The organism is Streptomyces sp. GQ60, assembly GCF_059758875.1.
Genome location: NZ_JCAXEG010000002.1, coordinates 113931 through 227564 on the forward strand (window position 1 = coordinate 113931; position 113634 = coordinate 227564).

A 113634-nucleotide genomic window follows, 5' to 3' on the forward strand; every position below is an offset into this window, starting at 1 on the left:
CTCACCCTGACCGTGGAGCGCGGGGACGCATGGGGCTGGAGCAGTGCTCGCGCCCTCCTCGGCTTCGCGCTGGCCGTGGTGGGCGGCGGGCTGTTCCTGGTGCGGGAGCGGCTGGCCCGGCACCCTCTGGTCGATCTGGGGCTCTTCCGCGTCATCCCGTACGTCCTGGTCACCTGGATGGGCACGCTCTCCAACATGGGCTACGGAGTGACCGTCTTCCTCGCCACCCTCTACCTCCAGGGCGTACGGGGTCTCTCACCGCTCCTGGCCGGCACGGTCTTCCTGGCCCCTGCGCTGCTGGTGGCGCTCAGCGGGCCGCTGGGGGCGCGGCTGGGGCGGCTCATGCGGCCGACCACGGTGATGGCGCTGGCCGGGATCGGCGCGGGGACGGGGATGTACGCGCTGACCCAGGTCACCGCCTGGTGGCTGTACCTGCCGGTGTTCGCGTGGTGCGGGCTGGGCCTCGGGCTGGGGTGGACCTATGCCAGCGTGGCGACCCAGCAGCTCGTCGCTCCGGCGAGGGCCGGGGAGGCATCGGGGGTACTGCTGACGTGCCTGGTCACCGGAGGTGCGATCGCGCTGGCCGGAACGGCCGCGGGGATCTCGGCGATGACGCCGCAGCGGTCGCCCGAGGCGGCCTACGACGCGATCCTGCGGCTGGGTGGTGTGGCCGTCGGCGTCACGGCCCTGCTCGTCCTGGCCGTAGGCCACCGGCTCGCGGCGCGGGACGCGAGCCGCTGACACCGCGGGGGCGGCGGACGTCGCCGTCCGACCGCCCCCGCGCACCGGCCTGGGCCGGAAGCCCCTACTTGGCGCCGAGGTGGGCACCCTTGACCCACTCCGCCTCGCCTTCCTTCGCGCAGGAGGAGGTGTAGGCGGGGCCGAAGGCCGCCGGGACGGCCGCCGCGGACGAGCAGTTGGACGAGAACGCCTTGTGGCCGCCCGAGAAGTAGTCGATGTCGACACCGTCGTTGGCGAGGGCCGCGCCGGCGCCGCCCAGCAGGATGCCGGCGGCGAGGACGGAGGCGGTGACGGCAGAGCGAATGCGCATTGGTTCCCCTAAGACTTAAGGATCTGGGGACGCTCCCATGGGTGGGTGCGTCAGCCGATTCAACGCCCGGCGGAGCCGACAGGAACGACCGTTCACTCGAACGCTCCGGCAGTAACGTTTCGGCAGCCCACAAGAGCCACCGCGAGAGCCGTCGCCAGAGCCGTCGCAGGACCCTCCCGAGCCATCCGTCCGCGCCTGGGCGCGACCCTGCGTCGGGTCTCGGAGACAAGATCGATTGTCAGTGGTGGATGAGACCGTAGGAGCATCCAGTCGGAACGAGGGGGAGCTTCCATGTCCGGAAACCAGAACTACATCAACCACGTTGCTCTTGTGTTGGATGCCAGCTCGTCCATGTCGCACCTGAGCCGCAAGGTCGTCGAGGTAGCCGACCAGCAGATCGCGTACCTTGCCCGCCGGTCGGGTGAACTGGACCAGGAGACCCGCGTCACGGTGTACGTCTTCGCGGACAAGGTGGAGTGCGTCGTCTACGACAAGGACGTGCTGCGGATGCCGTCCCTGAAGCAGTTGTACCGGACCGGCGGAATGACGGCGCTGCTCGCGGCCTCGCTGAAGTCGCAGCGCGAGCTGGCCCAGACCGCCCAACTCTACGGCGACCACAGCTTCCTGACGTTCGTGCTGACCGACGGGCAGGAGAACGCGAGTCACCGCTCCCCGGACGCCCCTGCCCGGGACCCGCGTGAACTGGTGAAGGCCGTGGCCGAGATGATCGCGACGCAGGAGGACAACTGGACGCTGGCCGTCCTCGTGCCGGACCAGATGGGCAAGCGGGAGGCCATGCAGTGCGGCTTCCCGAAGGAGAACATCGCCATCTGGGACGCCACGAGCACGCAGGGTCTGGAGGAGGCCGGGCAGGTCATCAAGGAGGCCACCGAGAAGTTCATGGTCGGCCGCGCCAAGGGCATCCGGGGATCGCGCGCGGTGTTCTCCACGGGCGCGGAAACGGTCAACAAGGACACCATCAAGGCGGCCGGTCTCACCCCGGCGGACCCCTCCGCGTACCAGCTGATCCCGGTGGACCGGGACGCGGCGATCCGGGAATGGGTCGTCGAATCCGGGCACACCTACCGCACCGGTGGCGCGTTCTACCAGCTGAGCAAGCCGGAGAAGATCCAGGCGAAGAAGCAGATCGCGGTGCTGGAGAAGAAGACGGACCGGGTGTACACGGGGCCGGAGGCCCGCGCCCTGCTGGGCCTGCCCTCCGTGGAGGCGCGCATCAAGCCGGACCACAACGACGAGTTCACGATCTTCGTGCAGAGCACCAGCGTCAACCGGAAGCTCGTGTCGAACACCCGTCTGCTGCTGATGGCCTGACGCCTCGAAACCCCGACGGCTGCGAGTCGCCACGCCTTCGGGCCGTCCCCGGATGGCGGGGCGAAGGGGAGCGCGGGCGGCTCGAGGCGTGCGAGGGCGTGCGACGGGTGCGGTGGTGACCGCGATGGCCTCCGTCCTCCTGGTGGCCGCCGCGGCCACGGTGCTGCCGGGGGTCGCAGCGGTCACCCGGGTGTGCACCTACGACCGGCCGGGGACCATCCGCTACGCGCAGCCACCCGAGGCCACCGACCGCAGCACGCCCGTACGGGGCACCCGGGGGCCGTGCCGCCATGGTCGAGGACCTGGACGGCGTGCTCACGGCCGCGCGCGTGCCGGGTCCGTACTGGCTGGTAGGTAGGTAACCCTCCGGCGGGATGCGCAAGTCCGTCGAGGACCGCCTGGCCCTCGGCGCCGTAGCGACGGGGCCGTCGTGACGACGACCGCGCCGCGACGAGGAGCGCGGCCCGCCCGGCTCAGGCCTGGGTCGGGTCCGCGGGGATCGGGTGCACTTCGACCGGGTCGCTGCCGGGCTTCCCTCCCGGGCCGGGGCAGGCCGATGCCCGGGCCGCGATCTCCAGGGCCCGGTCCTCGCTCTTGACGTCGACCAGCCAGTACCCGGCCAGGACGTGTCCCTCCTGGCCCGGCCCGGCGGTCACCTGCGGCTGCCCGTCGCTGCCGGCCCGTACCGTCTTGACCAGCGAGGGACCACCGAGGCCCTGCCCGTCCACCCACTCCCCAGCGGCGGTGATGTCCTCGTTGAGGGCGTTCATGTGGGCGAACATGGCCGTCATGTCGTCCTCGGAGTACGAGGACATGATGGCGTCCCATTCGGCGGCAGGCACGTTCATCTGGATCATGTACTTCATGTTCCTCACCCTTCCGGGGCGGCTGCTGGGGTTTCGGTCTTGCACAGGGGTAGACAGCCAGTCGCCGTAAAATTCATCGGCGCTCCCAGCACCACATCACGGAATCCCGGTGATCGCCCCCAGGGAGGCTCCCGCCGAGGAGGGGCCACCTCAGTCTCCTTCCGCGTCGGCCAGGGCGTCGGTGATCAGGCGGGTGGCGAAATCGGGGTCGCCGGTCATGCGGTTGATGTACTCCGCGAGCAGGAAGGCCGTGGCTTCCAGCGGATTCATCTCCGCCTCGGTCCAGTCTCCGTACTGCTTGCGCCACAGATTGGGGCTGAGGCCGGTGCCCGCGGCGATGACCAGGCCGGCCATGGTGGGGATGGCCTGGGGACGGACGCTCCTGGGCATCATGCGCAGCGTGGCGACGATGTTCGGCACCACGTACTCGAGGACGTCCTTGCCGTGCTCCTCGTGGGCCCGGCGCAGCCACATCATGAACATGTAGATGAGCGTGCACGCCCCGTCCAGCAGGTCGTCGGCTTCCTCGGGGCCGAGCGACGAGGCGTACTGGTCGATCAGCGCCTGCTGTTCGGGATCCGTCCCGGTCCTGCCGTCGTGAATGCCTTTCAGCCGGGAATCGATCAACAACAGCGCTGCGCCCACATCGCCCGCGGGCGCGTGCTCGGGGTCGTACTGCGATGCCACAGGATTCCTCCTCAGGTCGCCACGATGGACTGCTCGGCCTTGGTCCGCACAGTAGACCGGCCGCACGACGGGAGCCGCCCGCTTGGCCTTCCGTCACACCCAGGTGTAGGTCCCGGCGAGTTTCCAACGCCCCGGGCTTCGCCTCCGAGTTCACGCATCCCACCCGCGTCCGCCGGTCCCGGCCGGGGGTCGGAGAATGTGTCCATAACTGAACCTCTCGGCGCCATGCTGCCTCGCCGTCGCACGGGGGAAGAACCCATTCATCTGGACGGCTCCGCCCACGGCAGCCTGCTCGGCTTCTGGGCGTGGGCGTATTCGGGGGTGGTCGGCAACACGCTGCGCGGAGCACTCGCCGAGTACATCGTCGCCCTCGCGCTCGGAGTGGCGGACGGCACGAGGGTGGACTGGGACTCGGTGGACATCCGAGTGCCCGGCGGGCCCCAGGTCGAGGTCAAGTCGGCGGCCTATCTCCAGGAGTGGGGCCAGACCCGGCTGTCCGCCATCAGCTTCTCCATCGCCCCCGCCGAGGGCTGGGACGCGGTCACCGGGGAAGTGGACCCGGCCCGCCTGCGCCGCGCGGACGTGTACGTCTTCTGTATCCTCAAGCACCAGGACAAGAAGACCCTGGACCCCTTGGACCTCACCCAGTGGACCTTCTACGTCCTGCCCACCTCCGTGCTCGACGAGCGCAGGCCCGGACAGCGCACCCTGAGCCTCTCCTCCCTCCTCACTCTGGACCCGGTGCGCACCGATTTCGCCGGCCTGCGCGCCGCCGTATTCGACGGGTATGCGGGGGCAGGGCCCGAGAAGACGCAAAAGGCGGGTGAGGATGAGGCCGATGTGGCTTCATGGCCCGTGAGATGAGGAGCGTCCTGCGGATGCGGGATCGGACTCGGACTCAGGATCGGACTTGGACTCGGAAAGGGATGCGAACGCGCATGCGGATACGAACGGTTTCCAGGAGGCACATCGGCGTCTGCGTGGTCGCCGGCTGCGCCCTCCTCCTGACGGCCTGTACCGACCGGGAGGGTACCGTTTCGTCCGCCGGGCCGACCGTGACGAGTACGGCCGCACCGTCGACCGCCCTCGCGCTGGCCGAGCGGTACCACCGGGCGGGCGGGGACGAGAGCGTGTACGCCATCCAGCAGGAGGCGGGGCCCGAGGGGGCTCCGCTCGTGATCCTCCGGACCACGCACACCGACGCGGAGCACTCGCTTTTCGAGAAGCAGCGGGATTCGGTCGTCTCGTACCTCACGCGGTTCGAACAGCTCTCCACGGCCCAGGGCTACCTCGTGGACGTCTTCGGCGGGGACGGGTCCCTGCTCCACCGATGGGACGCCCGCCCTTAGAGCAGAGGAGCCGAGCCTCAGCCGCCGCCCTCGCTGAGCAGCCCACCGGGACCCGTCCCGCGCCCCCGCCTGCGCCGGGCAGCGACAGTCGCGTCGCGCCCTAGTGCCGGTGTGGGGCGGAGGAGGGCAGGGGCTCGGGGGCGGGCGTCGGCCCGCCCGGGTCCACCACCGTGAACTGGCCCATCATGCCCTTGTCCTCGTGGTAGAGCAGGTGGCAGTGGTACATGTACGGGGTGTCCGGGTCCGCGGGGCCGTCGAAGCGCAGGGCTATGCGGACCGTCGAACCCGACGGGATGAAGACGGTGTCCTTCGGTCCGCGCAACGGCGGTGGCGGGGCTTCGCCGTTGATGTCGAGTACGCGGAACTGGACGTCGTGGACGTGGAAGTTGTGCGGCATCCCGTCGTTGTTGCGGAGGGTCCAGGTCTCGGAAGTGCCGCGGGTGACCGTCTCGTCCACCCGGGACATGTCCATCTTCCGGCCGTTGATGCCGGACGACTTGAGCTCGAAGACGCGGCTGCGGACCGAGTCCTCGCCGGTGGGAAGCGCCGGGGCGGCCAGCGCTGCCGGCAGCTCGGCCGACGGCCTCAGGGTGGGGGCCGCGCGCAGCTGCATCACGTCGAAGGAGTCGTCGCCTCCCCCGAAGCGCTGGTTCCAGAAGTCCAGGCCTGCGTCCAGGGGGTAGGAGCGCAGGACCGTCCGCTCGCCCGGTCGTACGCGTACGACGATCTCCGCGCGCTCCCCCGGCGACAGGCGCAGGCGGTCGGTCGTGTGCGGGGCTTCGAGGAGGCCGCCGTCCGAGGCGATCTGCCGGAAAGCGCGGCCGTCGTCGAAGCCGAAGGTGTAGACGCGTGCGGTGGAGGCGTTCAGCAGGCGCAGCCGGACCAGTTCGTCCCGGACGGTGACGTACGGGTCGAGCGTGCCGTTGACCATCGTCCGGTCGCCTAGGAACCCGACGTTGCGCATCAGTTTGTGCCCGTGGTCGAGCTTCGTGCCGTCGAAGGACACGTCCTGGACGATGACCGGGATGTCGTCGACCCCGTACGTCCGGGGCAGGGGAAGAGCCGCCGACTGCGCGTCGTCCAGGAGGAACAGGCCCGCGAGGCCGCGCTGGACGTGCGACTCGGTCGCGCCGTGCGGGTGCGGGTGGTACCAGAGGGTCGAGGCCGGCTGCTCGACCGTCCACTCGGGGGCCCAGTTGCCGCCCGCCGGCACCATCTGGTGCGGGCCGCCGTCCATCGCGGCGGGCAGGTGCATGCCGTGCCAGTGCACGCTGGAGGCCTCCGGCAGGGCGTTGGCCACCTTGACCCGGACCTTCTCCCCCTTCGCCGCGCGCAGGGTGGGGCCGAGGTGGCTCCCGTTGAACCCCCAGGTGGGGGTTCTCGCCCCGGGGGTGAACTCGGTCTCTCCCGTCTGCATCCGCAGGTCGAAGACGCGGGTTCCGTCGGCTTCCACGGTGGACGGGGCGAGGGGCGGCACCGCGAGGGCGGCGCGGAAGTCCACCGCGCCCACGGTGGACACCTTGGCTCCGGTGTAGAGCCAGGTGAAGAGCACGCCGATGACCAGGGCGAAGCTCGCGGCCAGCGCTCCGAGGATCAGCAGCGCCCTCTTCCAAGGCGGCATCCGGCGCTTGCCGCCGGTCACGTTCTTCCCGTTTCTCGACATGCGAACGACGCTACGGACGGGACCCGCGGCGGACATCGGGGACCGACCCGGGGCCTACCCCGGGACCGACCCTGAAACCTCTCAGGGGCGGGGTCGGGGTCGGGGTCGGTCTCCGAGTGCGAACGACGCCCCCGTCCGCCACCTCGTGCCGTCGTGGACCATGAGTTCGACCGACGAGACGCGGGAGGTGAACGGGAGCCGTCCCCCGAGGTCGGCCTCGATCTCCTCCAGGACGGGCTCGTCCTGGCCTTGGGCGATGGTCAGGTGCGGCACGATATCGGCGAACCGGCCGCCGTACGGCGGGGCCTCGGGCCATCGGCCGGCGATCGCCTCCGTCAGCCGCACCAGTGGCGTAGCGGGTTCGGGAGCGAGGTACAGGACCTCGGGGAGCCGTCCGCATTTCTCGAACCGCAGGTCGAACGCCTGGTGGCGGCACAGCACGTCCTCGAGGGCAGCGTGGACCAGCGCGTCCACTCGGCTCGCCTCAAGGAACGGGAAGAGCACGGTGACGTGTGCGGGAACCCCGGCCCGGGCCGAAGGGTCGAGCCGTTCGCGCCAGCCGCGGACGGCCGGCTCCGCCTCCGGAATCCTGACGATGAGCCCCGTCTGGCCCGCCCGGAACGTAGTGCCGCTGTCCTCTGCCATGACACGCCATGGTGCCACGGGAAGATCCGTTCCCGCCCGGTCCGCTGACGGCCCGTCGGAGCCGGGCTCCTGCACGGATTACGGCCTGCCGGCGCCGGCGAGCCCGGACACTGCGGTGTGCCAGGCCGAGGTGACCGCCCCGTGGGCCGCGGCCGTCGCCGCGCAGAGGTCGGCCGGCAGGAACAGGGGCGCGCCCACGTGGACGTGTACGCGTGGCCGGCGGACCGGGGCCGTGAGGATCCCGGCGAGCTGTTTGGCCGTCGTACCGGAGCTCACGCGGCGGGCGCCGGCCTGACCGACCGGCCGGACGGGTGCCCCGGTGTCCCCGGCGAGGCGGGCCAGGCCGCTGCGGAAGGACAGGGGCGCGGCTTCTCCGGAGTCGCGGCGGGCGGGGATTCCACCTTCCCCGTACATGAGCACGCACCGCCCCGCCGCCAGCGCCTCGGCGGCGTCGGCGAGCGAAGCCGCCGCGCGGGCCGTTCCCCGGTGGACCGGGATGTGCCCTTCACGGGCGAGCGCCCCGCCGAGCACCGGGACCCGCCACAGCCCGGCCGTCGCCATGATCACCGGGTCGACGCCGAGCCGGCGCAGGGCGGCGACCACGATGAGGGGGTCGACCAGGCTGGTGTGGTTGGCGGCCAGGATGGTCCCGCCGGCGATGGGGCCCGACATGTCCTCGGACACGGTCATCCGCCCGAACACCGGGGCCAGGGTGGCGGCGACGTGGCTGATCATGGAATCGAACCTCCGGGGAGTGCGGTCTTCGTCTCCCCAGCGTGTCGGCCGGCGGCCGGTCCGGCATGAGTCGCCCTACTCAACCCGCCTGGGTACGGGGCCCACGCGCCTCTCCCTCGTGTAGGCGGAAGAGGGCGGGCGGAGCACGCCTGGCAGTGTGGTCCCCGTGCCCCCTGCCATGCCCGTACGTCGTGACCGTGTCGGACCCCGCCGGGCTGCCCGCACCCGTCTCGCGGCAGCCGGTGTGGTGGTGCTGACCGTCGGCGCGGGGTTGGGGCTACGGGCCGTGACGACGGGGAGCCCGGCCAAGTACGGCGGGGACGCGCTGTACACGGTACTGGTCTTCGCGCTCGTCGTGCTGGCCGTACCGCGCGTCACGGCCCTGCGGGCCGCCGCGGCCGCTCTCGCGGTCAGTTGGGCGGTGGAGCTCCTCCAGCTCACCGGAGGGCCGGCGGAGCTCTCCCGGCAGAGCACGGTCGCCCGCCTCGTCCTCGGGTCCACGTTCAATCCGCCCGACCTGTTCTGGTACGCGGTCGGCGCGGCGGTCGGCTGGCTCGGCCACACCGCGGCGGGGCGTCTGTCGGCCCCGCCCGGTCCCGGGTTCTAGGCAGGCCGGGGGCAAGGTCCGGACGAGGCGGCCTACCGGCTGCGGGTCAGTGCCTCGGGGGCGCCCGCCGACTGGACCCCTTCGGCCTCGAGCCTCAGCCGGTCGGGCTCCGCCAGGGTCAGTGCGTAGAGGTTGCCCTCGGGGCAGGCGAAGGTGGCCGCGGGGTCGGTCGGACGGCTCGTCACCGCCGCGAGGACCACCCTGCCCCCGCTCGTCTGCCGCAGTTCCAGGGCTTCCGTACAAACCAGGTCCGCCGCGGCCGCCCAGGGCGCGCGGCGTCTCCCGACGGGAAGGGAAGAGGGCATCGGCGGCGTCACCGGCAGCGTCGGGGGAGGCGTCGGTGTCGTGGGCGCGGGCACGGACGGCGGCTCTGACGCGGCCAGGACGCGGCGCAGTTCGGCCTCCCGGTGACTCGCCTCCGCGGCCGGCGAAGGTGGTACCGCCCGGCTCCGCTCCTGCTCTGCCGGACCGACCCGGGCCAGCAGCTCCTCGGCGGTCGGGCGCCGCTGCGGCTCCTTGGCCAGGCACTCCCCCAGCAGGGGGCGGAGCTCCTGCGGAACGCCGTCGAGGGCGGGATCGGCGTGCACGAACCGGTAGAGGAGGCCCGGGAGTTCCAGCTCCTCGTCCGCCGGGGCCCGGCCCCCGGCCACGGCTCCCGTCGCCTGCTCCGGTTGTTCTCGCTCGCCGCGGTACTCGTCTACGCGGCCACCGGCCGCAGCGTGCCGATGACCGCGCCCGTCCGGGTGTGGCGCGGTTCGTGCACGGCACGCGCGATGCCGAAGTCGATGAGGAAGGGCCGCTCCCGGCCGAGCAGCACGTTCCCCGGCCTGATGTCGCGGTGGACCACGCCCGCCGCCGTACGGCCACGAGCGCGGCCGCCAGTTCCCGGGCCGGGCTGCGCAGGGCCGGGTGCGCCCAGCGGTCCGTGCCGGTGGACCCACTCGCCCAGGGAGGGCGCGGCGACGTACTCCGTGGCGAGCCACTGCGGCGGCGCCCCCGGAACGCCGAAGTCCACCGCCGGGACCGTACACGCGGAACGTACGCGGTCGTTGGCGCGGATCTCCCGACGCGAAGCGGTCGGCGAATTCGGGATCCCGGCTCAGTTCCCGGTGGAGGGTCTTCAGGGCCGGCGGCCGGCCGGACGCCGTCCGGCCCAGGAAGACCTCGCCCGTACCTCCCTCGCCGAGCCGTGCCGGCAGGCGGTACCCGCCGATCTCCGGCGGGTCGCCGGGCCGCAGTGACCGTACGCCCGGGGCGCACGGACCGGCCGGTGGAATCACCTTGGAGGACGGTCCGGGGGCCGGATCGTCAGGACGACATGATGAACCGCAGGGCGAGACCCGAGGCGGTCATCCAGTGGGTGACCTTGGCGAAGTCGTTGTAGTACACCGTGTCGACGCCGGGGAAGGCGACCTTGATCGGCTCGCCCGTCTTGCTTCCGGGCTTCGCGCCCTGCAGTTGGACGGTCATGGTCTTCGCCGGGGCCTCGTCCATGGGGCCGCTCAGGAGCAGCGCGGCGTGCGCCTCCTTGCCCGGCTCGAGGGTCGCGAACGGCGTGCCGGGCGTGGGGGCGCTCTCCTTGATCTCGGGGACCAGTCGCTGGGCGCCACCGAGCTGGACATGGGGGTAGTGGTAGACCTTGCACGCCTTCTTGCCGGTGTTGGTGACGGTGAGGAGGATGTGCCGGATGCCCTCGCTCTTCTCGTCCTCAGTGCTGGTGGTGATCGAGACGTCGCCCGGGGCGCAGAGGGCGATGGCGCCGTCGCCGCTGCCGCCCGTGTTCGTCGCTGCCGGGGTCGGCGTCGCCGAGGGCGTGTCGCCCGGCTTCGGCGTGGCCGGGGACCCGGTCCCGCTCGGCGTGCCCGGGGAGCTCGGTGTGCTCGGCAGGGCCGTGGGCTTGTCGTCGCCGCCCCCGCTCGGCGAGCACGCCGCGGAGGCGAGGAGCGCGGTGGCGGTCGCGACCCCGATGACGTAGGACTTCCAGCCCCTGCGGTTCGTACGGGCAGCAGTGTTCATGGTGTTCCCCCGTTGTCGGCCCTGTGCGGCCGCTGTCGACTTCCGATGACGAATGATGATCGGCGCAGACCGCGATGACCACGTGCGGCTCGGCGGCGGGCCGCCCCGGTCCGCTCCTTGCTGCGTACCGGCACCCCGGCCGGCCTGCACTAACGGACTTCCCTCACCCCGGCCGTCCCAGACGCCTGTTACCAAGCAGGGACAAGAACGGCACGCTTCGGTCAGAAGGCCGGAGGCCGGCGGGTCGCGGGAGCCGGATCGCGGCAGACGGATCGTTCGATCTTGTATCGAACGGCCGGATGTCCCTACGGTGGTGCGATGGGTCTCTTCGACACGCTCACCGGCACCAAGCACCCCGCCAGCGGGGTCGCACCGCGTTCCGCCGAGGAGGTGCGGGCGGTGCTCCTCGGGCTCTTCGGGGCGGACGCGCCGTACGCCGTGCGCGAGGGCGCCTCCGAGGGCGCCGATCTGGTGGCGGAGTGGCGGATCCGGGAGCCCGCGTGGCACACCTTCTTCGCCCGGACCCAGGCGAGCCGCGTGCTGCAGATCCACCTGCGCCTGGACCCGGCGGCCCGCGAGGTCCGCTCCGTCGACCGGCAGTACGAGGTCACGTGGCTGGCGGGCACGCCCCGACTGACCCTGTCGGCCGAGGCCGCGCGCGGGCAGGTGACCACGGCGTCCTGGCGCCGCACGGTCGAGCGGGGGGCCGACGGCAGGCTCGAAGGCACGGAGGTGTTCCGCTTCGACAGCGCCGACCTGAAGGACCCCCTGCGCGAGGCGGTCCTCGGCGCGGGATGGACCTGGCGCGGGGTCGTCTACGGAAAGCTCTGAGGCGGCGGCGGGCGGCGGCGGGCGGGCGGCGTCTGCCCGACGCCCGCCGTGCGAAAGCGACGCGCGTTCACGGCCGTCACGGACCGGCGCCCGGCGCCCCGGGCAGGTGAACCGTCAGGCCACCGCGCCCACCGCCACGGGGCCCCTGGCCGGGCACGACAGTGTCCGCCGTGCCTCCTTGGCCCGGCTGAAGGGACCGGGGCGTCCGCTGACCCCGCTGGAGGACCGACTGCGGGTCCTGCTCGCGCTGGGCAACGTCGACGTGGTGATCGCGTTCGACGAGGACACCCCCGAAAACCTGCTGCGCTCGTTGCGCCCCGACGTCTGGGTGAAGGGCGGAGACTACTCCTGCCAAGACCTGCCGGAAGCGGATGTCCTCGCGGCCTGCGGGTCAGGCCGTCGTGCTCCCCTACCTCGACGGCCGGTCCACCACCGGCCTCGCGCAGCGCGCCGCGGCGGCCTCCGCGGCGGCCTCGCCGTCGGTCGACTCATGGACCGCCCGGGTCCCGGCAGCGGCCGGCCCGCCGTACTGGTGCTGCGCGCGCTGGGGCTGGGCGACCTGCTCGCCTCCGTACCGGCTCTCCGTGCCCTGCGCCGTGGCTGGCCCGCACACGAACTCGTGCTCGCGGCGCCCCCGCGCCTGAGGGCCGCCGCCCTGTCCACGGGGCTGGCCGACCGGCTCGTGCCCACCAGCGCCCCGGGCCGCGCGGTACCGGCGGAGCTCGCCTGGCCGGGACCGCCCCCGAGGTCGCCGTGGACTTGAACGGCAACGGTCCCCCCAGTCACCTGCTGCTGCGCGCCCTGCGGCCCGCCCGCCTCCCCGCCTACGGCCACCCTGCTCTTCTGGACCTGCCCGGACCAGTGGGACGACCGAGCTGGTCCCGCTTGCTGCGCTGGCACGCCGTGACCGCCGACCCGGACGACCTGCGGATCGCGGCACCCTCCCCGGTGTCCGGCACCTGCACCCGTGGCGGGCGCCGGTTCGCCGAGGTGGCCCGCACGCTGAACCGCGCCGGGGCCCGTGTCCTGGTGGCGGCCGGCCGCGGCGAGGGCCGCTCGGCGCACCTCGCGTCCGCGCTGGGCACGCCTTCGGTCGTGCTGTTCGGGCCGGTGTCTCCCGAGCTGTGGGGACCGCCGCGACACGGTGCGCACCGCGCGCTCTGGCATCTCGGGCCCGGGGAGGACCCCTACCGTCCAGGAGATCCGCACGGCTCGGAACCGGACGCCCGGCTGATGCGCATCACCGTCGAAGAAGTACTGGCGGCAGAACGGCGTCCACCAGCAGATATTCCTCTTCCACGCCCACGGTGATCACGCCACAGCGCCTACCCGGACACCTCATGATCATCCCGCGGCGCAGACGTATCCGACGTTCCTCCCGATCCTCCCGACGCCGCGCGGTCCGGCTGGTCGTCGGCGCCCCGCGCTGAGCGTGATCACTGCGGCGGGTGGTTGCAAAGACCCGGGGACGGGGCGAATACTAAAAACGCCGCGGACACCGGACAGGTCCGGTGCGGCGGCAGCACGACCGCCCTTCCTGGCGAGGTGAGAATCCCCATGGAGCGCACGGACGGCGACCTGATGCGGATCATCCTTCGGCGCTACGGACCGACGGTGCACGTAGCCTTGGCCGGCGAACTCGACTCCGAAGCGGAAGCTCTCGTGGCACGCATCCGCCCGTGCCTTTGCGACGGCGTAGCGGTGGTCGCCTGCGATCTTCAGCAGGTGGGTTTCATGGACGTCCGCGGCCTGCACTGCTTCCTCGACCTGCAAAAGTACCTCCAGGAGCGTGGCACGGCCCTCCTCGCGTACAACTGGCAAGCCCAGCCCCTGCAACTCCTGCGTCACCTGAACGCCCTGCAGCCCCACAGCGACGAGGACGCGGGCCCGCGGGCGCTCCGCGATCTCCTCAGCGCGCACGCCGCACGGCAGCTGGCCCTCGGTATCGATCGTGCCAAGGCGCCGGACAGAACCGTCCGCCCCCAGCCCGCGTCCTGAACCTCGGGCCGGGGATCAGAGGGCTCCCGAGGACGGCCCCGGGCGTGGCGCGCCGCTCGACCACCGCGGTGGCCACATCAGTGCGGCGGCCTCAGCTGTCATGGGCTGCGCGGCCCCGCGTAGGGCACCTACGGGCGTCCCTCACTTGCCTGTCGGCTTGCCCGGGTCGGCGGCGGGGGCTTCGCATTCCGGGTGCGGTCAAGGCTTGCGCCAGCGGTCGTGGTCCATGTGGGAGCCGGCCATGGGTCCCATGCGGAGCATGCCGCCGTCCACAGCCCAGGAGGCGCCCGTCACGTAGGAAGCGTCGGGGCCTGCGAGGAAGGCGACGACCTCGGCCACTTCGCGGGCGTCCCCGGGGCGGCCGAGTGGCACGCCGGGCCTGCTCACGGTGCGGACGTCCGTGTCTTCCTGGCCCGTCATGGGGGTGGCGATCTCGCCGGGGGCGACGGCGTTCACCGTGATGCCGTGCTCGGCGAGTTCCAGGGCCATCACCTGGGTGAGGAGGCCCAGTCCCGCCTTGGCCGCGCAGTACGGGCCGGCGCCCACGCGCGGCTGGTGCTCGTGGACGGAAGTGATGTTGACGATCCGCCCGCCCCGGCCCTGACGGATCATCCGCCGTGCGGCGCGCTGCCCGCAGAGAAGGGGGCCGACGAGATCGACGTCCAACACCTCCCGCACGGTCTCCAGCTCCAGGTCGACGAAGGGTGTCGCCGTACCGGTGCCCGCGTTGTTGACGAGGATGTCGATGCCCCCGAGCTCGTCCGCCAGCTCGTCGATGACATCGGCCGCATCCGGCAGCGCCGTGAGGTCGAGGCGGGAAAGCACCGCGCGGCGCCCGTATTCCCGGACCTCCTCGGCGGTGTCGTGCGCACCCCGTTCGTCCGCGTGCCAGGTGATGCCCACGTCCATGCCCGCCCTGGCGAACCGGACGGCCACCGCCCGGCCGATTCCGGAGTCCGAACCGGTGACCACCGCCGTCACCGGCGTGAAACCTGCTGGACTGACCATGTCCGTCACCTCACCGTTCCGTGCGCCGCGCCTCCGGCTGCTGTGCGTCACCCACCTACAGCCCGCGCCGACGCGACCGCTCACCAAACCCGTCCATGGAGGGCTGCTACCCCGCCCGTCGCGAGATATCGGCCAAGGACGCGGCATGTGGGGTCAGGGGGTCAGCCGGGCGGGGCCGAACGGCCCTTTGCGGACATGGGACACGTTCTGGCCGACGGCGTTCTTGTAGTGGCCGGCACCGGGCGGGTGCTGCGGCTTCCGATGCGGTCAGGTTCGGAGTTCGGCGCCGAGTCCCGCGGATTCCTCGACCACGTTCGCGAGCCGGGCGAGCATGCTGCGGTGCCGGAGCTGGATCAGTGCGTCAACAACGGCATTGTGGAGCGTGCCGCCAACACCTCGCAGGGGGTGTTCGTCCACTTTGACCAGGGTCTCGTCTCCCCAGGGGTGGACTTCGATCGCCACTCGGGCTGTGCCCAGGGGGCCGCTGTCCACTTCCAGTTCCAGTTTCTCGGGCACCTCGACGCGCCGTACGACCGTGGTGCCCGCCACGGTCCATGGTCCTATCCGGACGGTGTACCGCAGCGCGGACCCGAGTTCGGGCCACGAGCCGCGGGCGACACGCGATTCGCTGGTGCCCACGACCCAGTCCGCGTAGCGCGAACCGTCGGAGAGCACCTCCCATACTTGAGGCGGTGCGGCGTGGATCAGGTGGTGTCGTACGGCCATGACTTTCCTCCTGGGCAGGGGTGAGGGCGCCGGTCTGCTCCGGCGAGCCCCTTGGTATCGGCTGCGGCGCCGCCGGGTCCGAGGAAACCGGTCGGCGGCAGCGGGGTGTCGCCGTGGGCCGCGAGGACCCGTCGGAAGTAGTGCACGACGAGCGAAGGCGTCAGGGCTCGCACCGCTTGCGCGCCGCGCAGCCACGGCGGCGCGTACACGTGCGCCGAGCGGTGCTCGATACCGCGGACCATGGCCTCGGCGTAGGCAGCGGAATCCTCTGTGACGGAAGCGGGCCACGGTAGACGGGTGCGCAGTGTCTGGAAGACCGCCGTCTGGTCCGCGTGGCGGACCAGGGCGGTGTCGGCCCAGTTCAGGTAGGCGATGCCGACGTCGACGCCCCGGTGGGTGATTTCGGCGCGCAGGGAGTGCGCGAAGGCTTCGACGCCGGACTTGGAGGCGCAGTACGCGGTGAGGAAGGGCGTGGGTGCGAGAGCCGTCAGGGAGGCGACCTGGAGGTAGTAGCCGTGGCTGCGCAACAGGTCGGGGAGGAAGAAGCGGGCGGTCAGGGCGCTCCCGACAAGGTTGACCTCGATCACCCGCCTCCAGTCCTGCGGATCGCATTCCAGGAGCGGGCCGCCGATGGCGATCCCGGCGTTCGCAACGACCACGGACGGAGTGCCCAACCTGCTCCGGACGGCCTCGGCGGCAGCCGAAACGGCGTCCGGGTCGGTGACATCGACCGGGAAAGGGGCAGCGGGGCCGGGAAGACCCGTCGCCAACCGGTTCAGCCGATCCGCTTCCAGTCCGAGCAGGGCCACCCGGGCACCGCGCCCGGACAGGGCGTACGCCGTGCTCGCGCCAATGCCCCGGGCGGCGCCGGTGACTACCGCAACCCGACCCTGAAGAGGGCTTGAGTGCGACCCGGTGTGATGCCGAGGGGAGCAGGGCCTCATGGCATGCGCCTGCCCGATCGCTCGGGTTCCACACGGGGCGGCACGCGGTCGCCGCCGCCTCCGCCCGCTACCGGCTGCACGGGACCGGCGTGCCGGGCGGCTGCTACGACCGGACGGTGGCCACCGCCCGGGGGGCCGTCACCGAGGACCCCGCCGCTCCCGGGCACGGCCTGCCCGGCCGGGCGCCGGCCCGGCCGGCCGGTCGCGAGCCCCCCACCCCCGTGGGGGGGCTCCGCCGCGTCCGTGCCGTCCCTGCCGTCCCTGCCGTCCCTGCGGTGCGGGAACGAACGCCACACTACGGCCGAGCGGTTCACCTCGCCCCTGACAGCACGCGCCACCAGGGGGACCGGGTGCGCCACGGGGGGACCCTGCGCGCCGTGTTGGGGACCGTAGGCGCCTAACCCCCACGATGACCTGGTCATTCATGCTGGACTATGCTCTGGCGCTGTGGTCTCGCACGCACATCAGGGGACAACCTCCTCCGCCCTCGCCCGCCTGAGCGTCAACGTCGCGCGGCTGGTCGGCATACGCCCGCACGGATACGCCCACTTGCCGGGCATGGCTCCCGAGCACCTCAACGACGACCTGTTCCGCACGCCCTCGGCGACGGCCATCCGGATCGCGGAACTCACGACGGTCCAGGCTCGCTGGGCCGAGATGTCCGTGCTGCTGGCGCGGGAGTCGAGCATCGGCACCCTGGGGGTCTGGGACTACCTGATCACCGCCGCGCCCACTCCGCTCGAGGGGATCCGGGACGCCGCGGCCTACTTCGCCGCCGTCGCCGACCCTCTGACCGACGGCATGCGGATCGCCGAGGACGGCGAACGCGTCACCATCAGCCACGTCAACCGGGCCGACATCGCCCACGAGGCGGCCTGCGGCATCCGCGGCTACGCCCTCGGCCTGTACCGGCGCCGTCTCGGCGAAGCCGCGGGACGGAGCCTCGTTCCCCTGCACGTCTCCCTCGCCGCCAAGGCTCCCCCGCGGCACGACGCCCTGATCGAGCTCTACGGCACCCGGAACATCGAGTTCGAGGCCCCGGCCAGCTCGATCACCTTCCGTACCGCCGATCTGAACACCCCGACGCCGCACGCCCAGCCCGGGCTGTCGACCGTGCTCCGGCGGCACGCCGAGCAGAACCTCGCCGGAGCGATCCCGCTGCACGACTGGCTGGACCTGTTCCGTACCGCCCTGGCCTCCGCCCACGACGAGGGCGCGCCGATGTTGTCCTCGGTGGCGCGGCGCCTGACCATCAGCACGCGGACCCTGCAGCGCCGCCTCGAAGAACACGGCACGACGTGGAGCGAGGAGGTCGAGACCGTGCGGCGGGCCCACGTCGCCCGGCTGCTCCACGGAACCGGCCTGAGCGTCGACTCGATCGCCGCCCGGAGCGGTTACGCCGACGCCCGCGCCCTGCGCCGGGCCGTCAAGCGCTGGTACGGCACCACCCCCGCCGCCCTGCGCCGCGCCGGCCGCGGCGATGACGCTCAGGCCGGGGTGTAGCCGCGGGCCCGGACATGCTGGTGGGTGAGGCGGCTGAACGCCCGTGCGGCGGCGCTGCGGTAGGCGTTCTCGCGTGCGAGGAGGGCGACGGTGCGGGTGGGGAGGGCCGGTTCCAGGGTGACCGGCGCTAGGTGCGGGTGGTCCTCCGTGACCGCGTCGGGCAGGACCGTCGCGAGGTCGGTGCGCCGGACGATTTCGGTGAGGCTCTGAACCGAATTGGCCTCCACCGCGATGCGCGGCCGTACCCGGTGGTCGGCCAGGTAGGCATCGATGTGTCCTCGGGTGGCGAAATCGCCGCTGAGCAGCGCTAGTTGGCGGTCCGCCAGGGCGGTCACGGGCAGGGGCGGCTGTCGGTCCGCGGCATGGCCGGCGGCGGTGACGAGGCTGAGGGTCTCGGCGTACAGCGGGGCCGCGGTGATGCCGGGCAGGTGCGGGCCGTCGAAGGCGATCCCCAGGTCGAGCTCGTCGGCGAGCAGGCCGGCCTCGATGCGGTCCTGGGCCATGTCCTTCACGTCCAGGGTGATGCCGGGGTGGCGGGCGTGGAGTTCCGCCGCCAGCGGCCCGACGAGGTAGGCGGTGAAGGTCGGCGTCACGGCCATCCGGAGGTGGCCCCGGGCCAGGTCGGCCACGTCGTGGACGGCGCGTTCGGCGGCGGCCAGGTCGCGCAGGGCCCGTCGGGCGTGGTGGACGTAGGTTTCGCCGGCGTCGGTGAGGCGGACCCCGCCACGCCCGGTGCGGTCCAGGAGCTGGACGCCGAGGGTGCCTTCGAGCTGCTTGATCTGCTGCGACAGGGTCGGCTGGGAGATCCGCAGTTCTTCGGCGGCGCGGGTGAAACTGGCGTGTTCGGCGACGGCGAGCAGGTAGCGCAGGTGACGGAGTTCCAGAGCCATGGGGCCGAGTATAGATGGCGTCTATAAGAGACATGTCTCATACGTCTTGGACACTATAGGTGCAGGTCATGCATGGTGGATCTCGTCGGCCTCGCAGGTCGGCAGTCATCGAAGGGAGTGACCATGCACGACCTCATCGAGGGCGTCGCGCGGTTCCGGCGGGAGGTCTACCCGGCCAAGGCGGAGCTCTTCGCCCGGCTGGCGACGGTCCACCGGCCGCGCACCCTGTTCATCAGCTGCTCCGATGCCCGAGTGGTGCCGGAGCTGATCACCCAGAGCGAGCCGGGCGAACTGTTCGTCATCCGTACCGCCGGCAACCTCGTACCCGCCCACGCCCCCGGCACGGACGGGGTGGCGGCCAGCATCGAATACGCCGTCGCGGTCCTGGGCGTGAGCGACATCGTGGTGTGCGGGCACTCCGCCTGCGGCGCGATGACGGCCCTGGCCGAGCGGCACGACCTCAGCGGAGCCCCGGCGGTCGCCGACTGGCTGCGCCACGCGGACGCCTCACTGGCCCGTACCGGCGCCGAGGGAGACGCGCCCCGGCTCGATGCCCTGGTACGGGAGAACGTGCGCGCCCAGTTGGCGAACCTGGCCACCCATCCTTCGGTGGCCCGCGCCCTGGCCGCGGGGTCGGTGACCCTGCGCGGCTGGGTCTACGACATCCGGGCCGGGGGCGTGGAGGAACTCGGTTCCTCCCGGCCCGTCTCCTCCGCGGCCTGACCGCGGCACCCCCTCGGGTCTCCGACCCGCATTCCCCCCACCCCATCCGCCGCTCTCCCCCACATCCGGTGAGCGGCTCACCGAAAGGAAGCCCCTCATGGTGCACGCCCAGTTCGACAACACCGCCCGTCAGGCCCTGGCCGTCAAGGCCGTGGACGCCAAGATCCGCGAGGACCTGACCTGGCAGCGGATCGCGGACGCCGCGGGCCTGTCGGTGGCCTTCGTCACCGCGGCCGTCCTCGGCCAGCACCCGCTGCCCCGGGCATCGGCCGAGGCCGTGACCGGACTCCTGGGCCTGGACGCCGACGACGCACGGCTGCTGCAGACCATCCCGACCCGCGGCTCGGTCCCCGGCGGTGTCCCCACCGACCCGACGATCTACCGCTTCTACGAGATGCTCCAGGTCTACGGCACCACGCTGAAGGCCCTGGTCCACGAGCAGCTCGGCGACGGCATCGTCTCCGCGATCAACTTCAAGCTCGACGTGAAGAAGGTCGCCGACCCCGACGGCGGGGAGCGCGCGGTCATCACCCTGGACGGCAAGTACCTGCCGACCAAGCCGTTCTGATCCGCTCCGAATCCGCTATCGGCCGCGCGGATCAGCGGTGGAGGCGGCGGGTCCAGTCCTCGGGGAGCCGGTCGGCCGGACCCGGGGCCGGCTGGTCGGCGGGGTGGCCGGAGGGCGGGGTCAGCTCGGGGCCGGACTCGTACAGCTCCTCGGCGGCGTAGTCCCAGAACCAGTCCTCACCCGGTTCGTAGCTCTGCACCAGGGGATGGCCGGTGGAGTTCCAGTGGGCGGTGGCGTGCTGGGCCGGCGAGGAGTCGCAGCAGCCGATGTTGCCGCACTGGGCGCAGCGCCGCAGGTGGAACCACCAGCCACCCGCCGCATCGCATGCGGCGCAGCCGTTGCCGGAGGGCGGAACGCTCGGGTCGACTCCGTCGATGGCGGTCATACGGGCTCCTCGGAGGGCTCGGGCTTGGGCTCGTGCTCGTGCTCGTGCGCGGACTCGGATTCCGCTGCGGTCAGCGGGAGCAGCACCTGGAATCGGGTGTCGCCCGGCGCGGATTCGACCTGGAGGCTTCCGTGGTGTTTGTTGACGACGATCCGCCAGGAGATGTCCAGGCCGAGACCGGTGCCCTCGCCGACCGGCTTGGTGGTGAAGAAGGGGTCGAAGATGCGGCTGCGGATCTCGGACGGGATGCCGGGCCCCGTATCGCGGAACTCCACGAGCAGCCGGTCTCCCTCCCGAGCCGTGCGGACCGTCAGGGTGCCCTCGCCGTCCGTGCCGTCGCCGTCCGTGCTCCCGATGGCGAAGACGGCGTTGTCGATGAGGTTGGTCCACACCTGGTTGAGTTCCGCCGGGTAGGCCGGCACGTCCGGCACGGAGCGGTCGTACTCCTTGACCACCCGGATCCGGGGGCCGATCTTGCCGGAGAGCATCAGCAGCGTGCTGTCGAGGAGTTCGTGGACGTCGACGACCCGGTGCGGGGCGCGGTCGAGCTGCGAGTACTGCTTGGCGGCGTCCACGAGGTGGGAGATGCGGGTGGTGGAGTCGTCGATCTCGTCCATCAACAGCTCGGTCTCGACGGTGTAGTTGAGCCAGCCGACGGCCGCCGGCAGGAGGTCCTCGGCCACGCTCGCCGCCACCTGCTCCAGCCAGTCCGTGTCCAGACCGGCCTGGACGAAGACCGGTGCGATCCGCCAGCCCTCGGGGACGCCGTGCTCCTCCAGCCAGTCGGCGAGTCCGTCCTCCCGGTCGGAGGCCTCCAGGGGGCTCAGCACCGGCGCCTTGGCCACGCGCTCGACGGTGCGTTCCTGGATCTCGATGAGTCCGGCGATCGCCTCGCGGGGATAGTTCCCCTGCGAGATGTGGGCCAGCTTGTGCCGCATCTTGCCCACCCGTTCGCGCAGGGTGGCGGTGGCCCGTACGGCGGCCGCGGCCGGGTTGTTGAGCTCGTGGGTGAGACCGGCGGACAAGGAGCCGAGGGCCAGGAGCCGTTCGCGCTGGCCGATGGCCTGCTGGGTGCTCCGTGCGCCGAAGAAGAGCCCTTCCAGCAGGTGCGCGGCCATCGGGAACCATTCCCGCATGACGTCCGCGAAGGATTGCGCGGGCAGGACGAAGAACCGTGTCGGCTCGGTCACCCGCATCGAGTTGTTGTACGCCTGCGGCACGCGGTCGCCGAGGTAGGCCTGCATGGCCCCGGCGTACACCCCGCGCTGGGAGGTCCGGGCGACCTCCACGTCGTCGCCGCCGACCCGGCGGGACAGGACCACGGTGCCCTCGATCATCACGTAGAAGCAGGTGGCGGGGTCGCCCTCGGTGTACACGGGGCCGGTGTCGAACCGTTCCACGCGCCCCTCGGCGCACAGCCGCCCGAGCTGCTCCGGAGTGAGCTTCTCGAAGAGGAAGAGCGAGCCGATCTCCTGCGGGGAGCACGGCATCGGCTGCCCGCTCACGATTCCTCCAGGTACCGGTGGACGAGCATCACGGCCATGGCTCCCTCGCCGACGGCGGACGCGACCCGCTTCGCCGACCGGGCGCGCGCGTCGCCCGCCACGAACACGCCGGGCACGCTGGTCTCCAGGTGGTAGGGCGGCCGGTCCAGCTCCCATGCGGCGGGCGGACGCCCGTCCGGGGTGAGGTCGGGCCCGGCCAGGATGAAGCCGTGGTCGTCGCGCAGCACCGTACCGTCCAGCCAGTCGGTGAGCGGGGCCGCGCCGATGAAGACGAACATCCACTGGGTGTCGACGAGTTCGGTCGCACCGGTGTCCACGTCGCGCAGCGTGAGCTGCTCGAGGTGGCCGTCGCCGTGCGCCGATTCGACGGTGGTGCGGGTGCGCACCGTGATGTTCGGCATCTCCTCGATCTGCTGGATCAGGTAGTACGACATGGACGCGGCCAGAGAGATCCCGCGCACCAGCAGCGTCACCGATTTCGCACCGCGGGCCAGGTACATGGCCGCCTGGCCGGCGGAGTTGGCGCCGCCGACGACGTACACGTCCTGTTCCAGGCAGGAGGAGGCCTCGGTCAGCGAGGAGCCGTAGTACACCCCGCGCCCGGTGAAGCCGTCGCAGCCCGGCGCCCCGAGCTGCCGGTAGGTGACCCCGGTCGCCAGGATGATGCTCTGCGCGCCGATCGCCGAGCCGTCGGAGAAGCGGACGACGCGGGCCGCGCCGTTGACCTCCAGTCCGGTGACCTCGCGTGCGGTGAGGATCTCGGCGCCGAACCGGCCGGCCTGGCGGCGGGCGCGGTCGGTGAGCTGGGCGCCGGACACTCCGTCCGGGAAGCCGAGGTAGTTCTCGATGCGGGAGCTCTGCCCGGCCTGTCCGCCGGTCGCGGACCGCTCCACCAGTACGGTGCGCAGCCCCTCGGAGGCTCCGTACAGCGCGGAGCCGAGCCCTGCCGGGCCTCCGCCGATCACGACGAGGTCGTAGAAGTCGGCGGTGGGTGTGGTCGCGAGGCCCACGTGCGCGGCCAGGCCGGGTGCGTCCGGCTGGATCAGCACGGTGCCCCCCGGGGTGATCACCACGGGCAGCCGCCGGCCGTCGGCGCCGGCCGCCCGCAGCAGTCGCTGCCCCTCCGGCTCCTCGCAGGAGTACCAGCGGTACGGCACCTGGTTGCGGGCCAGGAACTCCCGGACGCTCGACGAGGGGGCCGACCAGCGGTGTCCGACGACCTTCGTGGCGGGCACGGGCCGGTGGTCCCCGGTGCGCCAGGCGGTGAGGAGGTCGTCCAGGACGGGGTAGAGCTTCTCCTCGGGCGGATCCCACGGTTTGAGGAGGTAGTGGTCGAGGTCGACGACGTTGATCGCGTCGATGGCCGCGTTGGTGTCGGCGTAGGCGGTCAGCAGGACGCGGCGCGCACCCGGGTACACGGTGAGGGCCTCTTCGAGGAACGCGATGCCGTTCATCTGCGGCATGCGGTAGTCGGCCAGGATCACCGCCACCAGGTCGCCCCGGAGCTTCAGCTCGCGCAGCGCCGCCAGTGCGGATCCGCCGGATTCGGCGCGCACGATCCGGTAGCCGGCGCCGTAGCGGCGCCGCAGGTCGCGCGCGATGGCCCGGGAGACTCCCGGATCGTCGTCCACGGTCAGGATCACGGTCCGTGCCGTGTCGGCGGCCTCTGTCATGGCTCTCCCGCCCCGGGCGGGCCTGGACTGGCGGCGTCGCGTCGAGCCGCCCGCACCCGGTTCCCGTCCATCCTAGGTTCGATCGTCCGGGTTCGCGCGGACGGCCGGAGCGGGTGGGCGGCAGGTGGGAGGAGCGGGCGGGCGGAGGGCGGCCTCATCGGCGGAAATTCCGTACCGCCCCGGCCGGCGGGGGCGGAGACTCTCCCCATGGCTGACATGGTGGTGTTCGGGAATGCGGTGACCGCGTGGGCGGCCGGTGACGCCGGTGGGCTCGGTGACGTGGGGGCCGCGGGGGAGGCGGCGGACGCGGCGCGCGACCTGGCCGCGCGGCTGCCCGTACGGACCGTCTTGCTGCTGGAAGGGGCGAGCGACGCCGAAGCGGTCGACGCGCTGGCCGTGCGACGGGGGCGGAACCTGGCGGCCGAAGGGGTCTGCGTCCTGCCGATGGGCGGCGCGATGAGCGTCGGTCGCTTCGCCCGGTTCCTCGGACCCCGGGGTCTGGGCCTGCGCCTCACGGGCCTGTGCGACGAGCGGGAACGCGGCTTCTACGCGCGCGGCTGGGAGCGGGCCGGTGCGGAGCCGCGCGGGTTCTTCGTCTGCGCGGCGGACCTGGAGGACGAGCTCATCCGCGCGCTGGGCGTGCCCAGGGTGGAGGAGCTCGTCCGGGAGGAGGGGGACCACCGCGCCCTGCGGACCTTCCTGCGCCAGCCCGCGCAGCAGGGCCGCAGCGCGCAGCAGCAGGTGCGGCGCTTCCTCGGCACGAAGAAGGGGCGCAAGATCCGCTACGGCCGGGTCCTCGTCGAGGCGCTCGACCCCGAGCGCGTACCGGCGCCCCTCGAGGACCTGTTCGCGAGCCTGTGACCCGCCGCCGCCCGGGCGGGGTCAGCTCAGGTGGTGCAGGAAGAAGGCGGCCGCCTCGTCGCCGACCCGGACCCGGGCGGTGGGGTCGGCGGGCTCCGGGGCGAAGAAGTCCTCGTGCTGGACCGCGGGCCCGGCCGAGCGGCCGCTCGCGGTGGGAATGTGGTCCAGGTACGGCCTCGTGTCGGTCTCGTACGGGGCGACCGTGTCCGCTCCCGCCCAGCGGATGGCGACCGGTACGCGTACGGCCTCCAGGCTCTGCCGGGTCACCATCGCGCCGACTCCCGGGGCCACCTGGAAGACCGCCGCCACCCGGGGATCGGAGAGGTCGCCGCCGGCTCCGTCCAGCGTTGCCCGCGCCGCCTCGTCCTGCGGGTACTTCGCGCGCAGGGCCTCCAGCACGCCGGGGAACTCGGGGATCTCCGGCAGCGGGGCCGCGCCCGAGAACACCGCCCACAGGATCTTCGGATCGACGCGGGCCCCGGCCAGCGCCGCGGCCGTGTAGCCGCCCAGGGAGAACCCCGCCACGCCGACCGGGCCGAGGGGCTGTTCCCGGGTGAGCGCGTCGAGGGCGAAGGAGACGTCCCGGGGCCGTTCCCAGACGTGGAGGAACCCCTCCGGCTGGTAGCCGTCGACGAAGTTGTTGCCGTGGTGGTCCAGGGCCACGACCCGGAATCCCGCTGCGTGCAGCGGGCGTACCAGCCACTCCATGTCGCTGCCCGAGCCCCCGGTGCCGTGCGAGACGACGACGAGCGGGGCCGGTGCGTCCCGCTGCGCACGGCTCGGCTCCCACACGTACAGGCGGACCGGCCGCGGACGTGCCGGATCGCGCAGGTCCGGGCGGGACTCGTCGTACAGGACACGGACGAGCGGCTCTGGGGCGGAGTGGATCATGGCGGCATCGTACAGAGCACGCACCGTTGGGAGGAGGCGCCCGGTCGGACGCCAAGTCACGGCGGCTCAGCGCATCTTGAGCTCGTGTCCGGGGGCCAGGGCGGCGGAGATGCGTTCGGCTACGGTCTGGGCCGAATTGCCCGCGGGGCTCTTGGGGCCCTGGGTCACGGTGACGGAGATGGCGAGCTTCTCCGCCGGCAAGTAGGCCTGGATGGCCGCGTAGCCGGAGAAGGACGGGTTCGTCAGGATCCAGCCGTTGACGACGATCACGCCCAGGCCGAAGTGGTGGGCCTCCGTGTTGGTCAGGAGGCAGACGCTGTCCGGGCAGGCGGCCGTCGGGTGGCCGAGGCCGATGGTGCCCGGGTCGAGCTGGGTCTTGAACGACTTCGCGGACAGCAGCTCCCCGGTCCCGACGGCCCGCGCGGACCGGTCCAGGTCACAGATGTTCTGGACGAGGACCGCACCGGGAGCGGTGGTCCACGAGGGGTTCCAGAACGTGGACTCCTCGTAGGTGCCGCGCTCTGAGGTGAAGGCGTGCAGGACCGGTTCCGGGATCTGCGGGGTGTACTGGTTGCTGGTCCCGTTCAGGCCGAGCGGTTGGTAGACGCGCTCCCTCAGCAGCCGGTCCAGCGGGAGGCCGCTGATCTTCTCCAACGCCTCGCCGAGCAGTGCGAAGTTGGCGTGCGAGTAGCTCCAGTTGGTGCCCGGCTCATAGAGGAGCGGCTTGTCCGTCGCGATGCCGATGACCTCGGCGGCCGTCCACTTGCGGAACGGTTTGGCCTCCAGCTCGGCCAGGAACGCGGGGTCGGTGACGTAGTCGTGCAGGCCGGAGGTGGAACTGCCCAGCATGCGCAGGGTGATCTCCGATCCGTGCGGCACGTCCGGGAGCCAGCGGGACACGGGGTCGTCGAGTGACGCCTTGCCCTCGTCGACGAGTTGGAGCAGGACGGCGCCCATGTAGACGATGGCCACGGACCCCGTGCGGAACTGCATCGCGGGCTCGGCCGGGACTCCCGTCATCGACTCCCCGAGGGCCTTGGTGAGCACCTCGCGGCCGTCGGAGGACACCCGCAGGACCACCGAGTTCAGTCCGAACTCCCGCTGGGCCTGCTGCGCGATGGTGAGGACCTTGAGCGCGTCGCCCTGGGCGGAGCCGGGCGAGTTCACGCATGCCCCCGGAGCCGCGGCGGCCGACTCCGCGGCCGCGGCCGTTCCCGCCGGTAGGGCCGCGGCCATCAGACCGGCGATGCACAGCAAGACCGTACGAGTACGCCTCACGCTCCCAGTATGGGCGGGGCCCGCGGACGGCGCACGCGGACACGGAACCAGGGCGATCCGGGGCGAACCGGACGGTTTACCCGCCGAATCCCTATCTGGCGGTCATTCAGTTGCCGAGAACTGCTACGCGGGGACTTCCAGAGCCATGTGATGTGTGCCATGTTACATCGCACACTGCATAGCCGTGTACACGACAGAGTTGAAATCCCCACCAACTCCCGTCGGCGTCACGGTGCGCATTCCTCGTTCGCCGCGTTGCCAGCGCGGCCGCAGACCGGCTCGGAGGCCCACCCCTCATGCGAAGTTCCCCCACCACGAAGGGCCGCGCCCGGCCCCTCATAGCCGCCCTGGCCTGCTGTCTGGGCCTGACGATGCTCGCCCCCGCCGGCCAGGCCTTCGCGCGCGAACCGAAGCCCGCCACACCCGCTCCGGCCTGGAAGTCCGGCGCCGCCCCGCAGCCCTCGACCCCGGACGCCGCGGCCGCCGCGCTCAGGGCCGAGCACGCCGCGCGCCCGGACGCGGACCTGTCCGAGCGCGTCCCGCTCCGGGCCTCCGCGGAGCCTGCGCACGCCGAACAGCCCTCCGCCAAGGCGACGTTGGCGGCCGGCTCCGCCGCGGCCGCCGAGGCCGTCGCCGCGGCCTGCAACGTCGCGGACTTCACGTCGAAGACCGGGGCGGCGCTGGTCCAGCAGATCAAGGCCTCCGAGATGGGCTGCGTGAACTCGCTGTTCCTGCTCAAGGGCAACGACGCGCACGCGGCGTTCCGCGAGGCGCAGATGGTCTCGGTCGCCGATGCCCTGCGCACCGCCACCGCCACGTACCCCGGTGACAACAGCACCTCGACCGGGCAGCTCGTACTCTTCCTGCGCGCCGGGTACTACGTGCAGTGGTACAACGAGTCCACCGTCGGCGCCTACGGCCCGGCCCTGAAGAGCTCCATCCGTGGCGCCCTGGACGGCTTCTTCGCCGCTCCGCGCGCGGCCGACGTGACCCAGGCCAACGGCTCGACCCTGTCCGAGACGGTCATCCTGATCGACAGCGCCCAGGAGAACGCGCGCTACCTCGGCGTGGTCAAGCGGCTGCTGACCGGCTACAACGCCTCGTACAACAGCTCGTCTTCGATGGTCGCGGCGGTGAACAACGCCTACACCGTCCTGTTCCGCGGCCACCAGACCGCCGAGTTCCTGCCGGCCGTCCAGGCCGACCCGAGCATCTTCACGGTGCTGCGCGACTTCGCCGTCACCCACGACGCCCTCCTGGGCACCGACAAGAGCTACCTCACGGCCAACGCCGGACGGGAACTGGGCCGCTTCCTCCAGCACTCGGCGCTCCAGGCGACCGTACGGCCGCTCGTCAAGCAGTTGCTGGACCGCACCGCGATCACCGGCCGGACCGCGTCGCTCTGGGTGCCGCTCGCCGAGATGACCTCCTCGTACGACGCGGCCAACTGCTCCGTGTACGGGACCTGTGACCTGCCGGCGCGGGTGCGTGCCGCCGTCCTGACGGTCAACCACACCTGCAGCCCGAGCCTGCGGATCGTCGCGCAGCAGATGACCGCCGCCGAGCTCGGCGCGAGCTGCACCAGCCTGAGCAACCAGGACGCCTTCTTCCACAACGTGGTCAAGGACGGCGGCCCGGTCGCCAACGACAAGAACACCGCCCTCGAGGTGGTGACGTTCGACTCCAGCGCCGACTACCAGACCTACGCCGGTGCCATCTTCGGGATCAACACCAACAACGGCGGCATGTACCTGGAGGGCGACCCCTCGGTCACCGGGAACCAGCCGCGCTTCATCGCCTACGAGGCGGAGTGGGCCCGGCCGGAGTTCCAGATCTGGAACCTCAACCACGAGTACACCCACTACCTCGACGGCCGCTTCGACATGTACGGCGACTTCGCCGCCGGGATGACCACCCCGACCGTGATGTGGGTCGAGGGCCTGGCCGAGTACGTCTCGTACGCGTACCGCAACGTCACCTATGATCGCGCCGTCACCGAGGCGGGCAAGAACACCTACAAGCTCAGCACGCTGTTCGACACCACCTACGACAACTCCGACTCGACCCGCGTCTACCAGTGGGGCTACCTCGCGGTCCGCTACCTGATCCAGTCGCACCCGCAGGACGTGGCCACGCTGCTCGGCCACTACCGCACCGGCAACTGGGCGGCCGCCCGCACGCTGCTCACCTCCACCATCGGCACCCGCTACGACGCGGACTTCGCGGCCTGGCTGGTCAAGTGCGCAGCCGGAGACTGCGGCGGCACCACCACCCCGCCGGTCAACCAGGCCCCGGTGGCCGGGTTCACCGCGGCCGTGAACGCCCTGGCGGTCAGCTTCGCCGACACCTCCACGGACGCGGACGGCACCATCGCCTCCCGCGCCTGGAACTTCGGTGACGGCACCAGCTCCACCTCCGCCAACCCGGCCAAGACCTACGCCGCGGCCGGCACCTACACCGTGACGCTCACCGTCACCGACAACAAGGGCGCCACCGCCAAGACCAGCAAGCCGGTCACGGTCGGTACCGCCGGGCCCGGCGAGTGCACCAGCCCCGACGTCCGGGTGCTGGGTGACAACTGCCGCCGCTCCAACGTCTCCGCCACGACGGGCAACTACGCCTACTTCTACCTGGACGTCCCGGCCGGCACCGGCTCCCTCAAGATCTCCGTCTCCGGCGGCACGGGCAACGCCGACCTCTACTACAGCCCCACGACCTGGGCCACCACCAGCAACTACACGGCCCGCTCGGCGCAGAGCGGCAACAGCGAGTCCCTGACCGTCAACAACCCGGCGGCCGGTCGCGTCTACCTCAGCCTGCACGCCGTCCAGGGCTTCGCCAACGTCACCGTCTCGACCCAGTTCGGGTCGGCCCAGGTGGAGTGCCCGGACGCCGACCTCCGGGTGCTGGGTGCGGACTGCAGCCGCTCCAACGTCTCCGCCACCGCCGGGAACTACCGCTACTTCTACGTGAAGGTCCCGGCCGGAACGGCCTCCCTCAAGATCTCCGTCGCCGGTGGCACCGGCAACGCCGACCTCTACTACAGCCCCACGACCTGGGCCACCACCGGCAACTACACCGCGCGCTCGGCCCAGAGCGGCAACACCGAAACCCTCACCATCAACAACCCCCCGGCCGGCTACCTCTACGTCAGCCTGCACGCGGCCCAGGACTTCGCCGGAGCCACCGTCTCCAGCCGCTTCTGAGCCCCACCCGGCACACCGGCCCCCGCCCCTCGTCGAAGGGGTGGGGGCCCGCGCCGTCCCGCCGGAAGGCGGCGCCGCCCGTCAGGAGCAGGCCCCGGCTTCCCGCACCGACCGTCGGCGGCGCCTCACACCCCTCCGGTCCAGAAGGGGCGGGCCCGCTGGGCCGCAGCGCGCACCGCGGCTCCCTCCAGTACCAGGACGCCGTCCAGCAGCCCGCGTTCCGGCCACGCGCACGACACGGTGAGCGGGCCCGGCGGCGGCAGCGGCCAGATCCACAAGGTCAGGCGTACGTCCTCGCCGCCCTCCGGGCCGCCCCAGGCGCCCTCGTACCCGCTGGCGACCATGACCGGCCCGCACCCGTCCCGCAGCCCGGTCGCCTCGTCCTGCGCCACGTCCCTGCCATCGCCGAACCGGAGACGGAAGCTCGGCCGGGCGGGCCCGGTGAAGCCGAGGGGTTCGGGCAGCGGCTGCCCGCCGGGCGGCGAGGACGAACCGCGCGCGTGGGCTTCCACGTCGATCTCGAGCCCGGTCGGGTAGGCCAGGACCTGCCGGGCGACCACCACGAGCCCGCCCGTCCGGCCGAGCACCACGGGTCCCGCGACGTGTCCACCGATCATCCGCGGCGGCGCCTGCCACTCGGGCGGCTCGCCGGCACTTCCCTTGCCCAGATCCTCAAGCACACCCGGAGCGTAGCCGGTCGGGCCTGCGCCGGTGCGGCCGAATCGGAAGGTGACCGCGGAGCCCGCCCCCGCCGCGGAAGTCTTCCAGGTCTGTTCACTCCCCCGTGACCTGCATCTTCCCGGCGGGAGGCGGTGCGGCCGGTCGAATGGTGGCAGCAGAGGTCTGGACCACATGAAGATGCGCCAATCCCGTGGCCGATTAGACGTGTTGGCCGCGCGGAAACAAATGGTCTATACCTCTGACGCTATGGTGGCCACCTGAAACAGGCGCATAAACAGCCGTGGGGGGCTTTATGACCTTTCATCATCTTCCGCAACCACCTTCCGACGACGAGCTCTACTGGTACTTCGGCCCGCAACGACGCTGGGTCCTCATCAGCACGAGCCTCGCCTTCGTCTTCACCGCGGCGACCATGTTCACCTTCGCGCTGCGCACGCCGGCCCTGTGGGCCTTCCTCGCCGTCCTGGGGCTCAACCTCGTCGCCCTCGTCCTCTCTTCGGTGAACAGCCTGCGCCAGCGCAGGCTGACCCGCCCCTCGCACGAGGTGCTCGTACGGGCGTGGCAGCCCGCCCGACTCCCCGGCGTGGACCTGTACTTGCCGACCTGCGGCGAGCCGCTCCCCGTCCTGGACAACGCCTACCGCGCCGTCGCGGCCGTCGACTGGCCCGGTGCGCTGACCACGTGGGTGCTGGACGACGCCGACCGGCCCGAAGTCGCCGCGCTGGCGGCCTCGTACGGGTACGAGTACGTCGTACGGCCGGACCGGGGGCACCTGAAGAAGGCCGGGAACCTCAATCACGCCCTGACCCTGAGCAACGCCGAGTTCATCGCCATCCTCGACGCCGACTTCGCGCCGCGGCCCGACTTCCTGCGCCATCTCGTGCCCTATCTGGCCGACCCGGCCGTCGGGATCGTGCAGAGCCCGCAGTGCTTCGACACCGACGGGACGATGGGCTGGATCCAGCGCGCCGCGGGCTCCGCACAGGAGTGGTTCTTCCGCTGGATCCAGCCGTCCCGGGACGCGAGCGACGCCGCCATCTGCTGCGGCAGCAACGCCGTCTACCGGCGCGCCGCCATCGACCTGGCCGGCGGGTTCGCCCGCCTCGACCACAGCGAGGACCTGTACACCGGGCTCGCCCTGCACGCGCGGGGGTTCCGCACGCTGTACGTGCCGGTGCTGGTCGCCAAGGGCACCTCCCCCGAGGAGGTCACCTCCTTCGTCAACCAGCAGTACCGGTGGGCGATGGGCAACCTCCACCTGCTCACCTCGCCCGTCCTGCGGGAGATGGGCGCGCCCTGGCGGATGCGGCTGTGCTTCTACGAGGGCGTGGTCGGGTACCTGGCCGCCGCCGTGAACACGTTCGCGGCGCCGCTGCCGCCCCTGGTGATGATGTTCTGGTACCCGGACGACATCCGGCCCTGGCACGTCCTGCCGCTGCTCGCCCCGCTGTGGCTCTGGCACGTGCTGCTCCCGCGGATCAGCAGGACCCGCTGGCGGGTGGAGGTGATCCGGGCGAACGTCCTGACGAGCGTCGCCGCGGCCACCGCCTTCCTGCACACGCTGCGCGGCCGCAGCGCCGACTGGGTGCCCACCGGCACCCGGGGCTCGGCCCGCTCCGGCGGGATGGCCCGCCGGGTGGTGGGCGTCTCACTGCTCTGGCTCGTCCTCTCCAACGGCGCGGCCGCGGCGGGTCTGGCGCTGACCGTCGCGCGCAACGGCTGGGAGCCCAACTGGGGTCTGCTCCTCTACTTCCTGGTGCAGTGCCAGATCAACGGCCCGCTGGTCCGCGACCTGATCGCCGAGCTGCGTCCCGCCCTGCCCGCCGCGCGCGGCGAAACCTCCGGGGACGCCTCCGCCGAGACCGGACCGGCTGCGGTCGCCGGCCGCCCTCGCCGTCTCGTACGGGCCTTCGCCGGACGCTCCCGCACCGGCGTGCTGCCGCGCCGCTGGCCCGAAACCCTCGCCGCCTCGGCGGTGCTCCTGCTCACCGGCCTGCTGGCATCCGGGTGGGTCAACCCCATGCTGCCCTGGCTGAGTTGAAAGGCTCCACCACCATGCACTCCCCCGTGCCCACCCCCGATCCGTCCTCGCTGACGCCCGACGCGCGGCGCGACCGCCCGCGCGCCGCGACCCCACCGCCCGGCCCTCCGGCTTCCCCGGCGCGCTCCGGCGGCGAGTCCGGGCCCAGCCCGCACCGTTCGGCGTTCCGGCCCGACATCGAGGGGCTGCGCGCCCTCGCCGTCGTCGCGGTCCTCGCCTTCCACGCCGGGATTCCGGGGGTCGCGGGCGGATTCGTCGGCGTGGACGTCTTCTTCGTCGTCTCCGGCTACCTCATCACCGGCCTGCTCGTCCGGGAGGCCATCACGACCGGCCGGATCGGGCTCCTGGACTTCTTCTCCCGGCGGGCCCGCCGGCTCCTGCCCTCCGCCGCGGTCGTCCTCGGCGCGGTGGCCCTGGCCGGGGCCTGGCTGACCGTACCGCTGCGCCGCGCCGACCTGGAGCACGACGTGGTCGCGGCGGCGCTCTCCGCCGCCAACTGGCGGTTCGTCGCGCAGCGGACCGACTACCTCGCCGCCGGGCACGAGCAGAGCCCGCTGCTGCACTTCTGGTCCCTCGCCGTCGAGGAGCAGTTCTACCTCGTCTGGGCCCCGCTGCTCGCCCTGATCGTGCTCGGCACGGTCCGGGCCGTACGCCGTGGCCGCGCCGTCCGCGCCGCCGTGGCCCTGGCCGCCGTACCGCTGGTCCTCGGGTCGTTCGCGCTGTCGCTGCGCTGGACTGACGCCTCCCCCTCGCTCGCGTACCTCGCCACGCCTTCGCGGGTCTGGCAGTTCGGCGTCGGCGCGCTGGTGGCGCTGTTGCCCTGGCACCTCCTGCGCGGCCCGCGCCCGCTGCGGCTGCTGTGCGGCTGGGCCGGGGGCGCGGCGATCGTCTGGAGCGTCTTCGCGTACGACGCGGCAACGCCCTACCCCGGCCACGCGGCCCTCGTGCCGACCCTGGGGGCGGCCGCCGTGATCCTCGCCGCGATCCCCGGCCGCGGCGAGCGCGACGCGCCGGGCGGCTACGGGATCGGCCGACTGCTCGCGGGGCGGGGTCCCCGGGCGGTGGGACGGCTCTCCTACAACCTCTACCTGTGGCACTGGCCGGTGCTCGTCCTCGCCGAGGCCCGCTTCGGAGCCCAGGACTGGCCGGTGAAGGCCGCGCTCACGCTGGCCGCCGCACTGCCCGCCTACGCCACCATGCGCTGGGTAGAGCAGCCGCTGCGCCGCAGCCGCACGGTCTCCGAACTCCCGCGCCGCGGGCTGTCGGTGGGCATCACGGCCGTGGTGCTGCCGGTGGTCCTCGCGCTCGTGGTGGGCACCACGACGCTGAACCTGCTGGGTCCGGCAACGCCGGTCCACCTGGGCGGGCTGCCCCCGGGCGCCGCCTCCGGGCCGCACCTGCTCGCCCGTACGGGATCGGCGCCGCCGGCGGCCGGCCCGATCGTGCCGGGTCCCGCGCAGGCGCGCAAGGACTTCCCGCCGGACGGGGATTGCGAAGTGGCACCGGCCGTGACGCGCAGCCCGGACTGCCTGTTCGGGGCGGTGGACAGCCCGGACCGGATCGTGCTGCTCGGCGATTCGCACGCCGGCCAGTGGTTCTCCGCGATGCTGGCCATGGCCTCGCAACGGGGCTGGGCCCTCCAGGAGTTGGTGAAGCAGGGCTGCCCCCTGCCGCAGCTGTCGGTGGACAGTCCCCAGCTCGGCCGCGCCTACCGGGAGTGCGACGCCTGGCGCGCCGACACCCTGGAACGGCTGCGGCAGCAGCCGAAGCCCCGGCTCATCGTGATCTCCTCGCTCAACCGCTACACCGCCGACTCCGGACTCCTCACCGAGGGCTGGCAGAAGACCCTCGACGCCCTGCGGGCGATCGGTGCGCCCGTCGTCTACATCGAGGACACCCCCGTACCGGGTTCGGACGTCCCCGCGTGCGTCTCCGGCAGCCCGGAGGAGCCCGCCGCCTGCGCGTTCAGCCGTACGAACGCCCGGCAGCCCGATCCGCTGGCCCGGCTGATCGCCGCCGGCGCCCTGCCCGGCGTGAGCGCCGTGAGCGTGAACCCGATCCTGTGCCCGGGCGACGGGCCGACCTGCCCGGCCGTCCTCGACCGCATCCTGCTCTACCGGGACGACGCCCACCTGACCAACGTGGCGGTCGTCGTCCTGACCGCCCGGCTCGAACGGCTGCTCACGGATTCCGGGGCGCTGCCCGTCGTGGCCGCTTCGGGGTCCGCATCCGGGAAGGCACGGCCAGGGGGGTGGACCGAGGTGTTCCGGGACGAATTCGACGGTCCGGCGGGCAGCCCGCCGTCGTCCGTCAACTGGCTCCACGACACCGGCACTTGCTACCCGGGATGCCCCGCGGCCCAGTGGGGCACGGGTGAGATCGAGACGATGACCGACTCGACCGACAACGTCCGCCTCGACGGCAAGGGCGCACTGGAGATCGTCCCCACCCGCACGGACGGCGTATGGAGCTCGGGCCGCATCGAGACCCGGCGCTCCGACTTCGCGCCGCCGCCCGGCGGGACCCTGCGGATCGAGGCCGCGATCGCCCTGCCCGGGGTGACCGGCGCCGGGGCGGCGGGCTACTGGCCGGCCTTCTGGACCCTCGGGGCTCCGCTGCGGGACGGGTACACGGGCTGGCCGGGCATCGGGGAGCTCGACATCATGGAGTCCGTGAACGGGCGGGACAGCGTGTTCGCGACCATGCACTGCGGGACTCTCGAAGGCGGCCCCTGCCGGGAACCGGCGGGCCTGAGCTCGGGCCCGCAGCCGTGCGCGGACTGCCGTACGGGGTTCCACACGTACGCCGCCGAGGTCGACCTCTCCCCCGGCGCCGAGGAAGTGCGGTGGTACCTGGACGGCCGCGTGCACCACCGGGTGGCCGCCTCCGGGATGGACCCGGACACCTGGAAGCGGGCGGTGGACCACGGCCTGTTCCTGATCCTCAACGTGGCCATCGGCGGAAGCCTCCCGCTCGCCGACGGCGCGGTCCCGAGCCCGGACACCGAACCGGGCCACCCCATGCGGGTCGACCACGTGGCCGTCTCCAGCCAGGCCGCCGGGGTGACGGGGTCACGGGGTCACGGGGTCACGGGCTGACGGGCTGACGGGCTGACGGGCTGACGGGCTGACGGGCTGACGGGCTGACGGGCTGACGGGAGCAATCTCCCTACCCGCCCGGGGGGCGTGGGACAGTGGAGGCATGTGTGGTCGATATGCCTCCTCCCGGGCCCCGGAAGATCTCGCGGGCCTCTTCGACGCCCGGCTCGGTCCCGGTCCGGCGCCGGGGCCCTCGTGGAACGTCGCGCCCACCGACGAGGTGTGGGCGGTCCTGGAGCGCGCCGACCGGGACACCGGGGAGCTCGGTCGGCAACTGCGTCCCGTGCGGTGGGGCCTCGTGCCGTCCTGGGCCAAGGACCCGGCCGTGGGGTCTCGGATGATCAACGCGCGGGTGGAGACCGTCCACGAGAAGCCGGCCTACCGGCGGGCCCTGGCCAAGCGCCGGTGCCTGCTGCCCGCGGACGGCTTCTACGAGTGGGTCGCCGTACCCGCGACCGGGACGGCCAAGGCCTACAAACAGCCCTACTTCATCCGGCCCGAGACCGGGTCCGTCATGGCCATGGCCGGACTGTACGAGTTCTGGCGCGACCCCGCCGTCGCCGACGGGGACGACCCGGACGCCTGGCTCACCACGGCCACGATCATCACCACCGAGGCCACCGACGCGGCGGGCCGCATCCATCCCCGGATGCCGCTCGCCCTCGACCCCGGCGACTACGAGGCCTGGCTCGACCCGTCCCACGAGGACACGACGGATCTCCGCGCCCTGCTCCACACCCCCGCCGACGGACGGCTCGCGGTGGCCCCGGTCTCCACCGCCGTCAACAGCGTCCGCAACAACGGCCCCCACCTCATCGACCCCACCGACTGACGACGGCGTACCGCGGCAACCCGGCACGCGGTCAACCCGGGAACCCGGCACGCGGGCAACCTCACATCCTCCGGGACATCCGTACGAGCGAGGGCGTCGATTTCAGGGTTTCCTGCGGTTTGGCGGGACGATCCGGCATTCGGTGCCCGCCGTGCCCCGGCCGCTGCGATGCTTCCGCCGGTATCACTGGGCCGCCGTCCTCCAACGGGCCCTGGAATACCGGCGAACGGGCGGCAGCGCCGGACGAAGCTGCGCTCCGGTGCGTCGTACGGGAGCGTCCGGCCGCGGCTTCCCGGGAGCATTCGCCTCCGACCGCCGCCGGGCGGAGACGAGAGGGGGGAGACTTCGATGTCTTCGACTGCTGTGTTACAAGGACCGCGCACCCGGTGGCGGCGCCGGCTGCTGGCGGTGGCCGCGTCCTCGGCGCTGGCCGCGGGCGGCCTGACGGTGCTGGCGCCCCCGGCGTCGGCGGAGGGGGTGTGCGCGGCCCCGGTCCTGGTGGGTTCCACCACCACGATCACCTGCTCGGCGGGGGGTTCCGGAAGCGTCACGGTGCCCGACGGAGTCTCCACGGGTGTGGTGACCCTGGACGGCGCCGGGGGCGGCAACGCCGCCGATGGCACGGTCGGCGGCAAGGGCGCGCACCTCGCCGCGACCGTCCCCGCCACGCCCGGGCAGACCTTCCACGTGACCGTCGGCCGGCGCGGTGCCAACGGCACGGCGAGCCCGCAGTTCGGTGTGCCCGGATCCGGCGGCGCCCTGGTCGCGGTGACCACCGCCGCCAACGCACCTCTTCTGACGGCCGGTTCGGGCGGCGGGGCGGGCGGAGCGGGCATCGGCTCCCCCGCCTACCCGGGAGCGGCGGGCGGTGACAGCGGCCGGGCGGGCGCCGACGGCAACGGCCTGGTTCCCGACGCGCAGGGCGGCACGGGCGGCGGCCCGGGCACCGACACGGCCGGCGGAGTCGCGGGGACCGGCGGGCCCGGCGCGGACAACGAGGGCCCGAACGGCTCCCCGGGCGCCTACCCGAACGGCTCCGGCGGCTCCGCCGCCCAGGGCGTGTTCAGCCCGACGGGCGCCGGAGGGCGAGGGGGAGCCGGGTACGGCGGCGGAGGCCGGGGCGGGGGCGGCGGCAGATACGGAGCCACCGGTGGTGGCGGAGGAGGAGGCGGCGGAGGGTCGAGCCTGGTCTCCGGAACGGTTCCCGGCTCGACCGTCGCCCTGACCGAGGGGGCCAACGCCGGTGACGGCCGGATCGTGTTCGCCTTCACCCTCCCGCCCGCGATCACGGCCGTCGGCCCGGCCGCCGGACCCGCGGGTGGCGGTACGGCAGTGACGGTCACCGGCACCAACCTGACGGGCGCCGTCCTCACCTTCGGTGCGGGCAACCCCGCCACCGGCGCCACCTGCACGGCGACCTCCTGCACCGCCACCGCTCCGGCCGGGACCGGCACCGTGGACGTACAGGCCACGACCCCCGGCGGCACCAGCGCCCCGTCCCCCGGCGGCCGGTACGCCTACGTCCCCGTCCCCGTGGTGACCTCGCTCAGCCCCGCCGCCGGCACGACGGAGGGCGGTACGGTCGTCACCGTCAACGGCACCGGCCTGGACGGCGCCACGGCGATCGCCTTCGGCGCCGGCAACGCGGCCACCGGCCTCTCCTGCACCCCCACGGCCTGCACCGCCACCGCGCCCGCCCACGCCGCGGGGCCCGTGGACGTCCGGGTCACCACGCCCGGCGGCACCAGCGCCGTGACCGGCACGGGCCGGTACACGTACCAGCTCCCGCCCGCCGACATCGACGTGGACCTGACCGCACAGCCCGGCTTCAGCCTGCTCGTCCCCTACCTCACCTACACCCTGACGGCCCGCAACACCGGTCCGGGTACGGTCACTTCGGCCACGCTCACCGCCACCCTGCCGCCGGGGGCGTCCGCCACCGCCCTGTCCCCGGGTTGCACGGCCGTCGGGTCCACCGTGGCCTGCGCCTACGGGGCCATCGCCAACGGCGCCACCGCCGGCAAGACGTTCCGGGTGCCGCTGGGCCTGCTCTCGCTGGGGCGCGTCACGGTCTCCGCCACCCGTACGGTGTCCGCGCCGGCGGACCCCAACCCGCTCAACGACAGCGCGACCGCGGGCTGCACGGTCGTCTCGGTCCTCCTGGCCACCTGCCCCTGACCCGTCGCGGCCTTTCGACACCGGGCCCCGACGGGACGGCGTGCGCCCACCCGATCGCCGCCGGCCCGCCTCGTGACGAGGCGGGCCGGCGGCGCGTCCGGCCGGGCTCAGGAGGGGTCGGCGGACTCCCCGCCGGTCAGCTCGTGCCCCGTGACGGCCCGGGCGTAGGAGCGCAGGGCGGTGATCACCTCGGCGCGCGTGCGCCGCCCGGCGAGGACCTCCATCTGGTAGCCGTCCTCCATGGCGACGAAGTTCGCGGCGAGCAGCCGGGGCGGGTCCTGGAGCAGGAAGTGCCCTTGGGCCTGGCCGAGCACCAAGATTCCGGAATACACGGCGATCTGGCGCTCCGTCAACGCACTGTCGAGGGCCGCCGCCCGGGCGTCGCGCAGGCAGCGCGGCCAGTACTCGAAGAGCAGCCGGGTCAGCGCGTCGTCGGGGCCGCCGGCGACGCCGTGGTCGATGCAGGCCCGCAGTTTGTCGCGGGCGTCGTCGAACCGGTCCGCGGCCTCCTCGCGCTCCTGGCTGTAGCGCTCGATGGCCTGCTGGTACGTGGCGTGGACGAGGGCGTCCAGATCGCCGTAGTAGAGCACCGCGGCGGGCGTGACCCCGGCCTGCTCCGCGACATCGCGCAGCCGCAGGCCCTCCAGTCCGCGCACCAGCACGGCGCGCTCCACCGCCTTGCCCAGCTCGGACCGGCGGTTCTCCTTGCCGGTCCCCTTCCTGGCTGCCACGCCATCTCCTCCAGGGGTTGATTATCTAAATCTAGGTTTAACAATATCGCGCACACTATTGACGGTCCAGGAAGCCCGGTCTTAAATCTGCGTTTAACGCAGTGTCTCACCCTCTGCGCACCACACCTGCGGCCCCCAGGAGGCATCATGACCAACCCGACCGACACCGGGGCCAGAACCGGGCCGGCGCCCGTCCCCGTCGGCAAAGGGCTGCGCGGCGGCTCCGTGGGCCTGCTCGCCTCCGTCACCCTCGGGCTGTCGTCCGTGGCGCCCGCCTACAGCATCGCCGTCACCCTCGGCTTCGTGACGCTGGCCGTCGGCGACCTGGCCCCGGCCGCCCTGCTGCTCGGCTTCCTGCCCGTCCTGCTCACCGCCTTCGCCTTCCGCGAGCTCAACCGGGAGATGCCCGACTGCGGGACCACCTTCGTGTGGACCACTCGCGCCTTCGGGCCGCGGACCGGCTGGCTGACCGGGGGCTGGGTGCCCCTGTGCGCCACGCTCATCGCGATGACGGCGCTCTCCCAGGTCGGTGCCGGCTACCTGCTGCACTTCCTCGGCCTGCACACCCTCGCCGACAGTTCCGCCGGCGTGACGGTCACCGCCGTCCTGCTGCTGGCCGCCGTCACCGCGATCGCCTACCGGGGCCTGCAGCTCGCGGCCTCCGTCCAGTACGTACTGCTGGGTCTGCAGCTCCTCGCCCTGCTCGGCTTCGGCGTGGCCGCCTTCGGCCGCACGGGCGCCGCGACCCCCTCCCTCTCCTGGCTGGACCCCTTCGCCTTCGCCGACCTCGGGTCCCTCACCGAGGCGGTCCTGCTGTGCCTGTTCATCTACTGGGGCTGGGACGCCCTGATCACGGCGAACGAGGAGACCCGCGACGGCGAGCGCGTCTCCGGCCAGGCCGCCGTCCTTTCGACGGTCATCCTGCTGGGCACCTACCTGTTCACCGCCTTCGCGGCGATCGGCTTCGCCGGCACCGGCCCCGACGGCGTCGGCCTGGGCAACCCCGACAACGCCGCGGACGTGCTGAGCACCCTCGCCCCGCCCGTACTGGGCACGGCCCTGGCCAAGGCCATGCAGCTGGCCGTCTGCGTCTCGGCCGTCTCAGCGCTGCTCACCTGCGTCGTCGGCAGCTCCCGCTCCACCCTGTCCATGTCCTCCCACGGAGCCCTGCCGCCCGCCCTGGCCCGCGTCCATCCGCGCCACCGCACCCCCTCCTCCGGAACCCTCCTCATCGGTACGGCGGCGGCCTGCCTGCTCGTCTTCTTCACGCTCGTCTCCGGCGACTTCCTCGGCGACGCCATCCTCTGCGTCGGTCTGCTCATCGCCTGCTACTACGGCACCACCGCCCTGGCCTGCGTCTGGTACTTCCGCAAGCGGCTCCGGGACTCCCCGCGCGACCTCCTGCTGCGCGGCGTCCTGCCCCTGCTGGGCGGCGCCCTGATGCTGGCGGCCTTCGTCCGCAGCGCCTACGACATGTACGACCCCGCATACGGCAGCACCTCCTTCCACGGAGTCGGCGGGGTCTTCCTCCTCGGCGCCGGGTCCATCGCCGCGGGCGCCCTGGCCCTGCTGATCGCCCGCGCCCGCTTCCGCCGCTTCTTCCGCGAAGGCCGCACGTCGGTCGCCGCGCTCACCATCACCGAGGACTGACCACGCCCATGCGCACTCTCGCCATCGCCGCCCTGCAGACCACGCCCGTGGCCCACGACCTGGAAGCGAGCCTCCAGCGCTTCAGCGACCAGGTCCGCGCCACGCGCGCGCTCTTCCCGCACGTCCAGCTCGTCATCGCCCCTGAACTGCTGCTCGCCGCCGAGGGCCCGCTGCTGCGCCCCGCGCCCGACGACTGGATGGAGCGGGCAGCCGTCACGATCCCCGGACCGCTCACCGACCGGATCTGCTCCCTCGCCCGGGAGACCGAGCTGTGGCTGGTCCCGGGGAGCCTCTACGAGCGCGCGGAGGACGGACACGTCTACAACACGGCCATCGCGGTGTCTCCCGAGGGGGAGATCGTCGCCCGCTACCGCAAGGTCTTCCCCTGGCAGCCGTACGAAAAGGCCCGGCCCGGCCACGAGTTCACGGTCTTCGACATCCCCGGCATCGGGCGGGCGGGCCTGGCCATCTGCTACGACGGCTCCTTCCCGGAGACGGTCCGCCAACTCGCCTGGCTGGGAGCGGAGATCGTCATACAGCCCACCCTGACGCCCACCCGGGACCGGGAGATGGAACTCGTCTGCGCCCGCGCCAACGCCTGGACCAACCAGGTGTACGTGGTCAACGTCAACGCCGCCGACCCGGCCGGCGTCGGCGGCAGCGCGATCGTCGACCCCGAGGGCACCGTCCGCCAGCAGGCCGGCCCCGGCGAGGAGGTGCTCGTCGACGTACTGGACCTCGACACCGTCACCCGGGTCCGCCGCTACGGCTCCACCGGGATCAACCGGCCCTGGGACCAGCTCGCCCGGTACGGGGAATCGATCGCCCTCCCGATGTACGGCGGCGCCGCCTTCCGCACACCGCAGTGGCTCCAGGACGGGACCGCGTAACGGCCAGGAGACCGGCGGTGCACCTTCTCGACCGGCCGGTACGTGATCCCGCTCGTCGCCGCTCGATTCCGGACCCCGTCTTCGCGTGAGGTACCGGAGAACGGCTTGACAGAGGTTCCCCTCTGCACCACCCTTCCACTACTTGCCTAGTGAAAGGGTGGTGTTGTCGTGCTCGAGTACCGCATCGACCGGCGCAGCGGCATCGCCACGTACCTGCAGATCGTCCAGCAGACCAAACAGGCACTGCGACTGGGCCTGTTGGAACCGGGCGACAAGCTGCCGACCGCGCGCGAGGTCGTCGAGGCCACCGCCATCAACCCGAACACCGTCTTGAAGGCCTACCGCGAGCTGGAACGCGAGGGGCTCGTCGAGGCGAAGCGGGGCCAGGGCACCTTCATCCGCAAGTCCCTGGGCGGCGCTCCGGCGCAGTCCCCGCTGCGCGCCGAACTCGCCGACTGGGCGCTGCGGGCACGGGATGCCGGGATGGAGCGGGACGACGCGGCCGCGCTCTTCTCGGCCGTACTGGATGAGCACTTCGAGGGGGACGAACACGCATGACGCACACGGTGATCGAGGCCGACGGCCTCGGCCGGCGCTACGGACGCCGGGGAAGGTGGGCGCTGCGCGACTGCTCCTTCCGACTGCCCGAAGGCCGTATCTGCGCACTCGTTGGGCCCAACGGGGCCGGAAAATCCACCCTGTTGGCCATCGCGGCCGGGCTCTTGTCGCCGACGGAGGGTTACCTCCGCTCGGTGCGGCGCGAGGAACTGGCCTATGTGGCGCAGGAGAAGCCGCTCTACCCGCAGCTCACCGTCGGCGAGACCCTGCGCATGGGCCGCGAGCTCAACCCGGGCCGCTGGGACGCGCGTACGGCGGAGCGGATCGTGGAGGCGGGGGACCTCGACCACGGCGCGAAGGTCCGTACGCTCTCCGGCGGGCAGCGCACCCGGGTCGCCCTGGCCCTGGCCCTCGGCAAACGTCCGAGCCTGCTCCTGCTCGACGAGCCCGTGGCCGACCTCGATCCGCTCGCCCGGCACCGGCTCATGGGCACGCTGATGGCCGACGCCGCCGAGCACGGCACTTCCGTCGTGATGTCCTCGCACATCCTCACCGAGCTGGAGGGCGCCTGCGACCACCTGCTCCTCGTCGACGGAGGCCGGATCCGCCTCTCCGGCCCCATCGAAGAGGTCGGCGCGGCGCACCTTCTGCTCACCGGCCCCGCCGCCGCTCGCGACGAACTCTCGGCGCACACCGTCGTCGAGGCCCGTGAGACGGGCCGCCATCTCACGGCGCTCGTACGGCCACGAGGTCCCGTCGACAGCGCCGTCTGGCAGACGACCCACCCGTCCCTGGAGGAACTCCTGCTCGCCCACCTGCGTGCGCCCGAGGCCGCGGCGTTCGCCGTCGACGCCACCGGGGAGGTGCAGGCATGAGCACCTCGATGCTGAAGGGCACCTACTGGGTCACGGTCCGCCTGCACCGGCGCGTGCTGTGGGCGGTGCTCGCTCTCCTGGCCGCGAGCCTCATCGCGGTGATCGCCGTGCTCGAGTGGAGCAAAGGTCCGGACGCGGACCGGACGGACGTGATCGCCCACCACTACAGTCGGGAACTGCTCCGGCTCGCCATGCAGTACGCGGGCAACAGCATCATGTTCCTACCGCTGTTGGTGGGAGCCTTCGTCGCCGGCCCGATGGTCGCCCGCGAGCTGGAAAGCGGGACCTGGCGGCTCGCTCTCACCCAGTCGACCACGGCGAAGGCATGGCTCGGCTCGAAGGTCCTCGTGGCGGCCGCGGTCTCGGTGCTCGGCTCAGTCGCCCTGATCGGGATCTACCGCCTGGGCTGGCCATGGGTGAGCGGGACCTGGCAGCTCCACTGGGCCGACCGCGGGCCCTACGAGGCCGCCGGTCCGGTGCTCATCGGGTACTGCCTGCTCGGCGTGGCCCTCGGCGCCCTGGTGGGGCAGCTGGTCCGGCGGACCCTGGTCGCCATGGCGCTCACCGGTCTCCTCACGGGCCTCGTGCTGCTGGTCCTCGGCGCGCTGCGCTGGTCCTTCCTGCCCGTGGTGACGAAGACGGTGCCCTTCCCGGGCACCTCGCACCTCCTCATACCGCCCTCTGCCCTGATGATGGACACCGGGTTGCTCACCGCCGCCGGCGAGCGTCTTTCCGATAGCGCCTGTTTCGAGCGGACGCAGAAGGTGTACGGCTGCCCCGCCGACCTGAACGTCACAGCCCGGTACGTGGACTTCCACCCGACCTCGCACCACTGGCCGACCCAGCTCATCGAAACCTCCATCGTGCTCGCCCTGGCCGCCGCCGTCCTCTACGCCGCCTTCCGCCTCGTGCACGCACGACACCCCTGAACCTCCCGTGAGCGGCGCGACGACCCGTTCGGCCCGGGGCCAAGGTCCCGGCCGGGCGGGTCCTCCGGTGCTCCGCTCGCGACCATCGTCGCTGGTCAGTGCAGTACACCGGACTGTCCAATGGAGGGAGGTCGGCGAGCTCAGGAGGTTGTCGTGTCCGAAGAGAAGAGGGGTTTCTGCACCCTCTGCAAGTCGCGCTGCGGCGCGATCTTCACCATCGAGGACGGCCGGCTCACCGGCGTGCGACCGGACCCCGACCATCCCACCGGCACGGCGATGTGCCCCAAGGGCCGCTCCGCCCCCGAGATCGCGCACAGCACGGGTCGGCTGACCACCCCGCTGCGCCGGACCAATCCCAAGTCCGACCCGGACCCGGGCTGGGTGCCCGTCTCCTGGGACGAGGCGATGGCGGAGATCGCCGAGAAGATCGGGGCGATCGCCGCGGAGAGCGGCCCCGAATCGGTGGCCTTCGCCGTGGCCACGCCTTCGGGGACCATGGTGTCGGACGCCACCGAATGGATCGAGCGCTTCGTACGCCGCTTCGGCAGTCCCAACACGGTGTACAGCGCGGAGATCTGCAACTGGCACAAGGACTTCGCACACGCCTTCACCTTCGGCTCGCCGATCCCGCCCCCCGACTACGCGAACGCCGACCTCGCCCTGCTGTGGGGCTTCAACCCGGCCAAGACCTGGCTCGCCCAGTCCTCCGCCCTCTCCGCCGCCCAGGCGGCCGGCACGAAGCTCGCCGTCGTGGACCCGCGCCGCTCCACCAGCGCGCTGCGGGCCGACCACTGGCTTCGGGTCCGTCCCGGCACCGACGCCGCGCTCGCCCTGGGCCTCGCCCACCTGCTCATCGCCGACGAGGGCTACGACGCGGACTTCGTACGCGCCTGGACCAACGGCCCCCTCCTCGTCCGCGCCGACACCGGACGGTTCCTGCGCGCGAACGAGCTTCCCGGCGCATTCGAGGAGCGCACGGGCTTCGCCGTCTTCGACGAGGAGACCGGCCGAGCCGAGGCGTACGACACCGCACGCGCCGCCGACCGCCCGGAGCGCTTCGCGCTGCGCGGCACGCGGGCGGTCACCCTCCGCGACGGCTCGGTCGTCGACTGCGCGCCCGCCTTCGAGCGGTACGCCGCCGCCTGCGCGGCGTGGCCGCCGGCCCGGGTCGCGGCCACCACCTGGATCCCCGAGCGGGAGGTCCGCGCCCTCGCGGCGGAGATCGCCGCCGCCCCGTCGGTCACCTACTACGGGTGGACCGGAGTGGGGCAGAGCGCGAACGCCGCGCAGACCGAGCGGGCCCTGGCCACCCTCTACGCGCTGACCGGCGCCTACGACGCCCCGGGCGGCAACCACATCGTCCCCGCCCCGCCCTACAACCCGGCCGCGTCGTTCGCCCAGTTCGCCCCCGGACAGCGCGCCAAGGCCCTCGGTCTCGACAAGCACCCGCTGGGCCCGCCCGCCTTCGGCTACATCAACTCCGGCGACCTGTGCACCGCCATCGAGACAGGCCGCCCCTACCCCGTCCGCGCCCTCGTCGGCTTCGGGTCCAACCTGGTCGTCGCCCAGCCCGACTCCGACCGCACCGCGCGGGCGCTGGGCGCGCTCGACTTCCAGGTCCACCTCGACCTCTTCCCCAACCCGACCAGCGACAGTGCCGACATCCTCCTGCCGGTCAACAGCTCCTACGAGCACGAGGCCCTGCGCTTCGGCTTCGAGGTCAGCCACCGCGCCCAGGAGCAGGTACAGCTCCGGCCCCGGATGGTGGAGCCGCAGGGCGAGTCCCGCAGCGACACCGAGTTCGTCTTCGACCTCGCCTGCCGCCTCGGCATGGGAGCGGAGTTCTTCGACGGGCACATCGAGGCCGCCTGGAACTGGCAGCTCGAACCCCTCGGCCTGACCGTCGAGGAGCTGCGCCGACAGCCGGGCGGCGTCCGGGTGCCCCGCAAGGAGGCCTACCGCACGTACGCCGCCCCGGTAGCGGGCGACGCGGACACCGTGACGGGCTTCGCCACGCCCACCCGGCGCGTCGAGCTGTACTCCGAACGGCTGCTGGAGCACGGATACCCGGCGGTGCCCGAGCACCGCGACCCCGCGCCCACGGACGCCGCGTACCCCCTCGTGCTGACCTGCGCCAAGCACGGGTACTTCGTCCACAGCCAGCAGCGGTCGCTGACCTCGCTGCGCCGCCGGGCCACCGACCCCTCGGTGGACCTGCACCCCCGGACCGCCGCCGCCCACGGCATCGGCGAGGGCCAGTGGGTGGAACTCACCACGCGCCTCGGCTCGATCCGGCTGCGCGCCCGTTTCGACGACTCCCTCCACCCCTCCGTCGTCGTCGGCGAGTACGGCTGGTGGCAGGAGGCCACCGACCTCGCCCTCCCGGGCGCCGACCCGACCGGCCCCTCGGGAAGCAACTTCAACCGGCTCGTCGACCACACCGACACCGACCCCCTCAGCGGGTCCGCGCCGCTGCGCTCCGCCGTCTGCCGGATCAGCCCGGTAGCCGGTGACGGCACCTGGCTCGGCACCCGCCCCTTCACCGTCACGGCCCTCACCGAGGTGAGCCCCGGCATACGCGGCCTGCGACTCGCCCCGCAGGACGGCGGAGCCCTGCCCGACTACCGGCCGGGCCAGCACCTGACCGTCCGCGCCGAGAACCCGGACGGCACCGTGCAGGACCCGTCGGACGGCCGCAGCTACTCCCTGACCGGCCCCGGCCTCTCGGCCGGCCGCACCGACTACCGGATCGCCGTACGCCACATCCCCGGCGGCTCCTTCTCCACCCGGGTCCACGAAGGGCTCCGGGTCGGCGACCGGCTCCACCTGGCGAGCCCGGGAGGCGTCTTCGCCGTCCCCACGCACACCGACCACCCGGTCGTGCTGCTCGCCGGCGGCATCGGCGTCACCCCGTTCCTCAGCTACCTCGAAACCCTCGCGTCCACCGGCGGCACGGTCCCCGAGGTCGTCCTGCACTACGGCAACGACAACGCGGCCGACCATCCCTTCCGGGACCGGATACGCGAGCTGGCCGCCCGCATACCGGCGCTGAGGGTCATCGACCACTACGCCGCCCCCGGAACGGACGAGGTCCCCGGCCGCGACTACGACCGTGCCGGGCTCATCTCCGTCGACGACATCGACCCCGGCCTCGTCGAGCGGCGCGCCCGCTTCTACCTCTGCGGACCACAGCCCATGCTCGACGCCCTCACCGGCGCCCTGATCGCGCGCGGTGTCCCCCGCTTCGAGGTGTTCAGCGAGAAGTTCCGCCCGGCACGGCGGGAGGTGACCGTCCCCGACGACGCCGAGTACACCGTCACCTTCGCCCGGTCCGGACGCAGCGCCACCTGGCGCAAGAACGACGGCCCGCTCCTCGCCCTCGGCGAGGCCGCCGGAGTCGCGATGCCGAGCGGATGCCGGGTCGGGCAGTGCGAGAGCTGTGCCTGCACCGTGCTGGGGGGCACGGCGGCCCACCTGGTGACGCCCTCGGAGGACCTGCCCGACACCGACGTCCTCACCTGTCAGTCCCTGCCGACCTCGGACCTGGTGCTCGACCTCTGAGCCGAACCTGTCAGAGGGTGCCGCTCGCCGTCTCCTCCTTCTCCTCCTTCTCCTCCAGCCCCTCCAGGCTGTCCATGAAGGAGGAGACGGAGAACACCGCGCGCCCGGGACCGGCCGGGCCGTAGCCGGGCGGGGAGCTCAGGCCGAACTCCTCCAGCGTCGCCCGGTAGGTCTCCAGCAGGCGGACGTGGTACTCGAGGGGCGCGCCCAGCGGATTGGCCTTGCCCAGCGGCGTCGTCGGCTCCGGGCACCAGGTGGTGAAGCGCGGGACGACACCGTGCGACATGAAGAACCGCAGGCCCTCCTGGGTCGACGCGATCGCCTCGCTCACCTTGGTGAACCCGAAGGGCTCGGCCATCTCGATGCCCGCGACGAAGTTCGGGATCACGTTGCGCGGGCCGAACACCTCGGTGGACTCCAGGATCCTGCGGTGCCACTCGGCGCGGCCCACGTAGCGCTCCTTGCCCGGGCAGTGGAGCTGGAACAGCCGCTCGTCCCACACCTCGAAGTTGGGGTGGTAGATCTTGATGCCGTAGTCGTGGAAGCGCTGCACGGCGTCGCGGGGCAGGGCCTGCGCCACGACCTTGCCGGTCCAGCGGCCGGGGAAGCGCTCCTCGATGGCCTTGGCGTACTGGCCGTAGAAGTCAGCCTCGTCACGGCCGCCGACCTGGGAGGTGATCGAGCCGCCCGTGAGGGTGTAGGCCCGGGAGATGCCCGTCGTGTCGTAGCGGTCGATGATCTCCAGGGCCTCCAGCACCTCGTCGACCGGCTTCACGCCGGTGTAGGGGCGGCCGGCCGCCTTGTGCTGGCGCCAGTTGTGGTTGATGTCGCAGAACTGGCACTCCTCCTTGGCGCCGAAGTACTGGCACACCCGGAAGACCGTCAGGTAGATGAGGTAGCCCCACTGGATGGTCGGCGCGACCTCCATCACCGACTTGCCGTTCGACAGCTTGTGCCGGTAGTACTCCGGCATCGGCGGCAGGCCGACGTCCGCGATCCGTACGCCGTCCAGGTACAGGCCGAGCGCACCGTCCTCACCGCCGCGCACCACGTACGGGGAGTCCGGGTTGACCCGTACGGAGACCACGGTGCGGCGCAGTTCGTACGGGCCGCCGGTGAGCACGATCTCCTCGGGGGGCCGGTTCAGCGCGGCGGCGCCGAGCTCCGGCAGGGTGCGGTGGTCGAAGGAGAAGATGAAGTACGACTTCGGCTTGACGTCGCCCGAAGCCCCGTCGGCGCCTCCGCTGAGCGCGGACTCGTCGAAGGCCATGCCGCCCCGCAGGAGGTCTTCCTTGATCACGGCTTCCCGGGGCACGTGCGGGAAGCGCCCCATCAGGTCCTCGATCAGCGCGGTACGGCTGGGACTCTCCATCTGCGGCTCCATTCCAGGCTCTTGCCGGGCCGCGGCGGTCCGCCCCCATGGCGTTCCGCGCGGCACGACGGTGATCTCACTGTAATCAGGGCGCCCGGCCCCCGGCGCAGCGCCTCCTCGGCGGCGGGATCCACGCCGTCTCCGTCACCGGTGAGCGGCGTGGTGCGCGGGGGCCGAGTCCAGGGTTCCGCCGAGGCCGGCCCGGGCCCGGGTGAGGGCGTCAGCCGAGGGCGCCGTGATGATCCAGCGTTCGCCGACGAGGTACGTGCCGCCGTACTGCCGGGACTCCGACAGCCAGGCGGCACGGCCCTCCGCCGTGCTGAAGGTGACCAGCCGGAAGGCGTGTGGGCCCACGGCGCAGGCGCCCTCGCGCACCTCCTGGGCGTCGACCGTCACCTCGGGGGTGCAGCCCAGGGCCGCCGCGATCCGGTCGAGCGGCTCGGGGGCGGGGGGCGCGGGCGCCGTTCGCCCCCCGCCGGCTGTTCCCGCGCTGCCCGGGTCGCCCACTCCGCCCACTCCGCCCCCGCCGCCCGCGCCCGCCGTGCAGCCGACGCAGAGCAGGGTGGCGAGCACGGCGATCGCGCGGTGCGCCCGGGGTGCCCGGGGTGCCGTGTCGGGCACGGCCGGTCAGCCCGCCGCCGGGATCTTCTCGCCCGCGGCGTTCACCGCGAACCAGAGGTCCTGTAGACCGTGCCCGTTGGTCTGGCCGGGTGCGGTGTCTCCGGTGAAGAGGTAGACCGGCCAGCAGTCGATCGTCAATTGGCGGGTTCCGTCGGAGCGTTCCGCGGAGCCGACCAGGCCGGCGGCGATTCCGACCGCCTTTTCCCTTTCCACGGGTGCGGCCGGTTTCCAGGTATTCAAGCAGGAACCGAGGCAGCCGAATTTCATCGGCCAGGCGCTGTCCTTTCCGAACCGGTAGAGGGTGCGTCCCTGGGCGTCCACCATGATCTTTCCGAGTTTCGCGTCGTCCACGGTGGCGAGCGGCGCGGATTCCTTTCCGGCGCCCGCCGGGCCGCCGTCCGCCGCTTCCCCGCCGTCCGCAGCCCTTTTGCCGTCCGCAGCCTTCTTGCCGTCTGACGCCTTCTTGCCGTCCGCCGCCAGCGCGTGCCACGTGCCGCCGACGCCCTCGCCCTTCGCCTCGCCCGGCCTGGTGTCCTTCGCGTACCGGTACACGGGCCACCCCGCGAGCGTGAGCTGGCGGGTGCCGTCGGGCCGCCCGACCGAGCCGAGCAATCCCGCGTCGATGCCGGCCGGGGCCTGCGCCCCGTCGGCCGGTACTGCGGGCCAGAGGGTGGCGCAGCCGTCCACGCAGGTCGACCGGGGCGGCTGGGCGGTGTCCTTGTCGAACCGGTAGAGCGTGGCTCCCGCCGCGTCGGTGACCACGCTGCCGACCTCGGGGATCTCCCGGACCGACAGCTTGCCGGCCGGGGTCGGGTCCGCGTCCGCGCCGGTCGAGTCCGGGCCCGCGCCCGCCCCGCCGTCCGCGCCCGCCTCCGCTTCCGTATCCGCCTCCGCCCCCTCACCGAGGCCCTCGCCATACCCCGCGCCGTGGCCCACCGCCCGTTCCGCTCCGGCCGCCCGGACGGTCACCGTACGGGCGCCGCCCTCACCGCTGCCGCATCCCGACGCGAGCAGAAGTACCGTCAGCACCGATCCGGCGGCCGTGGTCGCCCGGCTCCTGTTGCCCATGGTCGTCTCCTTCGGTTTTCCATTCGTCGTGCGTCCGTCGGGATATTCATAAGGGCCGCGGGGGCCGCCGCATTCGATGGCGCGGGAATTTGTCAGATCACGCCAAAGCGTGAACTCATTCCTGGATGCGGAGCGCGAGCGCCGGGCAACGGCGCACCGCGCGCAGTGCTTTCGGCCGCAGGGGTCCGGGGACCGGCATGACGCCGCGGGCCGGATATCCGTCCTCGTCGAGCCGGACCACATCGGGCAGCAGGTCCACGCACAGGCCGTGCCCTCTGCACAACGTCCAGTCCACGACGAGGCGTTCGGGGCTCTCGTCCGCGGGCAGCGGCAGGGCACCCAGCACACGGCGTCCGCAGCCGCTGCCCAGCGCGTGGTCACGGAACTCGTCGGGGAAGACGGCGAGCGCGGAGGCCACGAACGAGGACGTGCCGTCCGGGTGGGAGCAGGCTCCCCGGCCGCGCACCCCCCGCATCCGGGCCTGCACCGCGTCGAGGGCCGCGCCTCCCCCGCCGGCCACGAGCCGTTCCACGGCGTCGGCGAGCGAGGGAAGCCCCCGTACGCACGGGCCGCACTGGCCCGCCGACTCCCGTGCCAGCCAGCGCGTGACCCGGGCGACCTCGCCCGCCGCGCACGTGTCCTCGGGCAACGGCAGCACCGCGCCCGCGCCCAGTACGGCGTCGTAGGCCGCCAGCGACGTCCGGGAGATCAGCGCCTCGCGCGCCGCCGCCGGGTCCAGCCAGCGGCCGTGGAAGCCGCCGATCAGCACGCCCTGTCCGGGCACCGTGCCGCACAGGTCCAGTACGTACTCCAGGGACGTGCCCAGGGGTACCTCGACGACGGTCGCCCCGGCCACCGTCAGCAGGGTCGTACCGGGTTCGTCGGGCAGACCGGCCGTGCCGTACGCGGGCGCGCCGAGGCGGGCGGCGACGGCGAGCTGTGCGTACGTCTCCGCGTTGGACAGCAGCGTGGGCAGGCCGCCGAGGCCCCGTTCACTGGTCCGCGTACGATGCCCGGAGGGCAGGGCGGGCCCGCCGTCCAGGCCGTTCACGAGGGCGGTTCCCTCGCCCGTGACGAAGCGTTCGGGGAGCCGGACGACGCGCACGCGCCGCCCGGCCTGGCCCCGTTCGGCGACGGCCTCGGTGAGCGAGTGCTCCACGTCGGGCCGGGTGACGCCGACGACCACGTCCTCGGCGCCGAGGGCGGCGGCGGCCACCAGCGCGCCGTCGAGCACGAGGTGCGGCACGTAGAGCAGCAGGGCGGCGTCCTTCAGGCAACTCGGTTCGCCCTCGGTCCCGTTGACGACCACGGCGCTGCGCCCGTCCTGCCCCCTGGCGGACCGGATGACGGCCCGGAGCTTGCGGGCGAAGGGGAAGCCCGCTCCCCCGCGGCCGCCCAGGGCGGTGCCCTCGGCTAGTTCGACGAGCCCTTCGGAGGGGTAGCGGGGCAGGGCGCCGTGGACGCTCAGGTGGCCGGCCCGGTCCAGCCGCTCCGCGGTGTCGAGTCCGGCCAGCAGTCGGGGTCCTCCCACGCAGCCGAGGGCGGGTCGCGTCCCGGAGCCGCTCACCGTCCGCTCCGTGCGCCGTCGCGCGGCTCGTGCGGCGACGAGCCGGACGGCCGTGCGGACGGACCGGCGGACGGACCGGTGGCCCGCCCGGCGGACGGATCCGCCGCCCGTTCCGGGCGGACGGGGAACACCGTGGTCCCCCGCTGCCGGGTCAGCCGCGCGGTCAGCAGCTCCGCCGCCCACTCCGCCGGCCTGCGCACGAAGGGCGCCGGCCGGTGCGGCGGCGCCTGCCCGGGCACCCGGGAGGGTACGGACGGGGCGGGCGGCGGGGCCGGCGGCGCGGCAGGTGCGGCCGGTGCGGCCGGTGCGCCGAACGGTCGCGCGGGGCCTGCGCGCAGCGGCGTACCGGGCCTCGTGCGCGGTTGCGCGGCGGCGAGCGTACGGAGCTTCGCGCGCAGCCGTAGCGCCAGCAGGCCGGCGACGGCGAGCAGGCACAGGGCGTATCCGGCCGTCACCCAACCGCTCGCGGGGCGACCGGACTTGAGCCCGTGCACCAGGGAGGCTCCCCAGGCCGGGTACGCGGCCATGTGCAGGGCCCGCCACCACAGCGACCGCCCCCGGGTGGCGAAGGTGCCGCGTACGGCGCCGGAGACGGCAACGGCGACGAACCCGTAGCCGGCCAGGCTGCCGAGGCCGATGAGCAGCGGCTGCCGTCCGTCCGTGAAGGGCAGGAGCACGGCGGCGGCGTCGGTCCGGGACCGCCCGACCTTGATCCACACGTGCAGGAGGAGGAAGCCGAGTCCGGCGACGGCCAGGCCGCGGTGCGCGGCTTGGGCGACGAGCCGGTGCCCGGAGGCGAGCAGTCTGCGGTCGGTGGCCGCCAGGCCCCACAGGACGGCGCCCGTGAGGGAGACCAGCGAGAGCACGCCGGCCGCGTGGTCGAGGAAGTCCCACAGGCGGGTCAGTGCGCCGGCGCGGGCCGCCACGAGCAGGGCGGCCGCGGCCGCGAGGGCCGCCGCGCCCAGGGCAGCGGGGGCCGGCCCCCCGGCGGCGGACAGCAGCGGCGGGCGCCGCACCGCCCGCCGGCCGGAGGCGCTCGGCGTCGCCGGCGTCGACGCCGTCGGGGATGCCGCCGGGGATGCCGGTCCGCGGACCGGTCCGAGGACCGGGCCCGACACCGGACCCGATGTCGGCCCGGACGGCCCTCCGGCGTGGCGCCGGGTACGGCCTCTCGTGCGGCGGGCCCGGTGCGAACGACCGGGCGGACGGGGCTGGAGCAGGGGCATGTGGTCTCCCATACGTCCGGACCCGAGCACTTCCACCTCGCGCTCGGCGCCCGGGGGTCGACGTCGCAACCGCTCCTCGGCGGGCGGGAGATGGGCGCCTGGCCCACCGGGCCGACCGGGAGCGGGGGCCGGAGTGCAGAAGCATCGTGGAGGTGCGCAAGCCCTCCACGGGATTTATCGAAACGTGATAATTTCTGGCCCTCGCACAGCCATCGCATCGAACATCCCCGGAAGATTCCCTTCCAGTGGTGCGGTTGCGACGGGGTTGACACCCGATCCGCCGCCGCACCTCCCCGACGGCGATCGAGCCGATGCCTCGGGACTGCGGGCTTGCCACCGTCCCACGGGGCAGGCCATACCCCGGCTTGAACGAGGTAACAATGTGCGAACTTCTGAACCGCATCTGGTCCCGCCCCCGCGGCGAGTGGACCCGGGTCCTGCGCAAGGAACTGCCCACGGTGGCGGCGGGGTTGGTCGAGGAACTACGGGAGACCGTCCCCGGATTCTCGGCGCTCGTCGAGGACGTCGGCGACGAGGTGGTCAGACGGAGGATGGAGGGGGCCCTCCTCACCGCCCTCGGCTACCGCGAGGGCGCCGGCGGCGCCGGGTGTACCGGGAGCAGCGGGGCGGAGGGAGCCGACGGGGCCGGCCCGGCCCACGCGCGGGAGCCGTCGGACCACCGCACACCGGCCCGGCCCGGCCCCGGAGCCCCCGTCACCACGGCCGCGGACTTCGAGGCCGAGCACGCCCGGCCCCACCCGCAGGCCCACCCGCACGCGGCCTTCCTGGGCGGGGAGTCGCCACCGCTCCAGGCCGTGCCCTTACAGAGGTTCGGCTCGGCCCGCGAGCGCGCCCGGCGCGAGCTCTTCGCCCTGCTCACGGGTGACGTCGCGCACCGCGAAACGGCCCTCGCGGAACTCGCCGAACTGGCCGGCCCGGCCGGATGGCCCCTCCCTGTCGCCGTACGGGCGGTCGCCCTCGCCTCGCCCGGCGAGACCCAGCAGCTCGCGGCCCTCCTCGACGACTGCCTCGGCGGAATCGTCGCGGGCCAGCCCTGCCTGCTCGTTCCCACCGCCGACCCGGAAGCCCGTACCGCCCTGGACGGAGCGCTGCGCGGCCGCCTCGCCGTGGTCGGCCATCCGGTGGCCCCCGGCGACACCGCCTCCTCCCTGCGCTGGGCGGTACGCCTGCTCGCGCTGGTCCCGGCGCAGGCCCGGTCGGGCCCGGACGCCCGGACCGTCTTCGTGGACGACCACCTCTCGACGCTGCTGCTGCTCCAGGACGAGCCGCTGGCCCACGCACTCGCCGCCCGCTGGCTGCGGCCGCTGGCGGACCTCACCCCGCGCCAGAGCGAGCGGCTCGAAGTGACCCTGCTCGCCTGGCTGGAGGGCGGTGGAGCGCCCGAGGCGGCCAAGGCGCTGAGCGTGCACCCGCAGACGGTCCGCTACCGGATGCGCCAGTTGGAGAAGCTCTTCGGCCCGGGCCTACGGGACCCCCGTACCCGCTTCGAACTGGAACTGGCGCTGCGCAGCCGCCGGTTGATGGCCCAGGTCCGGCTGCGTCCGGTCCGCGGCATCCGCCGGGCCCGCTTGGTGGCCGCCGACTTCCGGCCGTCTCCGGGCGACGGCCGCATCGCCCGCGTCAACGGCCTCTAAATCCTCCGCGGAGCGGGAGGAACGGCCCCTGCGGAACGGACCCAACGGACGGGCGGACGGACGAGGCGGTGCCGGCCCCGGAGCGTGCTCCGGGGCCGGCACCGCCTCGTCCGTCCGGTCAGCGGCAGGTGCGTCCGCCGTTGATGCAGCGCACCGCGCGGGCCATCAGCTCGTCCGGCATCACGTTGATGAAGTCACCGTGGTCGGTCACCGGCTTGTGCAGCTGCTCGGGGAAGCTGTCCACCGCGAAGCGGGCACCTCCCGGGGGCGTCGCGTAAACGATCCGCTGCACCAGTTGGGGCACGGCCTTGAAGCCCGCCGGGCAGGAGCCGTCGCGGCCGGCGAAGGCCACGTGGGTGCGGTGGTTGGCGCTGTCGGTGTTCTTTCCGTCCCAGCAGTTCTGGAAGGAGAACGTCCGCACCACGTCCGTGCCCTTGGGGCAGACCGGGTACTTGTCCTTCAGCTGCCGGTCCTCGAACCCGGTGCAGCTCCATGAGGCGTTGGCGTTGGCCGGGCCGTTGGTGAAGGCCTTCGCGTCGCCCGTGATGATCCTCAGGAAGCGGGGCATGGCGGTGACCCGCGAGACGGGACTTCCCCGGAACTGGATGGTCACCTGCTTCGGTCGCAGGATCGTGCCCACGTTGGCGTCCTGGCCGCCGCCCGGGGCGTCCGCGTCCTGCTCGGCCTTGCCGTCGCGCAGCCGCAGCACCGGCCAGTAGTAGGTGGACAGGTCACCGTTCGCGCACGTGGTCGCGGACGCGGCGAGGCTGTTGTTGGTGGAGAAGGCGTCCGTGGTCCTGTTGCCCACGTAATCGTGCATGTGGTGGGCGCCGTTGCTCACCCCGGGGGCGACGATCACGTTGTCGGGGTTGAGGTGGCGCTCTTCGTTGCGGCCGCATTCCACGGAGAAGGAGCCTTTGGAGGCGCCGGACTTGGGTGCCGGGCGCCGTACGTTCGGCTTCACCGAGCCGATGGGGACGAAGTCGGCACGGGCCGGGCCTCCCTTCGCGGCGCCGCCTCCCGCGCCGCCCCGGGCGGTCTCCTCTTCGGCGGCCGGTGCCTCGCGCATCGCGCAGGCGCTCAGCTCCGCCAGCCCGTCGGGGCGGGCGGCGGTCCGCCCGATCGCCTCGGAGACACGGCCGATCGAGGCGCCGCGCCTCTCCTTCAGCTCCCCGAGCAGCGCGTCCGCCGGCGCCCGGCCGGTGGCGAGCCGCTGGTAGGCCTCGGCGATCTGGGTGTCCAGACCGGCGAGTTCCCGGTCCACCTCGCCGCGTGCCAGATCGGGGACCTCGCGCAGCCGGTCGCCCACGTCGGGGCAGTCGATGGTGGCCGTCACCGGCGCCGGGCGCGCCGGGTCCTGACCCGCGGAGGCCACTTGGCCCGCGATCACCACCCCGCCGCCGCCCAGGACCAGTGCGGAGGCGGCGGCGAGCGCCTTGTACAGGGGCCGCGACCGGCGTTTGTGGCCTGCCCTGTCCCGGCGCGCCGGGCCTTCCGTGGAGTCGTTGTCGCGCATGTGATCACTTCACTTCCTCGGTCGGGTGTCGGTGGGAGGGGGGTCCGTGGGTGCGGTGGCCCCGGGCGGCGCGGGCGTCGCAGGGGTGTCCGCGAGGCCTTCGAAGTCGACGAGTCCGCTGGCCTCGAGGACCGTGATGTGGTCCAGGACCGTGGCGTTGGCGTCCGTGGCGAGTTCGCGGACCACGGAGTTGCGGGTCTGCGCCCGCACTTGGGCGACGAGCGTGAAGACCTTTCCGTGCGCCCGGCGCAGCAACTGGATGAACAGCCGCTCGTAGGTGGCCGCTTGGGCCCGGTCCAACTGGTCGAGCCAGGCCTGCTGCTGGCCGGTCGGCCGGTCCGGCAGTTCGACGCCGAGCGCCTGGCCCACCTCCAGAACCTTCCGGTCCAGTTCGGCGTGCCCTTCCACGAGGTGCTCGCCGGCCGTCCGCACCGACTTGCGGGTCCCGCGCTCCTGGGCCTGCCGGCCGGCGGGCAGTTCCCACAGGCCGGCGAGGCGGACCTTGCGGACGAATTCGCGGTCCTGCGGGGTCAGCGGCCCGAAGGCCGTGTTCACCACCCCGGCGCCGTCGTCATCGGCGGAGGCGGGCGAGGCGGCGGGGGCGGGCACCCGCGCCGGGGCGGCCGTGGCGGTTCTGCCGCCGAAGCTCCGGACCGGTATCAGCAGCGCGATGAGAGTGAGGGCGAGGGCGCCGATGACGATGCCCGTGCCCATCACGTGTCGCGAAGCGACCGACATGCCGCCGACGTTCGTCCGACGGATTGACAGCACTGTGCCTCCTTGGCTTCCGAGACGGCCCGGGAGGCGCCGCACGGAGCGCGCCGCTCCGCCGGGCCCCGGGTGCCAAGGGACGCTAGTGCCGGCCGCGACTCCCCCGCCCGAGGCCCATCCGGACTGGACAAACATCCGGGCGACCCCCCGAAAGGCTGCTACCGTGCCGCCCGCCCGGACGCCGTGCGGCCCGCGTCCACCGACACCTGACGCAAAGACAAAACACCGCAGGTGTCGGCCAGTTGTCCGGATTTCAGATCGTTCGCGAGGAGTAGAGGGACCGCCCCTCAGGTGGATTCGCCCGGACCGCGGCGTGACCCAGGGTGGGGCGGACCACCGCCCACCCGAAAGGAAGGCCCTCGTGCGCAAGAAACGACTGGCACCCCTCCTGGCCGCCGCCGGGCTCCTCGCGAGTTCCGTGCCGCTGCTCGCGGCCGCCCAGGCCTCCGCCCTGCCCACAGGCACGGTCCAGGCCGACACCGCCCAGGCCGACACCGCCCAGGCAGGCGCCGACTACCTGCGGCAGAAGCCCGCCTGGCACCGCTGCTCCGCCGACCAGGCGGCCACGTACGAGTGCGCCACCATCAAGGTGCCGCTCGACTACAAGCGGCCCTCGGGACGGACCCTCGACCTGGCGATATCCCGGGTGCGGAGCACGAACCCCGAAAAGCGCCACGGGGTCCTCCTGACGAATCCGGGCGGGCCCGGCGGGAGCGGACTCGATCTGCCGCTGATCCTCGGCGAGGCGGTCCCCGCGGAGGTGAGCGAGCGGTACGACCTCATCGGCTTCGATCCGCGCGGGGTCGGCGCCAGCAGCCCCATCAGCTGCGGGCTGGCCGACGCCGAGCAGGGCATCGACCGGCCGTACCGGCCCGGGTCCTTCCCCTCCGACGTGGCCTGGGCGCGGACCATCGCCGAGAAGTGCCGGGAGAAGGCCGGTTCCGTGCTCCCGTACATCACGACCCGCAACACCGCCCGCGACATGGACACGATCCGTGCCGTCCTGGGCGAGCGGAAGCTCTCGTACCTGGGCTACTCCTACGGGACGTACCTCGGCGCGGTGTACGCGCAGCTGTTCCCCGGCCGGACCGACCGCTTCGTGCTCGACAGCGGAGTCGACCCGGACCGGATCTGGCGGGGCATGTTCCAGGTCTGGGCGACGGAGGCCGAGCCGGCCTTCGCCCGGTGGACGCGGTGGGCGGCGGAACGCGCGGGCGAGCACCACCTCGGCGAGAGCCCGGCGGCGGTGTCGAAGACCTTCTGGGACCTGGTGGCGCGCGCCGACCGGGATCCGATCGTCTTCCAGGGTCAGAAGATCAACGGTGACGACATCCGGGGCGCGCGCGGACTGTTCTTCTACCCCGCGCAGGTCACCCCCCTGATCGTGGCCCTGAAGGAGGCGGCGGAGGGGAAGCCGGCCACGACTCCCGGCGCCTCCGGGCCCGACTTCGACATGAAGCGGGCGCTCGCCGGCGAGTCCGGGCCCCGGGCGGAGCCCGCCTCCGACAACGGCGTCGCCGTCTTCTGGAGCGTGGTGTGCGGGGACACGGACTCCTGGCCGCGCGATCCCGAGCGCTACCGGCGCGACGCGGTCCGCGACAAGGCCGCGTACCCGCTCTACGGGGACTTCGCCTCGAACATCAAGCCGTGCGCCTTCTGGCCGCGGCCGCTCGAAGCGCAGACGCCGATGAAGGCGCGGGCCGCCGTGCTGACCGTGCAGAACGAATGGGACTCGCAGACCCCGCTGGTCAGCGGCCAGGGCCTGCACCGGGCACTGAAGGGCTCGCGGATGGTGCTGGCACAGGGCGGTGAGGGCCACGGGGTGTACCTGGTCGACCCCTCCTCCTGCGCCAACGCCCCGGTCACCGCGTACCTGGTCACCGGCCGGCTGCCGGCCGAGGACGTCACCTGCCGGGCGACGCCGCCGGACGCGCGGCGGCAGGGGGCACCGGCCAAGCCGCTGCCGATTCCGTCCGGGCCCGGACGGTTCTGACCCTGCCCGGCCCCACTCCGGTCGGGGGGACGCCTCCGCCGCCGCCGCCTCGATCCGGCGGCCGAAGTCGGGGGCAGGGGCGTCCTTGCGGACCGCGCCCGGGGCCAGGCCGACCAGGAGGCGGCCGTCCGGTCAGGGTGTCGAAGACACGCGACCGCGCAGCAGGGCCAGGTCCGCGCTCAGCGAGTCCAGCCAGGCCATCGCGGTGTAGAACACCGCCGGTGCGCCCCCGGGTCCCGGCCGGCGGGGGGCGGGGCCGGCGGGACCGGGGTCCGTGGACCCGGTGGCGTGGACGGGATCGGCGGCCGCCGCCGCGCGGCGCAGGCCGGCCGCCACCCAGGCCCCGTACTCCCGCACCACGGCCTCCTCGCGCGGGCCGGGCGGGGCGCCGGGGGGTCTGCGGCCGCCCCAGAGGACGTGATGGCCGGCCATCATCGCCGCCTGCCAGTCCTCGCCCGGGGCGGCGCCCGGACGCCCGCGCTCCGTCTGGTACTGGGCGTACGCGCTCTCCGCCATGGCCAGCGCGTGCCGCACCCGCTGGTCGGGCTCCACCGCGCGGGCCCGCCCGAAGGCGGCCGTGGCCGCCTGGACGTCGTCGGCCGCGGCGTGCAGCAGCTCGGCCACGGCGCGCCCCAGTTCGTCGTGGGCGCCGCGGGGCCAGGCCAGCAGCCCGCACACCATGCCGATCGCGCTGCCGACCAGTACGTCCAGGAACCTGACCTCGGCCAGCTGCCAGGTGACGGGGGCGAGCTGGGCGAACGCCATGGCCACCACCAGCGTGAACATGGCCTGCGCCCAGCCCACGCCGCGCACGGGCCCGACGCAGAACGCGAACAGCATCAGGGGCGGCAGCACGATCGCGTACACCGCGCTCACCTCCCCGGCCAGTGCGAGGACCCCGCCGGCGGCGACCGCGCCCACCAGGGTGCCGATCAGGGCCGCCCGGACGGTGGCGCGGGTCTGCACGGCGTTGGTGCCGGTCAGGCTGAGGACGGCGAGCATCGCCCAGAAGCCGTGCGGCAAGGAGTCCAGTCCCGCGACGGCCCGGGCGACGGCGAGGGCCACGCCGATCCGGACGGCGTTCTGGAAGTGCACGGACCGGGGACCGCCGTTCGCGGCCAGCCGGTACCACCAGAGCCGAACCGGCCCCTCCTCGGCGTACCAGAACCGGTCGGCGGGCCCGGATGCCGGGCCCGCTCCCGGCCCCGCCGCGTCGGCGGCCCCCGCACGCCCCCGTACGGCTATCCCGGCGGCGCCCCGCAACACGAGCGCGGCATCCGCCAGCTCCACCAGCGCCGCGTTGCGGAAGCCGGGGCCGGGCCCCGTCACGGGCGTCCGGGCCAGGGCGACCTGCAGGTTCCGCAGCCGGGTGGAGTCCTCGGCGGGCGGGGGCCCGGCCCCGAGCAGCCCGGCCGTCCCGGCCGCCGACTCCCGCACGGCCCGTATGAGGTCCAGCTCGGCCGGCCCGTCGCGCGGGCCCGGCTCCGGCGGGGGCAGGGACCGGAGGCGGGCCAGCAGGGTCCGGGCCGCCAGCCCGGTGTGGGCCAGCGCGCGCTCCCGTACGCCGGGTCCCGCGGGCCGCTGCGCCTCCCCGACCCGGGAGGGCCGCAGGGCCTGCGCCCGCTCCGCCGCCCGGGCGGACTCCGCCGCGGGAAGGGTGTGGGGCGGCCGCTCCAGCGCGGCGGCGCACCGGGCCGCCTCGGCCGCGGCCGCGGCGGCCAGGTCGCGGTAGCCGGGGACGACGGGGTCGGGCAGCACGGTGGCCTCGGCGAGGATCAGCAGCAGCACTCCGGCGACGGTGCCGGTCAGCCGCTGGCCGAGGGCGTCGGGGGCGTAGGGCGGGAAGCTGGGCAGGATGTACAGCAGTTGGAGCCCGGGCGCCGCGCCCGCCAGGCGGGGTCCGGCCGCCGAGGAGAAGGCCACGCAGAAGCCGATGACCAGCATCCCCGCCACGGCGGCCCAGGTCCGTACGGACAGCCAGGTGCCCAGGACCACCAGCGCGCAGGCGGCGGGGAGCACGCGGGCGACGACCCGGGCCCGCGGGCGTCCGCTGCCCGGTATCCGGGAGAGCCCGGCCAGCGCGACGGCCGCGAAGAGCGCGTAGGTGGCCGCGACGGGCCGGTCCAGCCCGTACAGGAACCCGTAGAAGCCGATGCAGGCGGCGAGGGTGACCCGGACGGCCCGCCGTGCGGCCGCCGGCAGGGGGCCGGTGCCCGTACGGAGCTGCATGAGGGCGGCACGCACCCTCTCAGCGTCCCACCGGGCTCCCGTGTGGTCCTGCCGTACCACTTGACACTTCATCAGAGCGGGCGCAACTTATATCGGCAACCCGATATAAGTCGGCACCCGCTACGACTCGGCGTCCCGATACGACCTGCATCCCGGAGGCCCGGTGGAGCCGTCCCGCACACGAGAACAGCCCCGGCGCCGCACCCCGCAGGCGCAGCGCAAGTCGGAGAGCCGTACCCGTCTCATCGACGCGGCAGCGGACCTCTTCGCCCGCAAGGGGTTCCACGCCGTCTCCGCCGAAGCCGTCGCCGAGGCCGCCGGGCGCACCACGGGCGCGCTCTACAGCCACTTCGGCGGCAAGGAGGGCCTGCTGCTGGCACTCCTGGAGGTCTGGAAGGAGCGCACGAGCGAGGAGCTGACCGCGGAGATCGCGGCCGGGGACCCGGCCGACCCCGCCGTGCACTTCTCCGCGATGTGGGGCAGCCTCACCCGCCCGCACCCCGAGCACGGCGGCTCCTGGCTCCTGCTGGAGACGGAGCTGTGGCTGCACGCAGCCCGCGGCCCCCTGATCGGAGACCGGCTCGCCCAGCGCTACACCGAGGTCCGCGCCCAGCTCGGCGAGGGCCTGGCCGACTGGGCGGAGGCGACCGGCACCCCCCTGACCCGTACGCCGGAGGAGACCGGAACCCTCGTGCTCGGCATCCTCCTGGGGCTCGCCATGCAGCACCGCCTCGAACCGTGCGCGGTCCCCGACGGCCTCGTCGTCGAAGCCCTGGGCGCCGTCCTGGGCCTCGGCGGGGCCCGCTGACCCGTACGGCCTTCCTCCGCTCGACGCCCCTCCCGGTCCGCTCCCTCCCGTTTCCCCCCTCCGCTCCCTCCCGCTCCGCCCTCCCGATCCGCGCCACTCCCGATCCGCGCCACTCCCGATCCGCGCCACTCCCGATCCGCGCCACTCCCGTTCCGTCCGACGAAGGGAACCGCCCCGTGCTGCCCACCGGCGAGATAGACCTCCTTGAGGACACCTGGGCCCGTGAGGTCCCGCACGCCCAGTTCACCCGGCTGCGCCGCGAGGACCCGGTCCACTGGCACGAGGTGCCGGGCCGGCACGCCGGCTTCTACGCCGTCACCCGCCACGCCGACGTCAAGGCCGTCAGCCGCGACCCGGAGCTGTGGTCCACCGAGCTCGGCTCGTTCATGATCCGCGACCAGAACCCGGAGTCCCTGGAGACCCTGCGCCTGGTCCTGCTGGGCATGGACGCCCCGCGCCACTCCCGGTACCGCTCGCTGGTCAGCGCGGGTTTCACGCCCCGGGTCGTACGGAGGCTCGCGGCCCGGATCCAGGAGCGGGCGGTCGCCCTGGTGGAGCGCGCGGTCACGCCGGGCCGGGACATGGACTTCGTCGACGAGGTCGCCGCCCGGCTGCCGATCCAGACGATCTGCGAGATGGTCGGCGTGCCCGAGGAGGACGAACGGCTGATCTTCGAGTGGAGCAACCGGATGGCCGGCTCCCAGGACCCCGGGCTCTCCGCCGGCAAGCACGACAGCGATCTCGCGGCCGCCGAGATCTACGCCTACTGCGACGCGCTGGCCGCCGAGCGGCGGGCCCGCCCCCGGGAGGACATCCTGTCGACGCTGGTCCACGCCGAGGTCGACGGGGACCGGCTGTCGCCGGACGAGATCAACATGTTCTTCGTGCTGCTGTGCGTCGCGGGCAACGAGACCACCCGCAATCTGCTCTCCGGAGCCCTGATCGCCCTGATCGACCACCCCGCGGCGCGCGCCGAACTGGCCGCGGCCCCCGAGGACCAGGCCCTGTGGACCACGGCGACGGAGGAGTTCCTGCGCTGGGGCGGCTCGATCCACAACTTCCGGCGCACCGCCACCCGTGACACCGTCCTGCGCGGCCAGCCCGTCGCCGAGGGGCAGAAGGTGGTCACGTACTACACCTCCGCCAACCGCGACGAGGAGGTCTTCGCCGACCCCTTCGCCTTCGACATCCGCCGCACCCCGAACGACCACCTCGCCTTCGGGGGCGGCGGCCCGCACTTCTGCCTGGGGGCCGGCCTCGCCCGCACGCAGATCAAGGCGCTGGTCCGGGAGCTCCTGCGCCGCCATCCGGAGGTGTCCCTCGCGGGGGAGGTGCGCCGCCTGCGCTCGGACTTCATCAACGGGGTCACGTTCCTCCCGGTCCGTTTCGGATAGCCGGGCCGGGACTTCCGGCCCTCCCGGGGCACTCGCCGCCGCTGTTACAGTTGTCGGCAGCGAAGGGGAGTAGTCCCGAAAACCGCTGGTCGACACACTGGACGCCCCGACGGGTCCCGGCCACCGGGCCACCGCGCTTCACGTGCGGGGCGGACGAGACCTTCGGCCAAGGCATGACCCGTCCCACATCACCGTGTGGGCCGCTTCGTCGTGCCGGGCCGAGTGGTTCTTCCCGTCGCCCGCTGGGTGCCGATCCGAGCCATCAGGGCCCGGCTCCAGCAGAAAGCAGCACCCGGAATGTCTCTCGACCCCGTGGCGATCTTCACCGCCTTCGGTCTGATCTTCCTCGCCGAGCTCCCCGACAAGACCATGTTCGCCTCGCTGGCCATGGGCACGCGGATGCGGCCGCTGTACGTGTGGTTCGGCACCTCCACGGCGTTCATCGTGCACGTGGCCATCGCGGTCGGCGCCGGAAGCCTGATCGGCCTGCTGCCGAACATGGCCGTCAAGCTCGTCTCCGCCGCCCTGTTCGCCTTCGGCGCCATCGTCATGATGCGCGCGGGCGCGGACGGCGACGAAGCGGACTCGGCGGCCACGGCCGTCACCGGTTTCTGGCCCGTCTACACCACGGCGTTCATGGCCGTCTTCATCGGCGAATGGGGTGACCTGACCCAGATCACCACCGCCAACCTCGCCGCCACCAACGGCTGGCTGCCCACCGCCATCGGCTCCGCCGCAGCCCTCATGTCGGTCTCCGCCCTGGCCCTGGTCGTGGGCCGTCTCATCGCCAAGCGGGTCCCCCTGAAGACCGTCCAGCGCTTCGGCGCCCTGTGCATGGCCGCACTGGCCGTCTGGACACTCGTCGAAGCCTTCACCGGCTGATCCCGCCGGGCCGGCCGACCCCGCCGATCCAGTCGACCCCGCCGGGCCCGCCCGCCCGGGTCACTCCGCCCGCGGCGCGGCCTTGAGCAGGGCGAAGACCGCCCCGCTCGGGTCCGCCAGCCAGGCGATCCGACCGACGTCGGGCACGTCCGCGCCCGGCATCAGCACCGTGCCGCCGCTGATCCGCGCGGTGCTCACCACGGCGTCCACGTCCGCCACCGCGAAGTACGGCACCCAGCGCGCGTCCGTCTCCCCCTCGCGGAGCGGTGCCACCCCGCCGAACGAGCCGTCCTCCTGGTGCCCGTCGGCGGGGCTGAGCACCCGGTAGGTCATGCCGGGCGCCTCCATCTCCCGGGAGCGCGTCCCGAAGAGGGCTCCGTAGAAGGCGAGCGCCGCCATCGGGTCCGGCACGTGCAGTTCGACCCAGCACAGCGCGTTGTCGGCGGAGGTCAGCTCGAGGCCGGGTGTCCGGCCCGGCTTCCAGACGGCGAACTCGGCGCCCTGCTGGTCGGTGTACTGCGCGAGCCACCCCTCCCCCATGACGTCCATCGGCTCGACGCGGACGGCGCCCCCGCCGTCGCGTACGCCCCGGGTGGTGGCCTCCACGTCGTCGGTCCGGAAGTACACGGTCCACCCGGAGGTCGCCCCCGGGTCGAGCTGCCCGACCGCGGCGACGGTCCTCCCGTCCACCTGGAAGAACCCGTACCCGCCGGCCTCGGCTCCCAGCAGGTGGAACTCCCAGCCGAAGACGGCCCGGTAGAAGGCCGCCGCCCGGGGGATGTCGGGGCTCCCCAGGTCGATCCAGTTGGGCGAGCCGGTGCGGTAGTCGGTACCGAGCATGTGTTCCTCCTGCGATGGGGTTCGGATGCGAGGTACCCGCCTGACGGCCCCGCACCCCGGCAGCTCCTCCCAGCGCCACACGTACGGGTCCCCCCGGCGCACCGCATTCGGCGGGTGCGGGCCCCCGCGGCCCACCCGTCCGGCCCCGCACCGCGCCGGCTCGCCCTCGCGGGCCGGCCGCAGCGACCGGATGCCCTGCTCGACAGCTTCACGTGGAGCGCGGTGACGAGGGTGTCCAACTCCGTCTTCACACACTGACGTTGGGCGCCCTCGCCCTATGCGCGCGGCCGATGCCTTGGAAGCGATCGGTTAGCCTCCCGTCCATGGAGACGATTCTGTACGGCGCCGAGGTGACCCTCCGGCCTGCTGTCCCCTCCGACGTTCCGGCGCTGGCCGCCATCCGGGCGAAGCCAGAGGTGTACGCGCGCTGGCGCGGCGACGCGGACCTTGCCGCGGAGGTCGCCGGCGACCTCGGCGATCCAGGCGTCAACTTGCTGGTCATCGAGCTGGACGGCCGCACGGTCGGTGGCATCCAGTGGGGCGAGGAGAGCGATCCTGACTACCGGCACGCGAACATCGACCTCTATCTGGACCCGGCGATGCACGGGCGGGGCCTGGGCACCGACGCCGTCCGCACCCTGGCCCGGCACCTCGTCACCGATCACCGCTTCCACCGCCTGGTGATCGATCCGGCGGCCGACAACGCCGCCGCCATCCGCTGCTACACCAAGGTCGGCTTCCGCCCGGTCGGCATCATGCGCAGCTACGAACGCGGACCGGACGGCAGCTGGCACAACGGGCTCCTGATGGACCTGCTGGCCGATGAGCTGACCGCCTACGATCACTGACCCCTTGGAATCGATCATCTAGTAGGGGCCGCCGCGGAACAGCACGCTGCCCTGGTGACGTGGGCGGGCGCCCCGTTCGTGGGCCGCGTCGGAGCGGTCGGCGGGGGCCGAGAGCCCGGCGAGGGTCCGCAGGGTCTCCAGGCCGGCCAGTACCTCCTCACGGCGTGCCGCGGACTTCATCCAGGCCGGGAGCCGGGCGAACATCGACAGCGTCGGGGAGGCGTGCCGCTCGCGCAGCCGGGCGCCCACGTAGGCGGCGAGGGCTTCGACGTGCTCCTCGTCGTAGGCCCACAGGACCCGTCCCGCACAGCGGGTCTGCAGCCAGAGCGGACGCCGGAAGAAGGGGTCCTCGGTGCCGCCGACCGAGACCCCGACCAGGGCGTTGTCCCGCTCCCGGGCCGACCAGTCGGCGACCGCCCCGCAGCCGGCGCAGGCGAGACGGCGGGGCTGGAAGAGCAGTTCGGCGGAGTGCTTGCGCTCCGCGAGGCCGGGCCTCGGCACGACGAGCGCGCGGCCGCCGCACCGCGGACAGACGACGAGCATCCGCGCGGTGAACCGGGCGAGCCACATGCCGTGGTCCTGGTGCCGGACCGGTCCGGCGGCCCCGGGCACGGGCTCGGGCTCGGAGGTGATGCGGGGAGGCGAGGGCATGGACGACATGCTGTCAGCCCTCCCCCGCCGGGCCTGCGCCACCCGGCGCTCACCGCCTCGTGAGCGTGGTCTCGGCGGCGACGCGGGACAGCTTCTCCGGGTTGCGGACGAAGTAGAGGCCCGCGATGCGGGCGTTCTCGACGTGCAGGGCGATGACGCCGTCGAACTCCCCGTCCACGTGGACGGCCAGGGCCGGGGTGCCGTTGACCGTGGTGGGCGCGAAGGAGAGCGTGCTGCCGACCCTCCCGGCCTTGCGGGGAAAACCGGCGAAGACGCGGGCCACGTTGAGGGCGCCGACGATCGGCCGCAGTGCGGCGTGCTTGATGCCGCCGCCGTCGCCCATGTACACGACCTCGGGGGCGAGCACGTCGAGGAGGCCCTGGAGGTCCCCGGTTTCGAAGGCCCGCTGGAACGACTCCACGGCCGCCCGGGTCTCGCTCGGGGAGACCGCCTGGCGGGGGCGGCGCGCGTCGACGTGCTTGCGGGCCCGGTGCGCGATCTGCCGGACGGCCGCCGGGGTCTTGTCGACGCCGGCCGCGATCTCCTCGTAGTCGAGGCCGAACACCTCGCGGAGCACGAAGACGGCCCGCTCGGTCGGCGCGAGCGTCTCCAGGACGAGCATCATCGCCATCGACATGCTCTCGGCCAGTTCCACGTCCTCGGCCACGTCCGGCGCGGTGAGCAGCGGCTCCGGCAGCCACTGGCCGACGTACGACTCCTTGCGGCGGTTCATGGTGCGCAGCCGGTTCAGCGCCTGGCGGGTGGTGATCCGCACCAGATAGGCGCGCTGGTCGCCGACCGTGCCGAGATCGACGCCCGTCCAGCGCAGCCAGGTCTCCTGGAGGACGTCCTCGGCGTCGGCCGCCGAGCCGAGCATTTCGTAAGCGACGGTGAAGAGCAGGTTGCGGTGGGCGACGAAGGTCTCGGTCGCAGGATCGGTGCCCTGCAGGGGTGTGTCCACGGTTGGTTCTCTTCCGTCAGTTTCCGTCAGTTGCCGTCGCTCTTCCGGCGGTTCGATTCCGTTCATGATCACCGGATCGGCCGGTCGGCTCAAGCGGTCTGTTCGACGGCGGCCTTGATCCCGCCCTGTTCGGCCGCCAGACGCCGGCCGCGGGCGTCGCCTCCCGACACGCGGTGCAAGCCGTACGAACCCGGCTTGCCGGCCTCCTCGGCGAGGTGCTTGACCGTGCCCTTGCACACGAATTCCTTGAGCTTCGCGCCGGGCCGCCCGCCGACGTGGAACCACAGCGCGGTGTCGTTCTTGTGGGCGAACTGGAAGATGCCGGCCCCTCGGCCGAGGCTGATGCACTGGCCGGCGAACACCGAGTTGAGGGTCTCCGGCTGTTCGCCCGCGATCCGGCTCAGCACCGTGTCGGCGACCCGCGCGCCCATCGGCGTCGCGGCCTGGCAGCTCATCCGCGGCGCCAGGCCCGAAGGCGCCGCGGAGTCCCCGGCCGCGAACACGCGCCCGTCGTCCACGCTGGTCAACGTCTCGTCCGTGAGCAGGCGGCCCAGCGCGTCGGTGCTCAGCCCGCTGCGCGCGGCCAGGTCCGGGACGCCGAAACCGGCCGTCCAGATGGTCACCGCGCTCACCAGCTCGCGGCCGCCCGCGAGCCGGACGGCGTCGCGCGTCACGGCCGTCACCTTGGTGTCCGCGCCTTCGAGCACGGTCACGCCGAGCGCCGCCAGCCGGCCGGCCACCGAGCGCCGGCCGCGGGCGTGGAGGTACGGGCCGAGGACCCCGCCGCAGACCAGGGTCACCGCGCGGCCCTGCTCGGCCAGTTCGGCGGCGGTCTCGATGCCGGTCGGACCGGCGCCGACCACGGTCACCGCAGCCGCCCGGGGCGCGGCGTCCAGGACCGGCCGCAGCCGCTGCGCGTCCTCCAGGGTGGCGATCGGGTGGGCGAACTCGGCGGCTCCCGGCACGGTCGGGTCCGCGCTGCCGCTGCCCACCGCGTAGACGAGGTAGTCGTAGGCGACCCGGTCTCCCGACGCCAGGGTCACGGTGCGCTCGGCGGCGTCGATCCGTTCGACGGAGTCGACGAGCAGGGCCACCCCCTCGGCCAGGACCTTCTCGTACTCGACGACGGCGTCGTGGGTGCCGCCCGCGAGCTGGTGCAGGCGGATCCGCTCCACGAAGACCGCACGCGGATTGACGAGCGTCACCGCGACGTCCTCGCGCTGCTTCAGGCGGTTGGCCGCCATCACTCCGGCGTAGCCGCCGCCGATCACGATCACGTTGGTGGTGTTCTCAGCCATGGTGTCCGTCCTTCGTTTCGAGGGTTCGGACACAAGACACCGGCCGGCCGGCGGTTGTGACAGCCTGCGTGCAGATTTCTTTTTTCGTGGTTCCGAGGTCTCGGGCCGCGGTGGTCAGCAGACCTTCCCGGGACCGGCCGCCGTGGCCCGCAGCAGCTCTTCCAGGAGCGCGAAGTCGATCTTCTCGGGTCTGCGGAAGCGCAGGCAGCCCTTGCCCATGTCATGGCCCGCGAGCCGCTCCTCGAAGGCTTCGCGGACATCGGCGCGCATCAGGTAGACGGAGATGTACTGCTTCTGGCTCGCGAAGGCGACCTCCCCGACGCCTTCCCGTTCGTACACGGGCATCCCGTACGCCATCACTTCGCTGAATCCGCGCAGTTCGGTACGGCACAGCTCGCGCAGCCGGATCAGTGCCTCCCTGCGCTCCTCGGGGACCTCGGCGAGGTACTCGTCCACGTCTTCCGCCTTGCTCTGCACCATGGACCCGAGCGTAGGCGAACGCGCACCAGTCGTCCTGTGCAACCTTACGGTTGCGCGATGGTGAGTGACGTGCAACTCTGGAGTTGCACTCAACCATGCAACGGCTTGCGACGAAGGAGTCCCTGATGAACACGGACCGGATCGAACGCGACACCCTGATCGAGGCGTCCTTGGAGCGGGTGTGGTCCCTGGTGGCCGAGCCGGGCTTCTGGGTGGCCGACGAGGGGAGCCTGGCCGGCACGGTGGCCGAGGAGGGGCAGTCGGTCGTGGCGCGGAACAGCGAGTACGGCGAGTTCCCGGTACGGGTGGAGAAGGTCGAGCCGCCGACCTACCTGGCGTACCGGTGGGCCAGCGCCTTCCCCGGGCAGGAGCTGCGCGAGGACAACAGCACCCTGGTGGAGTTCACGCTGAGCCGTGAGGGCGACAAGACGCGGCTCCGCGTCGTGGAGAGCGGGTTCGCGGCCCTGGCCGGGTCCGAGGAGCTGCGCGGCAAGGCGCTGGAGGACAACACCGGCGGCTGGCCGCAGGTGCTCGACGCCTTCAAGAAGCGCGCCGAACAACCGGCCGCGTGAGCGGGGAGCACCCCGGCGCCGACGAGGCGGTCGACCACGTCCTCGTGGCGCTGGCGGACCCGACCCGGCGCAAGCTGCTCGGCCTGCTCGCCGCCCAAGGCGAGGTGTCCGCGACCACGCTCGCCGAGGGGCTGCCCGTCTCCCGGCAAGCCGTGGTCAAGCACCTCGCCGTCCTGGACGCCGCCGGGCTGGTCTCCGGCAGCCGGGTCGGGCGCGAGGTCCGTTACACCGTGCGGCCCGCCGCCCTGGACGCGACGGCCCGGTGGATGGCCACCCTCGCCGCCGACTGGGACCGACGGCTGGCGGCCGTCAAACGGATCGCCGAGGCGGCGCAGCGGGATGCGGGCCAGCGGGATGCGGAGCAGCGGGATCCGGAGCAGCGGGATGCGGGCCAGGCCCCCACGGCACGATAGTGGGAACTGTGAGCGACGGGCCAGAGGAAACCGGACGAGCCGCGCGGGGCGCGGCGAGCGGTGCGGAACACGGCGGCGAGCAGGAGCCCGTCGCCTGGTCCGGGCCGGAAGGCGCGCAGGCCTTCGCCGCCGTGGAGGCGGCCACGGACTGGCTGCTCGGGTACCCGTTCGTCTTCCGGGCCCTCGCCCGATGGGTCGGCAGCGGATCCGTCCTGGTGGACTACGGCTGCGGGCCGGGCAAGGTCGCCGACCACGCGGCCCGGCTGCTCGGTGCGAAGGTGCTGGGCGTGGACACCTCCCCCGAGATGCTCGCGCTGGCCCGCGGCTCGGGGACGGCGGTCGCCGAGTACCACCTGGTCAGGGACGGGCGGGCGGCCTGTCTGGCGGACGGCAGCGCCGACGCCGTGATGTGCAGCCACGTCCTGGCCTCGCTGCCCACCGCGGAGGCGCTGCTCGGCGTGTTCCGGGAGATCCACCGGCTCCTGCGGCCCGGCGGCCCCCTCGTCCTGCTCGCCACCGATCCCGCGTGCAGCGGGACGGAGTACGCCTCGCTGAGCATCGGCGACCCGGGCGGAGAGTACGGCCCGGGTGACGAGCTGCCCGTTCGGCTCCGGCGCACGGACGGGAGCTGGCAGGTCATGCCCAACCACGCGTGGCCCGTGGACTTCTACCCGGCCCTGCTGGAGCGGGCCGGTTTCACGGACCTCGTGCAGCACCGCCCGACGGTGGACGAGGCCCTCGGCCTCCCCGGCCTCGTCGACGCCGGCCTCGCCGCCGGCCGCGGCTGGTCGGCGGAGCGGGCGAAGCCTCCCCTGGTGATCACCACGGCGCTGGCGGTCTGAGGGCACACGGCCTTCCGGGGGCACGCGGTCTTCCGAGGGCGGGCGCGGCGATCAGCAGGCGCAGGAGATGCCCGAGCGCGGGGCGGTCAGATCGTCGATCGCGCGCTGGTCGGTGCCCCGGGCGGTTTCGAAGGCGAAGCCCTCGCGGACCCAGTACTCGAACCCGCCGAGCATCTCCTTCACCTGGTAGCCCAGGCGGGCGAAGGCCAGCGCCGCACGCGTGGCGCCGTTGCAGCCGGGACCCCAGCAGTACGTGACCACCGTGAGCGCCGGGTCGATCAGCGAAGGCGCCAGCTCCGCGATCCGCGCGGTCGGCAGGTGCAGCGCCCCCGGGATGTGGCCCTGGTCCCAGGCGGCCTCGCTGCGGGAGTCGACCACCACCAGGCCGGGGACACCGGAGAGCAGGTCGGCCCGTACGTCCGAGACGTCCGCCTCGAAGGCGAGGCGGGCGGCGTAGTGGGCCGCCGCGACGCCCGGAGCGGCGGCCGGGACGGAGAGGACGGCGCTGGTGATCTCGGTGGAGACGGCGGAGACGGTGGACGAGACGGTCGCGGACATCGGGGAACTCCTCGTGCGGGTGAAGGGCGGGGGCTCGCCGGCCGGTTGGACTCCCTTGCGGACTCCGTTGTGGACTCCCTTGCGGCGATGACTCCATCCTCTGCCCCCGCCACCCCCGCGACGAGTGGCGTAAACGCCCGCACTCGTCAAGATCCCGCCAGCGGTGCGGTGACCCTGACGAACGCCTTCCGGTAGGCCGTCGGCGTGGTCCGCATCTGCCGGGTGAAGTGGTGCCGGTACGTAGCGGTGGAATCGAAGCCGACCGCCGCGGCCACTTCGTCCACCGTGCCCTCGCCCGATTCCAGCAACGGCAGGCTCGCCGCGATCCGCTGGGAGACCACCCAGCGGATCGGGCTCACACCGTTGCGACGGGTGAAGTGGCGGAGGAAGGAGCGCTCCGACATGTTCGCCGCGCGGGCCAGGGCCGGGACCGAGAGCGGGCCGTACAGCCGCTGAAGCGCCCAGGCCATGCTCCGGGAGATGCCGTCGTCGGCGCCGTCGGGTCCTATCTCGCCGACCGCGGCCTCGATGAACTGGGCCTGCCCGCCCTCGCGATGGGGCGGTACGACGAAGCGGCGCGCCACGGTGTTGGCGACGGCGGCGCCGTGGTCGGCACGGACCAGGTAGAGGCAGAGGTCGATGCCGGCGGCGCTGCCCGCGCTGCTGAGCACGTCGCCGTTGTCGACGTAGAGGACGTCCGCGTCGACCTCGATCGCGGGATGGCGCTCGGCGAGGGTGCGGGCGTAGCGCCAGTGGGTGGTGGCCCGGCGGCCGTCGAGGAGGCCGGTCGCGGCGAGCGCGAAGGCGCCCGAGCAGATGGAGACCAGGCGTGCGCCCCGGGCGTGCGCCGTGAGCAGGGCGTCGACCAGCGAGGGCGCGATGGTGCCGCCCGCCGGGGAGACTCCCGGGATGATCACGGTGTCCGCGGCCGCGAGGGCGTCGAGCCCGTGCTCGGCGCGGAGCGTGAACCCGCCCACCACGCGCAGGTCCCGGCCCGGTTCCGCCGAGCAGACCCGCAGCTCGTACCAGGGCAGGTCCCCCAGCTCGGGCCGGGCCAAGCCGAACACCTCGACCACCACGCCCAGTTCGAAGGGTGCCATTCCGTCGAAGGCGAGTACGGCGACCACATGGGCCGGAGCGGGCTTCGTGAGGTGAAGGGGCACGGCCACGGAGGTCATGGCCGTACTGTAGCCAGGCGTCGCCGCCGGGCCTCAACGGGCCGGTGAACGAGGGGGCTCAGAGGGGCGAAGAGGAGTACGCACTCCTTGCCACTTACAACATATAGCGCACTGGGGGGCTTGCGGCAAGGCCCCCGCCCTGGGGCAGAATCGCGGACCGAGGCCAGAACCTGCCGAAATGGGGAGATTCACTCAGTGCGTGCCGATATGTCAGCTTATGGATCACACGGCTCCGTCGAGTCGACGGCGACCGCCACCAGCGCGTTCGAACTTCCCGACCACCTCTCCCCCAAGGCCGACCCGGCTCTGATCAACGGCGACGAACGGCACTTCGCGGCCGTCTCCCACTGCCTGGAGCAGACGATCGCCGAACTGTCCGACCGCCTGGAGGCCACGCGCAGGGCGCCCGGCGGCATCGGCCGGGAGGCGATGGACCGCGACGCGGAGATCCACCGCCTGACCAGCCGGCTGCGGACCCTGCGCCGCTTCGGGCTGGACCTATGCCTGGGGCACATGGTCCCCGCCGACGGCTCCGAGACCGTGTACGTCGGGCGCCTCGGCCTGACCGACAGTGCGGGGAACCGGCTGCTGCTGGACTGGCGCTCCCCGGCGGCCGAGCCCTTCTTCGCCGCGACGCACGCCGTCCCGATGGGGCTGGCGAGCCGTCGCAGGTACCGCTGGACCCGCGGCCGGATCAGCGACTACTGGGACGAGGTGTTCTCAGCCGACGGGCTCGAAGGGCGCGCCGCGCTCGACGACCAGTCCGCGTTCATCGCCGGCCTGGGCGGCAACCGGTCGGCCCGGATGCGCGACGTGCTCGCCACCATCCAGACCGACCAGGACGCCATCATCCGGGCCGGATCCCGGGGCGCCCTCGTCGTCGACGGCGGTCCGGGTACGGGCAAGACCGTCGTCGCCCTGCACCGCACCGCCCACCTGCTCTACTCCGACCCCCGGCTCGGTCACCGCCGCGGCGGGGTGCTGTTCGTCGGTCCGAGCCGGCCCTACCTGGCCTACGTCTCGGACGTGCTGCCCAGCCTCGGTGAGGAAGGCGTACAGACCTGCGTCCTGCGCGACCTCGTCCCCGAGGGGGCCGGCGCGGTGGCCGAGGCCGACCCGCGCGCGGCCCTCCTCAAATCGTCCGCGGACCTGGTGAAGGCGGTCGAGGCCGCGGTGCGCATCTACGAGGAGCCGCCCACCGAGGGGATGACGGTCTCGAGCCACTGGTCGGACATCTGGCTGAGCGCCGAGGACTGGGCGGCCGCGTTCGAGGCGGTGGAACCGGGCACCCCGCACAACGAGGCACGCGACCAGATCAGGGAGGAGCTGCTCACCATCCTGATGCACAAGGACGACAGCGACGTCCCGCCCCAGCTGCTGCGCCGCTCGCTCCTCCAGGACCGGGACCTGGTCACCGCACTCAACCGTGCCTGGCCGATGCTCGAGGCGGGCGAACTCGTCGGAGACCTGTGGTCGGTGCCCGCCTACCTGCGCAAGTGCGCTCCGTGGCTCGGCCCCGATGACGTGTCCCTCCTCCAGCGCGCGGACGCCCGGGCCTGGACGGTGTCGGACCTGCCGATCCTGGACGCCGCCCGCCGGCGGCTCGGTGACGCCGAGGCCTCCGTGCGCGAGCGCCGGCACCAGGCCGCCGTCGCCGCCGAGCGTGCGCGCAGGTCCGACGTCATCGACCGGCTGCTCCAGGACACCGAGATCGACGAGAGCGAGGGCGCGGTGGGGATGCTGCGCGGACGGGACCTGCAGGACGCCCTGATCGACGGGGACGCCGTGCCCGGCGCCGAAACCGACCTGCTCGCCGGACCGTTCGCCCACATCGTCGTGGACGAGGCGCAGGAACTGACCGACGCCGAGTGGCAGATGCTGCTGGCCCGCTGCCCGTCGCGGAGCTTCACGATCGTCGGGGACCGGGCGCAGGCCCGGCACGGGTTCACGGAGTCGTGGCGGGAGCGGCTCGAACGGGCCGGGCTCGACCGGATCACCATGGCCTCCCTGAGCGTCAACTACCGCACCCCCGAAGAGATCATGGTTGAGGCCGAGCCGGTCATCCGCGCCGCACTCCCCGACGCGAACGTACCGACCTCCGTCCGCAGCAGCGGCATTCCCGTCACGCACGGCCGGGTCGCGGACCTGGCCGCGGTCCTCGACGACTGGCTCGACACCCATGCCGACGGGGTCGCCTGCGTCATCACCGCCGATGGCGCCGAGGACGCCTCGTTCCCGTCGGCGTCCCGCGTCCGGACGCTGACGCCGACCCTGTCGAAGGGACTCGAATTCGACCTGGTCGTCCTCATCGACCCGGAGACGTTCGGCGCGGGCATCGAAGGCGCCGTGGACCGCTACGTCGCGATGACCCGCGCGACCCAGCGCCTCGTCATCCTCACGAGCTCGTGAACCGACCCGGTCGCGTGCGCGCCCCGGGGCCTGGGCCGGCTCTTTCGGATCTTGCCTGGCCCGCGTCGTCCGGTGCCGTGCCTGACGGCAAGATCCGGCCTACCCGAGGGCCCCGAAGGCCTTCGTGAAGGCCAGGGGCTGCTGGAGGATCGAGCTGCACGTCGCGTCCGCGTGGTTCACGACCCCGGCCGCACACTGCCGGTCGCGGGTCGCGGACCACATCGCCAGCCTGCCGATTCCCTTCTCGCTCGCGAAGTCCACGAGCTGGGCGGCGTCGGCGAGGGTGAAGATCTCGGTCGTGACGTCGTTGACGCCGATCATCGGGGTGACCGCGACGGTCTTCCAGGCCGCCGCGTCGGAGAGGCCCAGCACTCCCTTGAGCTGCGCCTGCGTGGCCGTGGCGGCCTGGATCGCGTACCGGCCCATGTCACCGCTGTAGGCGGGTCCGTAGTCCATCGCCATGATGTTGACGCCGTGGATCCGCACGCCGTTCTTCTTCGCGTCCGCCAACAGGGCCACGCCCGGCTGGGTGAGGCCCTCGGGCATCACCGGCAGGGTGAAGGCCACGTCCAATCCGGGGCGGGAGGTCTGCAGGAGGGCGATGGCCTGTGCGCGGCGGGTGTTGGCGGCGGTGTCGGGCAGGGCCGCACCCTCGATGTCGAAGTCGACCTTGGTCAGCCGGTACTGGTCGACGACCTTGCCGTAAGCCGCGGCCAGCTCCTCGGCGGAGCCGCAGTTCAGGGCCAGTTCGTGGCCGGCGGCGCCGCCGAAGGAGACGCGTACGTCGCCGCCCTTGGCCCGCAGGGCGCCGATCTGCGCGGCGACCTTGTCGTTCGCGAGCTCGGTGACCCCGCCCCACAGCGGGGCGCAGCCGCCGCCGGAGGTGATGAAGGCGAGGTGGAACTCCTTGACGCCGGTCCTGGCGGCCGTGTCGACCAGGTCGTAGGCCGGGTGGAGGGAGGTGTCCACGTACGGCGCGAAGCGCGCGCCGCCGACCGGGTTCCCGGTCGCGGGCGGGGTCGTGGCGGCGGGCGGGGTGGTGGCCGTCGGGGTGGGCCCGATCGGCCGCCCCGAGGGCGCGGTCGTCGCGGGAGCGCTCGTACCGGCCGTCGGTGCCGGTGCCTGCGTCGGCGCGGTGGTCGGAGCGCCGGTGGGGCGGCCGCCCGGCGGGGGCGTCGGGCCCTGGTCCGGCGAGCACTTCGCTCCGTTGATCCGGCACCCGGTCGGGTTGCCGGGGCGTGCGCTCGCGCTCGTGACGAAGCCGATGGTGACGGAGGCCCCGGCGGCGAGCTCCTTGTTCCATGCCGCCGGTTTCACGGTGACGTGGCGGCCGCTGACCGTGTGCGAGCCGTTCCAGAGGGAGTCGAGCGTCGTGCCCGCGGGCAGGTCGAATTCCAGGGTCCAACCGGTCTGCGTCCGGCTCTTGTTGTTGGTGATCACGTACGTGCCGGTGTAACCGCCGCTCCAGGAACTCGACTTCGTGTAGACCGCGCCCACGGAGGCCGCCTGGGCCGTACCCGTGAAGGCGAAGGCGGCCGCGCCGATCAGCACGGCCACCGCCGTCCCGCCCGCGGCCTTCGCCTTCTTTCCCGTCCTGCGCCGGTGACCGGTCGTACTGCCCATCGCGTGCCTGCCTCTGAATTGCCGGGGATTTCGGGGGTGCGGCAGCACGCTAGCCGCCCAGAAACGGACATTTGATCGATTCGGGGCGGCGGTCGCGAACCTTAGGTTCCGCTTAAGGAAACGATCGGGCGACCTTAAGACGGCCGGCCGAGGCCGTCCTCCGCCGTCCCGTCAAGTCCAGTGCGTGAAAAGTCGGTTGGTCTCCGGGGCGCTCCGGTCCGATGCCGCATATGCTCCCTCCGTACCTCAATGCGAGGTACATCCGAACGCGTCGCGAGCCGTAAGGGGACCACCCCGTGAGTGTCCGCATACAACCCTCCTCCCAGGTCGACGAGACGGCCGAGCTCGGGGAGGGGACCACGATCTGGGACCTGGCGCAGGTGCGGGAGGACGCCAGGCTCGGCCGCGACTGCATCGTGGGACGCGGGGCGTACGTCGGTCCCGGCGTACGAATCGGGGACAACGTCAAACTGCAGAACTACGCACTGGTCTACGAGCCCGCCGAACTCGGCGACGGAGTGTTCATCGGCCCGGCCGCGGTGCTCACCAACGACTTCTACCCGCGGGCCGTCGAGCCCGACGGCCGGCAGAAGCGCGGTGGCGACTGGGAGGCGGCCGGGGTCGTGGTGGCCGAGGGGGCGTCCCTGGGCGCCCGGTCGGTGTGCGTCGCGGGGGTGCGGATCGGACGGTGGGCCCTGGTCGCGGCCGGCGCGGTCGTGTCCCGGGACGTACCGGACTTCGCGCTCGTCGCCGGGGTGCCCGCCCGGCGCATCGGCTGGGTGGGCCGGGCCGGCGTCCGACTGGTGGAACGCGACGGCGAGCCGGGCACCTGGGAGTGCCCGCGCACCGGCGCCCTGCACGACGAGACCGACGGAACCCTGGCCGAGCGCACCTGACGCAACGTCGGCAATTTGGGTCAATGGCATTTCCTCAAAACCACAATCAATGAACAACCTTGGGCATACCTTGTCCCTGTACACGGGATCTGAGCAGGCAACAGGCTGTGTTCAGTGGGGGGTTGTACACGACGAGGGCAATCGCGGACGAGGTGGCGGCCGGCGCAGCACCATGCGCCCGTTCGTCGCCGCCGTCTCGCGCGCGCTCCGATCCGGAACTTCGCTGGAGGGGGATCCGGCGGGCCCGGACCGCACGTGCCATCGGGGGGATCACACCGTAAGCACGCGCACCGTCATGCGCAGTCCCCTCCGCCGAACGACGACCGCCGGGTCTGTCCTAGGAACGATTCAGAGGGGGTGGGTGTGTTGGAGCCGTACGGCTACAGCTCGGACATACAGGGCGAGCAGGACACGCGGGGAACCGGGGTGGGGAACCGGTGACCGCGACACGATTAGAAGCACTGGTCCACGAGGACCCGCCGCTGCACGCCCTCGCCGAGCGGCTGCTCGCACTGGCCGAGGCGGGGCTGCCCGAGATGTACCTGCCGGGCGCGGAGACCTTCGTCTTCACCCGGGTGGGGACCGTCTCCCCCTACGGCGTGAGGCGCGTGGAACGGCGCGGTACCAGCACCCGGTACGCGGCGATCACCGCGCTGGGCGCACGGTTCCTCCCCGAGGAGCGGCAGCGCGCCCTCTTCGACGGCCGCAGCGCCGGGGAGTTCACGGCGCTCCTGGTGGAACGGCTGCCCGCGGTGACCAACCTCGGCGACGCCGCGCTCATCGCCTGGGCGGCGGCCGAGACCGGCCACCCCAAGCTCGCGGACGCCGTGGCGCGGGTGGCCGAACTGGACGTCCCCGGACGTCCGCAGTACACCGTGGAAGCCGCCTGGGTGCTCTCCGCGCTCGCCGCGGCCCGCACGTCGGTGGACGTCGAGTACCGGCTGGCGGCCGCGCGCGACCGGCTGCTGGCGGCCAGGATCGGCGACAGCCCGCTCTTCCCGCACGCCACCGGGCCGGGGCTGGTCTCCGGCTACCGCTCCCACGTGGCCTGCTTCGCCGACCAGACCTATCCGCTCCAGGCGCTGGCCCGGCTGCACGCCGGCGCCCCGGACCCGCGGGCCCTGGCGGCCGCCGACGCGTGCGCCGCCCGGATCTGCGCCCTGCAGGGGGACGGCGGACAGTGGTGGTGGCACTACGACGCCCGCACGGGAGGCGTGGTGGAGGGCTACCCCGTCTACAGCGTGCACCAGCACGCCATGGCCCCGACGGCCCTCTTCGACCTGGCCGAAGCGGGCGGCACGGACTTCGGCGCGGAGATCCGCCGGGGTCTGCGCTGGATGACGGAGGTGCCCGAGATCAGCGGGCCCGACGGCACCCCGCGCGAGCCCATGATCCGCGAGGAGTACGGGGTCACCTGGCGCAAGGTCTACCGCGGCGATCCCGCCAAGGCCGTCCGCGCCGCCCGCGGACTCACCACCCGGGTCGCCCCGCGCGCCCGGCTGGCCCCGCTCGACCGGATCTTCCGCCCCCTGGCGGTGGACCGCGAGTGCAGGCCCTACGAGTTCGGCTGGCTGCTCCACGCCTGGCTCGGGGGGCTCGGGAGATGAACCACAGACAGTCGCTCTTCGGAGTGGCGCTCGACCCCCTGACCATGGACGAGACGGTCCAGCGCTGCCTCGACGCCGTGCGGCGCGGTGAACAGATCGAGATCGGCATGGTCAACGCCGCCAAGCTGGTCAACATGCGCCGCGATCCCCGCCTCGCCGCGGCGGTCGCCGGCTGCGACCTCGTCCTGGCCGACGGCCAGGCCGTGGTGTGGGCCGGCCGCATCCTCGGCGTCCGGCTGCCCGAACGGGTCGCGGGAATCGACCTGTTCATGCGGCTGCTCGCCGCGGCGGAGACCGCCGAGGTCCCCGTCTACCTGCTCGGCGCACGCCAGGACGTCCTGGACCTCATGCTCGGCCGGATCGCCGGGCGGTTCCCCGCGCTGCGCGTGGCCGGCAGCCGCAACGGCTACTTCGAGGACGCCGCACAGGGCGAGATCGCCGACGCGGTGGCCGGGAGCGGGGCCCGGATGCTGTTCCTCGGCATGACCTCGCCCAAGAAGGAGATCTTCACCGCCGGCTACGGCGAGCGCACCGGCGCCCACGTGGTGCACGGCGTCGGCGGCTCCTTCGACATCCTGGCCGGCATCACCAAGCGCGCCCCCCTGGTCTGGCAGCGGATGGGGCTCGAATGGTTCTACCGGACCCTCCAGGAACCGCGCCGCCTGGGCAAGCGCTACCTCACCACCAACGCCGCCTTCCTCCTCATGACGGTCCGGGAACTCATCCGCCGCACACCGTCCACACCGTCTGCCGGTTCCGCGAACAGGAGTCACTGATGCGCGTCGTCGTCGTGGGACAGGGATACGTCGGCCTTCCGCTGGCCGTCAGGGCCGCCGAAGTGGGACACCAGGTGGTCGGCTACGACGTGGACACGCGGCGGGTCAAGAGCCTCGCCGCCGGCGAGTCGTACGTGGAGGACGTCTCCTCCGCACGGCTGAGCCGGGCGCTGGAGCTGGGCACGTACCAGGCGAGTGACCAGGCCCGGGACTGCGGCGGCTTCGACGTCGCGGTCGTCACCGTTCCGACCCCGTTGCAGGACGGCGCCCCCGACCTGCGCTACATCGAGGAGTCCGCGCACACCCTGGCCCGCTTCCTGCGGCCGGGAGCCACCGTCGTCCTGGAGTCGACGACCTACCCGGGCACCACCGAGGAGCTGTTCGGCCCGATCCTGGAGGACGGTTCGGGTCTCACGGCCGGCGTGGACTTCCACCTCGGCTACAGCCCCGAGCGCATCGACCCCGGCAACAAGGTGTGGGGCTTCCAGCAGACGCCGAAGGTGGTCTCCGGCGTCAACGCCCTCTCGCTGAAGGCCGTGGAGACCTTCTACGCGGGCCTCGTCGACACCACGGTGCCGGTCCGCTCCCCCAAGGAGGCCGAGCTGGCGAAGCTGCTGGAGAACACCTTCCGGCACGTGAACATCGCCCTGGTCAACGAGATAGCCATGTTCGCCCGCCACCTCGACATCGACGTGTGGCAGACCATCGAGGCCGCCGCCAGCAAGCCGTTCGGCTTCATGAAGTTCACCCCGGGCCCCGGCGTCGGCGGGCACTGCCTGCCCATCGACCCCTCGTACCTGTCCTGGCGGGTGCAGCGCGAGCTGGGTCAGAACTTCCGCTTCGTGGAGCTGGCCAACGACATCAACAGCCACATGCCCGAATACGTGGCGCGCCGCGTCATGGACGCGCTCAACGCCAAGCGCCGCTCGGTCAACGGCTCCCGGATCCTGCTCCTGGGACTGGCCTACAAGAAGAACACCGGCGACGCCCGGGAGTCTCCGGCGGTACGCGTGTCCCAGCTGCTCCTGGACATGGGCGCCAAGGTGCGCGCGGCCGACCCCCACGTGGTGGAGAGCATCAAGGTCGACACCCGCCTCTCCCGGGTGGAGCCGACCCGCAAGGAGCTGGCCGCCGCCGACGTGGTCGTGCTGCTCACGGACCACGACTCCTTCGACTACCCGATGATCACCGAGCACGCCTCGCTGATCCTCGACTGCCGCAACCGGCTGTCGGGACCCACGGTGGAGGTGCTCTGACTCCATGCCCAGGATCATCTGCGTGGCCGGGGCCCGGCCCAACTACATGAAGATCAAACCGGTGATGGACGCCCTGGAGGCCCGCGGCGCGGAGGTCGTCCTCGTCCACACCGGCCAGCACTACGACGAGTCGATGAACGACGTCTTCTTCCGCGACCTCGGCATCCGCTCGCCCGACCGCTATCTGGGAGCCGGGTCCGGCAGTCACGCCCGGCAGACCGGCCGGGTGATGGAGGCCTTCGAGCCGCTGCTCGACGAAATGGCCCCGGACGCGGTCGTGGTGGTCGGGGACATCAACTCCACGCTCGCCTGCGCCCTGGTCACCGCGAAGGCCGGCCCGCTGCTGGCCCACGTCGAGGCGGGTCTGCGCAGCCGGGACTGGACCATGCCCGAGGAGGTCAACCGGGTCGCCACCGACCGGATCAGCGACTACCTGCTGGCCCCCTCCCCCGACGCCGCCGCGAACCTGCGGTCCGAGGGGTACCGGGAGGACCAGATCCACGTCGTCGGCAACGTCATGATCGACACCCTGCTGGCCAACCTGGAGCGGGCCCGGAGCTCCGACGTCCTCGACCGCTACGGTCTCACCCGCGGCGGGTACGGCCTGGTCACCTTGCACCGGCCGGCCAACGTGGACGATCCGGACGCCCTGCGCGGCCTGTTGAAGGCGCTGGGCGAGATCGCGGGACGCTGTCCGCTGCTGCTCCCGGTGCACCCCCGGGCGGCCGAACGGCTGGCCGAGATCGGCGTACCGGGCGGCATCCGGCTGGTGCCCGCCGCCGGATACCTCGATTTCATCGCCCTGCAGGACTCCGCCCGCGTGGTGCTCACCGACTCCGGAGGCATCCAGGAGGAGACCACCGCCCTCGGGGTGCCCTGTGTGACCCTCCGGGAGAACACGGAGCGCCCGATCACCGTCGAGCAGGGCACCAACGTCCTGGCCGGCACCGACCCGGACCGCATCACCGCCACCGTGCACCGGGTGCTCGACGATCCGCCCGCGCCCCGCTGCCCCGAGCTGTGGGACGGCCGCGCCAGCGAGCGCATCGCACAGGTGCTCCTGGAGGGTGGGAGCGCGGCGACCCGGCCGCGGCCCACCGACCTCGTCCCGGGCACCGCGCCCGTCGTCTAGCGCCGTGGCCGGAGGGGTGCGCCGGAGCGCGGCGCCCCTTTCCGGCCACAGCACCGTTTCCACCCCCGTTCCACCTGGATCGAAAGAAGGCTGATGGACCTCGCGGAGATCTGGCGGGTCATGCGCAGGCGCTGGTACGTGCTGCTGCCCGGGCTGCTGCTCACGGCCGCGCTCATCACCGGCGTGTACCTGCTGGTGCCGGTGGAGTACCGGTCGCAGAGCACGGTGACCCTCCTGAACTCGAAGAAGGCCACGGTCGCCTTCGACGGCAACCCGTTCCTGAGCACCCAGGCATCGCTCACCGGCATGGCCGACGGGCTGGCACGCAACCTGAACTCCGACGATTCCAAGGCCGACCTCAAGGCCCAGGGACTGACCGGCGTGTACGAGGCGAAGATCGCCGACAACGCCCAGGGACCCTTCATGTGGCTGAGCGTCACCGGCACCGACCCGGCCGCCGTCCTGAAGTCGGACCAGCTCTTCACCGCGTACGCCGAGAAGCGGCTCCTGGAGTTCCAGGCCCAGCAGTCGGTGACCCCGGAGGCCATGATCCGCATGGCGACGATCGTGCCTCCGCAGAAGCCGGAGGCGCAGACGAAGACCCGGCTCCAGTACCTGGTCATGGCCGCGGCCCTGGGCTTCGTACTCAGCCTGGTGGCCACCTTCTTCGTCGAGGCCAGGCGCCGCAAGGCCGACAAGCCAGGCCGGCGCAAGCCCGGGACAGCCGACCCCGGTCCGCCCGAGCACCCCGGTCCCGGCACCGGCGATCACCACACCGGCGCCGCCGACCCGACGGCGACGATGGCGCTCAAGGTCCTGCCCCCGTCGGCCTTCCGCTCCAAGGCATCGCCGTGACGGCCCCCGCCACGGACACCGGCACCCAGGACCCGCCCGAGGACCCGCCCGAGATCCCGTCCACGACCCCCTCCACGACCCCGTCCGATCCGCCGTCGCTGGGGCGCAAGGTGGGTTCCGCCGCCCGCTGGAGCCTGGTCAACACCATGGTGATGCGGCTGGGCAACTTCGTCACCGGCATCATCCTCGCCCGCTTCTTCCTCGGCCCCGAGGCCTGGGGGGTCTACGGGATCGCCCAGACGGTCCTGCTGGTCCTGCTCTCCGCGAACGAGCTCGGGGTCTCCCTGGCCATCGTGCGCTGGGAGGGCGACCCCCGCCGCTTCGCCCCGACGGTCCTCACGCTGAGCGCCGTCTCCAGCCTGCTGCTGTACGCGGGCCTGTTCGCGGCGGCCCCCGCGGTGGCCGGGGTGCTCGGCTCGCCCGAGGCCTCGGGCGTGCTGCGCGTGATGTGCGTGTGCGTGGTCCTCGACGGGCTCTCGCAGGTGCCCGCCGGCTTCCTCACCCGGGAGTTCCAGCAGGGCCGGCGGATGGCCATCGACGCCGTCAACTTCGTCCTCAGCACCGCGGTGACCCTGCTGCTGGCCGTCCAGGGCTGGGGCGCGATGAGCTTCGCGTGGGGCTCCGTCGCGGGCAACGTGGCCGCGCTCATCGGCTGCTGCCTGGCCGCGCCCGGCACCCTGAGGTTCGGCTGGGACCGGGAGCAGGCCCGGGCGCTGCTGCGCTTCGGGCTCCCGCTCGCCGGGGCCAGCATGCTCGCGCTCGGGGTCGTCAACGTGGACACCATGGTGGTGGGTTCCTCCCTCGACCAGTTGGCCCTCGGCTTCTACGTGCTCGCCTTCAACATCTCCGGCTGGCCCGTGCGCATCATCTCCGAGGCGGCCCGCCGGGTCTCCTTCGCCGGGTTCTCCCGGCTGGCCGACAGCGAGGCCGGAGGGGGGCCGGGAGCACTGGCCGGCGGTTTCGGCCGGGCCCTCGGCGTCGTGATGACGGCCACGGTCCCGCTCTGCGTGCTGCTGGCCGCCCTCGCCGGGCCCATCGTCGAGCTCGTCTACGGGGCGCGCTGGCTGCCCGCCGCCGCCGCGCTGCCGTGGCTGATGGGGCTCGGACTGGTCCGGATCGGCTGCGAGCTGGCCTACGACTGCCTGGTGGCCATCGGCCGCCGCCGCTCCCTCATCGGGGTCCAGGGGCTGTGGCTCGCCGTCCTGGTCCCGGTGCTGGTGGCCGGCGCCGGAGCGGGCGGGATCGAGGGCGTGGCCCAGGGCCACGTCCTGGTCGCCGGGGCCGTCGTGGTGCCGGTGTTCCTCTTCGCCCTGCACCGGGGCGGCGTCGGGCTGGGCACCGTGGCGCGCGCCTGCGCCTGGCCCTTCCTGGGCGGCGCCGCGATGACGGCCGTGGTCCTCGGTCTGGAACGGCTCCTCGGCGACGGCGTCCTCGCGCTCCTCACGACCGCGGCCGCCGGCACCCTGTGCTACGCCGTGTGCGTCCTGCCCAGCTTCGGCTTCCTGCGCGGCACCGCGCCGGCCGCCGCGGCCACGACGATGAAGGGCTGACACCATGGCACGCGTGCGCAAACGGTTGTGGGGCTGGCTGCTGGCCGGGGTCTTACTCGTCGCCGCCCTGACCCTCTACCAGGCCGAGCGGACGGGCGGCAGCGAGCCGGCGGCCGGTTCCTGTCCGGAGAGCGCCCTCGAATGCCCCGGCGAGGAGAAGCCCCTTCCCCTGCCCGTGCCCGTCGAGCCCACCGTCTCGCCGTCCGCACCGGTCGGCCCGAGCCCTTCCGCGACCTCCGCCACCCCCTCGCCCACTCCCCCGCCGGGCAGCAGTGCGCCGCCCGCGCAGGGTCCCGTCTGCAACGCCACCTCGCCCGGCGCCTGCGGGTTCCCCGACGCCCGCTCCACCGGCCCCCGGATCGCGCTGGAGCGGCACGACATCGGGAACATGTCGGTCAAGACCGACGGCATGGTCATCAAGGGCTGGGACATCCGCGGTTCGCTGGACGTCTACGCCGACAACGTCACCGTCATCGACAGCAGGATCACCTCGACCAACTGGTGGGGCATCAACCTCCGTCCGGGCTTCAAGGGCCTGCGGGTCCTGCACACCACGATCACCGCCCTGCCGGGCAAGGGCCCGGACAACGGCGGCGTCAACTACGCGGTCTCCAACATGGGCGAGAGCTCCGTCGAGGTCGGCTGGTGCGACATCTCGGTGTTCGGCAACGCCCTGTCCATGGGCCAGGGCAATCTGCACGACAACTACGTGCACGACATCGTCGCCTTCCGCAATCTGGGCGGGGAGTGGCAGCACACCGATGCCGTGATCAGCGGCGGCGGCAACAAGGGGCGGCTGACGGTCCGGCACAACACGCTGCTGAACTCCGTCCCGGTCGACAAGGGCGCCAGCGCGGCGCTCGGGCTCTTCGCCGACACCGGCGTGGTCTCCAACGTGGTGGTCGACGACAACTGGCTGGCCGGAGGGGCGTACGCGCTCTACGGCGGCGGCCCGGGAGCCACCGGCATCCAGGTCACGGACAACGTGTTCTCCACGCAGTACCACCCCCACAGCGGGCTCTACGGGGCGGTCGCCGCGTGGAACGCCGGCGGCGCGGGGAACGTGTGGCGCGGCAACCGCATGTCGGACGGGCGGCCCGTCGTACCCGAGCCCTCCCCCTGACGACCGAGAGGACATGACATGCGCCGCATCGCCCGGGCCCCCTGGGAGCTGCTCAAGCGGGCGTTCGGCTGGCTGGTGCTCTTCGAGGCCAGGAACAAGCTCCTGCTGGCCCCTTCCGCCGTGCGGCTGCGCCGTTTCGAGAACGCGGAGACCGGCCGGCTCGGGGCGCTCCTCGGCCGGCCGCCGTCCGCGCTGGTCGCCACCGTGATCGCCACCCACCGGCGCCCCGAGGCGCTGTGCGCGGCGGTGCGCTCGGCGCTGGCGCAGACCGTCGCGGACCAGGTGGTCCTCGTCGTGGACGACGGCGCCGGGCTGCCCGAACTCCCCACGGATCCCAGGCTCTTCGCGGTGTCACTGGCCCGGAACACGGCCACGGCCGGAGTGGTGCGCAACGTGGGGATACGGCTGAGCCGCTCGCGGTACGTGGCCTTCCTGGACGACGACAACCTGTGGGAGCCGGACCATCTGGAACAGGCCCTGACGGTCCTGGAGTCCCCCGGCGGACCGGACGCGGTGTACACGGCGCTGCGCAGGGTGCTCCCCGACGGATCCCAGCGGGACGTGCTCTCGGTGCCCTTCGACCGCCGCCGCTCCGCGCGCGAGGCCTTCCTCGACACGAACGCCTTCGTCGCGCGCCGCACCCCGGCCCTGTACTTCAGCCGGCTGCGGCGGACCCCCGACGTCCTGCCCCGCGAGGACTGGGAGCTCGTACGCCGCTACAGCCGCCGCCACGAGGTCCGCCACCTGCCCCGGCCGACCGTCCGCTACCTGGTCAACCCGGAGAGCTTCTACACCGCTTGGGAGGGCCGGGCGCCCACCTAGTGCCGTGACCGGAAAGGCAGGAGGACTAGCCCGTGGAGCCGACGCGGACGAGCTTCCACTGCTGGTTCACGCCGCCCCAGTCCGCATGCTGGACGATGCCGGTCCCGTCGGCGGAGGAGAAGCCCGGTACCTCGACGGCCTTCCCGCTGTTGCGGTTGATCAACCGGACGAATCCGTCCGGTGAGTCCACCAACCGGAACTGCTGGTTCACGCCACCGTGGTCGCTCCACTGGTGGATGGCGGCGTTGTCGGCCGTCGACCAGCCGGAGACGTCCAGCAGCTTCCCGGAGTGCCTCGCCTTCAGCCGGTAGTAGCCGCCGCCGGAGTCCACGAACTGGAACTGCTGGTTGGGCCCGTCGTAGCGGGCCCACTGCGTGAGCGCGGCGCCGTCCGCGGAGCTCACACCCTCCACGTCCAGTGCCCTGCCGCTGTTGCGGTTGACGATGACGTACCAGGCGCTGGTGTCCACAGGGGCCGCCGGCGCGTGCGCGCGCAACTCGAAGCGTTCCACCAGCACTTCGCCGCCGAGGGCCCGGGTGGCGTGGTTGAAGACGGCGAAGCGGTGGCCCATGAAGAAATGAGGCCTGTCGCTCATGGTGAAGGCCGGGCCGAGCCGGGTGAAGGTGGTGCCGTCGGTGCTGTAGGAGAACGTCGCCTGGCGGCCGGGCCCCGGGCTGATGTCGGCGGTGGCGCGCAGCCAGACGCGGCTGCCGGACGCGGGGAGGTCGGCGCGGGCCTGCTCGGTGCCGGTGCTGCTGGTGTTCCAGTTGGCGTCCATGGCCAGGCCGTCGAACATCACCAGCCTGCTGACGCCGCCCTGCCGCGTGACGCCGATCCAGGCGGAGAAGTCCCGCAGCATCGCCAGGCCGGCCCGGTCGCCGTCCGCCATCCCGGAGCAGTTGAGCACGACGGTCGCGGTGGAGGCGGGGCCCTGGATGCGGCGGGTGAGGGTGTTACGGGCGCTGTAGAGGTCGTCGGTGACGGTGGCGGTCCTGAGGGTGAGCCCGTTGTTGACGGTGAACGCCGCGGTGTCGGGGTTGTGGTTCCACTCCCAGTACGGCGCCAGCGCCCTTCCCTCGAAGGTGTCGGCGCCGGTCATCGGCGGGAGCGGGTGCGGGGTGACCGGGTAGGGGTACGTCTCGCCCCACGTGCCGTTGACGGTCTGGAGCTCGGGCCAGCCCTCGGCGTTCCAGGTGACCGGGGCCAGGGCGGGGACGCGGCCGCCGGGATAGGCGTCGATGAAGCCCATGTAGTACCAGTCGCCGTTCGGGGTGTCGACCAGCGAGCCCTGGTGCGGTATGCCGCCGCCGGGGATCGGGCCGGGCAGGTCCAACAGCACCTCCCGCATCGTGTACGGGCCGAAGGGGCCTGATGTGGACTTCCAGATGTACTGGCCGTTGGGCGGACGGGTGACGAAGATGTAGTAGTTCCCGTTGATCTTGTAGAAGCGGGAGCCCTCCATGTAGTGCAACGAGTCGGGCTTGGTGAGCACGTGCTCGGACCTGACTTCGGTGCGCACGTCCGGGGAGAGCTGCGCGACGCGGATCTCGTTGGCGCCGTACGCCACGTACGGGGTGCCGTCGTCGTCGAAGAGCAGCCCCGCGTCGTAGTAATTGCTGCCGATCTCGGCGTGCCGGGTCCAGGGGCCCGCCGCGTCGGTGGCTTTGTATACGTACGACCGCTGCCCGCCGATCTGGCCCACCCAGTAGAAGGTCCCGTCGCTGGGGCGGTGGCGCATCGAGGACGCATAGATGCCCTGGACGTACGCCCGTCCGCCCTTGAGGTCGTACGCGTCGCCGAAGTCGAGGACCGGCACCGAGTGGCCGATGAACTCCCAGTTGACCAGGTCGTAGGAGCGCAGGACGGGCGCGCCCGGCGAGAAGTGCATGGTCGAGCCGGAGTAGTAGTACGCGTCGCCGACGCGAATGACCTCGAGGTCGGCGAAGTCCTGCCAGATCACCGGGTTGGTGAACTGCTCCTGCTGGGCCGTCGTGGCCGCCGCCGCGCTCGCGCCCATCGCCGGCAGCGTGGCGCCCGCGACCAGGCCGGCGGTGGCCGCCATGACTGTCCGGCGGCTGTGGGGGTGTTGTAGCCAGGACATACGAGATCAGCTTCCTCACGCGTGGGGGACCGAGAGTCGAAGTGTTAGCGCTAACATTCCCGAGGACGAGCCGTGCAGGGGGTGATCTGAGCGCGCCGCACCCTGCACATCTGCGACGTGACCCGAGGGCTGACCCAGGCCGGGCGGCGAGATGAAGCCGTCGCGCCAGGGCCCTGGACAGGGTCGGGCACCGGGTTGTCGGGGCCCGGGCCCGACCCTGTGTTGGTTCAGCGCTTGCCAGTCAGCCGCCAGACCTGGTTCTTCTTGGCGGCCAGGGCACTGGCGGAGTCACAGGTCCACTGGTGGACCAATGCTCCGACGGCGGTGGAGATCCCGCTGACGTCCACGCACTTGCCGCTGTGCACCGCGACGAGCTGGTAGTCGCCGGCGGCGACATGCCGCAGCGTGAACTGCTGGTTCGTGCCGCCGTGGCAGGTCCACTGGTGGACCGCCTCACCGTCGGCGGTGGAGACACCGCGGATGTCGAGGCACTTGCCGCTGTGGTGGTTCACCAGGGAGTAGGTGTCCGCCACCCCTTGCACCGGACGGAAGTCGAAGCGCTGTTCTTCACCGGCACCGCAGGTGTACTGCCGGTACTGAGTGCCGTCGGCGGTGCTCTGGTTGGGGTCGTCCAGGCAGTGCCCGCTGTGCTGGGCGACGGCGGTTGACGAGAAGGCGGACTGGCCGGTGGTGAACTGCCACCAGTCCACATTGAACAGGTACCCGCTGCCACCGTCGAAGCGCAGGTACAGATCGTGGGTCCCGGTCGCACCGGTAACAGGGCACGAGACCGTGCTCCAGGTCTGCCAGCCTCCGGTGCCCGACACCGTGCATGTCCCGACCGTCGGCCCAGTAGCACTGTCCAGGTGCAGCTCAACTCGGCCGCCGCTGGTGTTTGAGGCCACCCTGGCGGTGAACGAGCCCGCACCGGTGCCGAACGCTACGCCCTTGACCTTGATGTAGTCGCCGTTCTCAATCCAGCTGGTGTTCATCCCGCCCTCGCTGGAGGGTTCGGTTTCGATGCCGCTGCCCCACGCGATGGTCTCGGCTTCCTGGCGGACATAAGGATCGAGAGTGCCGGCCTGCGGCGCCCCGGCCGTCGTCATGTTCATCGTGGGAATGGTGCCGTCGGCGTTGTAGCTGAACTTCTCCACCGCGACCGACCGGGTGAAGCCACCACCGCCCGGCAGAGCGCCGTTGTGATAGAAGAAATACGAGTTGCCCTTGAAGTCCACGATGCCCGCGTGGTTGGTGAAGCTGTTGCCCTGGGCGGGCATGACGGTTCCACGGTAGGTCCACGGTCCGGTCGGGCCGGGTGCCGTGGAGTAGGCGATGAACTCCGAGCAGCACTTGGCCGCGTACACCATGTAGTACAGGCCGTTCCGCTTGTAGACCCAGGGTGCTTCTTCGTACAGCGTGGAACGGTCGGGGTGGTCGGTGCGGGATCCGAAGCCCTCCGTGGTGAGCGGAATCTTGGCGGGGCTGCCTGCGTAGGACGTCATGTCCGCGTTCAGCTTGACGTACCAAAGGTTCGGGTTGCCCCAGTACAGGTAGGCCTGGCCGTCGTCGTCGATGAAGACGGTCGGGTCGATCTCACTGTTCTCCACCAGCGGGTGGCCGAGGGCGTCCCGGAACGGGCCGGTGGGGCTGTCCGACACCGCCACGCCGATGGCGAATTGGCCGGTCTCCCGGACCGACACCGGCACGTACCAGTAGAACTTGCCGTTCCGTTCGACGGCCTGGCCCGCCCACGCGTTGGCACCCGCCCAGCTGAAGGTGTTCAGGCTGAGCGGTGAGCCGTGGTCGGTCCAGTTCACCATGTCGGCGGAGGACCACACCCGCCAGTCCTTCATCACGTAGGAGGCCGAGCCGTCCTCGTCGTGCCCGGTGTAGAGGTAGACCCGCCCGTTGTGCACCAGCGGGGCAGGGTCGGCGGTGTAGACGTTCTGCACGATCGGATTGTCGGCCCTGGCCGCGGTGGGATGCACCGCGGCGGGAAGGACGGCGAACGCCAATACGAGGATCATCAGCACCCAGGCTGCCCGGGCGAGGCTCTTTCCGGCGGCGGGTGACCTCACTGCGGTCGGGTGAGCCGTTGGCCTGTGGACGGCGGTACTGGCCATGGTGTGGTCCTTCCTGGTGCTGCGCGTCGGGGACTGAGCAGCTGGTCAGATGCGGAGGAGGGACGTTGCTGCGCTCGGGGTGTGGTCAGTGCGAATCCTGCGATGCGGACGGAGCCGCCGAGAGCCGGCGCTCCGTCAGGCCGTCTTCGCCTACTCGGATGCCGGGCGGGCGGCCGCTGTCCGCAGGGGAGTTGGTGGTGTCGGCCATGTGCTGCCTTTCGGTCGTCCGGGCCGGTGACCGCGCCCCGCATCGCGGCGGGTGGTCATCTGGATTGGTGCGCCGACTGCGCGAACGGACAGTTCGTCCGGGGCGGCGGCAAGGCGTGACCCCTGCGGGGTGGGGATGCCGTGCCTCCGGTGTGTTGTTAGCGCTAACAACTTGGGAGTCGAACATCCGGTGTGTTGCAGGGAGAAAACCACGGCACATGAGAGGCCGTCAAGTACCAGGTCGCAACCTGCCCGTTACTGAGGTGACATCAGCATCTTGTCCTGTCGCAGTTACTGACGGGACGGACGTGAGCTGCCGTACGGCCGGACCTGCTCCCCCTGCAGCGCCGACCCGCCTGATCCACGGTGATCGCGATGGGGTGCGGTCCGCCGGCGCGTAGACGAGCTGTCTCCGGCGTGGGCAACTCCACCTGCTGACCGGTACTCACCGCCCCGAGGAACCCCAGCCGCGCAACGGCTGGGGTTCCTCATCCTGTGCGCAGGCGGTTTCAGGGCCCCGGTTGGGGGGCCTGGACTGCCTGTCGTGGCGGACATCTCTTGCGCTCCCCGCCCGCGAGGCCTGAGGCTCATCAGTGGGCGCCACCCGTACCCCCGGGCGATGGAAACGTCTCGGTCCGCGCCCTCCCGTTCGGCCGGGCCGCGTTCTGGACCACGCTCGGGTCCTTTGCCGCAGGGCTGCTCGGCTTCGGCCTCGCCGAACTCCTCTCAACGGACGCACGCTCACCGATCTCGACCAGCTGAGACCGCCCCGTCAGGGCCCCGGCGTGGCGCGCAGGGCGGTGCGGCTGGCCAGGGCCCGGGCCGCGGCCCGGTTCGCCGGGCGGCCGAGCGCCGCCCGGGAGGTCTCCCGTAGCAGAACCGCCGCGCGGAAGGCCGCGGTGGCCGGCGCCGAGTGGCGGCGGCCGTAGAGGCGTACGCGGTTGAGGGTCAGCAGGGTCCACAGCTGCGGGGAGACCTGCGAGTCCCCGCCGAGGTGCACGGCCGAGGCGGCGGGCTCGAGGCGGGTGGCGAAGCCGTGGTCTCCGGCCCGCAGGCAGTACTCGGTCTCCTCCGAGTACAGGAAGAACGATTCGTCCCAGGCTCCGCAGGCCTCCAGGCACTCCTGCGAGAGCGCCATCAGCGCGCCCGTCGCCCAGTCGGCGACCGTCTTGCGCCCGTACGCCGAGGGGTCGGTGACCAGCTCGCTCCACCTCGGGAAGCGTCCGGCGCGGCGGTTGCCGATCACGGCCTCGCCCAGGGCGCGGGTCACCCGGGACTCCCGGCGCAGCGAGTAGTGGAGCGTCCCGTCCTCCTCGTACAGCAGCGGGACGCTGATCCCCACCCGGCCCCCGCCGGCCACGGGGTCGCCGAGCGCGCCGACGAGGAGCTGCGCGCAGCCCCGCCGCATCCGGATGTCCGGATTGCACACCAGGGCGGCGCGGAAGCCTCCGTCCCATCCGGCGGCTGCCTCCAGGGCGGCGTTCACCCCGGCCGCGTAGCCGGCGTTGCGGCCGGTCTGGACGACCGTGGCCCCGGGGGCCAGCGACCGGATCAGGTCCACGGTGTCGTCGGCGGAGTCGTTGTCGGCGACGACCAGCCGCCAGTCGACGCCGGCCATGCCCTGCGGCAGGGAGGCAAGGAACTCGGGTATCACCCGGGCGCTGTTCCAGGTGACGACGACGACGGCTACGGGGCCGCCTGCATCCGGCCGGTCCGGGCCTTGAGCGGCTGAGGTGTTGGAAGCTGTGCTGTCGGAAGCGGTGCTGTCGGAAGTGATGGGGACTCCACGGTTCGGGGCTCGGGCGCGGCGCGCCGGATGAAGCCGAGGTAACTGCCTCCGGCGGCGATCGTCAGGAAGAACATCCCGGCGAACATCGGGAAGCTGAGGGCGTCGAAGGTGGCCGCGCTGACCAGGGCTACGAGGGCCGAGGCGAAGAACGCCTGGCCGAGCTCCCGGTCGGACTCGTCGGCGGCGAGACGGCGGATCGCGCCGCCCTGGTGGATTCCGGTGAGGAACAGCGCCAGGAGCGCGAGCAGACCCAGCAGGCCCATCTCCGCCAGGGTCAGCATGTACTGGTTGTCGGTGAAGAAGTACAGGTCCGGGGTGAAGGTGCCCAGGCCCCTGCCGAACAGCGGGCGTTCCTCCAGGTAGGGCACGATCGCGCCGTACTTCACCGTGCGGGCCTGGGTGCTGCTGTCGGAGTTCGACACGAAGGACGCGAAGAGCGTGGTGATGGTGCCGATCAGTCCGGGGACGAGCACCTTGAAGACGGCCACCGAGCCGAGCAGCAGGCCGAAGGCGGTCCAGCGGCGCTGCGGCTTCCACCTCGGCACCATCACCAGCACGACGATGAGGGCCCCGATGATGGAGGTCCGTGACACCGTCAGCGGCAGGGCGCCGCCCATCAGCGCCACCGGCGCCCAGCGGCGCCAGCGGCTGACGTGGGCCCGGACCGGATCGAAGGCCTGCTGGATCGCGAAGGGCAGCAGCAGGGCGAGCATGCCGCCGAACTCCAGCGGCTGCGCCGTGGTGGAGCGCGGCCTCGTGAACGCCCCGCGGTCCAGGGCGGTGATCTGGGCGACGCTCGACTGCAGCCCCGGGATGCTGATCTTCTCGGCGATGTTCGTCGCGGTGAAGAAGTCGTAGTAGCCGATGGCGGCGACCACGGCCCCCATCACGACGGCCCGCCGCAGCAGCACGTCCAGGCGTGTCCGGTCCTGGATCCCGGCGGAGATCAGCACCACCAGCGAGACCCAGACCAGGAGTCCGATCAGCCCCCGGTCGGCGCCCAGCACCTCCTTGTGGGAGCTTCCCCGGGAGGCGTTCGCCAGGTACGAGGCCAGGACCGAGACGGCCAGCAGCCACATCGCGACCCGGGGCAGCCGGGTGCCCGGTGCCGGTCTGATCCGGCCGGTCAGCCAGGTCGCCAGGTACCAGAACAGGGCCAGGAGCGCGAAGACGTTGGCCGGGGTGCCCACGCCGCCCAGGCCGGGCAGGGTCAGGTTCGAGGGGATGAAGAAGGCCAGCCCCAGATAGCCGGTCAGGAGCGCGGTGGCGTCCAGCTCGCGGTGGCGTGTCCGCCTGCGCGTGCGCTTCGGGGCCGTGCCGGCCGCGGCCTCGGCGGCCTCGCGCCGGCGCCGGCGGCCGGCCAGCATGCTCTCCAGGACGAAGGAGGCGGTGAATCCGGCGACCAGACCGGCGATGATCACGGCCAGTACCTGCTGGTACCGGGTCTTGAGCTGTGGTTTCGGGGTCTGCGGCAGTACCACGGGGGCCGTCTGGACGAAGTACGCGGGCTGCACCTTGGCCGCCGCCTGGAGCGCGTTGAGCTGCTCCCCGGCGAAGTCGGTGAGCGTGCTGGTCTCCTTGAGCACGTTCTCCCGGTTGGTGCCCGTGACGGTCAGCGTGAGCATCGGGCCGGAGGCGTTCGCGGCGAAGCCGACCGTGTAGGGGTCGGTCACCCCGAGGCCGTGCAGGTCCCGCGCCGCGTCGGCGCCCGACAGGGTCCTGATGAGGACGTCGGCGGTCACCACGAGCGAACCGCCCGCGTTCGCGATGGGGTTGCCGAAGGCGGGGGCCAGTTCGGCGACGGCCGTGGAGTCGAGCAGGGCCACCGAGCTCTGGGACTGGTACGACACCGGGACCGACTGGTACAGCTGCGCGCCCGCGAGGACTCCGCACAGCGTCAGGGGCGCCATGACGTACCAGCGGCGCCGCAGTACCGCTCCTATCTCACCGATGTTCACGCACGCTCCCCTCGCAACTGCCGTGGAACCGTTGGCGTGTTGCCCGGCGTCCTGGGAAGATCGAACACGACGGAAGGAATCCTGTGTCGCCTGGTGAGCTGTTCCGCACGCTGCGCCGCCGCTGGTACGTGCTGGTCCTGGCGGCAGTGCTCGCGGCCGCCGGGGCGCTCCAGGTACTCCGTCCGACCACGACCTACGTGAGCACCGCGATCGTCGTGCTCAAGCCGCCGGTGACCAGCAACCAGCCGAACCAGCTCGCCAACCTGCAGCCGCCGCTGGCCGCCGTCTCCCTCGCCGCCGTACAGCAGTTGGACTCCTCCGACGGGGAGGCCGAACTGCGCGCCGCCGGGGTGGCGGGCACCTACCGGCTGATCCCGCGCAACAGCGGTACGAGCGTCACCCCTCGCTATCTGATCCCCTCCCTCCAGATCCAGGCGGAGCACACGGACCCGGCCACGGCCGACCGTTCGGTGCGAGCAGTCGTCGAGGTCTACGGAAAGCACCTCGCGGACATGCAGGCCGAGCAGCGGATCCCGGCGGCGGGACGGATGAGCGTCACCGTTCTCGTGCCGCCCTCCGCGGTGGCGCTGACCGGAACGAAGAGCCGCGGACTGGCCGGAACGGCGGTCCTGGCCCTGGTCGGCGGGGTGGCCTGCGCCCTGTGGACCGATCGCTTCCTGGCGGGCCGCGCCCGGCGCCGGCGCGAACGCGCCGACTCCGGAAGCGGCGGCTCCGGAAGCGGCGGCTCCGGAAGCGGCGGGCCGCAGCGGGGCGAGCGCCCCGAGCCCGCGGCCGCGGCGGCCCGCTGAGACAGCGGGCCGCCCGGCCGCCAACGCCCCCGGTACCGGGCGGTGGTGCGCGGTCATCAGATCCCTCGGCGCTTCCAGGACTGCCACCAGAGCCATTCGCGTCCCCGGTCCGCGACGGCCGAGAGCACCAGCGGCTGGAGGTACGGCATCGCGCGGGCCCCGATCCGCCGCCGCCGGCGCAGCGCCCCGTACTCGGGGAGCGAGGTGTACCGCGGCAGGCACTCGGCGGCGAAGGCCTCCAGCTCCTCGACCGGGACCACCCCGGTGCGCCCGCGGTCGTAGGCCCGGTAGGCACGCCGCAAGGCGTACCGGGCGAGCCGGGTGCGGGCCGCGGTGGACAGCCGGCCCGCCTCCGGGAGCAGGCCGCCGCACTTCTCCAGCACCGAGTCGAAGGCGACGAGGCGCTGGCGCAGGTCGTCGAGCTGCCCGCCGAAGTCCGTGGTGGACATGTTGTTGCCGTGGACCCGGTAGAAGGCCTGGTCGGCGCCCCGGACATAGCCCACGTCGGCGTGGGCCGCGAGCCGCATCCACATTTCGATGTCCCCGGCGTGCGGAAGATCCGGGTCGTAGCCCCCGACCTGGCGCTGGAGGCTGGTGCGCACGACCACCTCGGGTGAGGTGATGCACCCGGTGCCCTCCCGGAAGCGCCGCTCCAGCCACCACCGTCCCGGATACACCACCGAGCCGGTGCTCCGGGTACGGGCCTCGGGCAGCGGCCCGCCGTGCTGGAACCGCAGCGGCCTGCCGTAGGCGAATCCGGCTTCGGGGTGGGCGTCGAGCAGGGCCGCGGCGCGCACCAGGGCGCCGGGGACCAGCCGGTCGTCGGCGGAGAGCAGGGCGACGTAGTCCCCGTCCGCCCACTCCAGCAGGCCCTCGTTGTAGGTGGCGATGTGCCCCTGGTTCTTCTCGTGGACCCGGACCTCGATCCGGGGGTCGGCCGCCGCGAGGGCGCGGGCGACCTCCGCGGAGTCGTCGGGGGACGCGTCGTCGATGATCAGTACCCGTACGTCCACGCCCTCCTGCTCGTCCAGCACGCTCTCGACGCAGTCGGCCAGGAAATGGCCGTACTTGTAGCAGGGGATCACCACGCTGACGGTGCTCACTGGCCGGACACCTCCGTGGACCCCTGGTTGGGCGCGACGGGGGCCGTGGTCGTGAAGACCGGGCCGACCCAGTAGTTCACCGAGCCGAAGGTGTTGCTCGGGAAGGCCGTGGCCGCCCCGTACTTGTAGAGCCCGTTGCCGGTGACGGGACCGCCGGTGCCGTCGGCCGGGGCCACCAGCGGATAGGAGCGGTGCGCGGCGCTGAAGTAGCCGCCGTCCACGGAGTACTTGCCGTTGGGCGCGTGGTACGAGGCCACGTACTCGGTGTTCGCGGTGATGGCCACCGGGGTGGTGAAGTGCAGTTGCTGCCAGCCGGACAGGGTCTCGCTGCCGAAGGTTCCGGTGGCCAGGAGCGCGCCGGTGGCGGTCCAGAGGCTGCCGGTGTGCGTGCCGGTGTTCCCGGGCCCCTTGTAGAAGGTGACGCCGGTGACGTAGCCGGCGACCGTGGACTGGAAACGGGTGCCCAGTTCCACGGAGTTGGTGTCGTCGCCGACGTTGGCGGTGGTCGGGGTGGCGTTCGGACCCCACAGGGTGCAGGGGCAGGTCACCGTCGGCGGGGTCGCGCTGGTGGTGAAGGTCCAGGTGACCGGCGCGGCCATGGCGTTGCCCCACAGGTCGGCAGTCTGCACCGATGCCGTGTAGGTGGTGTTCAGCGCCAGTTCGGAGGACGGGGTGAAGGTGGCGCTGTTGGACACGTCGAGGATCTTGCTGCCCGGGACGGTGGCGCCGCCGGGGCCCTTGAGGGTGAACACCAGGGTGTCCATGTCCACGGCCGTGCTGAAGGTGGCCTTCACCGTCGTGGTGATCGCCGTGCCGGTCGCCGCCGACTGCGGGGTGGTCGTGGTGACGGTCGGGGGCGTGGTGCTCGCGGTGGCGGTGTCCAGGACCGCGTCGACCCAGTAGTTGCTGCCGGACGAGGCGGTGGACGGGAACCCGCCGGTGCCGCTGTAGCGGTAGACGCCGTTGCCCCCGTCGGTCCCGCTCTTCAGCGCGGTGAGCGGGGCCAGCCCCGCGGCCGACGACGCGAAGGTGGTGTCGAAGGAGTATCCGCCGTTGGGGGCGAAGTAGGAGGCGATGTACGTGGTGTTGGCCTTGACGGGGATCGGCGAGGAGAAGTTGAGCTGCTGCCAGCCCGACGCCGTCTCGTTGGTGAAGGTGCCCGTGGCCAGGCGCTGGCCGGAGCTGCTCCACAGGCTGCCCGTGTGGGTGCCGGTGTTGGCCGGGGACTTGTAGAAGCGGACGCCCGTGATCGAACCGGGCACCGAGGAGCGGATCTTCACGCCGAGTTCCACGGAGCTGCCGTCACCGGCGTTGACGGTGCCGGGTACGGCCGCGGCGGGCCAGACGGTGCAGGGGCACTGCTGGGGTCCCACGGTCAGGGGCACGGTGGTGGTGGCGCCGATGTTGACGCTGTCGTCCACCGCGCGGACCTTGATCTGCGCGGAGCCGGGGGTGTTCGGAGTCCACGTGTAGCTCCAGGACCCGACGCCGGTGGCGGCCTTCCAGGTGGTTCCGCCGTCGGTGGAGACCTCCACGCGGGCCACGACCCCGCCGCCGCCGTCGGTGGCGGTGCCCGTGACGGTCACCGGCCGCAGGGCGGGCACCGTGGCGTTCGCCGCGGGGCTGGTCACGGTGATGACCGGGCCGGTGGTGTCCGTGGAGGCGGTGGCCACCAGCAGGTTGCTCTGCAGGGACTTGGGCTGGACCCCCATGTCGGCGAAGATGTTCACCGTCGCCTGCTGCATCCGCTTGTCCTCGGTGACCACTGCGTCGTCCGGGTTTCCGGTCGGCATGTTGGTCAGGCCCCAGGACCACTGCACGGTGCCTGAGCCGAAGACCAGGGCGTTCGAGATCTGGTCCCGGAAGGCGACCAGGCTGTGCGTCGCGGTCCCGTTGCCGTACGTGTTCCCGTAGTCCAGGCGGTACTTGCCGTCGTTGATGTCCACCGTCGTGGACGACATCGCGATCTGCCCGGGCGGGCGCGCCGCGTCCTCCACGTCGCTGTCCCACTCGTAGCCGAGCGTACCGACGGGGAAGGTGGCGGTCTGGGACGGTGTCAGGTTCGCGACGGTGGTACCGCGCCAGAGCCGCATCTTGGCGTACGCGCCGGGGACGGTGATGGCGTCGCTGCGGTAGCCGTTCACGCTGAACAGCGAGCCGGTGAGCTGGTTCTGCGGCTGGTAGGGACGGCCGTTCGTGGCGCTGGCCGGGTCCATGAAGGTGCCCGTCCAGATCCCGCTCGGGTCGGGGATGCCGTTGGGCTGCGGGAAGGAGAGCTTGGTCTCCTTGTAGCAGACGAGGGTCCGGTTGGCCGTGTTGGCACCGTCGATGCTGGGGGCCAGGCGGGTCTTCCAGAAGACCTCGTTGCCGGCGAAGTAGGTCTGGTTGACGCCCGCGTGACGGGCGTTCAGGGCGTTGGTGAACTGGTCCTGGGTCCAGTACTCGTCGTGGCCCGAGGACATGAACACCTTGTGGTTCTGCAGCTGGGTCGCGCCCTTGGTCGACATGTCGATGCCCGAGATGTAGCTGACGTCGTACCCGTTGCGCTCCAGCCAGGCGACCATCTGGTACTCGGATCCGTAGATCCCGTTCTCCCCGCCGATGTCCATCGGCCGGTTGTAACTGACCTCGTAGGCACGGCCGTCGGGCGCGGGCCCGGCGCCGTCGTACAGGTCCTGGCCGCCGTAGTTGTTGTACGCCTGCCAGGTCTGGTCGCTGGTCTGCACGACGATGTCGGAGTGGCTGGAGTCGTTGCGGACCACGAACGGGTAGGGCATGACGCCGTTGCCGTCCGCCTGGTCGAAGTTGGCTATGTAGAGGCCGGAGACGGCGTCGGAGGGCACCGTCCAGGTCGAGGTGACCGGCCAGTTGCCGCAGTCGACCAGGCCGGTGGAGGCCTTGGTGGTGCAGCTCTGCGGGTTGCCCCCCTGCGGGAAGTTCGCCGGGTGCGTCTGGGCCGCCTGGGCCGCGGTCGACATCAGGCGGGCCCCGTCACCCCCGTAGTGGCCGAGCCGGTAGACCGACACCTTGTACGCCGTCGGCGACTGGACCTTGAACTGCAGGGTCTCGCCCGCCTGCACGCTCTCCTTGGCCGGGAATCCCTTGATGTCGCCGTAGGCGCTGGGCGCGAACCAGTCGGACATCGGGGTGCCCGCCTTGGAGTTCTCGCACACGATCGCGTTGGAGCCGGGACCGCACGGGTCCGCCGCGACCGCCACCGATGGCGGCAGCGCCGCCGCCATCAGGGCCGCCACCACGGTGAAGAGCCCGTACCGCAGCAGCCTTGTCCGTCTGTTCATCCGTACCTCTTTTGGGGTGGGCTGTGTGAGTCGACGCCGGGCGTCAGCGCAGAGCCGCTGAGAGCGCGTCCACGACCCGCTGCTGTTGGGCGGCGGTGATCTGCGGGAAGAGCGGGAGGGACAGCATCCGGTCGGCGGCCAGCTCTGCGTGCGGGAAGGCCCCGCGGCCGTGGCCGAGGTGGGCGAAGGCCGGGGTGAGGTGGACCGGGGCCGGATAGTGCACGCCTGCGCCGATGCCCTCCGCGTTGAGCTTGCCGACGACCGCGTCGCGGTCCGCGCCGCTGACCCTGACGACGTAGAGGTGCCATACGTGGACGTTCCCCGGCACCGTGACCGGCAGGGTGAGGCGTCCGGTGGCCGCCAGGTCTGCCAAGAGCCCGTCGTAGCGGGCGGCGGCGGCCCGGCGGGCCTCGTTCCCCTCGGCGAGCCGGGCCAGCTTGGCCCGCAGCACCACGGCCTGCAGACCGTCGAGCCTGCTGTTGAAACCGGCCACCTCGTGCCGGTACTTGGCTGCGCCGCCGTGATTGGCCAGCGCCCGGACCAGGTCGGCGGCCTCCTCGTCGTCGGTCACCACCGCGCCGGCGTCCCCGTAGGCGCCCAGGTTCTTGCCCGGGTAGAAGCTGGTCGCGGCGATCCCGCCGCTCCCGGGGGTGCGGCCCTCGCGGGAGGCTCCCTGGCTCTGTGCGGCGTCCTCGACCAGCCTGGCGTACGAGGGCAGGCCCGCGGCCAGAGCGGCGGTGTCGGCGCACTGGCCGTACAGGTGGACCGGGACCACCGCGCGGGTGGCCGGGGTGACCGCGTCGAGCGCGGCCTGCGGGTCCAGCAGCAGGCTGTCGGGGAGGCAGTCGGCCAGCACCGGGCGGGCCCCGATCCGGGCGACGGCGCCGGCGGTGGCGATGAACGTGTTCGCGGGCAGCACGACCTCGTCGCCGACGCCCACCCCGCTCGCCCGCAGGGCGAGCTCCAGCGCGTCGGTGCCGTTGGCCACGCCGACGCAGTGCCGGACCCCGGCGAAGGCCGCGTACTCGCGCTCGAAGGCCCGGACCTCCTCGCCGCCGATGAAGGCGGTGTCGGCCAGCACGCGGTCGAACCCGGCGCGTAATTCCTCCGCGACCTCGGCGTGCGCGGCCTTCAGGTCCACGAGTGGTATCTGGTTCATCCGGCGGTGCTCCCCATCCGTGTCTCCGGCCGAAGGCCGGTCTCCGACTCGTCGGCCCGCAGCTCTTCGAGCGCCGGGCCCCCCGCCTCGCGCAGCCGGCGGGCGGGGCTTCCGGCCCACACCTCGCCGGCCGGCACGTCGGCCAGGACCGTGCTTCCCATCCCGGTCAGCGACCAGGCGCCGACCTTCGTGTACTCCCTCACCAGCGCGCCGGCGCCCACGTACGCCCCGCGCCCCAGCCGGACCCCGCCGCCGAGGCGGACCCCGGAGGCGAGGGTGGCGAAGTCCCCGACCTCGTCGTCGTGGGTGAGCACCACGTGGGGCATGACCGCCACGTGTGCCCCCACGCGTACCGCAGCGGTCAGCACGCTGTGCGCGAGCAGGACCGTGCCGGGGCCGAGGACCGAGGACCCGGAGAGCGCCGCCGTGGGGTGCACCACGGTGGCGTACCGGCTCTCGGGCAGCGCCAGGCGCCGCACCAGGCGGGCCCGTACCGCGTAGTCGCGGGGGCTGCCGACGCAGACCACCACGCGGGCGGCCGGGTGTTCGTGCACCAGGGCGGTGCCGCCCAGGACGGGGACGCCGTCGACGTCCAGGCCGTGCAGGGCCGGATCGTCGTCCAGGTGCCCGGCGAGGAGCCGGCGCGGGACCCTGCCCGCCGCCAGGTCGGCGGCGGCCGCGTCCCGTACGGCCTGGGCGGTCTCCCGGGCGAACCCGCCCGCGCCGACGATCAGCAGGCTCTCGGTCGCCGCGTTCGCGTGGGCGGGACCGTGCGGCCCGCTCATCCGACGTCGGCCTGTTCGCGCAGCACCGCCACCACCCGGTCCTGCTGCTCCTCGGTCATGGTGTGGAACAGCGGCAGGATCAGCGAGTCGCGGGTGATCCGCTCGGTCACCGGCAGCGCCGCCGCGCCGTGCCCGGCGTACGCCGGCTCCAGGTGGGACGCCATGATCCCGCGCCGCGCCGAGATCCCGGCCTCGGCCAGCACCGCGAGCAGCGCGTCGCGGCCCACGGGGAAGCCCTCGGCCAGGAGCACCCAGTACGACTGGAAGTTGCCCTCGCCGTGACCGGGGTCCCGGACCGGGGTCAGGCCCCGGACACCGGCGAGGAGCCGCGCGTACCGGGCGGCGAGGAAGCGCCTGCGGGCCACGATCTCGTCCAGTTTGCCCAGTTGCACCAGGCCGACCGCGGCCTGGATGTCGGTCATCCGGTAGTTGTAGCCGACTTCCAGGTAGCTCTCGGCGATCGGCTTGCCGCTCGCGTGCCGCTGCGCCGCGGACACGTTCATGCCGTGCTCGCGCAGCCGGCGCAGCCGCTCCGCCCAGGCGGCGTCGTCCGTGGTCACCATGCCGCCTTCGCCGGTGGTGATCACCTTGCGGGGGTGGAAGGACCAGGCCGCCAGCAGTGCCCCCTGGCCGACCGGTTTGCCGCCGACGGTGGCGCCGATGCCGCAGGCGGCGTCCTCCACCAGCGCGAGGCCCCGGTCGGCGCAGAAGGCGCGCAGGGCGTGCACGTCGGCCGGGACCCCGCCCTGGTGGACGGCGATCACCGCCTTGGTGCGCGGGGTGAGGACGGCGGACACGGTGGCCGGCGTCAGGTTCCCGGTGGCCTCCTCGACGTCCGCGAACACCGGGTGCGCGCCCACGTAGCGCACCGCGTTGGCCGTGGCGATGAAGGACAGCGAGGGGACGACGACCTCGTCGCCCGGTCCGAGGTCCAGCGCGATCAGCGAGAGGTGCAGGGCGGTGGTGCACGAGCTGACGGCGATGCCGTGTTCCGCGCCCACCCGCTCGGCGAAGGCCCGTTCGAACTCCGCGACGCGGGGGCCCTGGGCCACCCAGCCGGACAGGACCGCGTCGGCCGCGGCCTTCGCCTCCTCCTCACCGAGCCACGGGATCATGACGGGGATGCGGGCGGGAGCGACGGCGGGAACGTCCGGGGCGCTCATCGGCCCGCCTCCCCTGCTGCTGCGGTCTCCGCGGCCTCCGCGCGCTCGGCCCGCCACCAGTCCACCAGGTCCCGCAGCCCGCTGCGCAGGTCGATCTCGGCCGTGAAGCCGAGGCGGGCGGCGGCCCGCGAGGTGTCCGCGAGCCGGCGGGTCACCCCGTTCACGGCGCGGGCCGGTCCGTGCTCCGGTGCCAGGCCCTCGGCTCCCATGGCCTCCAGAAGGCCGTTCGCCAGGTCGAGCAGACTGGTCTCGGAGCCGCTCGCGACGTTGAACACCTCGTCGGTCAGGTCCGATTCGGCGGCCAGCAGGTTGGCCCTGGCGATGTCCCGGACGTCGACGAAGTCCATGGTCTGGGTGCCGTCGCCGAGGATCAGCGGCGGTTCGCCCGAGGCGATCCGCTCCATCCACCGGATCAGCACCTCCGTGTACAGCCCGTGGATGTCCATCCGGGGGCCGTACACGTTGAAGTAGCGCAGCGCGACGTAGTCCAGCCCGTACATGGCGTGGAAGCTGCGCAGCACGCCCTCGTTGAAGGCCTTGGCGGCACCGTAGAAGGTGTCGTTGTTGTACGCGTGGTGGCGCTCGGTGGTCGGGAAGGACTCCGCCATGCCGTAGACCGAGGCCGAGGACGAGGCGATGACCTTGCCCACGCCGGCCGCCGCGGCGGCCTCCAGCACGTTGAACGTCCCGTCGACCATCACCTCGTTGGCGAGCCGCGGCTCCTCGGCGCACTGGGTGATCCGGATCGCCGCCAGGTGGAAGACCAGGTCGGCCCCCTCGGTCGCCTTGCGCACGGCGGACATGTCCCTGATATCGCCCTCCACCAGGTCCACCACGCCGCTCGGCAGGGCGCGTGCCAGGTTGGCGGTGCGTCCCCGTACGAAGTTGTCGAGCACGACGATCTCGCGTGCCCCGTTGTCCACCAGCAGGTCCACCAGGTGCGAGCCGATCGTGCCCGCTCCGCCGGTGACCAGAATCCTCTTGCCTCGTACGCTGCTCAACGCCCTGCCCCTACTGAGTCGGTCATCGTGTTACCTGCTGTGCCCGGCGCGGCGCACGCGGCCCGGGCGGCGTCCTCAACGCTCAACGGCCGGTGCGCAGTCCGACGACGGCACCCTTGAACTCCAGGCTCCGGGAGGCCGCTTCGAGGATGTCGAGGACCTGGAGTCCCGCCCGGCCGTCGGTCAGCGGCGGCCGTCCCGTCCTGATCGACGCGGCGAACTCCTCGACCATGCTGCGCAGGGCCTCCTTCTCGCCGAGCGCGGGGGCTACCATGTCGCCGGTCCGGTAGGAGACGAGCATGTCGCGGCGCTCGTCCGCGCCGATCTCCTGCGGGGCCGTGAGGTCGACACCGCGGTCGAACACCGCGACGCGCTGCGTGGGGTTGAGGTCGTCCCAGACCAGGGTGCGCTTGGAGCCGCCGACCATCGTGGTGCGGACCTTCACCGGGGAGAGCCAGTTGACGTGCACGTGCGCGATGGCGCCGGTGTTGAGCTGGAGCGTCAGATAGGCCACGCAGGACTGCCCGGTCCCGATCGGGTCGGCACCGTGCGCGGCCACGGCCACCGGGTGGACGTTGTCCGGGAGGATGAAGTCGAGGACCGAGAGGTCGTGGGGGGCCAGGTCCCAGAGGACGTCGATGTCCTTCTGGACCAGTCCGAGGTTGATCCGCACCGAGTCCACGAACTGGATGTCGCCGAGTTCGCCGGAGCGGACCATGTCCCGGATGCGGGCCACCGCCGGGGTGTAGCAGTAGGTGTGGTCGCACATCAGGGTGAGGCCGCGTTCCTCGGCCTCGTTCACCAGCCGCAGTCCGTCCTCGTAGGTGGCGGCGAGCGGCTTCTCCACGAGGACGTGCTTGCCGGCGCGCAGGGCGGCCAGTGCGACGTCGAGGTGGGTGCCGGCCGGCGTGGCCACGGCGACGGCCTCGACGGCCGGGTCGGCCAGGACCGCCGCGTAGTCCGCGGTCGCCTGGACGGTCGAGTACCCGCCGAGCACCTGCCGGGCCCGGTCCACGTTCAGATCGCAGAGCCAGCGGAGCCGGAACTCCGCACTGGACTGGAAGTTGCGGACGAGGTTGGGGCCCCAGTAGCCCGCCCCGACGACGGCGACCCCTAACGGCTCGGTCCGTCCCGCACCCGCACCTGCGTCTGCGGCGTCCCGCCCGACGTCCTTCGCGGTGTCCTTCACAGCGTTCCCTTTCCTTCCGCGCACGCCCGCGGGCGTGTCGACGACCCATGGCCGGTACGCGTGCGAAGGAAGGGGGTGCCGTCGAGGGCATGCCGGGCGCCTGCGCGACCCGTGCGTGACCCGCCCGACGGTGATGGCCCCCACGACCGATGCCGTACGTGTTCCACGTACTTCCGCCCCCCGGCCGTCCGGCACCCCTCGCGCCGGCCGGCCACGGACAGGCGGCCTGTTCCCCCAAGCCGCCGAACCCGAAACCCGCCCCAACTACCCTGCGCCGACTGGACTGCAGCGTGGCTCACGGCGTTGCCGAAGCACGCCGAATCCGGTCGGCTGCGTTCAATCTAGACCACCGGGCTTACCCCCGGGGAGAGTTGGAGGAATCGGTCGGTACGGGCGTTCGAGCATGCATACTTCCGGGGTGACCAGCATCGTGATCCCGGCCCACAACGAGGGCCGGGTCATCGGCCGGCTCCTCGACGCGCTCCTGTCCGAGGCCCCGGCAGCGGGACCCGACATCGTCGTCGTGTGCAACGGCTGTACGGACGACACCGCCGCGGTGGCCGCCGCCCGAGGGCCCCGCGTCCGGGTGGTGGAGATCCCGACTCCGTCCAAACACCGGGCACTTCGGGTGGGCGACGAGCACGCCCGCGGCTTCCCGCGCCTCTACGTGGACGCCGACGTCGTGGTCGGCGCCGCCGATGTACGCGCCCTTGCCGACGCCCTCACCACCAGCCCGGCCCTCCTGGCCGCGGCCCCCGGCCGGGACATTCCGCTGACCGGCTGCGCCTGGCCGGTCCGGGCCTACTACCGGGTCTGGCAACTGCTGCCGGCCGTCCGCGAGGGGCTGTTCGGGCGAGGGGTCATCGCGGTGTCCGAACCGGGGCACACCCGGCTCGCCGCCCTGCCGCCCCTGATGGCCGACGACCTGGCCGCCTCCCTGGCCTTCGCGCCGGGAGAACGCCGGGTGGTGGAGTCGGCCAGGGTCGTGGTCCTCCCGCCGCGCACCTGGGGCGACCTGATCAAACGCCGGGTGCGGGCGGCGACTTCCTCCGCCGAGCTGGAGCGGTTCCAGGCCGCGCGGGCTTCCGGACCCGCGGAGCCCCAACCGTCCGCGCGCACCGGTACGGGAGACCTGCGCGCCCTGCTCCGGGCCCAGCCGCGGCTGCTCCCCGGGGTGGTGGTGTTCGTCGTGGCGGCCCTCGCGGCCCGCCGGGGAGCCCGCAAGGCCGTCCGTGCCGGGGACTTCTCCACCTGGCTGCGCGACGAGAGCAGCCGACAGGGCTGAGCGGCCGACGTCGGAGCCGTTGAATCCCGCCGTACGCAACCCAGTTGGCCCGTACAACCATTAGGGTGCCATTCGCACGTACGACTGGCTCACCGCATAGACGCCGGACCGGGAGTTCGACAGCATGTACCTCGCGGACCGCTCCGCGCCCTCGGACGCGAAGACCGCCGCCGACGGATCCCCCGTCCGTGGCCCCGCGGTCGCCCCGGCCGTCCTCGCGCTGGGCTCGGTCAGCCTGATCACCGACGTCTCCTCCGAGATGGTCACCGCCGTCCTGCCGCTCTACCTCGTCGCCGGACTGGGCCTGAGCCCGCTCGGCTTCGGCGCCCTCGACGGCCTGTACAACGGGGTCAGCGCCCTGGTGCAGCTGACCGGCGGCCACCTCGCCGACCGGATCCGCAACCACAAGCTGATCGCCGGCATCGGCTACGGACTGTCCGCGGCGTGCAAGCCCCTACTGCTGCTCGCCCACAGCCTCGGCCCGGTGGCGCTGATCCTCGCCCTGGAACGCACCGGCAAGGGACTGCGCACCGCCCCGCGCGACGCGCTCATCTCCCTGTCCACACCGCCCGAGTTACAGGGTCGGGCCTTCGGCGTGCACCGCGCCATGGACACCACCGGAGCCCTGCTCGGGCCCCTCGCCGCGTTCTTCATCCTGAGCGTGACGGTCGACGGGTACGACGCCGTCTTCGGGGTCAGCGCCTGCGTCGCCGCACTGGGCGTCGTGGTGCTCCTGCTGTTCGTCCCGTCCGGCGCGGAGCCGGGACCCGTACGACCGAAGCCCGGCGCTCCCCCGGCCCCGGTACCGGCCCCGGTACCGGCCCCGCGGAAGCCTGCCTCCGCCGAGGCCGCTCCCCCCGAGTCCGCCTCCCGGAAACCCGACTCGGTGAACCTGCGCGACGCGCTGGGCCTGCTGCGGCTGCCCCGGCTGCGCGCCCTCGCGGGCTGCGCCGCCCTGCTCGGACTCACCACCGTCAGCGACGCCTTCCTCTACCTGCTGCTCCAGGACCGCACCGGCATCGGCGAGCGGTGGTTCCCGCTCCTCCCCCTGGGCACCGCGGCCGTGTTCCTGCTGCTGGCCGTGCCGGCCGGAGCCCTCGCGGACCGCATCGGACGCCGCACCGTGTTCCTCACCGGTCACGCCCTCCTGCTGGCCGGCTACGGGCTGCTCCTGTGGGCCCCCGGCCTGCCCGCAATCCCCTACCTGGTCCTCGCCCTGCACGGCATGTTCTACGCCGCCACCGACGGAGTGCTTCCCGCCGCCGTCGCCGCGACCGTACCCGCGAAGCTGCGGGCCACCGGCATCGCGCTCGTCGGCACCGGCCAGGCCCTGTCCCGCTTCGGCTGCTCGCTGGCCTTCGGCGCCGCGTGGACGGTCCTGGGCTCGGGCCCGGCGCTCGCCGCCGCCGCGGCCGGACTGTGCTGCTGCGCCGTCGTCGCCGGTTTCGTACTCCGCCCCACGGCCCCGGACGGCGCCACCGCCCGGGCCCCGCACCCCCGCCGCCCCCGACGCCCCCGAGGAACCCGATGACGCGCTCACGCCGGCTGCTCGTACTCGCCCTGGCCGTGCTGCTCCTCGGAGGCGTGGCCGGCGTGCTGGTGGTGCGCGCCGCCGCCCGCTCCGAGCAGACCCGCGCGGGCGACCCGACGGCCGCCGCGGGCAAGGTCACGCTCGACCGGCGCGGCGGTCTGGCCTTCCTCAACGGCGTGCGGGGCCCGCACCGCGGAGCCGTCGTCTCCGTACCGGACCGCTCACCGCGGGACGAGCGGACGGCCTCGGGCCTCACCTGCCTGCGGTTCCACGCCTCGGCAGGCACCGGCGTGTGCCTGAGCTCCTCACCGGGCGCGCTCGCCCAGGACAACCGGGCGGTGGTCGTCGACTCCGAGTTGCGCACGCTGCGCGAGTTCCCGCTCGCGGGCACCCCCTCGCGGGCCCGGGTCTCGCCCACCGGCCGCTTCGCCGCCTGGACCGTCTTCGTGGCCGGGGAGTCCTACGGCTCCGCGTTCTTCTCCACCCGCACCTCGATCGTGGACACCCGTACGGGGGCGCTCGAGCCGGACCTGGAGAAGTTCGCCATCGAGCTGGACGGCCGCCCCTACAGTGCGAGCGACGCCAACTTCTGGGGCGTCACCTTCTCCAAGGACGACGACACCTTCTACGCCACGCTCGGCACGGACAACCAGACCTACCTGGTGAGGGGGTCGATCGCGCGGCGCAGCGTCACCACCCTCGCCTCCAACGTCGAGTGCCCGTCCCTGTCCCCCGACGAGACCCGGGTCGCGTACAAGAAGCGGGTGCAGCGCGGTGCGTCCCTGTGGCGCGAACACGTGCTGGATCTACGGACGTTGCGGGAGCAGCCGCTGGCGGAGAAGCGCAGCGTGGACGATCAGGCGCTCTGGCTCGACGACCGCACCCTCACCTACGCACTGCCCGCCGAGGGCTCCGTGGACACCACCGACCTCTGGACGGTCCCGGCGGACGGCACCGGAGCCCCCCGCGTCCTGGCGCCGGCCGCCTCTTCGCCCACCCGGTTGGGCTGACCGGCCGGGCTGCGCTGACCGGGCTGACCGGGCGGGCTGACGCCTCCCGCCCGCGCCGCGCGCTTCATCCCGCCGGCCCGGTAGGCGTACCCCCGGGGCCCGCAGAATCGTTGGGGCGGGCATGGGCACTCCACACGCCGTCTCCCCGTCCCCGGCCCGGCACCGGGCACCCGAGCGCGCCCCCGCCACGATGGCACGGGGCATCCCCCGGCAGCAGTCGGGCAGCGCGGCCCCGTCGGGCGGGGCGGTCGTCTTCGAGCAGCTCGCCCGGGAGTGGGAGGCCCGCGGGGCCACCGTCCCGGGCCGTCCCGACCCGCTGTGGGAGCGGCTGATCACCTACGCGCACTTCCAGCGCGAGACGGACGCCACCCTGCGCAGCCTGCGCCTAGACGGAGCCGAACCCCCGCCGGCCCCCGCCCCGGCCAGCCCGCGCTGGACCCGGGCCTGAGCCGGGACGGTACGGAAAAGCCCAGGGCCCGGGTCGGTTGCTGCCGACCGGGGCCCTGGGCTCCGTAAGCGTTGTTCCTGCGGTCCCGCTACACGCCCGAGGGGGCGCCCAGCATGGCGGACGCCTTCTGGAGCGGGGTCAGGCCGGCGGCGGGCGCCGGGACCGTTTCGAGCGGGCGACAGGTGAAGCCCAGTGCCGTCAGGGCCCTGATCACCTCGGCGGCCGTGAAGTCGCGTCGGTCCTGGCGGGTGATGACGGCGCCCACCTGCTTCACGGGGTAGGAGCGACGTCCTATGACCACCGAGTCAGCGGTGATCGGTTCGGGCTTGACGCCCTTCATCGATTCCAGGACCCCGGCCTTGGTCAGGTCGAACGGAAAGCGGGCGATGACGAAGCGCATGCTGCCTCACAGGTAGAAGAGAACCGTCCGTGCCCGGACCGACAGGGTCCGGGCGGGGCTACCTAAGCCGCCGTGGTGGCCGGGGACTGGCGCTGCGGCCCCCGGGCGGTCGCGGCGGTCCTGCTGCGCCGGTCCTGTGCGGGCCGGCTGCGACGGCCACGGGAGGCACCGCCGGTGCCGCCCCTGGGCCGCTCGGTGACGGGGGCCGTGATGACGACCGGGACGCCGGACGGCGCCTGGGCTCCGGTGATCCGGCTCAGCTCGGCCTCGCCGGAGCGGACCTGAGCGGTCTGCGGGGTGATGCCCGCGGCCTGCATGAGGCGGACCATGTCCCGGCGCTGGTTGGGCAGGACCAGGGTGACGACGCTGCCGGACTCACCCGCACGGGCGGTACGGCCGCCGCGGTGCAGGTAGTCCTTGGGGTCGGTCGGCGGGTCCACGTTGACGACGAGGTCCAGGTTGTCGACGTGGATGCCACGGGCCGCCACGTTCGTGGCCACGAGCACGCTGACGTGCCCGCTCTTGAACTGCGTGAGGGTACGGGTGCGCTGGGGCTGCGACTTTCCGCCGTGCAGCGCCGCGGCGCGGACGCCGCTGCTCAGCAGGTGCTCGGTCAGCCTGTCCACGCCGTGCTTGGTGTCCAGGAACATGATCACGCGGCCCTCACGGGCGGCGATCTCGGTCGTGGCGGCCTGCTTGTCGAAGTTCTGGACGTGCAGGACGTGGTGTTCCATCGTGGTCACCGCGCCCTGGGAGGGGTCGACGGAGTGCACGACCGGGTCCGTCAGGTAGCGGCGGACCAGCAGGTCGACGTTGCGGTCCAGGGTGGCGGAGAACAGCATCCGCTGGCCCTCCGGCCGCACCTGGTCCAGCAGGGCGGTGACCTGGGGCATGAACCCCATGTCGGCCATCTGGTCCGCCTCGTCCAGGACCGTGATCCCGACCTGGTTCAGCCGGCAGTCACCCCGCTGGATGAGGTCCTTCAGCCGGCCCGGGGTGGCGACGACCACTTCGGCTCCGGCGCGCAGCGCACCGGCCTGCCGGTGGATGGGCATGCCGCCGACGACGGTGGCGATCCTCAGCTTCACCGCGCGGGCATAGGGCGTGAGGGCGGCCGTGACCTGCTGGGCGAGCTCACGCGTGGGAACGAGGACCAGCGCGAGCGGCTGGCCCGGCTCGGCCTGCTGGCCGGCGGTACGGGCCAGCAGCGCGAGGCCGAAGGCCAGGGTCTTGCCGGAGCCGGTACGGCCGCGTCCCAGTACGTCCCGGCCCGCGAGGCCGTTGGGCAGCGTGGCCGCCTGGATCGGGAACGGGGTGGTCATGCCCTCACGGGTGAGCGTGGTGAGGAGCTGGGGGGGCATGGCCAGGTCGGCGAAGGCCTCGACCGCGGGCAGCGCGGGGACCACGGTGACCGGCAGGGCGAACTCGCCCTGCGGTGCGGCGGGACGGCGCCCGTAGCCGCCGCCACCCGAGCGCTTGGGGCCACCGGAGCGGCTGGGGGCCGAGGAGCCGAAGCGGCTGCCCGAACGGCTGCCGGCGGAGGAACCGCCGTAGGAGCCGTAAGAGCTGTTGGATCCACCCGTACGGGAGGACGAAGACCGGTCATTCATGCGGGTCGTGCGGTTCATGCAGAACCTTCCTCGATACGGCGCACATCGAGGAGTTCTCGGCAGCGGAAAACTGGCCGCACGAGGATTCGCAAGAATGAGCCGGAGCATAAAAAGATATGACGAAGTCGAATCGAACGGAACGTCGATCGACCGGTCACATAAGGATTATCACCCTATGTGTCGGCGAAATATGCGCCGACTGCGGGTGGGGAGCCGAGGAGTGTGTCCATCGGCCGAACGGTGGGGCGCTGGGACGGGTTTCCCCGTCGCGCCGCTCACGCGGGCCGAGACGGCCCGCGGATACAAAAACGCAACGAACTGGGGCCCGCACCCCAAGGTGCGGGCCCCAGCTACGCGGTTACGCGTGAACGTCAGGCGGTGACGATGTTCTCGGCGGTCGGGCCCTTCTGGCCCTGCGCGATGTCAAAGCTGACCTTCTGGCCTTCCTGAAGCTCGCGGAAGCCCTGCGAGGCAATGTTCGAGTAGTGCGCGAACACGTCAGGACCGCCACCCTCCTGCTCGATGAAGCCGAAGCCCTTTTCCGCGTTGAACCACTTCACGGTGCCATTAGCCATGTTTATATCTCCTTCGGGGCACAGCCCCCAGAGATCCGCACTGTGCGAACCTCAAGTCGCCGATGATTGCCCAGCCCGGAAAACGCCGGAAAAACAAGTAACACTCACCCTGCTCCTACGAGAGGAGTGGGCAGAGGTGCTCGAAATTTTGGGAACCACAACTGCAACTCAAACCACAGTAGCACGCCGGGGTCGGATCGGCGTGGAAATAGAATCCGCTCCTTCGGCCGGTCCGGAAATCCTCGTTCGCCCGTGCGGCATTATCTGTCCCGGTGGGCATGGATTTTCGACGGTGGTCGGAGGCGGGCCCGGGATCCCGTACAGTCATGTTC

The 113634-nt window shown here is 72.6% G+C and carries 98 protein-coding genes and 1 pseudogene (1 of these 99 cut by a window edge); 48 read left to right on the top strand and 51 right to left on the bottom strand.

Annotated features, from left to right (window positions below; all coding sequences use genetic code 11):
- On the top strand, positions 1-741 hold the 3' portion of the coding sequence (locus tag AC6CKD_RS05590; RefSeq protein ID WP_498325565.1) for an MFS transporter. It extends 639 nt beyond the left edge of the window; 741 of the gene's 1380 nt are visible here — the last part of the coding sequence; its start codon lies beyond the left edge, outside the window; it ends in the stop codon at positions 739-741.
- Between the two features lie 64 nt (positions 742-805).
- On the opposite strand, the gene AC6CKD_RS05595 is transcribed toward AC6CKD_RS05590, so the two are convergent.
- A complete protein-coding gene (locus AC6CKD_RS05595; RefSeq protein ID WP_498325566.1) occupies positions 806-1051 on the bottom strand; it encodes a hypothetical protein in 246 nt (81 codons plus the stop codon).
- Between the two features lie 291 nt (positions 1052-1342).
- Here AC6CKD_RS05595 and AC6CKD_RS05600 point away from each other — a divergent pair, with 291 nt between their 5' ends.
- On the top strand, positions 1343-2383 hold the full coding sequence (locus AC6CKD_RS05600) for a vWA domain-containing protein (protein ID WP_498325567.1): 1041 nt from the start codon (positions 1343-1345) through the stop codon (positions 2381-2383).
- A gap of 473 nt (positions 2384-2856) precedes the next feature.
- Here AC6CKD_RS05600 and AC6CKD_RS05605 read toward each other — a convergent pair whose 3' ends face one another.
- Both AC6CKD_RS05605 and AC6CKD_RS05610 read right to left on the bottom strand, forming a co-directional pair.
- Positions 2857-3249 carry a YciI family protein gene (locus AC6CKD_RS05605; RefSeq protein WP_498325568.1) on the bottom strand — a complete coding sequence of 131 codons (393 nt, stop codon included), beginning with the start codon at positions 3247-3249 and terminating at the stop codon, positions 2857-2859.
- 150 nt (positions 3250-3399) lie between these two features.
- Positions 3400-3936 carry a hypothetical protein gene (locus tag AC6CKD_RS05610; protein ID WP_498325569.1) on the bottom strand — a complete coding sequence of 179 codons (537 nt, stop codon included), beginning with the start codon at positions 3934-3936 and terminating at the stop codon, positions 3400-3402.
- Between the two features lie 225 nt (positions 3937-4161).
- On the opposite strand from AC6CKD_RS05610, the gene AC6CKD_RS05615 reads away from it, so the two are divergent.
- Positions 4162-4800: a hypothetical protein gene (locus AC6CKD_RS05615; RefSeq protein WP_498325570.1), complete on the top strand. Its 639-nt coding sequence runs from the start codon at positions 4162-4164 to the stop codon at positions 4798-4800.
- Between the two features lie 74 nt (positions 4801-4874).
- Positions 4875-5285: a hypothetical protein gene (locus AC6CKD_RS05620; protein ID WP_498325571.1), complete on the top strand. Its 411-nt coding sequence runs from the start codon at positions 4875-4877 to the stop codon at positions 5283-5285.
- Positions 5286-5385: 100 nt separating this feature from the next.
- Here AC6CKD_RS05620 and AC6CKD_RS05625 read toward each other — a convergent pair whose 3' ends face one another.
- The 3 genes from AC6CKD_RS05625 to AC6CKD_RS05635 form a co-directional block, all read right to left on the bottom strand.
- A complete protein-coding gene (locus AC6CKD_RS05625; protein WP_498325572.1) occupies positions 5386-6948 on the bottom strand; it encodes a multicopper oxidase family protein in 1563 nt (520 codons plus the stop codon).
- Positions 6949-7029: 81 nt separating this feature from the next.
- Positions 7030-7593, bottom strand: coding sequence for a 2'-5' RNA ligase family protein (locus AC6CKD_RS05630; RefSeq protein ID WP_498325573.1), 564 nt, complete (start codon positions 7591-7593; stop codon positions 7030-7032).
- 78 nt (positions 7594-7671) lie between these two features.
- On the bottom strand, positions 7672-8328 hold the full coding sequence (locus tag AC6CKD_RS05635) for a lysophospholipid acyltransferase family protein (protein ID WP_498325575.1): 657 nt from the start codon (positions 8326-8328) through the stop codon (positions 7672-7674).
- A gap of 178 nt (positions 8329-8506) precedes the next feature.
- On the opposite strand from AC6CKD_RS05635, the gene AC6CKD_RS05640 reads away from it, so the two are divergent.
- Positions 8507-8935, top strand: a complete 429-nt coding sequence (locus AC6CKD_RS05640; protein WP_498325576.1) for a ribosomal maturation YjgA family protein — start codon at positions 8507-8509, stop codon at positions 8933-8935.
- A 32-nt stretch (positions 8936-8967) separates the two neighbouring features.
- Here the strand turns inward: AC6CKD_RS05640 and AC6CKD_RS05645 are convergent, their stop codons facing one another.
- From AC6CKD_RS05645 to AC6CKD_RS05655, 3 genes are all read right to left on the bottom strand, one after another.
- Positions 8968-9585, bottom strand: coding sequence for a serine/threonine-protein kinase (locus tag AC6CKD_RS05645; protein WP_498325578.1), 618 nt, complete (start codon positions 9583-9585; stop codon positions 8968-8970).
- A 47-nt stretch (positions 9586-9632) separates the two neighbouring features.
- Positions 9633-9950, bottom strand: coding sequence for a hypothetical protein (locus AC6CKD_RS05650; protein ID WP_498325579.1), 318 nt, complete (start codon positions 9948-9950; stop codon positions 9633-9635).
- Between the two features lie 293 nt (positions 9951-10243).
- Complete coding sequence (locus AC6CKD_RS05655) at positions 10244-10951, bottom strand: DUF4232 domain-containing protein (RefSeq protein WP_498325580.1); 708 nt, start codon at positions 10949-10951, stop codon at positions 10244-10246.
- Positions 10952-11269: 318 nt separating this feature from the next.
- Here AC6CKD_RS05655 and AC6CKD_RS05660 point away from each other — a divergent pair, with 318 nt between their 5' ends.
- The 4 genes from AC6CKD_RS05660 (at position 11270) to AC6CKD_RS05675 (ending at position 13780) form a co-directional block, all read left to right on the top strand.
- A complete protein-coding gene (locus tag AC6CKD_RS05660; protein WP_498325581.1) occupies positions 11270-11782 on the top strand; it encodes a hypothetical protein in 513 nt (170 codons plus the stop codon).
- A gap of 178 nt (positions 11783-11960) precedes the next feature.
- Positions 11961-12545 (top strand): nucleotidyl transferase family protein, encoded by a 585-nt coding sequence (locus AC6CKD_RS05665; RefSeq protein ID WP_498325583.1) that lies wholly within the window; start codon positions 11961-11963, stop codon positions 12543-12545.
- Positions 12542-13093, top strand: a complete 552-nt coding sequence (locus tag AC6CKD_RS05670; RefSeq protein ID WP_498325584.1) for a glycosyltransferase family 9 protein — start codon at positions 12542-12544, stop codon at positions 13091-13093. The genes AC6CKD_RS05665 and AC6CKD_RS05670 overlap by 4 nt, the downstream gene beginning before the upstream one ends.
- Positions 13094-13339: 246 nt before the next feature.
- Positions 13340-13780: an STAS domain-containing protein gene (locus tag AC6CKD_RS05675; protein ID WP_498325586.1), complete on the top strand. Its 441-nt coding sequence runs from the start codon at positions 13340-13342 to the stop codon at positions 13778-13780.
- Positions 13781-13978: 198 nt separating this feature from the next.
- Here the strand turns inward: AC6CKD_RS05675 and AC6CKD_RS05680 are convergent, their stop codons facing one another.
- The 3 genes from AC6CKD_RS05680 to AC6CKD_RS05690 all read right to left on the bottom strand — a co-directional run bounded on the left by AC6CKD_RS05680 (position 13979) and on the right by AC6CKD_RS05690 (position 16458).
- On the bottom strand, positions 13979-14788 hold the full coding sequence (locus AC6CKD_RS05680; RefSeq protein ID WP_498325587.1) for an SDR family oxidoreductase: 810 nt from the start codon (positions 14786-14788) through the stop codon (positions 13979-13981).
- 267 nt (positions 14789-15055) lie between these two features.
- Positions 15056-15514, bottom strand: a complete 459-nt coding sequence (locus AC6CKD_RS05685; RefSeq protein ID WP_498325589.1) for an SRPBCC family protein — start codon at positions 15512-15514, stop codon at positions 15056-15058.
- Positions 15493-16458 carry an SDR family oxidoreductase gene (locus AC6CKD_RS05690; RefSeq protein ID WP_498325590.1) on the bottom strand — a complete coding sequence of 322 codons (966 nt, stop codon included), beginning with the start codon at positions 16456-16458 and terminating at the stop codon, positions 15493-15495. The genes AC6CKD_RS05685 and AC6CKD_RS05690 overlap by 22 nt, the downstream gene beginning before the upstream one ends.
- A gap of 447 nt (positions 16459-16905) precedes the next feature.
- Here AC6CKD_RS05690 and AC6CKD_RS05695 point away from each other — a divergent pair, with 447 nt between their 5' ends.
- Positions 16906-17961: a helix-turn-helix domain-containing protein gene (locus AC6CKD_RS05695; RefSeq protein ID WP_498325591.1), complete on the top strand. Its 1056-nt coding sequence runs from the start codon at positions 16906-16908 to the stop codon at positions 17959-17961.
- On the opposite strand, the gene cynR is transcribed toward AC6CKD_RS05695, so the two are convergent.
- The gene (gene cynR, locus AC6CKD_RS05700) at positions 17946-18851 is read right to left on the bottom strand and encodes a transcriptional regulator CynR (RefSeq protein WP_498325593.1); all 906 of its coding nucleotides are present in this window, start codon (positions 18849-18851) and stop codon (positions 17946-17948) included. The genes AC6CKD_RS05695 and cynR overlap by 16 nt on opposite strands.
- Before the next feature lie 123 nt (positions 18852-18974).
- Between cynR and AC6CKD_RS05705 the strand changes: the two genes are divergently transcribed.
- Together AC6CKD_RS05705 and cynS are read left to right on the top strand one after the other, a co-directional pair.
- On the top strand, positions 18975-19574 hold the full coding sequence (locus AC6CKD_RS05705) for a carbonic anhydrase (protein ID WP_498325594.1): 600 nt from the start codon (positions 18975-18977) through the stop codon (positions 19572-19574).
- Between the two features lie 97 nt (positions 19575-19671).
- Positions 19672-20142: a cyanase gene (gene cynS, locus AC6CKD_RS05710; RefSeq protein ID WP_498325596.1), complete on the top strand. Its 471-nt coding sequence runs from the start codon at positions 19672-19674 to the stop codon at positions 20140-20142.
- A 31-nt stretch (positions 20143-20173) separates the two neighbouring features.
- On the opposite strand, the gene AC6CKD_RS05715 is transcribed toward cynS, so the two are convergent.
- From AC6CKD_RS05715 to AC6CKD_RS05725, 3 genes are read right to left on the bottom strand one after another with little or no spacing between them, the layout of a single operon-like run.
- A complete protein-coding gene (locus AC6CKD_RS05715; RefSeq protein ID WP_498325597.1) occupies positions 20174-20527 on the bottom strand; it encodes a UBP-type zinc finger domain-containing protein in 354 nt (117 codons plus the stop codon).
- A complete protein-coding gene (locus AC6CKD_RS05720) occupies positions 20524-22032 on the bottom strand; it encodes an ATP-binding protein (RefSeq protein WP_498325598.1) in 1509 nt (502 codons plus the stop codon). The genes AC6CKD_RS05715 and AC6CKD_RS05720 overlap by 4 nt, the downstream gene beginning before the upstream one ends.
- Positions 22029-23705 (bottom strand): NAD(P)/FAD-dependent oxidoreductase, encoded by a 1677-nt coding sequence (locus tag AC6CKD_RS05725; RefSeq protein ID WP_498325599.1) that lies wholly within the window; start codon positions 23703-23705, stop codon positions 22029-22031. The genes AC6CKD_RS05720 and AC6CKD_RS05725 overlap by 4 nt, the downstream gene beginning before the upstream one ends.
- A 207-nt stretch (positions 23706-23912) precedes the next feature.
- Between AC6CKD_RS05725 and AC6CKD_RS05730 the strand changes: the two genes are divergently transcribed.
- Positions 23913-24566, top strand: coding sequence for a TOPRIM nucleotidyl transferase/hydrolase domain-containing protein (locus AC6CKD_RS05730; RefSeq protein ID WP_498325600.1), 654 nt, complete (start codon positions 23913-23915; stop codon positions 24564-24566).
- Positions 24567-24587: 21 nt separating this feature from the next.
- Here the strand turns inward: AC6CKD_RS05730 and AC6CKD_RS05735 are convergent, their stop codons facing one another.
- Positions 24588-25457 carry an alpha/beta hydrolase family protein gene (locus AC6CKD_RS05735; RefSeq protein ID WP_498325602.1) on the bottom strand — a complete coding sequence of 290 codons (870 nt, stop codon included), beginning with the start codon at positions 25455-25457 and terminating at the stop codon, positions 24588-24590.
- Positions 25458-25523: 66 nt separating this feature from the next.
- Complete coding sequence (locus AC6CKD_RS05740; protein WP_498325603.1) at positions 25524-26735, bottom strand: serine hydrolase domain-containing protein; 1212 nt, start codon at positions 26733-26735, stop codon at positions 25524-25526.
- Between the two features lie 296 nt (positions 26736-27031).
- Between AC6CKD_RS05740 and AC6CKD_RS05745 the strand changes: the two genes are divergently transcribed.
- The gene (locus tag AC6CKD_RS05745) at positions 27032-29941 is read left to right on the top strand and encodes a collagenase (protein ID WP_498325605.1); all 2910 of its coding nucleotides are present in this window, start codon (positions 27032-27034) and stop codon (positions 29939-29941) included.
- Between the two features lie 125 nt (positions 29942-30066).
- On the opposite strand, the gene AC6CKD_RS05750 is transcribed toward AC6CKD_RS05745, so the two are convergent.
- Positions 30067-30621 carry a hypothetical protein gene (locus AC6CKD_RS05750; protein ID WP_498325607.1) on the bottom strand — a complete coding sequence of 185 codons (555 nt, stop codon included), beginning with the start codon at positions 30619-30621 and terminating at the stop codon, positions 30067-30069.
- A 293-nt stretch (positions 30622-30914) separates the two neighbouring features.
- On the opposite strand from AC6CKD_RS05750, the gene AC6CKD_RS05755 reads away from it, so the two are divergent.
- The 4 genes from AC6CKD_RS05755 to AC6CKD_RS05770 all read left to right on the top strand — a co-directional run bounded on the left by AC6CKD_RS05755 (position 30915) and on the right by AC6CKD_RS05770 (position 38771).
- Positions 30915-32663: a glycosyltransferase family 2 protein gene (locus AC6CKD_RS05755; RefSeq protein WP_498325608.1), complete on the top strand. Its 1749-nt coding sequence runs from the start codon at positions 30915-30917 to the stop codon at positions 32661-32663.
- A 14-nt stretch (positions 32664-32677) separates the two neighbouring features.
- The gene (locus tag AC6CKD_RS05760) at positions 32678-35761 is read left to right on the top strand and encodes an SGNH hydrolase domain-containing protein (protein ID WP_498325610.1); all 3084 of its coding nucleotides are present in this window, start codon (positions 32678-32680) and stop codon (positions 35759-35761) included.
- Positions 35762-35864: 103 nt separating this feature from the next.
- A complete protein-coding gene (locus AC6CKD_RS05765; RefSeq protein WP_498325612.1) occupies positions 35865-36593 on the top strand; it encodes an SOS response-associated peptidase in 729 nt (242 codons plus the stop codon).
- A 348-nt stretch (positions 36594-36941) separates the two neighbouring features.
- Complete coding sequence (locus tag AC6CKD_RS05770) at positions 36942-38771, top strand: IPT/TIG domain-containing protein (RefSeq protein ID WP_498325613.1); 1830 nt, start codon at positions 36942-36944, stop codon at positions 38769-38771.
- Positions 38772-38878: 107 nt separating this feature from the next.
- On the opposite strand, the gene AC6CKD_RS05775 is transcribed toward AC6CKD_RS05770, so the two are convergent.
- A complete protein-coding gene (locus AC6CKD_RS05775; protein ID WP_498325615.1) occupies positions 38879-39502 on the bottom strand; it encodes a TetR/AcrR family transcriptional regulator in 624 nt (207 codons plus the stop codon).
- Positions 39503-39649: 147 nt separating this feature from the next.
- Between AC6CKD_RS05775 and AC6CKD_RS05780 the strand changes: the two genes are divergently transcribed.
- The 6 genes from AC6CKD_RS05780 (at position 39650) to AC6CKD_RS05805 (ending at position 47965) form a co-directional block, all read left to right on the top strand.
- Positions 39650-41152: an APC family permease gene (locus tag AC6CKD_RS05780; RefSeq protein ID WP_498325616.1), complete on the top strand. Its 1503-nt coding sequence runs from the start codon at positions 39650-39652 to the stop codon at positions 41150-41152.
- Positions 41153-41160: 8 nt separating this feature from the next.
- On the top strand, positions 41161-42042 hold the full coding sequence (locus tag AC6CKD_RS05785; RefSeq protein ID WP_498325617.1) for a carbon-nitrogen hydrolase family protein: 882 nt from the start codon (positions 41161-41163) through the stop codon (positions 42040-42042).
- Between the two features lie 168 nt (positions 42043-42210).
- Positions 42211-42600 (top strand): GntR family transcriptional regulator, encoded by a 390-nt coding sequence (locus tag AC6CKD_RS05790; protein WP_498325618.1) that lies wholly within the window; start codon positions 42211-42213, stop codon positions 42598-42600.
- Positions 42597-43475 (top strand): ABC transporter ATP-binding protein, encoded by an 879-nt coding sequence (locus tag AC6CKD_RS05795; RefSeq protein WP_498325619.1) that lies wholly within the window; start codon positions 42597-42599, stop codon positions 43473-43475. Before AC6CKD_RS05790 ends, AC6CKD_RS05795 begins: the two co-directional genes overlap by 4 nt.
- Entirely contained in the window at positions 43472-44404 is a 933-nt protein-coding gene (locus AC6CKD_RS05800; protein ID WP_498325620.1) for an ABC-2 membrane transporter-related protein, read from the top strand. The genes AC6CKD_RS05795 and AC6CKD_RS05800 overlap by 4 nt, the downstream gene beginning before the upstream one ends.
- Positions 44405-44557: 153 nt before the next feature.
- Positions 44558-47965, top strand: coding sequence for a molybdopterin-dependent oxidoreductase (locus AC6CKD_RS05805; protein ID WP_498325621.1), 3408 nt, complete (start codon positions 44558-44560; stop codon positions 47963-47965).
- Between the two features lie 10 nt (positions 47966-47975).
- Here AC6CKD_RS05805 and AC6CKD_RS05810 read toward each other — a convergent pair whose 3' ends face one another.
- The 5 genes from AC6CKD_RS05810 to AC6CKD_RS05830 form a co-directional block, all read right to left on the bottom strand.
- Complete coding sequence (locus AC6CKD_RS05810; RefSeq protein ID WP_498325622.1) at positions 47976-49337, bottom strand: radical SAM protein; 1362 nt, start codon at positions 49335-49337, stop codon at positions 47976-47978.
- 144 nt (positions 49338-49481) lie between these two features.
- On the bottom strand, positions 49482-49958 hold the full coding sequence (locus AC6CKD_RS05815) for a hypothetical protein (protein WP_498325623.1): 477 nt from the start codon (positions 49956-49958) through the stop codon (positions 49482-49484).
- Between the two features lie 6 nt (positions 49959-49964).
- Complete coding sequence (locus AC6CKD_RS05820) at positions 49965-51026, bottom strand: SCO0930 family lipoprotein (protein WP_498325624.1); 1062 nt, start codon at positions 51024-51026, stop codon at positions 49965-49967.
- 115 nt (positions 51027-51141) lie between these two features.
- Complete coding sequence (locus AC6CKD_RS05825) at positions 51142-52557, bottom strand: NADH-ubiquinone oxidoreductase-F iron-sulfur binding region domain-containing protein (protein ID WP_498325626.1); 1416 nt, start codon at positions 52555-52557, stop codon at positions 51142-51144.
- A gap of 32 nt (positions 52558-52589) precedes the next feature.
- On the bottom strand, positions 52590-53609 hold the full coding sequence (locus AC6CKD_RS05830) for a hypothetical protein (protein ID WP_498325627.1): 1020 nt from the start codon (positions 53607-53609) through the stop codon (positions 52590-52592).
- 590 nt (positions 53610-54199) lie between these two features.
- Here AC6CKD_RS05830 and AC6CKD_RS05835 point away from each other — a divergent pair.
- On the top strand, positions 54200-55474 hold the full coding sequence (locus AC6CKD_RS05835; protein ID WP_498325628.1) for a PucR family transcriptional regulator: 1275 nt from the start codon (positions 54200-54202) through the stop codon (positions 55472-55474).
- Positions 55475-55592: 118 nt separating this feature from the next.
- On the opposite strand, the gene AC6CKD_RS05840 is transcribed toward AC6CKD_RS05835, so the two are convergent.
- The gene (locus AC6CKD_RS05840) at positions 55593-56990 is read right to left on the bottom strand and encodes a DUF1996 domain-containing protein (protein WP_498325629.1); all 1398 of its coding nucleotides are present in this window, start codon (positions 56988-56990) and stop codon (positions 55593-55595) included.
- A gap of 9 nt (positions 56991-56999) precedes the next feature.
- Entirely contained in the window at positions 57000-57761 is a 762-nt protein-coding gene (locus AC6CKD_RS05845) for a DUF4142 domain-containing protein (protein ID WP_498325630.1), read from the bottom strand.
- 361 nt (positions 57762-58122) lie between these two features.
- Here AC6CKD_RS05845 and AC6CKD_RS05850 point away from each other — a divergent pair, with 361 nt between their 5' ends.
- Complete coding sequence (locus tag AC6CKD_RS05850; protein WP_498325631.1) at positions 58123-59754, top strand: alpha/beta hydrolase; 1632 nt, start codon at positions 58123-58125, stop codon at positions 59752-59754.
- Positions 59755-59886: 132 nt separating this feature from the next.
- Here AC6CKD_RS05850 and AC6CKD_RS05855 read toward each other — a convergent pair whose 3' ends face one another.
- Complete coding sequence (locus AC6CKD_RS05855) at positions 59887-61998, bottom strand: FUSC family protein (protein ID WP_498325633.1); 2112 nt, start codon at positions 61996-61998, stop codon at positions 59887-59889.
- A gap of 148 nt (positions 61999-62146) precedes the next feature.
- Here AC6CKD_RS05855 and AC6CKD_RS05860 point away from each other — a divergent pair, with 148 nt between their 5' ends.
- The 3 genes from AC6CKD_RS05860 to AC6CKD_RS05870 all read left to right on the top strand — a co-directional run bounded on the left by AC6CKD_RS05860 (position 62147) and on the right by AC6CKD_RS05870 (position 65067).
- Entirely contained in the window at positions 62147-62791 is a 645-nt protein-coding gene (locus AC6CKD_RS05860) for a TetR/AcrR family transcriptional regulator (protein ID WP_498325634.1), read from the top strand.
- Between the two features lie 176 nt (positions 62792-62967).
- Positions 62968-64185, top strand: coding sequence for a cytochrome P450 (locus AC6CKD_RS05865; protein WP_498325635.1), 1218 nt, complete (start codon positions 62968-62970; stop codon positions 64183-64185).
- 297 nt (positions 64186-64482) lie between these two features.
- The gene (locus AC6CKD_RS05870; RefSeq protein ID WP_498325636.1) at positions 64483-65067 is read left to right on the top strand and encodes a TMEM165/GDT1 family protein; all 585 of its coding nucleotides are present in this window, start codon (positions 64483-64485) and stop codon (positions 65065-65067) included.
- A gap of 60 nt (positions 65068-65127) precedes the next feature.
- Here AC6CKD_RS05870 and AC6CKD_RS05875 read toward each other — a convergent pair whose 3' ends face one another.
- On the bottom strand, positions 65128-65907 hold the full coding sequence (locus AC6CKD_RS05875; RefSeq protein WP_498325637.1) for a VOC family protein: 780 nt from the start codon (positions 65905-65907) through the stop codon (positions 65128-65130).
- A gap of 323 nt (positions 65908-66230) precedes the next feature.
- Between AC6CKD_RS05875 and AC6CKD_RS05880 the strand changes: the two genes are divergently transcribed.
- Entirely contained in the window at positions 66231-66755 is a 525-nt protein-coding gene (locus tag AC6CKD_RS05880) for a GNAT family N-acetyltransferase (RefSeq protein WP_498325638.1), read from the top strand.
- An 18-nt stretch (positions 66756-66773) separates the two neighbouring features.
- Here the strand turns inward: AC6CKD_RS05880 and AC6CKD_RS05885 are convergent, their stop codons facing one another.
- The 4 genes from AC6CKD_RS05885 to AC6CKD_RS05900 all read right to left on the bottom strand — a co-directional run bounded on the left by AC6CKD_RS05885 (position 66774) and on the right by AC6CKD_RS05900 (position 70145).
- Entirely contained in the window at positions 66774-67406 is a 633-nt protein-coding gene (locus AC6CKD_RS05885; protein WP_498325639.1) for a hypothetical protein, read from the bottom strand.
- Positions 67407-67455: 49 nt separating this feature from the next.
- Complete coding sequence (locus AC6CKD_RS05890) at positions 67456-68433, bottom strand: RNA polymerase sigma-70 factor (RefSeq protein ID WP_498325640.1); 978 nt, start codon at positions 68431-68433, stop codon at positions 67456-67458.
- Between the two features lie 23 nt (positions 68434-68456).
- The gene (locus tag AC6CKD_RS05895; protein WP_498325642.1) at positions 68457-69665 is read right to left on the bottom strand and encodes an NAD(P)/FAD-dependent oxidoreductase; all 1209 of its coding nucleotides are present in this window, start codon (positions 69663-69665) and stop codon (positions 68457-68459) included.
- A gap of 114 nt (positions 69666-69779) precedes the next feature.
- Positions 69780-70145, bottom strand: a complete 366-nt coding sequence (locus tag AC6CKD_RS05900) for an iron chaperone (protein WP_498325643.1) — start codon at positions 70143-70145, stop codon at positions 69780-69782.
- A gap of 125 nt (positions 70146-70270) precedes the next feature.
- Here AC6CKD_RS05900 and AC6CKD_RS05905 point away from each other — a divergent pair, with 125 nt between their 5' ends.
- Genes AC6CKD_RS05905 through AC6CKD_RS05915 form a run of 3 tightly spaced genes read left to right on the top strand, consistent with a single transcriptional unit; the run spans position 70271 to position 71972 of the window.
- Positions 70271-70717 (top strand): SRPBCC domain-containing protein, encoded by a 447-nt coding sequence (locus tag AC6CKD_RS05905; RefSeq protein WP_498325644.1) that lies wholly within the window; start codon positions 70271-70273, stop codon positions 70715-70717.
- Complete coding sequence (locus AC6CKD_RS05910) at positions 70714-71130, top strand: ArsR/SmtB family transcription factor (RefSeq protein WP_498325645.1); 417 nt, start codon at positions 70714-70716, stop codon at positions 71128-71130. Before AC6CKD_RS05905 ends, AC6CKD_RS05910 begins: the two co-directional genes overlap by 4 nt.
- A gap of 8 nt (positions 71131-71138) precedes the next feature.
- Positions 71139-71972: a class I SAM-dependent methyltransferase gene (locus tag AC6CKD_RS05915; protein ID WP_498325646.1), complete on the top strand. Its 834-nt coding sequence runs from the start codon at positions 71139-71141 to the stop codon at positions 71970-71972.
- 51 nt (positions 71973-72023) lie between these two features.
- Here the strand turns inward: AC6CKD_RS05915 and AC6CKD_RS05920 are convergent, their stop codons facing one another.
- Together AC6CKD_RS05920 and AC6CKD_RS05925 are read right to left on the bottom strand one after the other, a co-directional pair.
- Complete coding sequence (locus tag AC6CKD_RS05920) at positions 72024-72530, bottom strand: rhodanese-like domain-containing protein (RefSeq protein ID WP_498325648.1); 507 nt, start codon at positions 72528-72530, stop codon at positions 72024-72026.
- Between the two features lie 146 nt (positions 72531-72676).
- Entirely contained in the window at positions 72677-73708 is a 1032-nt protein-coding gene (locus AC6CKD_RS05925) for a helix-turn-helix domain-containing protein (protein ID WP_498325649.1), read from the bottom strand.
- Positions 73709-73915: 207 nt separating this feature from the next.
- On the opposite strand from AC6CKD_RS05925, the gene helR reads away from it, so the two are divergent.
- Positions 73916-76117 (top strand): RNA polymerase recycling motor ATPase HelR, encoded by a 2202-nt coding sequence (gene helR, locus AC6CKD_RS05930; protein WP_498325650.1) that lies wholly within the window; start codon positions 73916-73918, stop codon positions 76115-76117.
- Positions 76118-76216: 99 nt separating this feature from the next.
- Here helR and AC6CKD_RS05935 read toward each other — a convergent pair whose 3' ends face one another.
- Positions 76217-77740 (bottom strand): cellulose binding domain-containing protein, encoded by a 1524-nt coding sequence (locus AC6CKD_RS05935; protein WP_498325652.1) that lies wholly within the window; start codon positions 77738-77740, stop codon positions 76217-76219.
- Positions 77741-78036: 296 nt separating this feature from the next.
- On the opposite strand from AC6CKD_RS05935, the gene AC6CKD_RS05940 reads away from it, so the two are divergent.
- The 9 genes from AC6CKD_RS05940 to AC6CKD_RS05980 all read left to right on the top strand — a co-directional run bounded on the left by AC6CKD_RS05940 (position 78037) and on the right by AC6CKD_RS05980 (position 87757).
- On the top strand, positions 78037-78636 hold the full coding sequence (locus AC6CKD_RS05940) for an acyltransferase (RefSeq protein WP_498325653.1): 600 nt from the start codon (positions 78037-78039) through the stop codon (positions 78634-78636).
- A gap of 437 nt (positions 78637-79073) precedes the next feature.
- The gene (locus tag AC6CKD_RS05945; protein ID WP_498325654.1) at positions 79074-80243 is read left to right on the top strand and encodes a hypothetical protein; all 1170 of its coding nucleotides are present in this window, start codon (positions 79074-79076) and stop codon (positions 80241-80243) included.
- Positions 80240-81019 (top strand): WecB/TagA/CpsF family glycosyltransferase, encoded by a 780-nt coding sequence (locus AC6CKD_RS05950; RefSeq protein WP_498325656.1) that lies wholly within the window; start codon positions 80240-80242, stop codon positions 81017-81019. Before AC6CKD_RS05945 ends, AC6CKD_RS05950 begins: the two co-directional genes overlap by 4 nt.
- The gene (locus AC6CKD_RS05955; RefSeq protein WP_498325657.1) at positions 81019-82275 is read left to right on the top strand and encodes a nucleotide sugar dehydrogenase; all 1257 of its coding nucleotides are present in this window, start codon (positions 81019-81021) and stop codon (positions 82273-82275) included. The genes AC6CKD_RS05950 and AC6CKD_RS05955 overlap by 1 nt, the downstream gene beginning before the upstream one ends.
- 4 nt (positions 82276-82279) lie before the next feature.
- A complete protein-coding gene (wecB, locus tag AC6CKD_RS05960; RefSeq protein ID WP_498325658.1) occupies positions 82280-83407 on the top strand; it encodes a non-hydrolyzing UDP-N-acetylglucosamine 2-epimerase in 1128 nt (375 codons plus the stop codon).
- A 93-nt stretch (positions 83408-83500) separates the two neighbouring features.
- Positions 83501-84262: a YveK family protein gene (locus AC6CKD_RS05965; protein ID WP_498325659.1), complete on the top strand. Its 762-nt coding sequence runs from the start codon at positions 83501-83503 to the stop codon at positions 84260-84262.
- Positions 84259-85812: an oligosaccharide flippase family protein gene (locus AC6CKD_RS05970; RefSeq protein WP_498325660.1), complete on the top strand. Its 1554-nt coding sequence runs from the start codon at positions 84259-84261 to the stop codon at positions 85810-85812. The genes AC6CKD_RS05965 and AC6CKD_RS05970 overlap by 4 nt, the downstream gene beginning before the upstream one ends.
- A gap of 13 nt (positions 85813-85825) precedes the next feature.
- A complete protein-coding gene (locus AC6CKD_RS05975; RefSeq protein WP_498325661.1) occupies positions 85826-86935 on the top strand; it encodes a hypothetical protein in 1110 nt (369 codons plus the stop codon).
- Positions 86936-86953: 18 nt separating this feature from the next.
- Positions 86954-87757, top strand: a complete 804-nt coding sequence (locus tag AC6CKD_RS05980) for a glycosyltransferase family 2 protein (RefSeq protein WP_498325662.1) — start codon at positions 86954-86956, stop codon at positions 87755-87757.
- A gap of 25 nt (positions 87758-87782) precedes the next feature.
- Here the strand turns inward: AC6CKD_RS05980 and AC6CKD_RS05985 are convergent, their stop codons facing one another.
- The 5 genes and pseudogenes from AC6CKD_RS05985 to AC6CKD_RS06005 form a co-directional block, all read right to left on the bottom strand.
- Positions 87783-88274 carry an RICIN domain-containing protein gene (locus AC6CKD_RS05985; RefSeq protein WP_498326261.1) on the bottom strand — a complete coding sequence of 164 codons (492 nt, stop codon included), beginning with the start codon at positions 88272-88274 and terminating at the stop codon, positions 87783-87785.
- Positions 88251-89858: pseudogene (locus AC6CKD_RS05990) on the bottom strand (glycoside hydrolase family 43 protein); the annotation flags it as partial. The pseudogene AC6CKD_RS05990 and the gene AC6CKD_RS05985, both read right to left, overlap by 24 nt.
- 227 nt (positions 89859-90085) lie before the next feature.
- Positions 90086-91885 (bottom strand): family 43 glycosylhydrolase, encoded by a 1800-nt coding sequence (locus AC6CKD_RS05995; protein WP_498325664.1) that lies wholly within the window; start codon positions 91883-91885, stop codon positions 90086-90088.
- A gap of 1075 nt (positions 91886-92960) precedes the next feature.
- Entirely contained in the window at positions 92961-93965 is a 1005-nt protein-coding gene (locus tag AC6CKD_RS06000) for a glycosyltransferase (protein WP_498326262.1), read from the bottom strand.
- Positions 93875-95935: an O-antigen ligase family protein gene (locus AC6CKD_RS06005; protein WP_498325665.1), complete on the bottom strand. Its 2061-nt coding sequence runs from the start codon at positions 95933-95935 to the stop codon at positions 93875-93877. Before AC6CKD_RS06005 ends, AC6CKD_RS06000 begins: the two co-directional genes overlap by 91 nt.
- Positions 95936-96018: 83 nt before the next feature.
- Here AC6CKD_RS06005 and AC6CKD_RS06010 point away from each other — a divergent pair, with 83 nt between their 5' ends.
- Positions 96019-96744 (top strand): hypothetical protein, encoded by a 726-nt coding sequence (locus tag AC6CKD_RS06010; protein ID WP_498325666.1) that lies wholly within the window; start codon positions 96019-96021, stop codon positions 96742-96744.
- 56 nt (positions 96745-96800) lie between these two features.
- Here the strand turns inward: AC6CKD_RS06010 and AC6CKD_RS06015 are convergent, their stop codons facing one another.
- The 7 genes from AC6CKD_RS06015 to AC6CKD_RS06045 form a co-directional block, all read right to left on the bottom strand.
- Entirely contained in the window at positions 96801-97847 is a 1047-nt protein-coding gene (locus AC6CKD_RS06015) for a glycosyltransferase family 2 protein (protein WP_498325667.1), read from the bottom strand.
- Positions 97844-101146 carry a DUF4082 domain-containing protein gene (locus tag AC6CKD_RS06020; RefSeq protein ID WP_498325669.1) on the bottom strand — a complete coding sequence of 1101 codons (3303 nt, stop codon included), beginning with the start codon at positions 101144-101146 and terminating at the stop codon, positions 97844-97846. Before AC6CKD_RS06020 ends, AC6CKD_RS06015 begins: the two co-directional genes overlap by 4 nt.
- A 43-nt stretch (positions 101147-101189) precedes the next feature.
- Positions 101190-102305: a DegT/DnrJ/EryC1/StrS family aminotransferase gene (locus tag AC6CKD_RS06025; RefSeq protein WP_498325670.1), complete on the bottom strand. Its 1116-nt coding sequence runs from the start codon at positions 102303-102305 to the stop codon at positions 101190-101192.
- Entirely contained in the window at positions 102302-103090 is a 789-nt protein-coding gene (locus AC6CKD_RS06030; protein WP_498325672.1) for a NeuD/PglB/VioB family sugar acetyltransferase, read from the bottom strand. Before AC6CKD_RS06030 ends, AC6CKD_RS06025 begins: the two co-directional genes overlap by 4 nt.
- Complete coding sequence (locus AC6CKD_RS06035) at positions 103087-104253, bottom strand: DegT/DnrJ/EryC1/StrS family aminotransferase (protein ID WP_498325673.1); 1167 nt, start codon at positions 104251-104253, stop codon at positions 103087-103089. The genes AC6CKD_RS06030 and AC6CKD_RS06035 overlap by 4 nt, the downstream gene beginning before the upstream one ends.
- Positions 104250-105254: an NAD-dependent epimerase/dehydratase family protein gene (locus AC6CKD_RS06040; protein WP_498325674.1), complete on the bottom strand. Its 1005-nt coding sequence runs from the start codon at positions 105252-105254 to the stop codon at positions 104250-104252. Before AC6CKD_RS06040 ends, AC6CKD_RS06035 begins: the two co-directional genes overlap by 4 nt.
- An 82-nt stretch (positions 105255-105336) precedes the next feature.
- Positions 105337-106443 carry a Gfo/Idh/MocA family protein gene (locus AC6CKD_RS06045; protein WP_498325675.1) on the bottom strand — a complete coding sequence of 369 codons (1107 nt, stop codon included), beginning with the start codon at positions 106441-106443 and terminating at the stop codon, positions 105337-105339.
- A 418-nt stretch (positions 106444-106861) separates the two neighbouring features.
- Here AC6CKD_RS06045 and AC6CKD_RS06050 point away from each other — a divergent pair, with 418 nt between their 5' ends.
- From AC6CKD_RS06050 to AC6CKD_RS06065, 4 genes are all read left to right on the top strand, one after another.
- A complete protein-coding gene (locus AC6CKD_RS06050; protein ID WP_498325676.1) occupies positions 106862-107728 on the top strand; it encodes a glycosyltransferase family 2 protein in 867 nt (288 codons plus the stop codon).
- A 124-nt stretch (positions 107729-107852) separates the two neighbouring features.
- A complete protein-coding gene (locus AC6CKD_RS06055; RefSeq protein ID WP_498325677.1) occupies positions 107853-109259 on the top strand; it encodes an MFS transporter in 1407 nt (468 codons plus the stop codon).
- Positions 109256-110269: a TolB-like translocation protein gene (locus tag AC6CKD_RS06060; RefSeq protein WP_498325678.1), complete on the top strand. Its 1014-nt coding sequence runs from the start codon at positions 109256-109258 to the stop codon at positions 110267-110269. The genes AC6CKD_RS06055 and AC6CKD_RS06060 overlap by 4 nt, the downstream gene beginning before the upstream one ends.
- 121 nt (positions 110270-110390) lie before the next feature.
- On the top strand, positions 110391-110717 hold the full coding sequence (locus AC6CKD_RS06065) for a hypothetical protein (protein WP_498325679.1): 327 nt from the start codon (positions 110391-110393) through the stop codon (positions 110715-110717).
- Positions 110718-110805: 88 nt separating this feature from the next.
- Here the strand turns inward: AC6CKD_RS06065 and AC6CKD_RS06070 are convergent, their stop codons facing one another.
- The 3 genes from AC6CKD_RS06070 to AC6CKD_RS06080 all read right to left on the bottom strand — a co-directional run bounded on the left by AC6CKD_RS06070 (position 110806) and on the right by AC6CKD_RS06080 (position 113302).
- A complete protein-coding gene (locus tag AC6CKD_RS06070; RefSeq protein WP_498325681.1) occupies positions 110806-111117 on the bottom strand; it encodes an SCO5918 family protein in 312 nt (103 codons plus the stop codon).
- Positions 111118-111179: 62 nt separating this feature from the next.
- The gene (locus AC6CKD_RS06075) at positions 111180-112745 is read right to left on the bottom strand and encodes a DEAD/DEAH box helicase (RefSeq protein WP_498325683.1); all 1566 of its coding nucleotides are present in this window, start codon (positions 112743-112745) and stop codon (positions 111180-111182) included.
- 353 nt (positions 112746-113098) lie between these two features.
- A complete protein-coding gene (locus AC6CKD_RS06080; protein ID WP_053678014.1) occupies positions 113099-113302 on the bottom strand; it encodes a cold-shock protein in 204 nt (67 codons plus the stop codon).
- Between the last annotated feature and the right edge of the window lie 332 nt (positions 113303-113634).

Excerpts from the sequence above, each read along its gene's own strand:
- AC6CKD_RS05595 (WP_498325566.1), bottom strand. The coding sequence starts at position 1,051 with ATGCGCATTCGCTCTGCCGTCACCGCCTCCGTCCTCGCCGCCGGCATC.
- AC6CKD_RS05600 (WP_498325567.1), top strand. The coding sequence starts at position 1,343 with ATGTCCGGAAACCAGAACTACATCAACCACGTTGCTCTTGTGTTGGAT.
- AC6CKD_RS05605 (WP_498325568.1), bottom strand. The coding sequence starts at position 3,249 with ATGAAGTACATGATCCAGATGAACGTGCCTGCCGCCGAATGGGACGCC.
- AC6CKD_RS05615 (WP_498325570.1), top strand. The coding sequence starts at position 4,162 with ATGCTGCCTCGCCGTCGCACGGGGGAAGAACCCATTCATCTGGACGGC.
- AC6CKD_RS05620 (WP_498325571.1), top strand. The coding sequence starts at position 4,875 with ATGCGGATACGAACGGTTTCCAGGAGGCACATCGGCGTCTGCGTGGTC.
- AC6CKD_RS05625 (WP_498325572.1), bottom strand. The coding sequence starts at position 6,948 with ATGTCGAGAAACGGGAAGAACGTGACCGGCGGCAAGCGCCGGATGCCG.
- AC6CKD_RS05630 (WP_498325573.1), bottom strand. The coding sequence starts at position 7,593 with ATGGCAGAGGACAGCGGCACTACGTTCCGGGCGGGCCAGACGGGGCTC.
- AC6CKD_RS05635 (WP_498325575.1), bottom strand. The coding sequence starts at position 8,328 with ATGATCAGCCACGTCGCCGCCACCCTGGCCCCGGTGTTCGGGCGGATG.
- AC6CKD_RS05640 (WP_498325576.1), top strand. The coding sequence starts at position 8,507 with ATGCCCGTACGTCGTGACCGTGTCGGACCCCGCCGGGCTGCCCGCACC.
- AC6CKD_RS05655 (WP_498325580.1), bottom strand. The coding sequence starts at position 10,951 with ATGAACACTGCTGCCCGTACGAACCGCAGGGGCTGGAAGTCCTACGTC.
- AC6CKD_RS05660 (WP_498325581.1), top strand. The coding sequence starts at position 11,270 with ATGGGTCTCTTCGACACGCTCACCGGCACCAAGCACCCCGCCAGCGGG.
- AC6CKD_RS05675 (WP_498325586.1), top strand. The coding sequence starts at position 13,340 with ATGGAGCGCACGGACGGCGACCTGATGCGGATCATCCTTCGGCGCTAC.
- AC6CKD_RS05680 (WP_498325587.1), bottom strand. The coding sequence starts at position 14,788 with ATGGTCAGTCCAGCAGGTTTCACGCCGGTGACGGCGGTGGTCACCGGT.
- AC6CKD_RS05685 (WP_498325589.1), bottom strand. The coding sequence starts at position 15,514 with ATGGCCGTACGACACCACCTGATCCACGCCGCACCGCCTCAAGTATGG.
- AC6CKD_RS05690 (WP_498325590.1), bottom strand. The coding sequence starts at position 16,458 with ATGAGGCCCTGCTCCCCTCGGCATCACACCGGGTCGCACTCAAGCCCT.
- cynR (WP_498325593.1), bottom strand. The coding sequence starts at position 18,851 with ATGGCTCTGGAACTCCGTCACCTGCGCTACCTGCTCGCCGTCGCCGAA.
- AC6CKD_RS05705 (WP_498325594.1), top strand. The coding sequence starts at position 18,975 with ATGCACGACCTCATCGAGGGCGTCGCGCGGTTCCGGCGGGAGGTCTAC.
- cynS (WP_498325596.1), top strand. The coding sequence starts at position 19,672 with ATGGTGCACGCCCAGTTCGACAACACCGCCCGTCAGGCCCTGGCCGTC.
- AC6CKD_RS05715 (WP_498325597.1), bottom strand. The coding sequence starts at position 20,527 with ATGACCGCCATCGACGGAGTCGACCCGAGCGTTCCGCCCTCCGGCAAC.
- AC6CKD_RS05725 (WP_498325599.1), bottom strand. The coding sequence starts at position 23,705 with ATGACAGAGGCCGCCGACACGGCACGGACCGTGATCCTGACCGTGGAC.
- AC6CKD_RS05730 (WP_498325600.1), top strand. The coding sequence starts at position 23,913 with ATGGCTGACATGGTGGTGTTCGGGAATGCGGTGACCGCGTGGGCGGCC.
- AC6CKD_RS05735 (WP_498325602.1), bottom strand. The coding sequence starts at position 25,457 with ATGATCCACTCCGCCCCAGAGCCGCTCGTCCGTGTCCTGTACGACGAG.
- AC6CKD_RS05745 (WP_498325605.1), top strand. The coding sequence starts at position 27,032 with ATGCGAAGTTCCCCCACCACGAAGGGCCGCGCCCGGCCCCTCATAGCC.
- AC6CKD_RS05755 (WP_498325608.1), top strand. The coding sequence starts at position 30,915 with ATGACCTTTCATCATCTTCCGCAACCACCTTCCGACGACGAGCTCTAC.
- AC6CKD_RS05760 (WP_498325610.1), top strand. The coding sequence starts at position 32,678 with ATGCACTCCCCCGTGCCCACCCCCGATCCGTCCTCGCTGACGCCCGAC.
- AC6CKD_RS05765 (WP_498325612.1), top strand. The coding sequence starts at position 35,865 with ATGTGTGGTCGATATGCCTCCTCCCGGGCCCCGGAAGATCTCGCGGGC.
- AC6CKD_RS05770 (WP_498325613.1), top strand. The coding sequence starts at position 36,942 with ATGTCTTCGACTGCTGTGTTACAAGGACCGCGCACCCGGTGGCGGCGC.
- AC6CKD_RS05780 (WP_498325616.1), top strand. The coding sequence starts at position 39,650 with ATGACCAACCCGACCGACACCGGGGCCAGAACCGGGCCGGCGCCCGTC.
- AC6CKD_RS05785 (WP_498325617.1), top strand. The coding sequence starts at position 41,161 with ATGCGCACTCTCGCCATCGCCGCCCTGCAGACCACGCCCGTGGCCCAC.
- AC6CKD_RS05795 (WP_498325619.1), top strand. The coding sequence starts at position 42,597 with ATGACGCACACGGTGATCGAGGCCGACGGCCTCGGCCGGCGCTACGGA.
- AC6CKD_RS05800 (WP_498325620.1), top strand. The coding sequence starts at position 43,472 with ATGAGCACCTCGATGCTGAAGGGCACCTACTGGGTCACGGTCCGCCTG.
- AC6CKD_RS05810 (WP_498325622.1), bottom strand. The coding sequence starts at position 49,337 with ATGGAGAGTCCCAGCCGTACCGCGCTGATCGAGGACCTGATGGGGCGC.
- AC6CKD_RS05820 (WP_498325624.1), bottom strand. The coding sequence starts at position 51,026 with ATGGGCAACAGGAGCCGGGCGACCACGGCCGCCGGATCGGTGCTGACG.
- AC6CKD_RS05835 (WP_498325628.1), top strand. The coding sequence starts at position 54,200 with ATGTGCGAACTTCTGAACCGCATCTGGTCCCGCCCCCGCGGCGAGTGG.
- AC6CKD_RS05840 (WP_498325629.1), bottom strand. The coding sequence starts at position 56,990 with ATGCGCGACAACGACTCCACGGAAGGCCCGGCGCGCCGGGACAGGGCA.
- AC6CKD_RS05870 (WP_498325636.1), top strand. The coding sequence starts at position 64,483 with ATGTCTCTCGACCCCGTGGCGATCTTCACCGCCTTCGGTCTGATCTTC.
- AC6CKD_RS05875 (WP_498325637.1), bottom strand. The coding sequence starts at position 65,907 with ATGCTCGGTACCGACTACCGCACCGGCTCGCCCAACTGGATCGACCTG.
- AC6CKD_RS05880 (WP_498325638.1), top strand. The coding sequence starts at position 66,231 with ATGGAGACGATTCTGTACGGCGCCGAGGTGACCCTCCGGCCTGCTGTC.
- AC6CKD_RS05885 (WP_498325639.1), bottom strand. The coding sequence starts at position 67,406 with ATGCCCTCGCCTCCCCGCATCACCTCCGAGCCCGAGCCCGTGCCCGGG.
- AC6CKD_RS05890 (WP_498325640.1), bottom strand. The coding sequence starts at position 68,433 with ATGAACGGAATCGAACCGCCGGAAGAGCGACGGCAACTGACGGAAACT.
- AC6CKD_RS05895 (WP_498325642.1), bottom strand. The coding sequence starts at position 69,665 with ATGGCTGAGAACACCACCAACGTGATCGTGATCGGCGGCGGCTACGCC.
- AC6CKD_RS05900 (WP_498325643.1), bottom strand. The coding sequence starts at position 70,145 with ATGGTGCAGAGCAAGGCGGAAGACGTGGACGAGTACCTCGCCGAGGTC.
- AC6CKD_RS05905 (WP_498325644.1), top strand. The coding sequence starts at position 70,271 with ATGAACACGGACCGGATCGAACGCGACACCCTGATCGAGGCGTCCTTG.
- AC6CKD_RS05920 (WP_498325648.1), bottom strand. The coding sequence starts at position 72,530 with ATGTCCGCGACCGTCTCGTCCACCGTCTCCGCCGTCTCCACCGAGATC.
- AC6CKD_RS05925 (WP_498325649.1), bottom strand. The coding sequence starts at position 73,708 with ATGACCTCCGTGGCCGTGCCCCTTCACCTCACGAAGCCCGCTCCGGCC.
- helR (WP_498325650.1), top strand. The coding sequence starts at position 73,916 with ATGTCAGCTTATGGATCACACGGCTCCGTCGAGTCGACGGCGACCGCC.
- AC6CKD_RS05935 (WP_498325652.1), bottom strand. The coding sequence starts at position 77,740 with ATGGGCAGTACGACCGGTCACCGGCGCAGGACGGGAAAGAAGGCGAAG.
- AC6CKD_RS05950 (WP_498325656.1), top strand. The coding sequence starts at position 80,240 with ATGAACCACAGACAGTCGCTCTTCGGAGTGGCGCTCGACCCCCTGACC.
- AC6CKD_RS05955 (WP_498325657.1), top strand. The coding sequence starts at position 81,019 with ATGCGCGTCGTCGTCGTGGGACAGGGATACGTCGGCCTTCCGCTGGCC.
- wecB (WP_498325658.1), top strand. The coding sequence starts at position 82,280 with ATGCCCAGGATCATCTGCGTGGCCGGGGCCCGGCCCAACTACATGAAG.
- AC6CKD_RS05965 (WP_498325659.1), top strand. The coding sequence starts at position 83,501 with ATGGACCTCGCGGAGATCTGGCGGGTCATGCGCAGGCGCTGGTACGTG.
- AC6CKD_RS05980 (WP_498325662.1), top strand. The coding sequence starts at position 86,954 with ATGCGCCGCATCGCCCGGGCCCCCTGGGAGCTGCTCAAGCGGGCGTTC.
- AC6CKD_RS05995 (WP_498325664.1), bottom strand. The coding sequence starts at position 91,885 with ATGATCCTCGTATTGGCGTTCGCCGTCCTTCCCGCCGCGGTGCATCCC.
- AC6CKD_RS06020 (WP_498325669.1), bottom strand. The coding sequence starts at position 101,146 with ATGAACAGACGGACAAGGCTGCTGCGGTACGGGCTCTTCACCGTGGTG.
- AC6CKD_RS06025 (WP_498325670.1), bottom strand. The coding sequence starts at position 102,305 with ATGAACCAGATACCACTCGTGGACCTGAAGGCCGCGCACGCCGAGGTC.
- AC6CKD_RS06030 (WP_498325672.1), bottom strand. The coding sequence starts at position 103,090 with ATGAGCGGGCCGCACGGTCCCGCCCACGCGAACGCGGCGACCGAGAGC.
- AC6CKD_RS06035 (WP_498325673.1), bottom strand. The coding sequence starts at position 104,253 with ATGAGCGCCCCGGACGTTCCCGCCGTCGCTCCCGCCCGCATCCCCGTC.
- AC6CKD_RS06055 (WP_498325677.1), top strand. The coding sequence starts at position 107,853 with ATGTACCTCGCGGACCGCTCCGCGCCCTCGGACGCGAAGACCGCCGCC.
- AC6CKD_RS06060 (WP_498325678.1), top strand. The coding sequence starts at position 109,256 with ATGACGCGCTCACGCCGGCTGCTCGTACTCGCCCTGGCCGTGCTGCTC.
- AC6CKD_RS06065 (WP_498325679.1), top strand. The coding sequence starts at position 110,391 with ATGGGCACTCCACACGCCGTCTCCCCGTCCCCGGCCCGGCACCGGGCA.
- AC6CKD_RS06070 (WP_498325681.1), bottom strand. The coding sequence starts at position 111,117 with ATGCGCTTCGTCATCGCCCGCTTTCCGTTCGACCTGACCAAGGCCGGG.
- AC6CKD_RS06075 (WP_498325683.1), bottom strand. The coding sequence starts at position 112,745 with ATGAACCGCACGACCCGCATGAATGACCGGTCTTCGTCCTCCCGTACG.
- AC6CKD_RS06080 (WP_053678014.1), bottom strand. The coding sequence starts at position 113,302 with ATGGCTAATGGCACCGTGAAGTGGTTCAACGCGGAAAAGGGCTTCGGC.